86 protein-coding genes (1 of these 86 running past the window's edge) are annotated in these 115343 nt (G+C 56.9%); 63 read left to right on the forward strand and 23 right to left on the reverse strand.

Features of this window, described 5'->3' with window-relative positions:
- Nucleotides 1-160 precede the first annotated feature (160 nt).
- Complete coding sequence (gene glgP, locus K1558_RS15820; RefSeq protein WP_238652578.1) at nt 161-1801, reverse strand: alpha-glucan family phosphorylase; 1641 nt, start codon at nt 1799-1801, stop codon at nt 161-163.
- 315 nt (nt 1802-2116) lie between these two features.
- Here glgP and rbsK point away from each other — a divergent pair, with 315 nt between their 5' ends.
- From rbsK to K1558_RS15850, 6 genes are all read left to right on the forward strand, one after another.
- Nucleotides 2117-3049, forward strand: a complete 933-nt coding sequence (rbsK, locus tag K1558_RS15825; RefSeq protein WP_238652796.1) for a ribokinase — start codon at nt 2117-2119, stop codon at nt 3047-3049.
- Nucleotides 3050-3085: 36 nt separating this feature from the next.
- Nucleotides 3086-3850 carry a type I 3-dehydroquinate dehydratase gene (gene aroD, locus K1558_RS15830; RefSeq protein ID WP_238652579.1) on the forward strand — a complete coding sequence of 255 codons (765 nt, stop codon included), beginning with the start codon at nt 3086-3088 and terminating at the stop codon, nt 3848-3850.
- 194 nt (nt 3851-4044) lie between these two features.
- Nucleotides 4045-4737: a response regulator transcription factor gene (locus K1558_RS15835; RefSeq protein ID WP_238652580.1), complete on the forward strand. Its 693-nt coding sequence runs from the start codon at nt 4045-4047 to the stop codon at nt 4735-4737.
- On the forward strand, nt 4734-6098 hold the full coding sequence (locus K1558_RS15840) for a sensor histidine kinase (RefSeq protein WP_238652581.1): 1365 nt from the start codon (nt 4734-4736) through the stop codon (nt 6096-6098). Before K1558_RS15835 ends, K1558_RS15840 begins: the two co-directional genes overlap by 4 nt.
- Nucleotides 6095-6715 carry a PepSY domain-containing protein gene (locus K1558_RS15845; RefSeq protein WP_238652582.1) on the forward strand — a complete coding sequence of 207 codons (621 nt, stop codon included), beginning with the start codon at nt 6095-6097 and terminating at the stop codon, nt 6713-6715. The genes K1558_RS15840 and K1558_RS15845 overlap by 4 nt, the downstream gene beginning before the upstream one ends.
- Nucleotides 6716-6823: 108 nt before the next feature.
- The gene (locus K1558_RS15850) at nt 6824-7390 is read left to right on the forward strand and encodes a PepSY domain-containing protein (RefSeq protein ID WP_238652583.1); all 567 of its coding nucleotides are present in this window, start codon (nt 6824-6826) and stop codon (nt 7388-7390) included.
- Between the two features lie 60 nt (nt 7391-7450).
- On the opposite strand, the gene K1558_RS15855 is transcribed toward K1558_RS15850, so the two are convergent.
- Both K1558_RS15855 and K1558_RS15860 read right to left on the reverse strand, forming a co-directional pair.
- Nucleotides 7451-8215, reverse strand: a complete 765-nt coding sequence (locus tag K1558_RS15855) for a MerR family transcriptional regulator (RefSeq protein ID WP_238652584.1) — start codon at nt 8213-8215, stop codon at nt 7451-7453.
- Nucleotides 8216-8478: 263 nt separating this feature from the next.
- Nucleotides 8479-9231, reverse strand: coding sequence for a 3'-5' exonuclease (locus K1558_RS15860; protein ID WP_238652585.1), 753 nt, complete (start codon nt 9229-9231; stop codon nt 8479-8481).
- A gap of 213 nt (nt 9232-9444) precedes the next feature.
- Between K1558_RS15860 and K1558_RS15865 the strand changes: the two genes are divergently transcribed.
- The 6 genes from K1558_RS15865 to K1558_RS15890 all read left to right on the forward strand — a co-directional run bounded on the left by K1558_RS15865 (nt 9445) and on the right by K1558_RS15890 (nt 21327).
- Complete coding sequence (locus K1558_RS15865; protein WP_238652586.1) at nt 9445-9864, forward strand: hypothetical protein; 420 nt, start codon at nt 9445-9447, stop codon at nt 9862-9864.
- Between the two features lie 13 nt (nt 9865-9877).
- A complete protein-coding gene (locus K1558_RS15870; protein ID WP_238652587.1) occupies nt 9878-14863 on the forward strand; it encodes a DUF4132 domain-containing protein in 4986 nt (1661 codons plus the stop codon).
- A 444-nt stretch (nt 14864-15307) separates the two neighbouring features.
- Entirely contained in the window at nt 15308-17428 is a 2121-nt protein-coding gene (locus K1558_RS15875; protein WP_238652588.1) for a LuxR C-terminal-related transcriptional regulator, read from the forward strand.
- 179 nt (nt 17429-17607) lie between these two features.
- Nucleotides 17608-19179 carry a methyl-accepting chemotaxis protein gene (locus tag K1558_RS15880; protein WP_238652589.1) on the forward strand — a complete coding sequence of 524 codons (1572 nt, stop codon included), beginning with the start codon at nt 17608-17610 and terminating at the stop codon, nt 19177-19179.
- Nucleotides 19180-19191: 12 nt separating this feature from the next.
- Entirely contained in the window at nt 19192-19617 is a 426-nt protein-coding gene (locus tag K1558_RS15885; RefSeq protein ID WP_238652590.1) for a chemotaxis protein CheW, read from the forward strand.
- 45 nt (nt 19618-19662) lie between these two features.
- Nucleotides 19663-21327 (forward strand): chemotaxis protein CheA, encoded by a 1665-nt coding sequence (locus tag K1558_RS15890; RefSeq protein ID WP_238652591.1) that lies wholly within the window; start codon nt 19663-19665, stop codon nt 21325-21327.
- Between the two features lie 49 nt (nt 21328-21376).
- Here the strand turns inward: K1558_RS15890 and K1558_RS15895 are convergent, their stop codons facing one another.
- Nucleotides 21377-22108, reverse strand: a complete 732-nt coding sequence (locus tag K1558_RS15895; RefSeq protein WP_238652592.1) for a spermidine synthase — start codon at nt 22106-22108, stop codon at nt 21377-21379.
- A 104-nt stretch (nt 22109-22212) separates the two neighbouring features.
- Complete coding sequence (locus K1558_RS15900; protein ID WP_238652593.1) at nt 22213-23565, reverse strand: MATE family efflux transporter; 1353 nt, start codon at nt 23563-23565, stop codon at nt 22213-22215.
- A gap of 134 nt (nt 23566-23699) precedes the next feature.
- On the opposite strand from K1558_RS15900, the gene K1558_RS15905 reads away from it, so the two are divergent.
- A complete protein-coding gene (locus K1558_RS15905) occupies nt 23700-24377 on the forward strand; it encodes a TetR/AcrR family transcriptional regulator (protein ID WP_238652594.1) in 678 nt (225 codons plus the stop codon).
- A gap of 147 nt (nt 24378-24524) precedes the next feature.
- Complete coding sequence (locus tag K1558_RS15910; RefSeq protein ID WP_238652595.1) at nt 24525-27119, forward strand: beta-mannosidase; 2595 nt, start codon at nt 24525-24527, stop codon at nt 27117-27119.
- Nucleotides 27120-27518: 399 nt separating this feature from the next.
- Here the strand turns inward: K1558_RS15910 and K1558_RS15915 are convergent, their stop codons facing one another.
- Nucleotides 27519-28436 (reverse strand): DsbA family protein, encoded by a 918-nt coding sequence (locus K1558_RS15915; RefSeq protein ID WP_238652596.1) that lies wholly within the window; start codon nt 28434-28436, stop codon nt 27519-27521.
- A gap of 169 nt (nt 28437-28605) precedes the next feature.
- Between K1558_RS15915 and K1558_RS15920 the strand changes: the two genes are divergently transcribed.
- From K1558_RS15920 to K1558_RS15980, 13 genes are all read left to right on the forward strand, one after another.
- Nucleotides 28606-28938 carry a winged helix-turn-helix transcriptional regulator gene (locus K1558_RS15920; protein WP_238652597.1) on the forward strand — a complete coding sequence of 111 codons (333 nt, stop codon included), beginning with the start codon at nt 28606-28608 and terminating at the stop codon, nt 28936-28938.
- Between the two features lie 113 nt (nt 28939-29051).
- A complete protein-coding gene (locus tag K1558_RS15925) occupies nt 29052-29546 on the forward strand; it encodes a CYTH domain-containing protein (RefSeq protein WP_238652598.1) in 495 nt (164 codons plus the stop codon).
- A 113-nt stretch (nt 29547-29659) separates the two neighbouring features.
- Nucleotides 29660-31048: a threonine synthase gene (thrC, locus tag K1558_RS15930; protein ID WP_238652599.1), complete on the forward strand. Its 1389-nt coding sequence runs from the start codon at nt 29660-29662 to the stop codon at nt 31046-31048.
- A 1108-nt stretch (nt 31049-32156) separates the two neighbouring features.
- Nucleotides 32157-33143 (forward strand): Gfo/Idh/MocA family protein, encoded by a 987-nt coding sequence (locus K1558_RS15935; RefSeq protein ID WP_238652600.1) that lies wholly within the window; start codon nt 32157-32159, stop codon nt 33141-33143.
- Between the two features lie 33 nt (nt 33144-33176).
- On the forward strand, nt 33177-34052 hold the full coding sequence (locus K1558_RS15940; RefSeq protein WP_238652601.1) for a radical SAM/SPASM domain-containing protein: 876 nt from the start codon (nt 33177-33179) through the stop codon (nt 34050-34052).
- Nucleotides 34053-34159: 107 nt separating this feature from the next.
- Nucleotides 34160-34834, forward strand: coding sequence for a response regulator transcription factor (locus K1558_RS15945; RefSeq protein ID WP_238652602.1), 675 nt, complete (start codon nt 34160-34162; stop codon nt 34832-34834).
- The gene (locus tag K1558_RS15950) at nt 34831-36198 is read left to right on the forward strand and encodes a sensor histidine kinase (protein WP_238652603.1); all 1368 of its coding nucleotides are present in this window, start codon (nt 34831-34833) and stop codon (nt 36196-36198) included. Before K1558_RS15945 ends, K1558_RS15950 begins: the two co-directional genes overlap by 4 nt.
- A 124-nt stretch (nt 36199-36322) precedes the next feature.
- Nucleotides 36323-37261, forward strand: coding sequence for an alpha/beta hydrolase (locus K1558_RS15955; protein WP_238652604.1), 939 nt, complete (start codon nt 36323-36325; stop codon nt 37259-37261).
- Nucleotides 37262-37402: 141 nt separating this feature from the next.
- Complete coding sequence (locus tag K1558_RS15960) at nt 37403-39496, forward strand: class I SAM-dependent methyltransferase (RefSeq protein WP_238652605.1); 2094 nt, start codon at nt 37403-37405, stop codon at nt 39494-39496.
- Between the two features lies 1 nt (nt 39497).
- On the forward strand, nt 39498-40190 hold the full coding sequence (locus K1558_RS33060; RefSeq protein WP_238652608.1) for a response regulator transcription factor: 693 nt from the start codon (nt 39498-39500) through the stop codon (nt 40188-40190).
- A 97-nt stretch (nt 40191-40287) separates the two neighbouring features.
- Nucleotides 40288-41211 (forward strand): ABC transporter ATP-binding protein, encoded by a 924-nt coding sequence (locus K1558_RS15970; RefSeq protein WP_238652609.1) that lies wholly within the window; start codon nt 40288-40290, stop codon nt 41209-41211.
- Nucleotides 41204-41941 (forward strand): ABC transporter permease, encoded by a 738-nt coding sequence (locus K1558_RS15975; RefSeq protein WP_238652610.1) that lies wholly within the window; start codon nt 41204-41206, stop codon nt 41939-41941. The genes K1558_RS15970 and K1558_RS15975 overlap by 8 nt, the downstream gene beginning before the upstream one ends.
- 26 nt (nt 41942-41967) lie before the next feature.
- The gene (locus tag K1558_RS15980) at nt 41968-42870 is read left to right on the forward strand and encodes a sensor histidine kinase (protein WP_238652611.1); all 903 of its coding nucleotides are present in this window, start codon (nt 41968-41970) and stop codon (nt 42868-42870) included.
- A gap of 54 nt (nt 42871-42924) precedes the next feature.
- Here K1558_RS15980 and K1558_RS15985 read toward each other — a convergent pair whose 3' ends face one another.
- Both K1558_RS15985 and K1558_RS15990 read right to left on the reverse strand, forming a co-directional pair.
- Nucleotides 42925-43284, reverse strand: a complete 360-nt coding sequence (locus K1558_RS15985; protein WP_238652612.1) for a nuclear transport factor 2 family protein — start codon at nt 43282-43284, stop codon at nt 42925-42927.
- Nucleotides 43285-43395: 111 nt separating this feature from the next.
- The gene (locus K1558_RS15990; RefSeq protein WP_238652613.1) at nt 43396-44313 is read right to left on the reverse strand and encodes an AraC family transcriptional regulator; all 918 of its coding nucleotides are present in this window, start codon (nt 44311-44313) and stop codon (nt 43396-43398) included.
- Nucleotides 44314-44444: 131 nt separating this feature from the next.
- On the opposite strand from K1558_RS15990, the gene yicI reads away from it, so the two are divergent.
- Complete coding sequence (yicI, locus tag K1558_RS15995; protein ID WP_238652614.1) at nt 44445-46766, forward strand: alpha-xylosidase; 2322 nt, start codon at nt 44445-44447, stop codon at nt 46764-46766.
- Nucleotides 46767-47132: 366 nt separating this feature from the next.
- Nucleotides 47133-48323, forward strand: a complete 1191-nt coding sequence (locus K1558_RS16000) for an SGNH/GDSL hydrolase family protein (protein WP_238652615.1) — start codon at nt 47133-47135, stop codon at nt 48321-48323.
- A gap of 897 nt (nt 48324-49220) precedes the next feature.
- On the opposite strand, the gene K1558_RS16005 is transcribed toward K1558_RS16000, so the two are convergent.
- Both K1558_RS16005 and K1558_RS16010 read right to left on the reverse strand, forming a co-directional pair.
- Nucleotides 49221-51050: a helix-turn-helix domain-containing protein gene (locus K1558_RS16005; RefSeq protein WP_238652616.1), complete on the reverse strand. Its 1830-nt coding sequence runs from the start codon at nt 51048-51050 to the stop codon at nt 49221-49223.
- On the reverse strand, nt 51047-52885 hold the full coding sequence (locus K1558_RS16010; RefSeq protein ID WP_238652617.1) for a cache domain-containing sensor histidine kinase: 1839 nt from the start codon (nt 52883-52885) through the stop codon (nt 51047-51049). The genes K1558_RS16005 and K1558_RS16010 overlap by 4 nt, the downstream gene beginning before the upstream one ends.
- A gap of 132 nt (nt 52886-53017) precedes the next feature.
- Here K1558_RS16010 and K1558_RS16015 point away from each other — a divergent pair, with 132 nt between their 5' ends.
- From K1558_RS16015 to K1558_RS16025, 3 genes are all read left to right on the forward strand, one after another.
- Complete coding sequence (locus K1558_RS16015) at nt 53018-53899, forward strand: carbohydrate ABC transporter permease (RefSeq protein WP_238652618.1); 882 nt, start codon at nt 53018-53020, stop codon at nt 53897-53899.
- Complete coding sequence (locus K1558_RS16020) at nt 53899-54732, forward strand: carbohydrate ABC transporter permease (RefSeq protein WP_238652619.1); 834 nt, start codon at nt 53899-53901, stop codon at nt 54730-54732. The genes K1558_RS16015 and K1558_RS16020 overlap by 1 nt, the downstream gene beginning before the upstream one ends.
- 61 nt (nt 54733-54793) lie before the next feature.
- Nucleotides 54794-56098, forward strand: a complete 1305-nt coding sequence (locus tag K1558_RS16025) for an ABC transporter substrate-binding protein (RefSeq protein WP_238652620.1) — start codon at nt 54794-54796, stop codon at nt 56096-56098.
- A gap of 98 nt (nt 56099-56196) precedes the next feature.
- Here the strand turns inward: K1558_RS16025 and K1558_RS16030 are convergent, their stop codons facing one another.
- Nucleotides 56197-56388, reverse strand: a complete 192-nt coding sequence (locus tag K1558_RS16030) for a hypothetical protein (protein WP_238652621.1) — start codon at nt 56386-56388, stop codon at nt 56197-56199.
- Between the two features lie 120 nt (nt 56389-56508).
- On the opposite strand from K1558_RS16030, the gene K1558_RS16035 reads away from it, so the two are divergent.
- Nucleotides 56509-57378: a LysR family transcriptional regulator gene (locus tag K1558_RS16035; protein ID WP_238652622.1), complete on the forward strand. Its 870-nt coding sequence runs from the start codon at nt 56509-56511 to the stop codon at nt 57376-57378.
- On the opposite strand, the gene K1558_RS16040 is transcribed toward K1558_RS16035, so the two are convergent.
- Entirely contained in the window at nt 57375-58211 is an 837-nt protein-coding gene (locus tag K1558_RS16040) for an AraC family transcriptional regulator (protein ID WP_238652623.1), read from the reverse strand. The genes K1558_RS16035 and K1558_RS16040 overlap by 4 nt on opposite strands.
- A 121-nt stretch (nt 58212-58332) precedes the next feature.
- Between K1558_RS16040 and K1558_RS16045 the strand changes: the two genes are divergently transcribed.
- A complete protein-coding gene (locus K1558_RS16045; protein ID WP_238652624.1) occupies nt 58333-60363 on the forward strand; it encodes a beta-galactosidase in 2031 nt (676 codons plus the stop codon).
- A gap of 59 nt (nt 60364-60422) precedes the next feature.
- On the opposite strand, the gene K1558_RS16050 is transcribed toward K1558_RS16045, so the two are convergent.
- The 3 genes from K1558_RS16050 to K1558_RS16060 are packed head-to-tail and all read right to left on the reverse strand — an operon-like array spanning nt 60423 to nt 64396.
- Nucleotides 60423-61616 carry a Ger(x)C family spore germination protein gene (locus tag K1558_RS16050; RefSeq protein WP_238652625.1) on the reverse strand — a complete coding sequence of 398 codons (1194 nt, stop codon included), beginning with the start codon at nt 61614-61616 and terminating at the stop codon, nt 60423-60425.
- Nucleotides 61609-62712 (reverse strand): GerAB/ArcD/ProY family transporter, encoded by a 1104-nt coding sequence (locus K1558_RS16055; RefSeq protein ID WP_238652626.1) that lies wholly within the window; start codon nt 62710-62712, stop codon nt 61609-61611. Before K1558_RS16055 ends, K1558_RS16050 begins: the two co-directional genes overlap by 8 nt.
- Nucleotides 62713-62749: 37 nt before the next feature.
- Nucleotides 62750-64396, reverse strand: a complete 1647-nt coding sequence (locus K1558_RS16060) for a spore germination protein (RefSeq protein ID WP_238652797.1) — start codon at nt 64394-64396, stop codon at nt 62750-62752.
- Between the two features lie 236 nt (nt 64397-64632).
- Here K1558_RS16060 and K1558_RS16065 point away from each other — a divergent pair, with 236 nt between their 5' ends.
- The gene (locus K1558_RS16065) at nt 64633-65190 is read left to right on the forward strand and encodes an SLOG family protein (RefSeq protein WP_238652627.1); all 558 of its coding nucleotides are present in this window, start codon (nt 64633-64635) and stop codon (nt 65188-65190) included.
- A gap of 143 nt (nt 65191-65333) precedes the next feature.
- Nucleotides 65334-66260: a DUF6612 family protein gene (locus K1558_RS16070; protein WP_238652628.1), complete on the forward strand. Its 927-nt coding sequence runs from the start codon at nt 65334-65336 to the stop codon at nt 66258-66260.
- Between the two features lie 105 nt (nt 66261-66365).
- Here K1558_RS16070 and K1558_RS16075 read toward each other — a convergent pair whose 3' ends face one another.
- The 4 genes from K1558_RS16075 to K1558_RS16090 all read right to left on the reverse strand — a co-directional run bounded on the left by K1558_RS16075 (nt 66366) and on the right by K1558_RS16090 (nt 69892).
- Nucleotides 66366-67103, reverse strand: coding sequence for a hypothetical protein (locus K1558_RS16075; protein WP_238652629.1), 738 nt, complete (start codon nt 67101-67103; stop codon nt 66366-66368).
- A gap of 123 nt (nt 67104-67226) precedes the next feature.
- Nucleotides 67227-67721, reverse strand: a complete 495-nt coding sequence (locus K1558_RS16080) for a hypothetical protein (protein ID WP_238652630.1) — start codon at nt 67719-67721, stop codon at nt 67227-67229.
- Between the two features lie 87 nt (nt 67722-67808).
- A complete protein-coding gene (locus tag K1558_RS16085) occupies nt 67809-69224 on the reverse strand; it encodes a HAMP domain-containing sensor histidine kinase (RefSeq protein WP_238652631.1) in 1416 nt (471 codons plus the stop codon).
- Nucleotides 69212-69892, reverse strand: coding sequence for a response regulator transcription factor (locus K1558_RS16090; RefSeq protein ID WP_238652632.1), 681 nt, complete (start codon nt 69890-69892; stop codon nt 69212-69214). The genes K1558_RS16085 and K1558_RS16090 overlap by 13 nt, the downstream gene beginning before the upstream one ends.
- Nucleotides 69893-70039: 147 nt before the next feature.
- Between K1558_RS16090 and K1558_RS16095 the strand changes: the two genes are divergently transcribed.
- The 17 genes from K1558_RS16095 (at nt 70040) to K1558_RS32825 (ending at nt 97125) form a co-directional block, all read left to right on the forward strand.
- A complete protein-coding gene (locus tag K1558_RS16095) occupies nt 70040-70753 on the forward strand; it encodes a YceI family protein (protein ID WP_238652633.1) in 714 nt (237 codons plus the stop codon).
- 158 nt (nt 70754-70911) lie between these two features.
- Nucleotides 70912-71304 (forward strand): hypothetical protein, encoded by a 393-nt coding sequence (locus K1558_RS16100; RefSeq protein WP_238652634.1) that lies wholly within the window; start codon nt 70912-70914, stop codon nt 71302-71304.
- Nucleotides 71305-71685: 381 nt separating this feature from the next.
- On the forward strand, nt 71686-72684 hold the full coding sequence (locus K1558_RS16105; protein WP_238652635.1) for a Gfo/Idh/MocA family protein: 999 nt from the start codon (nt 71686-71688) through the stop codon (nt 72682-72684).
- A 40-nt stretch (nt 72685-72724) separates the two neighbouring features.
- A complete protein-coding gene (locus K1558_RS16110; RefSeq protein WP_238652636.1) occupies nt 72725-73648 on the forward strand; it encodes an ADP-ribosylglycohydrolase family protein in 924 nt (307 codons plus the stop codon).
- A 517-nt stretch (nt 73649-74165) separates the two neighbouring features.
- Nucleotides 74166-76070: a DUF2961 domain-containing protein gene (locus K1558_RS16115; protein ID WP_238652637.1), complete on the forward strand. Its 1905-nt coding sequence runs from the start codon at nt 74166-74168 to the stop codon at nt 76068-76070.
- A gap of 25 nt (nt 76071-76095) precedes the next feature.
- A complete protein-coding gene (locus K1558_RS16120) occupies nt 76096-77499 on the forward strand; it encodes a glycoside hydrolase family 140 protein (protein ID WP_238652638.1) in 1404 nt (467 codons plus the stop codon).
- A gap of 3 nt (nt 77500-77502) precedes the next feature.
- Nucleotides 77503-79125 carry a response regulator gene (locus tag K1558_RS16125; protein WP_238652639.1) on the forward strand — a complete coding sequence of 541 codons (1623 nt, stop codon included), beginning with the start codon at nt 77503-77505 and terminating at the stop codon, nt 79123-79125.
- Nucleotides 79122-80951 (forward strand): cache domain-containing sensor histidine kinase, encoded by a 1830-nt coding sequence (locus K1558_RS16130; protein WP_238652640.1) that lies wholly within the window; start codon nt 79122-79124, stop codon nt 80949-80951. The genes K1558_RS16125 and K1558_RS16130 overlap by 4 nt, the downstream gene beginning before the upstream one ends.
- 289 nt (nt 80952-81240) lie before the next feature.
- A complete protein-coding gene (locus tag K1558_RS16135) occupies nt 81241-82188 on the forward strand; it encodes an ABC transporter permease (protein ID WP_238652641.1) in 948 nt (315 codons plus the stop codon).
- 21 nt (nt 82189-82209) lie between these two features.
- The gene (locus tag K1558_RS16140) at nt 82210-83130 is read left to right on the forward strand and encodes a carbohydrate ABC transporter permease (RefSeq protein WP_238652642.1); all 921 of its coding nucleotides are present in this window, start codon (nt 82210-82212) and stop codon (nt 83128-83130) included.
- A 79-nt stretch (nt 83131-83209) separates the two neighbouring features.
- Entirely contained in the window at nt 83210-84985 is a 1776-nt protein-coding gene (locus K1558_RS16145; RefSeq protein ID WP_238652643.1) for an extracellular solute-binding protein, read from the forward strand.
- Between the two features lie 133 nt (nt 84986-85118).
- Nucleotides 85119-88169 carry a family 78 glycoside hydrolase catalytic domain gene (locus tag K1558_RS16150; RefSeq protein WP_238652644.1) on the forward strand — a complete coding sequence of 1017 codons (3051 nt, stop codon included), beginning with the start codon at nt 85119-85121 and terminating at the stop codon, nt 88167-88169.
- Between the two features lie 85 nt (nt 88170-88254).
- A complete protein-coding gene (locus tag K1558_RS16155; protein WP_238652645.1) occupies nt 88255-91179 on the forward strand; it encodes a glycoside hydrolase family 2 protein in 2925 nt (974 codons plus the stop codon).
- Between the two features lie 13 nt (nt 91180-91192).
- Nucleotides 91193-93910 carry an alpha-L-rhamnosidase gene (locus tag K1558_RS16160; protein ID WP_238652646.1) on the forward strand — a complete coding sequence of 906 codons (2718 nt, stop codon included), beginning with the start codon at nt 91193-91195 and terminating at the stop codon, nt 93908-93910.
- A 13-nt stretch (nt 93911-93923) separates the two neighbouring features.
- Nucleotides 93924-95720 (forward strand): L-fucose isomerase, encoded by a 1797-nt coding sequence (locus K1558_RS16165; RefSeq protein ID WP_238652647.1) that lies wholly within the window; start codon nt 93924-93926, stop codon nt 95718-95720.
- A 260-nt stretch (nt 95721-95980) separates the two neighbouring features.
- Nucleotides 95981-96679: a 3-dehydroquinate synthase family protein gene (locus tag K1558_RS32820; RefSeq protein WP_274528609.1), complete on the forward strand. Its 699-nt coding sequence runs from the start codon at nt 95981-95983 to the stop codon at nt 96677-96679.
- Nucleotides 96658-97125 (forward strand): 3-dehydroquinate synthase family protein, encoded by a 468-nt coding sequence (locus K1558_RS32825; RefSeq protein ID WP_338019705.1) that lies wholly within the window; start codon nt 96658-96660, stop codon nt 97123-97125. Before K1558_RS32820 ends, K1558_RS32825 begins: the two co-directional genes overlap by 22 nt.
- Before the next feature lie 18 nt (nt 97126-97143).
- Here the strand turns inward: K1558_RS32825 and K1558_RS16175 are convergent, their stop codons facing one another.
- Nucleotides 97144-97947: a hypothetical protein gene (locus K1558_RS16175; RefSeq protein ID WP_238652648.1), complete on the reverse strand. Its 804-nt coding sequence runs from the start codon at nt 97945-97947 to the stop codon at nt 97144-97146.
- 314 nt (nt 97948-98261) lie between these two features.
- On the opposite strand from K1558_RS16175, the gene K1558_RS16180 reads away from it, so the two are divergent.
- From K1558_RS16180 to K1558_RS16210, 7 genes are all read left to right on the forward strand, one after another.
- Nucleotides 98262-98636 (forward strand): Na-translocating system protein MpsC family protein, encoded by a 375-nt coding sequence (locus K1558_RS16180; RefSeq protein ID WP_238652649.1) that lies wholly within the window; start codon nt 98262-98264, stop codon nt 98634-98636.
- A 117-nt stretch (nt 98637-98753) separates the two neighbouring features.
- On the forward strand, nt 98754-99542 hold the full coding sequence (locus K1558_RS16185) for an ABC transporter ATP-binding protein (RefSeq protein WP_238652650.1): 789 nt from the start codon (nt 98754-98756) through the stop codon (nt 99540-99542).
- 31 nt (nt 99543-99573) lie between these two features.
- Nucleotides 99574-100461 (forward strand): ABC transporter permease, encoded by an 888-nt coding sequence (locus K1558_RS16190; protein WP_238652651.1) that lies wholly within the window; start codon nt 99574-99576, stop codon nt 100459-100461.
- 44 nt (nt 100462-100505) lie between these two features.
- On the forward strand, nt 100506-101552 hold the full coding sequence (locus tag K1558_RS16195; protein WP_238652798.1) for an ABC transporter substrate-binding protein: 1047 nt from the start codon (nt 100506-100508) through the stop codon (nt 101550-101552).
- A 42-nt stretch (nt 101553-101594) separates the two neighbouring features.
- Nucleotides 101595-102233, forward strand: coding sequence for a cysteine hydrolase family protein (locus K1558_RS16200; RefSeq protein WP_238652652.1), 639 nt, complete (start codon nt 101595-101597; stop codon nt 102231-102233).
- Nucleotides 102234-102241: 8 nt separating this feature from the next.
- Nucleotides 102242-103642: an MFS transporter gene (locus tag K1558_RS16205; RefSeq protein ID WP_238652653.1), complete on the forward strand. Its 1401-nt coding sequence runs from the start codon at nt 102242-102244 to the stop codon at nt 103640-103642.
- Nucleotides 103643-103726: 84 nt separating this feature from the next.
- Nucleotides 103727-104062 (forward strand): DUF6468 domain-containing protein, encoded by a 336-nt coding sequence (locus K1558_RS16210; RefSeq protein WP_238652654.1) that lies wholly within the window; start codon nt 103727-103729, stop codon nt 104060-104062.
- 504 nt (nt 104063-104566) lie between these two features.
- On the opposite strand, the gene K1558_RS16215 is transcribed toward K1558_RS16210, so the two are convergent.
- The 3 genes from K1558_RS16215 to K1558_RS16225 are packed head-to-tail and all read right to left on the reverse strand — an operon-like array spanning nt 104567 to nt 107496.
- Nucleotides 104567-106372, reverse strand: coding sequence for a hypothetical protein (locus K1558_RS16215; protein ID WP_238652655.1), 1806 nt, complete (start codon nt 106370-106372; stop codon nt 104567-104569).
- Nucleotides 106373-106427: 55 nt separating this feature from the next.
- Nucleotides 106428-107351 (reverse strand): hypothetical protein, encoded by a 924-nt coding sequence (locus tag K1558_RS16220; protein ID WP_238652656.1) that lies wholly within the window; start codon nt 107349-107351, stop codon nt 106428-106430.
- Entirely contained in the window at nt 107344-107496 is a 153-nt protein-coding gene (locus K1558_RS16225; protein ID WP_238652657.1) for a hypothetical protein, read from the reverse strand. Before K1558_RS16225 ends, K1558_RS16220 begins: the two co-directional genes overlap by 8 nt.
- A 243-nt stretch (nt 107497-107739) precedes the next feature.
- Here K1558_RS16225 and K1558_RS16230 point away from each other — a divergent pair, with 243 nt between their 5' ends.
- The 3 genes from K1558_RS16230 to K1558_RS16240 all read left to right on the forward strand — a co-directional run.
- Nucleotides 107740-109551 carry a vWA domain-containing protein gene (locus K1558_RS16230; protein WP_238652658.1) on the forward strand — a complete coding sequence of 604 codons (1812 nt, stop codon included), beginning with the start codon at nt 107740-107742 and terminating at the stop codon, nt 109549-109551.
- 85 nt (nt 109552-109636) lie between these two features.
- Nucleotides 109637-113026, forward strand: a complete 3390-nt coding sequence (locus K1558_RS16235) for a tubulin-like doman-containing protein (RefSeq protein WP_238652659.1) — start codon at nt 109637-109639, stop codon at nt 113024-113026.
- Between the two features lie 4 nt (nt 113027-113030).
- Nucleotides 113031-115343 carry the 5' portion of a tubulin-like doman-containing protein gene (locus K1558_RS16240; protein WP_238652660.1) on the forward strand. 111 nt of this gene lie beyond the right edge of the window, so the window shows 2313 of its 2424 coding nt (coding positions 1-2313); it begins with the start codon at nt 113031-113033; its stop codon lies off the right edge, out of view.

The following is a 115343-nucleotide window of genomic DNA, read 5'->3' on the forward strand; positions in this document are numbered from 1 at the left end:
GCGCACGTACGGATCTGTGAGGGGTAGGGGCACAATCCACGATGGAGAGGCCCCGCCTACTCGACCAGTTACTATCTTTCCGGCGCCTGCCGCATCCGAATGATTGCTGCGGGAACAGCCCTAATCCCCGGGTCAAGTGACTGGGATTAGGGCTGCTGCTCTAGCTCCGGATATACATCCGGTTATAATATTCGTCGAGCATACGTCTGGTGGCGAATTCGGTGCGGGTGGTCTCGATGCTGCGGTGCATCATCTGTATCCACTTGGCCCGGTCGTCATAGAAGACGGGGAGGACACGATTCAGAAGCGTATCGTATAGCGCGTCACTATCGTGCTGGTCAAGCACCGCAAAGTCGGTCGTCTCAAAGCCGCCGCCAATCTGCCAGCCGTTCTCACCGTCAATGCACGCCTCCGGCCACCAGCCGTCCAGGATGGAGCAGTTCAGCACGCCGTTCATGGCGGCCTTCATCCCGGAGGTTCCGCTTGCCTCCAGCGGCCGGCGCGGGTTATTCAGCCAGATATCGGAGCCGCGGGTCAGCTGTGCGCCGATGGTCATATCGTAGTTCTCCAGGAAGACTACGCTCTTCGGGTATTTTCTCATCATGGCGACAAGGTTGCTGACAATCCGCTTGCCGTTGTCGTCCAGAGGATGGGCTTTACCGGAGAAAACAATCTGTATCTTGCCGCTCTCCAAGTAAGGCTCAATAATATCCGGCCGGGAGAAGATCAGGTCGCTGCGCTTGTAGGGAGCTGCCCGGCGCGAGAAGCCGATCAGCAGATGGTCTGCATTCAGGGCGATGCCGGAGCGCTCTTCGATGAAGCTGATCAGCTCCTGCTTGATCTCCTTGTGCACGGCCCACAGATCGCCGCCTTCCTCGAAGGCTCGGGTCATCCGCTCATCTACCCAGGTAGGGGTATGAATCGCATTGGTGATGCCGATGATAGCTGATCTGCCGGCGACTTCCTTCCACATTTTGTTTGCGGTATCGGCATGAAGCTGGGCGACCGCGTTCGAGATCCGCGACAGCCGCAGGCCCGCGACAGTCATATTGAACGGCTCTCCGCCGATCCGCTCCATCTGCGCCCGCGTTAAGCCATTGAAAGCGCCCATGTATTCCAGCCGGTCCAGCGGATGAGTCTCATTACCTTCCTTGATCGGGGTATGGGTAGTGAACACAACCTCTTCCCGTGTAGCTCTCCAGGCTTCTTCAAAGGTACTGCCGCCGGACATTTTCTCGCGGATCAGCTGGGTAGCGGCCAGGGCCGCATGTCCTTCGTTGAAATGATAGACATCGATGGGAATACCCAGGGCGCGCATGGCTTTGACGCCGCCGATTCCCAGCACGATCTCCTGGGCGATGCGCTCCTCCCCGAACCAGCCATAGAGCTGCCCTGTGATCCAGGCATCGCTGTTCTCCGGGATATCGGTGTCCAGCAGATACAGGGGGTTATTGCCGAAATGGTCTGTTTTCCACACTTTGCAGAGGACATCAACTTTTCTGATTTTGACTGTAACGGTGACGCCTGTATCCTCCAGAAAATCATACACATAGTTGTGGTAGGAGTCGTAGGGGTTGCCGTCCGCATCAATCTTCTGGTCCGTGTAGCCCTGCTTCCACTTGAGCCCGATGGGGATAATCGGGGCCCCGATGTCCCGCGCACCCTTGATATAATCTCCGGCCAGGATGCCCAGGCCCCCGGCGTACATTTTGAAGTCGGAATGCAGTCCGTACTCCATGCTGAAATAAGCTACTGACGGTAAGGGGGTCCTGAAGGGATTCTTGAAGGGTTTCTCGCTCACTTGATAAGCCTCCTAAATACGAATGGGATAGTAAACAGGAAATGCTGCAGGCTGTATCTAAGATGCAAACGTTTGCTCAAATGGGAAGAACAAGCTCTGGAAGCGATTGCACCATCATTCTAGCACACTTATGTTCAAGAAGCATAGCGAAGTTTCAGTGACGGCTCGCAGTCCGCAGATTGAAATAATAAAAATTTGATTAACCCGGCAGAAGCACATAAGATAAGGGGAGAATAAATGTGTAGCTGAAGCTGCGTTACCGTGCAGATTAGGGAATCAGCAGCGGTGGATCAACCCAAAAATAAACAACTGGTGGTGCATAGCTTGAGTATCGTTGTCATTGGCAGTCTTAATATGGATATGGTCGTGCGGGCGGACCGGGCGCCTGAAGCAGGAGAGACGCTGCTGGGCCAGGGCTTTGCTCTGTCTCCGGGGGGCAAAGGAGCGAATCAGGCTGTCGCCGCGGCCCGGCTCGGGGCAGAGGTTACGATGATCGGCAGAGTGGGGAAGGATGCGTTCGGCAGCGGAATGCTGGAGATTATGGAGCAGGAGCAGGTACACACCGCGTACATCTCACAGAGTGATTCTGAGGCCACCGGGGTAGCTTCGATTGTGGTGGACGGAAACGGAGAGAACCGGATTATCGTGGTGCCGGGAGCCAATGTGGAGATGACGCCGGAGGATATTGAAGCGCTGGAGACGGTAATCAGTGAGGCGCGGATCGTGGTGATGCAGCTGGAGACAGATCTGGCAATGTGCGAGGCGGCCGCAGGGATTGCAGCCCGGCACGGAATTCCGGTCATTCTCAATCCGGCACCGGCCCAGCCGCTCAGGGATGAGCTGCTGAAGCATGTCAGCTATCTGACGCCTAATGAGACAGAGGCGGGCATACTGGCCGGAATCTCTGTGGAGAGTCTGGAGGATGCAGAGCGGGCGGCAGGAATCATGCTGCAAAAAGGGGTTCAGCACGTGATCGTAACCTTGGGCTCGCAAGGGGCGCTGATTGTGGACACAGCGGGCAGCCGCCATGTTCCGGGGTTCCCGGTACAGGCGGTTGATACGGTAGCCGCCGGAGATTCCTTCAACGGGGCGCTGGCCTGGCAGCTGACCTGCGGCAAGACTCTGGAGGAAGCGGTCCGCTTCGCGAATGCCGTCGGCGCACTGGCGGTGGGCAAGACGGGGGCCATCTCCTCGCTGCCCAAGCTGGAAGAGGTAGAGCAGTTCCTGCAGAACGCCATAGATGCGTAGAGGACAAGCAGGACAGATACATAAGGAGCTGAAGCTATGAGCGGTACAGTAACGGTCAAGAATATCACCCTCGGGGAGGGAATGCCCAAAATCTGCGTTCCGCTGGTCGGGACAACGCTGGCCGAGCTGCGCGGGGAAGCCGAAGCGTTGAAGGCGCTGGAACCGGATGTGGTGGAGTGGCGCTGCGATTACTTCGCGGAGGTGGATAACCTTACAGCTGTTCAAGAGGCGCTTGAAGTGATTCACGGCGCGCTGCCGGAGCCTCCGCTGATCTTCACCTTCCGCAGCGCCAAGGAAGGCGGGGAGAGAGAAATCTCCACGGAAGATTACATCCGGCTCAACGAGGCGGCTGCTGCGAGCGGGCTGGTGGATATCATCGATGTGGAGCTGTTCAATGAGGAGGCGGATGTCCGCAGGCTGGTAGCAGCAGCGCATGGACAGGCGGTGTTCGTCATTCTCTCGAATCACGATTTCCATGGAACGCCGTCCGCCGAGGAGATCGTCTCCCGGCTGCGCCGGGCCCAGGAGCTGGGCGGCGATCTGCCGAAGATTGCCGTCATGCCGCAGCATGCGGGAGATGTGCTGACGCTGCTGGCGGCCACGCACCAGATGAGGGAGCAGTATGCCGACCGGCCGATCATTACGATGTCGATGAACGGAGAGGGTGTAATCAGCCGTCTGGCCGGAGAAATCTTCGGCTCGGCGCTGACTTTCGGTGCGGCGCACAAGCCTTCGGCTCCCGGGCAGGTGGCGGTGGCGGAGCTGCGCCGGGTGCTTACGCTGCTGCACCGCAGCCTGTAGCTGCCGGATAGCATAGCGGCAGAAGAATAAAGAGTATAGCAGGGTGCTTCTGCCGTTAAGGGTGGAAGCACTCTTTTTTTATGCAGAAGAGAGCGGGCGGTTTGAAACGATACCCCCACATGTCCTACAATGGAGGCAATTACGGGAAGAGAAAGAGTGGACTTATAGATGCAAGCTGAAAGGGCGGAGCGCCAGTGACAGAATCGATTCTGGTGATAGAGGATGAGGTACGGATTGCCCGGCTGCTGCAGATTGAGCTGGAATGTGAAGGTTACCGGGTGTCTATTGCCGGCAGCGGGCAGCAGGGGCTGGAGAGGTATCAGGAGGAGCAGCCGGATCTGCTGCTGCTGGATGTGATGCTGCCCGGCTTCAGCGGGATAGAGCTGCTGCGGCGGATCCGGGCGGTGGATGCAGAGACACCCGTGCTGCTGCTTACCGCCAAAAGCTCGGTGGAAGACAAGGTCTCCGGCCTTGATCTGGGGGCCAACGATTATATCACCAAGCCGTTCCAGATCGAAGAGCTGCTGGCCCGTGTCCGCGCCGCGCTGCGGCTGGCCTCGGGCCGGAAGACCCCGGAGGCCGGCTCCTGGCTGCGGGCAGACGATCTGGAGCTGAATGAAGCGACCCGTGAGGTGAAGCGGGCCGGGAGAAGCATCGAGCTGACGCCGCGTGAGTTCGATCTGCTGGTGTTCCTGCTGAAGAACAAGCGCCAGGTGCTGAACAGGGAACAGATCATGGCTGCGGTGTGGGGCTATGACTATTACGGGGACACGAATATTGTGGATGTCTATATCCGTTATGTGCGCAAGAAAATTACGCAAGGCAACCAGGAAGAATTGATTCATACCGTACGCGGCATTGGGTATGTGCTGAAGGATTCGCCATGAAGCTGCGCAGTAAAATCCACCTCTATTCCAGCGTGCTGTCGGCCGCACTGCTTATCGTCATGAATCTGTTCATCTACACCGTGTTCAGCCGGATGTCCTTGAACAGCCAGCTGGAGCAGGCGGCTGCCGGGGCAGCCAGAATCGCTGCCGATATGAGAAAGGCAGGAAGCGGGGCTACGGTAACCCAGCTGCTCCGCGCCTATGTGCCGGTGGAGGGGATGCTCCGGCTGCTTGCCCCGGACGGAAGCGGCCCGCCGCCGGTGACCTCAGCCTCCGGGCAGGAGATCAGCAGGCTGAAGCCGGTCTATCATTCAGCGAAGCAGGCGCAAATTATTAAGGCGGACGGACACTCTTACGCATTCGTCAGTATTCCCGTGATCTGGCTGGACGGAAATGTGCTGAATGTCCAGTCGACTACAAGCCTGGAGAGTACGATGAATACCCTTCGCGTCCTCCGGCTGGTGCTTGCCGGGGCTACGCTTGCGGCGTTGCTGCCGCTGCTGCTGTCCGCCCGGCTGCTGTCGGGGCTGATCATGCGGCCCATCGTCCAAATGACGTCCACCATGCGGGAGATCCGGCGCAGCGGCCAATTCCGCAGGCTAACGCTGAAGGAGAGCTCCAAGGATGAACTGGTGGAGATGGGGCGTACCTTCAACGGGATGATCGAGCTCCTGGAGAGCAATTATCAGAAGCAGGAGAAGTTCGTATCGGATGCTTCGCATGAGCTGCGCACTCCGCTGACGGTTATCGAGAGCTATGCCAGCCTGCTGAAGCGCAGAGGGCAGGACCACCCGGAGCTGTTCCAGGAATCGGTGGAGGCGATTCATGCCGAAGCCATCCGCATGAAGGAGATGACAGAACAACTGCTGCTGCTGGCTAAGCATCCTGAGCAGTGGGAGCTGGAGATGAAGCAGGTGGATCTGGTGGAGCTGGCCCATTCATCGGCTAAGGCTTTTGAGAAGGCATATGGGAGAGAGATCGTAGTTCAGGCTAAAGGTCTAATTAAAGGCTATAGCGATGAAGCCAAGCTCCGGCAGCTGCTGTTCATCTTCCTCGATAACGCCCGCAAATACAGCGACGGCGATATTATGGTCAGTCTGGAGACTGCCGGAGCAGAGCAGAGGATTGTGATTACCGACCACGGAATTGGTATCCCCCCGGAGGAGCTGCCGAAGGTATTCGACCGCTTCTACAGAGTGGATGAGGCCAGAACCCGGGAGAGCGGCGGGGCAGGTCTGGGCCTGTCGCTTGCGGCAGAGATCGCTGAAGCGATCGGAGCCAAGCTGTCTATGGACAGTGAGGTAGGCCGGGGCACCTCAGTGACGCTCCGGGTTGCGGCAGAGAGCAGGGGGCAGCTATGACCAAGGAACGGATAAGCAAAAAGTGGATGAACAGGAGCAGTCTGTACAAGGCGGGTTTGATTACAGCGGCTTGCCTGCTGCTGGTCTTGGCCGTCCTATGGTGGCTGGAGAGGAAAGAGCCGGGGCCGCTGTTAACGAGAGAGCAGGCTACACTGGCAGTAATGGACGAATACCCGGGAAAGCTTGAGAACCTCAGGCTGCAATCCGGGAATTACACCGGTGAACTACTGACGGCCCAGGGGCGGTATGAGCTGAAGCTGGACGGAGTCAGCGGCGAGATTATCTCCATCGTGCTGCTGAAGCGTACGGACGAACCGGTGGTCCAGCCGACAGCTGCCGCTTCTCCCGTGCCATCGGGCGGAGCTGCCGCAACCCCTTCACCAGCGCCCTCACCAACCGCTGTGGGGGTCGTCTCCGAGAAGGAGGCGGTCCGGCTCGCGCTCAAGGAAGTCCCGGGGGAAGTGGACGATGTGGATACAGAGATCGATGACTCGGGCGCTTTTTATCTGGTGGAGATTCATACTCCGGACGGGCGGGAAGCCGTAGTCCAGGTGAATGCGGTCTCGGGCAGCATTATGTCGGTAACCTGGGAAGAGCCGGAGGAGGACGATTCTTAGAGAAAATTTATTTTCTCAGCAAATTCTAATGTTCCTCCCGCTGTTCTCTCATGTTGGCACGTTATATTAATGGCATGAGCAGCACAGATTGCACAAGGAGGCGGCATGATGAAGAAGAAAATATGGAGCAGTATAGCAGCGGCAGCCTTGATTCTCGGAGGCGCTTATGGCATTGGTGAGGTGCAGGGCGGGAGTACGGCAGAGGCGGCCCCAACCGTGAAGAGTCAGGGCAAAGCGCTAATCGGTGTAGCTAAGGCCGAAGCCGTTGCCTTGAAGGCAGCGCCTGGGCAAGTGGAGAGCATTGAACTGGAGAAGAAGGCCGGCAGCACGTATTACGACATTGAAATTCAGCAGACCCGGCAGGAGATGGATGTGCGGGTAGATGCTTATACGGGTAAGGTTATCAGTGTGCGTGAAGATAAAGATGATGATGACGACCGCTATGCGGAGGCTGCGGCCCCGGGCGGGAAGCTGATTACCGCAGGCAGAGCTGCTGAGGCGGCACAGGCTGCCGTGAAGGGAACCGTCACTGATGTGGATCTGGACCGGGACCGGGGGACAGCCGTATATGAGGTTGAGATCCGAAACGGGAAGAACAAGACTGAAGTAGGCGTCGACGCGTATACTGCCAAGATTATATACACCGATGTGGATTCCGACGACGATGACGATTGACAGGTAAAAAAGAGGCAGCCGGATTGTATACGGCTGCCTCTTTTTTGGAACATGTTAAGTCTACTTCTTCGCTCCCGTATACACATGTACAGCATCCCGCAGGAACGCAGCCATGCCGGGGCGGCGCTGGTCGTAATAAGCGGTGAAGCGCTCATCATCCACATACATCTGGGCGGCGCCGGCATGGGCTTCCTTGGTGTACGTATCCCAATAGAAGCTGAGCCACTGGCGGTGCAGATCGGCGGCCTTCTGTGCCAGCTTGCTTGCTGAGTCACCGTCCTCCATCGCTTGCTCCAGTGACGCGAACATGTCAGCCTCTAACTGCTGAAGGGCAGTGTATTGCTCCTCCGTCATATGCTTCAGCTTGCGGTTCGACTTCTCTATGGCTTCCGCACCGTATTTCTCCCGGATCTCCTGCCCGTATTGCTCTTCGTTATCCTCGATCAGCTTCTGCTTGAAGCCTGCGAATTTCTCCTGATCACTCATTGGACTTCTCCCTTCTGTATGTGCAATAGTCTGCTCAACATTCGCGATGAGCTGGTCCAGCTGCGCTCTGCGCTGAAGCAGCTTGTCATGATGCTCGCGCAGGGCGCGGGCCCCGTCGAAGGAGGGCGAATGGACAATGTCTCTGATCGCCTCCAGGCTGAGGCCCAGCTCGCGGTAGAACAGAATCTGCTGCAGCAGGTCCACCTCGGCCTGGCCGTAGATCCGGTATCCCGAGGAATTGGTTCTGGCCGGCTTCAGAAGGCCGAATTCATCGTAATACCGCAGGGTCCGTGCACTGATCCCCGCGAGCCTTCCCAGCTTCTGCACCGTATAATCCATGGTCCTGTCTGCCTCCTTGTCTGCTCTGGAAACTCCGGCAGAGGCTGGTCTTCACAGCCTTCCCGCCGGGTAAGCGGCCGCTTACACAACTAACTGTACACTTTGACGTAACGGAAAGGTCAACACTTATTTGGTAGAATATCCAGACAGCGGGCCGGCTAAGCGGGAGGAGCTGAAAAAGCCGGAATAGCCGGAATAGCAAACAGCGGCAACCGCTCCAGGCTGTGCCCGGGGAGATTGCCGCTGTTGTTCGCGCGTATGGGTTATTTCTTGCCAACCTGGGCGGCGAAATACGCCTTAAGCTCCGCCAGCTTCCGGGGGTCCGCCAGGGCATCCTCCTTAGGGAAGTAATGCTCGGCGACCAGCTCCCAGGTGGGAACGATCTTCTGGGCGTTCATCGCTTTGATGGCGATTTTGACCGTCTTGCGCTCCCGCGCATTGGAGAAGGTGTCGACATAATGCTGGGAGCGTTCAAAGTCCAGCTCGCTGAAGACCGCGCGGAAGATTTCCGCCGTCATCTTCGCATCATCCAGCGCGCGGTGCGCGGAGCCGGAAGGCTCAAGGTTCAGCAGGGCCATGGCCCCTTCCACGCTGATGTCATTGGTGAGGCCGCGGGCACGCAGCAAGCCTTTGAGCAGGTCGAAGTAGGTCGCTTCCATCCAGTAGGCATCATCCATCTTATGCATCCGCACATCCTGGATGATCCGCTTCATATCCTCGCCGCCCCAGGTGAGGAACAGCACGCCGTCTGTACTCTGATCCAGCCACGCCCGGAAGGCGGTAATCACCTTCGGGAAGCGGCTGGCGACGTCGATATCCTCCTGGGGAATGCCGGTTTTTTTCTTAATAAATGAATTCAGGGTGGAGAAGTATATGGGCTTGATCAAGGCTGAGAATTCATCCTTCATCTGCAAGGCAGCGTCTAGCCGGACTGCTCCGATCTCAATGACCTCCATGGGATGCTCGCTGGCAAATTTGCGGCCGTTGAATTCGATGTCCAGAATAATATAATCCACAGGTAATGCCTCCGTTTCAGTGACTGGCGCCAAAACTACACGGAAATGCGCCGACCCTTCTATTTTAGCAAAAAAAGAGCTGTACAGATACCGGATGCCAGGCATCCGCACAAATTTGAATTTTCCGCCGGGGACCCGGGTTGAATATGACAGAATCGGGTAATGAACTAGATAGTCTGTCAACAGGGCTGTTCTTGAGAAGGAGGGAAGGCCATGAAGCTGTATGTAACCGTCAAAAGCTTAGGCAAACGCAAGGCGGTGCTGGAGCGGAAGGAGCTGCTGCTGGCGGCGCGACCGCAGACGCTTCGCGCGCTGATCTCGGAGATGGTGGCCGGGCAGGTGCAGGCGATGCGGGAGCGCCAGGAGCAGGGGGAGCTGATCCCCTACCTGACCGCAACTGAGATTGCGGAGCAGGGCGATAACGGCAAGGTCGGGTTCGGCGCGGTCTATGGCGAAGCGAAGCCGAAGGTGGAGCAGGCTACGGCTGCGGCACTGCTTGCTTACGAAGACGGGCTGTATAAGGTGTTCGTGCAGGAGCAGGAATGCACCGCGCTGGATGAACCGCTGGAGATCGAAGAGGGCAACGAGCTGACACTGATCCGGTTCACGATGCTGGCCGGAAGATTATGGTGAGGGAGATGACAGGATGAAGTTCGGAAATGAACAATGGGAGACGGAGTGGTACGAAGAGATCCAGAAGAAGGCCGGGGAGCTGAAGGGTGAAGGCGCAGAGCTTGCAGTTCTGCTGGCCGAGTTCAGCAAGAACCGTTACCTCCATGAAGGGGAAGACTCGCTGGACCGCTTCATTGCTATACTGGAAGCGCGTGCAGAGGCTGCCCGGAGTGATTTTTCCGGTTACTGGGAGCCCGTGTTCCAAGTCATGCAGCAGCTCTACAGCGCTCATACCGTTGAGCTTGCCCGTTACATAGTTAACCATGCCGTGGAGTATCCCTATTCTATAGGGTATATGCGCCGGCCGTTCCGTACCCGGGAGGTTCAGCCGCACCGGCTGCAGATTCTCCGCAAAATCAATGCCCTGATCTATATGGAGATGGTTGAATTCTCGCTGCCGGATTATTTCAAGGGCAATCTGGATAAGGATTACAGTACCTCCTACCGTGTGGATGTTGCCGTCCCGGATGTAGTCGCCTATGAGCTGGACCGTGGCGGCAGCGGGATGGAGGAGCTGCTGAAGGAAGCGGTGTACGGAGACAACCAGGCGGCGCAGCTTAGTCACAGTATGCTGAAGGGTGTATTCCTCAGCCACAATCAGGCGGCTGTCCAGATGGCAGGCGAGCTGCTGGTGGCTGCACGTCTGCAGGAGGGGCTGCGGCAGTCGATTGTCGAGCGGATGGATGAGGGGACGATAGCGAACAACCTCTATATGCTGAAGGTGATTCTCGACAACGATCTCGTGCGCTACAGCTCGGTGGTGCGTGCCCTGGGCGTATGGACAGGCATGGGCCTGGAAGCGCAGAACCAGCGGGTGGCGAAGCAGCTGGTGGAGGGAGCCTATCAGGTGCTGACGGATGAAGCGCTGCGTGAGGAATGGCTGACCAGTGAGAATGCCAACCATGTCTATCTGGGTTTGTGGGGGGCGGCTGTGTATGAAGAGAACGAGCTGATCGGCAAGGTTGACGTTCTCATGGAGCAGGGACAGCTGTATCAGAAGATTGTGGCCCAGTATGTGCTCTCGAACAGCCAGAACCAGGAGGTTCGCCTGCGCAGCGCCCGGCAGCATCTGAACGGGCAGGAGCCGGAGCTGCTGTACTGGATTCTGATGAACTACAACTACGATTATGACCGGATATGGAGAGGGCCGAAGGATAACGGTCCAAGGATCGAGGTCAGAACCACCCCCCAGCTTGCGGATAAAAGCGAGCGGCGGCGCGACTTCAGCCTGCTGATGGACATCTTCCTGAATCCGGTCTGCCGGGAGCAGACCGGCCCGTCCAAGGTACTGGATTTCGTGCAGGTTAACTATACCCGTGATCTGCCGGTACAGAAGATGCTCTATCTGATCTCCTATGACATGGACCCGGCCTGGGTGAACGAGCTGCTTGCCCATAAGGACAAGCTCAGCCCGGATATGCGCGGGGAGCTGCTGAACTACTTCGTGCAGGATGCAGGGGATGCCGTGCAGCGTGAATTCATCTTCGCCAGTCTCTCCGACAAAAGCATGAAGAACCGCGAGCTGGCGCTGAAGCTGGCACAGGAGCTGACGCTGGCAGAGGATGAGCTGCTGATGGCGGAAGGGCTGCTGAAGCTTAAGACCGGCACGCTGCGCCAGAGCGTCACCCTGATGCTGCTGAATCAGCCGGAGGTAGCGCTGGAGGCCTCCATCCGCAGGCTGGTACAAGGCAAGAATGCCCTGCAGCGGCAGGCAGGGCTTGAGATGATGACCGTGCTGTTCGAGGATGAAGAACGGCAGGGCTTGTTCGAAGCGGTACGTCCGCTGGCGGAGGAGCTGGTGAAGCCTTCAGACCAGGAGCGTGAGCTGATTGCCAGGCTGAGCCAGAAGAATGAGTATACCAGGGCGAACGGCTTGGGCTTGTTCAATCCGAAGCAGACGGAGGAGTGGCTGGCTCAGCCGCCGGCAGCGGACGGATTCGCGTGGGATCAGGTGTTCAAGCTCTCTTTGGAGCAGATCAAGAAGTTCCTTAAGGATCTGGACAACACGATTCATAAGCACCGCGATGTGGAATATGAGGTTGAATACTACAGCGGGTACAAGGATACGCTGCTGATTGGGACGACTCTCAGACCGTTGCAGGGGTATTTTGTGAACGATGAGGAAGGCAGCCTTTCGGTTCTGGAGCAGTACCCGTTGCCGCAGGTGTGGGCAGAGTTCTGGGACAAAAGCGGCTGGAGCGCCCGGGACCTGATGGAGCTGAACTTCTATATCAGCCTGGATGAGCTGGATGAGACGCTGGATAACTACGACGGCTACGATACGATGGGCATTGATGATGATAAACTCAGCAAGGAGAAGCTGCTGTCCGGCTGGCGGAAGGAGTTCGCAGCTAAGGTGTACCCGCTGGAGCAGACTCTGGCTGTGATGAAGCTGGTGGACAAGCTGAAGTACAGATGGCAGGTCGAGTCGCTGCTGGATGCGTTCCGCGCGGACCATAAGAGCCCGGAGAGCTTCCGGCTGGTCAATGGTGCGGTGAACACCCTGGTGGCTGCTTTCCCGGAGGAGAAGCTGGCGGCGGACTGGCCCTTCCTCTCGGTTCTGGCTGATCCGTGGATCGACATGGTCCAGAAGCTGTGGAAGGGACCGGAGGAGTTCAAGGAGATGTTCCATACCTGCTACCGGTTCGAGGGGATCAGCGGCGGCGAAGAGCGGGACAGCATCATCGGGCTGAAGCACTATGTTGAGGCCTTCACCAGTGGGATCATCCGCGAAGAGACGCTGCTTAGGGAGCTGCTGCTGAGCAGCGATGCCCGCAATCATATGCGGTGGATCAGCTCACGCATGTATGATTGGATTGAAGGCAGTCCGCAGATGGTTGAGCTTCGCACCCGGATCATCGACCGTCTGCTGGCGGTTGAGCTGGGGCGCGGCGACCTGCCGACCGAGGTGACCGGTATGACGATGGGGCTGCAGCGGATCGAGGGGCTGGAGTACTGTATCCGCATCCTGTCCGGGCTGAACAAGGACACCTTCGTGCGCGGGTACGTGTATGGCTATGGCGACAATATTACGAAGAAGGAATCCTTCAGCCATCTGCTTAAGGTATGTTATCCGCGCGAGGGCGACAATGCGGAACGGCTGAAGACCCTGCTGCAGGAGTACAAGCTGTCTGATCAAAAACTGCTGGAAGCCGCCATGTATGCCCCGCAGTGGATCGAGATTATTGCCGAGCACCTGGGCTGGGAAGGGCTGCGCAGCGGGGCCTGGTACTTCCATGCCCACATCAACGAGAGCTTCTCGGCCGAGAAGGAGACGGTGGTGGCGCATTATTCGCCGATCACCCCGCAGGAGTTCAACGACGGCGCCTTCGATGTGAACTGGTTCCAGTCGGCGTATGAGGCGCTTGGCCAGGAACGCTTCGAGCTGCTCTATGACTGTGCCAAGTATATCTCCGCCGGTGCGAACCACCGCCGCTCCCAGCTGTTCGCCGATGCTACGCTCGGCAAGCTGAACCTGGAGGAGATGAAGGAGTCTGTTGAGCAAAAGCGCAATAAAGAGCATCTGCTCAGCTACAGCCTGATTCCGCTGAAGACAGACCGCGAGAAGGATATCCGCGAGCGGTATGAGTTCATCCAGCGCTTCCTGGCGGAGAGCAAGCAGTTCGGCGCACAGCGCCGTGCCAGCGAAGGCGCTGTGGCGCAGATCGCGCTCGGCAACCTGGCGCGCAATGCGGGTTATGCCGATGTCACCCGCCTAATCTGGGATATGGAGGCGCGTAAGCTGGATGACTATGCCGCGTACTTCGAGCCGTATGCGCTGGATGACGAGACTTATGTCTCGCTCAGCATCGATGAGGAAGGGCAAAGCGATGTTGTAGTGACCAGCAAGGGCAAGGTGCTGAAGTCAGTACCGGCGCGCTTCAAGAAGCATGAGCGGATCGAAGCGCTGAAGGAGGCCAAGAGCGACCTGACCGGCCAGTTCCGCCGCGCCCGCGCCGAGCTGGAGCGGTCGATGGCATCCGGCGGCACCTTCACGCCGGGTGAGATTGCCGGGCTGAGCCGGAATCCGGTGCTGGCTCCGCTGATCAGCAAGCTGGTGCTGAAGAGCGGCGAGGCGCTGGGGTATTACGATGCCGATCAGGCTGCGCTGGTAAGCCCGTCGGGTGAACGGCACACTGTAGATGCTGAGGCGGTGCTGCAGATTGCCCATCCGCTGGACTTCTACCGCAGCGGACAATGGAGCCTGTACCAGAAGGATCTGTTCGACCGTCAGATCCGCCAGCCGTTCAAGCAGGTCTTCCGTGAGCTGTACCTGCCGAATGAGGATGAGCTGGCACAGGGCGTGCTGTCGCGCAGATATGCAGGCCATCAGGTGCAGCCGAGCAAGACGGTCGCCCTCCTGAAAGGGCGGCAGTGGACAGTCAGCTACGAGGAAGGGCTGCAGAAGGTGTTCTATGCCGAGAACCTGATCGTCCGGCTCTATGCCATGGCGGACTGGTTCTCACCGGCGGACACGGAAGCGCCGACACTGGAGACGGTGCAGTTCTTCGACCGGAAGACGTACAAGGGTGTGCCGCTGGATCAGGTGCCGCCGGTGCTGTTCTCGGAGGTCATGCGGGATGTGGATCTGGTGGTCAGCGTGGCCCATGTCGGCGGCGTCGATCCGGAGGCCAGCCTGACCACCGTCGAGATGCGCCGGGTCATCGTCAGCGAGTCGCTGCGGCTGCTGAAGATTGAGAACGTGCGGCTGGACGGCAATTATGCGCGGATTGACGGCACGCTCGGCGAGTATGCCGTGCATCTGGGCAGCGGCCAGGTGTACAAGCAGGCGACAGGCGCCTTGTACATTATTCCGGTGCATTCGCAGCACCGGGGCCGGCTGTTCCTGCCGTTCCTGGACGAGGACCCGCGCACAGCCGAGGTTCTCTCCAAGGTCGTGCTGCTGGCCGATGACACGAAGATCAAAGACCCGCAGATCCTCGCGCAGCTGAGCAGCTGAGCGGGCGGGAGAACAACGGATGGGGCACTCGCCCCGGTTGTTTATATGGGATGCCACAGGCACCGGTGCTGAATTTCAGCGCCGGTGCTTTTTGCCGCGGGGGGAGGGAAGGTGAAGCTGGAAGCTGACCCTCATAATTAGACGGGGGCGCGTGGACGAAATGTAATCGAAAAACCGATCACATTTTGCCGGCGAGGGGCGCGTGGACCGAATGTAATCGAAAAACCGATCACATTTTGCCGGCGAGGGGTGTGTGGACGAAATGTAATCGAAAAACCGATCACATTGGGCGGGCGGGTTGAGCAGATTATTTCATTTCGCATTCACGCATATTTCCGCTGCTATTCCCGGCCAATTATACTACGTTTGTAGAATGAAACACGGGAAAAGCAGGGAATGCGTCCTGCAATGGCGAATTTTGCAGAGGAAAGAGAGGTATGGGCAATGAAGAACAAGCTCCGCCAGAATCTGCAGTCCCTGCAGGATGCATACGCTTCATTATGCGGAATGACGATCATGATTACCGATCAAGCGGATAAGCGGATCACAGAGCCTTCCGGGTTAACCGAGATTGCTGCCCTCTTGTTCGGTATACAAAAAAGCTCCTCTGAAGATAAATTGGTGAGTTTACTAGAGAAGGTCAAGGATATATCGAAACCTATTGTACACGAAACCCGCTCCGGGCTAAAAGTGCTGATTACCTCCATCCGGCTCAGCAAGCGAAGGCCCTATTATATTCTTGCCGGCGTCTGGGTAGACGGCTGCACGAAAGAGCTGATTACCGGAAGGATTCATGAAACCACCGCGCCTGGAGAGTGGGCAGACTGGACGGAGGCTCTGGATCAGGTTCCGGTACTCGATCAGGATGACGTCGCCCGGATCATTCAGCAGCTGGATACACTGGCGGATACGGTGCAGGCACTGCTCGAACGGGAGCAGGCGGGCGATCATTCCGCTTATGACCTGCAGCTGATGAATCTGATCTATCTGCTGGACCCGGCAAGCCCCGATTGGCTGCAGGGAATCCTGGGAATCTTCACCCGTATTCTCGGCGCCGAATTTGCGGGCTATGCCAGCATTGCTGAGGGCGGAGACCAGTTTACGATTGCTGAGACAGCGGGGATACCGAAGGATCACTCCCTGAAAGGCTCTTCTTTTTTTTATGGTGAGGGGTTTCTGGGACAGGTGGGGCTCTCCAAGCAGATGGGGTATTGGAGGAATGCGGACCGCGATCTCAGAATTTCTTTTTTTGCAGCCCATGGCTTGAGGCCGAAGGTGATCATCTGTTATCCGATTAAGTACAGGAATAAGCTGTATGGGGTGTTATTTGCCGGAGACGCTCTCCGGCCGGAGCTGACGGAGGGGCAGGCGGATATGGGGATGCTGGTGGCCCATCAGCTGGCAGCTTCCCTGTATCATCTGGAGAGCGATGCGCTGTATGAACGCCAGAAGAAGAGGCATGAGGCCTACCAGGAGATTGTCCGCGCTCTGGTGGCAACCCCGGATAAGGAGGATTATCTGCAGCTGTTCATCGAGTGCTTTCAGCAGCAGATTGACAGCCCTTTCATGTGCCTGCTGCTGCATCTGCCGGACGAAGAAGGACCGGAGGTCTATTCCTCCACTACCTCTCCTGATGAGCTGTACACGCTCTACACCGAAGAGGCCAAGCGGGTCTATTTTGCAGACGGAATTCCGGGCTTCAATCTGCTGAACAAGCCGGTCCGGCGGGAATGGAGGGGGCGGCAGCTGGTGGAGCATCCCATGGTTTTTGAACAAAGGCTTCTGGGGGTGTTCACGATTCAGTTCAAGGATGAGCGGCAGCGGCAGGAGTATGAATTGTTCCTTCAGATGACCAACGTCCTGCTGGTGACCAAGCTGCTGGTGAAGCTGCCCCAGGAAGCACCCTCCAGTGCCGAGCTCATACAATTGCTGTACGATGTGTCGCTCACACGGGACCCGGGAGAATATAACCGGGCCGTAACGATTAAGAATCTGGCGCAGGGTCTGCTGGAGCGGATGAACCATTCCGCTGAAGAGATGGAATGGATCGGCCAAGCTGCGCTCCTGGCTTCCTATGAGGTGGAGCTGCTGGCAGGATATTTGGGCGAGATTCCGCCGGTGATGATTCTACGCCATATGGAGGAGTATCTGTCCGGTTCTCCCGGGAAAAAGGGTACAGGAGAAAGTTCCTGTCTCTATCTGGCGAAGGTGCTGCTCATGCTGACATGGTATACGGATAAGGGCAGGCGGGAATGGAAGGAAACACTTCCTATCCCCATCGCCGGGCCGCTTCTGCGGTCCTTCGAGCAGCTCATACAGCCCCCGCCCGCTGCCGCTCTGCAGGAGGGAATCGTCCGGTTCACTACCCGTGAGGAGGATATCCTGGAGGGTCTGCTGCTGGGCCTCAATAACAAGGAGATCGCAGAGAAGCTGTATATCAGTACACATACGGTCAAGAACCACATTACCAAAATCTACGAAAAACTTGGTGTACATAGCAGATCTCAGGCCATTTCTCAGGTGTATCAGACCACGAACAGAACAGATTCCCATCCAAAGCAATGATTACGCCGAATACAGGCGGTCATTGCTTTTTTTGTGCAAGCAGGAAAGAGGGCCTGTAGAAAACAGGAATATTTTGTCGAAAAATAGGAAGGGGTGGCGATAGGCGCACAGGTTACGGGCTACCCATAATAAAGAAAGATTTGAACGCCTGACAAATACATATGAGGGAGTGCTTCAGCTTGAAACTAAACATCCGTACCAAATTGTTGGGAGGCTTTCTGGTTATTGTAGCGTTGCTTATTTTTATCAGCGGGCTGTCCATTATGAAAATGGGAGCGATGAACAGTAATTCCTTACAGATGCGGGACTACAACTTCCCTGGCCTCGTCAATATTGCCGAGATCCGGACGGAGCTGTATAAGCTGCGCGGCGACTTGTTCAAGCTTATCCTGGAAACCGATGATTCGGTGAAAGAGGAGATTCAGGCGGTGATCAAAGCGGATCAGGACAAGATCGCTGACCGGATGAGGGTCTACGGAGAGCTCCCGCTGAATGCGGATCAACGGGCTGCACTTGAGATCATCAAGCAGAGCGTGGATAACTATAACCAATCCGTCCCTAAAGTGAATGAGCTGCTGGTTAAAGATCAGAATACGCAGGCCTACAGCGTCTTAATCGACGCTCTGCCTGATCTGCAGCGGGCCCAGGATACCGCCGACCAGGCCGTCACGAATGTTATTGCAGGAGCTGACGAGCGAATTGACTCCACAGTGGCAAGCTATACCACCGGAAGAGTTACGATTCTTATTGTCTCAATCCTGGCAGCTCTTGCAGCCGTGGGGCTGGCTATTATCATCTCGCAGGGAATCGTAGGTCCGGTATCGAAGCTGCTTGCCGCCATGGTCCGCATGGCCGGAGGTGACCTTAGAGAGGAGGTTGCCATCAAGAACCGGGATGAGTTCGGCAAGCTGGCAGCGGCAGCCAATGATATGATTGCCAGCCTGCGGAAGCTGATTGGCGGAACCGTTGAAGCTGCACAGAGCGTGGCGGCTTCTTCTGAGGAAATATCGGCAACCACGGAAGAGATCGCCAGCGGCAGCCAGTCCCAGGCTCAGGCTGCCCAGAATATCAATCAGCTGGTGCAGGATCTGACCCGCGGGATTGACGAGGTGGCGAGAAATGCCGAGCAGGCATCGGAGCTGTCCGTACGGACACGCCAGGGTGCTGAGGAGGGGAGCGCAGCGGTGAAGGAATCCGGTCTCGGGATGGGCGACCTGTCGGAGAAGATGGAGCTGCTGGAGCAGGATTCTCAGAAGATCGGCGAGATTATCGAGGTGATTGATGAGATTGCCGAGCAGACCAATCTGCTGGCCCTTAATGCAGCGATCGAGGCCGCGCGCGCCGGGGAGCAGGGGCGGGGCTTCGCCGTTGTGGCCGACGAGGTCCGTAAGCTTGCAGAGCGGAGCGGTGAAGCGACCAAGCAGATTGCCCAGATTATCCGGATCATGCAGAAGAATACGCTGCTGAGTGTTCAGGCTGTAGGCAATGTATCGGCCTTGTCTGAGCGGACAGAGCAGCTGATCGGCGGAATCGTTGCCCGTGTGAATGAAACGGCCCAGCAGATTACAGGCATCGCAGCGGCATGCGAGGAGCAGGCCGCCCAGACGAACGAGGTGCTGCTCTCGATCGAATCTATAGCCGCAGGCAGCCAGGAATCCGCAGCGGCTGCTGAGGAGACGGCTTCTTCTTCGCAGATGCTTGCTTCCCTGGCGGACGAGCTGAACAACTCAGTCGCGGTATTCCGGTTATAGAGGGGGCGGGTTATGCTGGATGCACGAACTGAACAGTATATCGTATTCCGTCTGGCTGAAGAGAAGCTGGCCATCGATATTCGTGAGATCAATGAGATTATTAAGCCGGAGCCGATTACACCGGTGCCTAACAGCAAGCCTTATATCCAGGGAGTCATGAATCTGCGCGGCAAAATTATACCGGTCATCAGTCTCAGCAGGAGGCTGGGAATGCCTGAATCGTTGCTTGAAGCCCGGTCACGAATCGTAGTGGTACACTATAACGATGAGGCTATAGGCCTGATTGTGGATGCCGTTGAACGGGTGGCCTCTTTGTCAGTGAAGCCTCCGCCCGAGTCCCGTAATCTCCGGGGAGCACAGGTTGTGAGCGGTATGGGCATGAGCCCGGAGGGATTGATCAGTATTCTGAATATCGGATGTCTGCTGGGTGAGGGCTGAGGGATGAGGGAGGGGGAATCAAGCGGCATGAAGGAGTTCCATAACTTGACATACTTGGGGGCGTTCCTGGATGAAATGGAGGAGCAGCTTCAATATTTGGATGAGGCCCTGCTGGTGCTGGAGAGCCAAGGCTATCAGAATCACACGATTCAGCGGATCTTCCGGGCGGCGCATACCTTAAAAGGCTCGTCGGCGGTCATGGGCTTCAAACAGCTGAACCGGCTGACTCATCAGATGGAGAGCGTGCTCGAGCTGCTCAGGGACAGACAGCTGGAGGTATCCGCCGGATTATTAACGATTCTCTTCGACTGTGTAGATTTCATTAAGCAGCTTCGTCAATCCATTCTGAACGGTGTGCTTGAGGAAGGGGACACTTCAGAGCTGCTGCGCCGGCTACAAGAGGTGCACCGGTCAGCAGCGTCTATACCCGCTCTTCCTGTCTCCGCAGAACAGGACATGCAGGAGCTGGGAACGGCGGCCGGCGGGAGCAGTGTCCAGGTTGCCCAGACAGTCCGGGTGGATGTAGAGCGCCTGGAGGGGCTCTTGAATCTGGTGGGTGAACTGATGATTGATAATACCCGGCTGCATAGTGTACGCACCCGGCTGAATGAGCAGTTCAAGGGCAACAGTGACATTCATCTGCTCAATGATATCACCGGGCATTTGAATATGGTCATCAGTGATCTGCAGGAGGGGATGATGAAGACCCGGATGCTGCCGATAGAGCATCTCTTCGGGCGTTTCCCCCGGATGATCCGCGATTTGGGGCAGCGGTCAGGCAAAGAAATTGATTTCATCATTGAAGGCAATGAGACTGAGCTGGACCGCAGTCTGATTGAAGAGATCAGCGACCCGCTGATCCATATTTTGCGCAACTCGGTGGACCATGGGCTGGAACTGCCGGAAGAGCGTGCAGCGCTGGGCAAGCCGCGTCAAGGGAAGGTTGTTCTCCGCGCCAGCCACCAGGGGAATATGATTGTAATCACCGTGTCCGATGACGGCAGAGGGATTGATACCGGCAAGGTTAAGGAAACAGCTGTGCGAAAAGGATTCGTGACCGCCGAAGAGGCCGGGCGCATGACGGACAAAGAGCGGGTCATGCTGATTTTCGGCTCAGGCATCTCAACCGCCGGTACAGTCACCGATCTATCCGGCCGGGGGGTGGGCATGGATATTGTCAAAGCCCATATCGAGAAATTAAATGGAGTCATTGATATTGAAACGGCTCCTTCCCGGGGAAGTGTGTTCACGATCAAGCTTCCGCTGACTCTTGCGATCATCCGGTCTCTGCTCGTGAAGCTGGGGTCCCGAACTTTTGCGGTTCCGCTTATCAATGTCATTGAGATTATCAGGATGGCGGCAGCGGATATAGTTACTATTCAGGGGCAGGAGGTCTATAACTACCGCGATCAGGTGCTACCGCTGCTCCGTCTGCATCCGCTGCTGGAGATTGAGGAGGGGGAGAGCGGCGGCCCCCTGTTCGCAGTTATTGTGGGTTATGCAGACAAGCGGGTGTGTCTGGTGGTTAATCAGACGATCGGCAATCAGGAGATTGTGATTAAATCGCTGGGCGGCTACATTGGCAACGTGCGCTATATTGCCGGTTCCACCATTCTGGGGGATGGCCAGGTGGCCCATATTCTGGATATAGGCTCGATTGTCCGGGAATCCGGCTCTGCCGGTGAGGCAATACCGGCCCCGGTTGGATGAGCTGCCGGTCGTCCCCTGCGGAATGGTGAACTGCCGGATGCCTGCCGCACTACCGGTCCCGGATGACATGACCGAGCCCCGGTATAATCTCGCTGAACCCGGCCATGTGGCGGGACTGGCAGGGAATCGGCCGGGCGCTGGCGGCCATGACAATATTGCGCAGATCGGCGGTGCCTTCACCCGGTAAGGCGAAGGTGCGGGTGTACGGATAGATCTCGCCGAGCGTGGTGTGGATCGCGCTGATCAGCCGGTCTTGGCCGCTGCGGCCCATCAGGTTCATTATCAGCGTCCCGTGCGGATGCAGCTTGGCCCGGGTCAGCCCGAAGAATTCAAGGGTAGTGAACTGCGGCGGCGTTCCGGCAGCGGTGAAGGCGTCAAGCAGTACGTAATCATAGCTGCGGTCCGGCTCCGCTTCGAGCAGGCTCCGGCCGTCCCCGGTCAGGAGATTGTCTCCGGTGTAGCCGAATCGGGTTCTGCTGAGTTCAATCACCCTCGGGTTGATCTCGGCCACTCTGAAGCGCTTGTCGGAATAATACCCGGCAAGCGTACCAATACCGTGCCCGATCAGGAACACATCCTCGAAGTACGGATTGCCCGCCTCCATCAGATGAATCATCGCCCGCAGATACTCGAAGACCACCCGGCGCGGCTGGTTCAGGTCGAGTACGCCTTGCACGGCCTCTCCCGAGAATTGCAGCAGCCGGAACCGTCCGCTCTCGCCGTATAGCTCAGTTGTCTCGTAGACTTCGATGTCCTGCGGGGAATGGGATGATGAATGCAAGCGGATCAGACTCCTTCAGCAGATGTGGGATTCGTTATAACCACCATATTAACATAATGAAGCCGCAGGAAGGGATCCTGCGGCTTGCTGTATTCTTTAGACAATCAATGCACCAGGCTCTCCAGTTCCGGCTGCAGCTTGTTCCGCAGGGCGTAGAGCATGGCGGCGCCGACCAGGAAGGCGGCGGCATCGGCAATGACCAGCGACCAGACCACACCGTGGAAGCCGTGCGTCTTGTTGGCGATAAACAGCACGGGGATCAGCGTGACCCCTTGGATAATGGACATCACCAGAGCGGGCGTTCCTTGACCGGTGGCCTGGAAGATCCCCGTGAACAAGGTGGTCAGCCCGGTAATGAACAGGGACAGGAAGGTGACATGCAGAATGTAGCTGCCCATCTCAATCAATTGCGGATCATTGGTGAAGAGGCCGATCAGGTGGTCGGAGATCAGGTAGACAGCGATGCCGAAGATGGCGGCCAGGACGGCGATGGATTTTACCGTGAAAGAGACGGTCTGCTTCATGCGCAGACGGTTCGCCGTATAGGAGAAGGCAATCAGCGGTACGACACCCTCACACAGGCCCATCAGAATGAACTCAGGGAACTGCAGCAGGCGGGAGGATATGCCGTAGGCCGCTACAGCCGGATCGCCGTATTCGACCAGGAAATGGTTCAGGACCAGAGACATGGCCCCCAGGAAGACGCTCATGATAAAGACGGGAACCCCGATTTTGAAGACATTGGAAGAAATAGTCTTAGTCATCTTGAACCAGCGGGGAGAGAAGGTCAGGAATTTGCTTTTGTACTTGATATGGAAGGCAAAGTAGCCGCTCGCGACGATGTTGGAGACCACCGTAGCCGTGGCCACGCCGATGACACCCCAGTGGAACACGAAGATAACCAGCGCATCCAGCAGAATGTTAACTACAACGCTTAGGATCATACCGACCATGGAGGTCATCGCGGACCCTTCAGAGCGGACGATATTCTCCAGAGTGAAGAACAGGACGACCAACGGTGAGCCGATCAGCATAACCATGACATAATCCTTCGTGAAGCCATAGGAATCCGGTGTGGCACCCAGCCCGTGAACGATTTGGGAGAGCAGCGGCAGGCCCGCAGCAATAACGAGAAGCCCAAGCATCACACTGCTGTAAAAAGCGAATGCGGAGACATGCTTAACCTCCTCATACTTGGTCTCCCCGAGCAGCCGGGAGATGAACGTGCCGCTGCCGATCCCGATCAGATTGCCCAGTGCCATAATGACCGCGAATAACGGCAAGGTTAAGGCTAGTGCAGTCAGCATCGCTGTATTGTGAAGCGTGCCCAGGAAATAGGCATTTAGAATCGAATAGATCACGCTCATGGAAGTGCCCAGCATCATAGGTACGGCGAAGTGGGCAACAGCTTTGCCAATGGGGGCTTTCTCAAAATAGTGGAGGTTCTCTGCGTCCATTGTGTATCACTTCTTTCTTTGATTTTGGTTAATCTAACACCGTTAGATTGAACCTTACAGTGTTAGATGATATCATCAAGTTAAACGTCTGTAAAGCAAAATCTTACACTGTTAGATAAAGGGGGGATACGGGTATGAAAAAGCAGCCTCAAATCTCGGAGGAACGGATTCTCGAAGCCTCCTGGGCGCTTCTTGGCGAGGAGGGCCTGGAGAAGTTCAGCTTGCGCCGCCTGGCGGACCGGTTACAGATTCAGGCGCCTTCTCTGTACTGGTATTTCAAAAGCAAACAGGATCTCTACCAGCGGCTGGCCAATCACGTCTCCAGAGTCATTCTGGAGGAATTCCATCACGAAGGGGATTGGAAGGAACAGCTCGCGGAGCTTGCAGTAACTGTAAGAAGCGTGCTCAGCCGCTATCCGTGCTCGACGCAGCTTATGATGATGACGCTGCCCCACGAGCCGGACATTATCAAGTTCACCAACCGTATGCTGCTCTGCGTAGAGTCCACACCGCTGGATCAGGCGGAGAAGATGCAGGTGGTGACCACACTTGTGAATTATGTCTACTTCTTCGTGCTGGATGATTACCAGCATGAGCGTAATATAGCTATAATGCTGCAGGAGCGGAAGCTGCCGCCGGGCGAGGATATGGTGCGGGTCATGAATTCGATGAACGAGGAGGATGTAAGTCTGTTCCGGAGAATGTACACAACCGGTCTGTTCAGTCTGATGGGGACGGACGTAGCCTTTGAGTTTGGCCTGAAGGTGATCCTGCTCGGCATTGAGCAGGTGATTAAGGAGCATGAGCGGTAGACGCTGGGAGAGGAACACCTATCCGGTTGACGGGCAGGTGTTTTTTTATATTTTTTTGCGCTAACAATAATTTATTGATAACAATTAGATAACAAAATATAATGAGAGAAGCATTTGAAAGCGTATAACAACACTTGGGAGGGTGCTATGAAGCAAATACAAATGAGCTTGACGGATTGGGTATTCAGAGCCTGCGGAGAAGAAGCGTGGCTGCCGGCTAACGTGCCGGGAACGGTGCATACGGATCTGCTGAGGAACGGACGGATAGACCGGCCTTTCTATGGCACGAATGAGCATGACCTGCAATGGATTGACAAAAAAAACTGGGAGTACAGAACGGTCATTCATCTGGAGGAGACGTGGCAGGCGCTGGCGGTTACGGAGCTGACCTTCGCCGGGCTGGATACCTATGCCGACGTCTATGTGAACCAGGTGCATGTCCTGGCCGCAGATAATATGTTCCGCGCCTGGACGGTGAACGTGAAGGGGCTGCTGCAGGCGGGCCAGAATGAGATCCGCATCGTATTCCGCTCGGTGGTCAGTGAAGATCTGCCGAAGCTGGAAGCGCTTGGTTATGCCTTGCCGGCACCCAATGACCAGTCCGAGCTTGGCGGGCTCCAGGAGCAGCGGATCAGTGTATTCGCACGCAAAGCACCCTACCACTACGGCTGGGATTGGGGCCCGAGATTCCTGACGAGCGGGATCTGGCGCGAAGCTATGCTGACAGGCCGGGACGCTGCGGAGATTAAGGAGCTGTACATCCGCCAGAATACGGTGAACGGGCAGGAAGCCCGGCTGACTGCCTTGGTGGAGGTAGAGGCTCCGCAGGCCTGGAGCGGCATGCTGCGGGTAAGTGCCAGAGGCCAGGAATGGATGAAGGCGGTGTCACTGGTTACGGGCAGCCAGACGCTTGAGCTGGAGCTGGTTATCGACCAGCCGCGCCTGTGGTGGTGTAACGGACTCGGGTCACCGGAGCTGTACACCTTCCGTGCAGAGCTGCTGCAGGGAGCGGAGATTGTAAGCGTATCGGAGGCCACGACGGGGCTTAGGGAGATTAAGCTGGTGCGGAAGCCGGATGCGCAGGGGACTTCGTTTTATTTTGAGCTGAACGGGGTGCCGGTCTTCGCCAAGGGGGCTAATCATATCCCGAATGACAGCTTCATCACAGAGGTGACGGAGGAGCGTTACCGCCATGAGATTGCCACGGCCGTGGCATCCAATATGAATATGCTGCGGGTGTGGGGCGGCGGTTTCTATGAAGAGGAGGAGTTCTACCGGCTGTGTGACGAGTATGGACTGCTGGTCTGGCAGGACTTCATGTTCGCCTGCAGCATGTATCCGGGGGATGAGGCGTTCCTGAGTAATGTCCGTGCGGAAGCGGAATATAATGTGCGGCGTTTGCGTAATCACCCCTGCATTGCGCTCTGGTGCGGGAACAATGAGATTGACTCAGCCTGGTCGGAGTATGAGGAATACATGGGCTGGGGCTGGAAGGAGAAAATGAATGCTGAGATCCGGGGGACTCTCTGGCGTGCTTACGAAGAGATCTTCCACCGGATTCTGCCGGAAGCCGTAGCTGCGAATCATCCCGGTATCAATTACTGGCCGTCCTCACCGCTGCGTGAGCTTACTGGCGGTCAAGACCAGCACGCTACGCGGATTATGGGCGACGGGGATATCCACTACTGGGGGGTCTGGCACGGCAAGGAGCCGTTCGAGAACTATAACCTCAAGGTCGGCCGCTTCATGAGCGAATACGGCTTCCAGTCCTTCCCGGAGCTGAAGTCGGTGCTCAGCTATGCGGAGGAAGCGGATCTGGCGCTGGAATCCAAGGTCATGCTGGCCCATCAGAAGAACGGACAGGGCAATCGGCTGATCAAGGAGTACATGGATATGTACCTGCCGCAGCCGAAGGACTTCCGCGGCTTCCTGTACATGAGCCATGTGCTTCAGGCCGAGGGCATCCGTATGGCCATTGAGAGCCACCGCCGGAGCAAGCCTTATTGCATGGGCACGCTGTACTGGCAGATGAATGACTGCTGGCCGGTTGCTTCCTGGGCCGGGATGGATTATTACGGGCGCTGGAAGGCGCTGCAGTATGCCGTGCGCCGCAGCTTCCAGGAGGTAATTCTGTCTGTAGACAGTACGGACGGAGAGTCGGTCAGGGTCTACGGGGTGTCTGACCGGCGGGAGGCATTGAGTGGCGAGCTGGTGCTGCGGCTGCATGACATCAGCGGCGCATTGGTGCGGGAATGGTCACAGCCGGTCATCCTGGCTGCCGACTCCTCCGCCGTGATCTTCACGCTGCCGGCGGCTGAGCTGCTGGAGGGCCGCGAGCCGGCCAGTGTGCTGCTGGTGGCTTCGCTGCTGGAGAGCGGGCAGGAGCAGGGGCCGGAGGCAGGGCAGGTGCTGGGGACGGGGACAAGACAGGTGCTGGAGCGCAAGGAGCATTACTTCGTGCCGGCGAAGGATATCCCGCTGAGCAAAGCGGTCATTACGGTGACCGAGGTGCCGGGCAGCGGAGGCGCAAGCTTCACGCTGAGCAGCGATGTGCTGGCGCGGGGCGTGCACCTGACCGTGGAAGAAGAGGGCATCTTCTCCGATAATTACTTCGATCTGCTGCCGGGCGAGCCGAAGACGGTTGAGTTCTCGCTTCGGGGCGGCGGCAGCGGCGGAGGGGCAGACTTTACCCCTGCAGCGCCGACAGGGCTTGTAATCCGCTCGATGGCGGATTATATCTAATCACGAACTCTCACGCAGATGCAGGCTCTTCCGCCACCGTGGACTTGCCCGTAACTGTGATTCCGCCGCAACTGTGATCCTGCCGTAGCGTGGATTCACCTCTGGAGCCGTGGCCCCCTTACCCACAGCCCGCTTGCGGACTGACATGACCTTATTTGCTCATAAACTAACCTGATTTCTATTCTTGCGGACTCAGAAGACCTTATTGTCCTGATCGAGGGCAATTTCGACCCGAAATCGGATGAATAAGGGCCAGTGTGTCCGCATGACATCGCAAAACCGGCTATCTAAGATGCATAGCGGATTCTCAGTCCGCATGGGCAGCAGGATTCGGCACATTCAAACAAACAGCGGTCCTCCGATGACGGGGGACCGCTGTTTTTGAATAACCGGCCGTCTTCAGGCCGGTTCGATGAACATCTCACCCAGAATATGCCGGGTGCGGTAGGAATACTCATTAAGCGCTGCGGCGGTGAAGGATTCCACGTCCTCTTGAGCGATATCATACATGGCCTCGATTTCTCTGGAGAAGAGAAGCTGTCCTTCGGACAATAGCTCCGGCATCGGCGGGATAGCCGCTGGAACCAGCGGCTCAGGGATGAGCTGCTGCAGGGCATCTGCGTAGTGTTGCAGGGAGCGGGCGCCGACGATTTTGACACCCTTATTCTCTTCGTTGACCATGATCAGGGTAGGGAAGCCTCGCACACCAAGCTGGGCTGCCTTCTGGAAATCCGCCTCCAGCAGGTCCTGTGCCGCTTCCAGGCCGGAGGCCTGAACAATCTCCTCCCCGGGCAGACCGAGACTGTTCACAATCTCTGTGAGGACCTCATCTGTCCCGATATTGCGGTTGAAGACGAAGACCGCCTCTCTTGCCCGCCGGAGGAAGGCATGCTCTTGTCCGGGATGTCTGCTCTGAATGACTTTGAATACCCGGGACGGCGGATAAGAGGACATAACCGGGTCGTTTAGCCATAGACTGCCGTCAATGGGCATCCGGGAATGCTCCCCGACCTCTCTCCAGTGTCCGGCCACATCGGCAGGCTGCGAGATGCCGTTCGCCTTGTCCGCGAATCCGCTCCAGCCCGCCAGCAATCCGCCCATCAGCAGCTCTATTTTGAAATATTGGCCGTATTGGTGAATGAACCGGTTCAGCACAGGCTCCAACGCCCAGCAGTGTGAACAGATCGGGTCTGTAGCATAATAGAGAGTAATTTGGGGCTGTGGCCGCGGGTTGAAGTCCACCATTTGGACAGTATCTTCCCCGCCCGGACCGCATACCCCCGTCTTCAGATCACAGAGCATAGGATTTGTATTCATAGGCTGTTTACCTCACTTTCTTTTCGCGCTGAAACGGTACCGTCCTCCTTTAAAAGGACGGCAGAGCCGCTTCCACTTGTAGTATGATTATAATATCTGGGATCGGATTAACAAGTACTATTGTTTTTAATACCTGGTATATAAAATATACTATCGGAGGAACAGCCATATGAAATATGAAGTAGACTTAACGCAGATGTGTCCCGCGACGTTTGCTTTTCATGTCATCAGCGGGAAGTGGAATTTGCCTATACTGGCTTTGCTGAGCGGGGGAGAACCGGTCCGGTACAACGAATTAAAAAGAAAATTAAGCGGCATCACCGGAACCACGCTGACGAATTGTCTCAAGGATCTTATCGATTACGGGATTATCCATCGCGAGCAGTATCATGAGGTGCCGCCGCGGGTTGAATACTCTCTGACCCCGGCCGGGAAGGAACTGGTCCCGTTAATCGAAGATATTGTGGCCTGGGGTGCCAGGAATATGCATGTGTCCGGCTGAAGCCCGGATATCCCGCACTTCCGGTTGACTTGCACAGGACCCGCCCCTATGATGATAAATAATATGTAACATCAACGCTCGCACAAAGCTCGCACACAGAGGAGAGAAACAGCATGGCGATGGAGATCGAACGCAAGTTCCTGCTGCCGGAATACCCGGAGCGGCTGATTGAAGAAGGACAGCTGAAGGTGCTGACCCGTCACAGTATTGACCAGACGTATCTTGCAATTGAAGACGGACAGGAGCTGCGGGTGCGGAAGATCACCGATCTGGACACCGGCGAGGTTACGTACACTCACACCTTCAAGGATGGCAAGGGCATTAGCCGCCAGGAGATTGAATATTCCATTTCCGCAGGCTTGTATAACCAGATGATTGAGGCTGTGAAGGCGATCCCGCTGGTCAAAACCCGCATTACAGGCGTATGGAACGGTACAACGGTAGAGATTGATCTCTACACCCAACTGGAGCTGACGGTGCTGGAGGTTGAATTCGATTCGCTGGAGGAAGCGGAGCGCTTCACGGCCCCGGAATGGTTCGGCCTGGATGTCAGCACAGAGAAGAAGTACAGCAACAAAACAGTCTGGAAAGAGCTCCAGAACAAATAGCACGTAACATGTAGCACACAGCTCCCCTAAGTTCACAGAATCAGCGGACTTTAACGCGTAAACGTGGTACTATGTAGAGTAAATAAAGAGGGGTTCAGGAGGATGAGACGGGTATGGAGTATATAAGCACAAGAGGCAAGGTAGCGGCCAGAGGGTTTATTGACACGGTACTGATGGGGCTGGCCGATGACGGCGGACTGATGGTGCCGGCTGAGATTCCGGTGATTTCCCCGGAGAAGCTGGAGGAATGGAGAAGCCTGAGCTATCAGGAGCTGTTCCTGGAGATTTTCTCCTATTATATCAATGATGAGATTCCCTATGAGGATCTGCGCAAAATGGTCTACACCAGCTATGGCAACTTCCGTGCTCCGGAGGTGACGCCGCTGCGCAAGGTGAAGGATTCTCTGTATGTGCTGGAGCTGTTCCATGGACCGACCTTTGCCTTCAAGGATGTGGCACTGCAATTCATGGGTGAGCTGTACTCCTATATTGCCAAGGTGCGGGGCGAGATTATCCATATTCTCGGCGCTACCTCCGGCGATACCGGAGCGGCTGCGATTCAGGGCGTACGCGGCAAGGAAGGCATCAAAATCTGTATCCTTCATCCGCACGGCAAGGTCAGCAAGGTGCAGGAGCTGCAGATGACCACCGTAGAGGACAGCAATGTGCTGAACCTGTCGGTAGAGGGCAACTTCGACGATTGCCAGAAGATTATCAAGGAGTTATTCGCCGATCTCGACTTCAAGGGACAGTACCATCTGCGGGCGGTGAACTCGATTAACTTCGTGCGCATTCTGGCTCAGACGGTCTATTACTTCTATGCTTATCTGCAGCTTCCGGGCAGCGATCAGAAGAAGGTGAATATCAGTGTGCCTTCGGGCAACTTCGGTAATATTTTCTCAGGCTACCTGGCGCAGCAGATGGGGCTGCCGATTCACAAGCTCATTATTGCCACCAATGAGAACAATATTCTGGAGCGCTTTGTCTTAACGGGCGAATACAAGCCGGGCAGCTTCATCGGCACCTACAGCCCTTCGATGGATATTCAGGTGGCGAGCAACTTCGAGCGGTATCTGTATTATCTGGTGGGCGAGGATGCGGAGAAGGTGTCCGCCTATATGGCGGCCTTGCAGAGTGAGGGCTCCTTCACAGTGGACGGGGAGCTGCTTGCCCAAGTACAGAAGGATTTCTCCGCATTGGGTGTGAAGAACGCACAGTGCCTGGAGATCATCAGCCAGTATAAGCAGGAATCCGGTTATCTGCTCGACCCGCATTCCGCCTGCGGTGTTGCGGCCTGCGAGAAGTTCAGCGCGCCTGACGAGGTTAGCATTGCTTACGCTACTGCGCATCCGGCCAAGTTCGATGAGGCGATTGAATTGACCGGCATCAAGCAGGAGTTCCCCGCTCAGATCTCGGCGCTGTTCGAGCAGCCGCAGCATCAGGTCGTAGTCGATCATGATAAGGCGGAGATCGTGCGCCAGCTTGTGGCATTTTACGGGTAAAATAGGTTGCGGGTGCAGTTGGGCCCGCTCATTGAGACAGCCCCCGCCGGGATGAGCGGGGGCTGTTCGGCGTGGCACTGGATCGTACGCGCACTGTCCGTTAGTAGCAATCATATGTGAATTTGTGAGATGGACGTAACCAATGGCTTACTGTGGGGGTTGCTGTGTCCTATTAAAGGTGCGAGGTGGATACTTAAATGCAATCTGTACATCTGAATTGTCGGATACACCGCCGAATATCCGTTTACATGTAATTGATGCAACTAAAATCCCAGATGTACCCGGGATCTCACCCTCCGGGCAGATTTAGTTGTACAAACTACAGTTGGAAGTGGAAATTCATCCTGTTTGCTGTTTTAAGTTGCACAGATTGCAGGTATCCCCGAAAGCGTTCGCTCTGACCACTGCCCGTTGCCCACTGCCCACTGCCCACTGCCCACTGTCCACTCCATTGCGCCTGCTGATTGCTCTCCGCCCACTAGCTATTGCTCCCTTCCACTTAACCTAATCTGCTTCCACCTGGTGGGCAATTGCACTTTGTACAGTAGAAAGTCCCCAAAACACCTCTAAAATTGATTCTGTTGTATTTCATGCAGCAGAATGGTTGTGGGATGGCTTGATACATGCCTAAACTCCAAATTCTAGTGTACAAAATACAACAGAATGGCTTAAAAGGAGCTTTCTACCGGATTCTATTGTACGAAGTACAATTGCAGGCGCCGCTGGGGGAGGGGGAATGGCCGGTTGGAGTGGGGAGACTCGCTGGTGGCCATCATGTCCCGGTTGGAGCGGGGCGACCCGGTGGGAGTGTGCATGGTCCGATTGGAGTCAGATGACGCCCTGTGGGGAGGCATGACCGGGTTAGAGTTGGACGACTCGCTGGGACGGACTAATGCCCTCATAGACCGCCGACGGCGGGCGAAGAGGGTTTGCACTCAGGTGCTTTTTTTCACAAGCGAAATCTAGCGGAATTTGTCGGAAAATACGGCGGAAAAGTGGACATACCTACCACGGAGTGAGAAAATAACAGATATGCTGAACTGCATCAAGTCAAAGTTATCATGTGAAACCTATAAATTCGTATATTGTAAAAAGGACGGGATCATTCATGACAATTCGTTTCGGGGTCGTCGGAACTAACTGGATTACGGACCGCTTCATTCAGGCGGGACTGGAGAACGAGGAATTTCTGCTGACCGCGGTGTATTCCCGCACAGAGGAGAAGGGGCAGGCTTTTGCCGCCAAATATGCCGGAGCTTCCATCTACACGGACCTGGAGCAGATGGTATCCAGTACGGAGGTGGATGCGGTATATATCGCCAGCCCGAACTCCATGCACGCGGAGCAGGCCATCATCTGTATGAATCACGGCAAGCATGTCATCTGCGAGAAGCCGGCGGCCTCCAACAGCCGGGAGCTGAAGGCGATGATTGAAGCAGCGCGCAGCAATGATGTGCTGTTCATGGAAGCGATGAAGTCTACCTTCATGCCGAATTTCGGCGTGATCCGGGATAATCTGTATAAGCTGGGCCAGGTACGGCGTTATTTCGCGGGTTACTGTCAATATTCATCCAGATACGATGCCTATCGTCAAGGGACGGTGCTGAACGCCTTCAATCCGGAGTACTCCAACGGTTCGCTGATGGATCTGGGCATCTACTGTCTGTACCCGATGGTTACCTTGTTCGGTAAGCCGGAGATGGTGAAGGCTGTAGGCCTGATGCTGGCTTCAGGCGTGGACGGCGAAGGCAGCATCGTGATGCGCTACCCGGATATGGAGGCTGTGATCATGCATTCCAAGATTGCCGAGTCCTACCTGCCGGCCGAGATTCAGGGAGAGAACGGGACGATGGTCATCGACAAGATTAATCAGCCCTACCAGGTCAAAATCCACTACCGCGACGGAACCGTCGAGGAGCTTACGCTCCCGCAGGTGTACGAGTCCATGTATTACGAGGTACAGGAGTTCATTGAGCTGCTGAAGAGCGGGCGCAGGGAGAGTGAGATCAACAGCCATGCCAATTCATTGGCGGTTGCTGAGGTGATGGAAGAGGCGAGAGCCCAGATCGGCCTGCGCTATGCCTCGGATCTCTAGCCGTCATTATAATATTGAAATGGGGAGCAGCACTTGAAGACGTTCAAAAAGGTATACATCGAGATCACAAGCGTCTGCAACCTGGCCTGCAGCTTCTGTCCGCCCACGGAGCGGCAGAAGAATTTCATGAAGCTGGAGACGTTCAACACGATCCTCGATGAGATCAAACCGCATAGCAATCATATCTATCTGCATGTCAAAGGCGAGCCGCTTTTGCATCCGAAGCTGGGCGAGCTGCTGGATGCCGCCCATGCCAAGGGCTTCAAGGTCAACATCACGACCAACGGGACGCTGATTCATAAGGCGGGGCCGAAGCTGCTCGGCAAGCCGGCGCTGCGGCAGATGAACTTCTCGCTGCACAGCTTCGACGGCCATGCCGGCTCGGAGAACCGCGAGGGCTATCTTGCCGAGATCATAAGGTTCGTCCGGGAGATCTCCGCCCAGGGCGTGATTGTCTCGTTCCGGCTGTGGAATCTGACCGAGGATAACCGGACGAATCTGGAGAAGCAGCGCAACCGCGAGACGCTGGCTCTGCTGGAGGAGGCCTTCGGACTCGACTACAGAATTGAGGAGAAGGTCGTTCCCGGCAGCGGTGTGAAGATCGCTCCGCGCGTGTATCTGAACCAGGACCATGAGTTCAGATGGCCGGCGCTGCATGAGCCGGAGGATGACGGCAAGGGCTTCTGCCATGCGCTGCGCAGCCAGGCTGCGGTCCTGGTAGACGGCACCGTTGTGCCGTGCTGTCTGGATGGCGAAGGGGTGATCAACCTCGGCAATATTCATGAGCAGCCGTTCTCCGAGATTGTCGAGGGGGAACGGGCGAACAATCTGTTCTATGGCTTCTCCCGCCGGGAGGCCGTCGAGGAGCTGTGCCGCAAATGCGGTTACCGGCAGCGGTTCGGCACTTAGGCCTGAGCTGAACCGAAGCCGATGCCGGTGCATACCGGCCAGGCAACAGGGTGAGACTGTGGATAGAACCTGTTCACCAGGCCGGATCATACGAAAAGAGGGAATCAATGCCTACTATACTTGTTGCAGACGACGATGCGAATATCCGCGAGCTTGTCTGCTTATTTTTGCGCAATGACGGATTCGACACCGCTGAAGCGGCAGACGGCCAGGAGGCGCTGGCGGTCTATGCCAGAACGCAGGTGGATCTGGTCATCCTGGATATTATGATGCCGGTGATGGACGGCTGGGCGCTATGCAAGGAGCTGCGCAGGGCGGACCCGGAGCTGCCGCTGCTGATGCTGACGGCCAAGGGGGAGACCTGGGAGAAGGTGAAGGGCTTCGAGCTGGGAACCGATGACTACCTGACCAAGCCCTTCGATCCGCTGGAGCTGACGGTCCGCGTCAGAGCCTTGCTGAAGCGTTCCGGGATCGGCAAGTCGCATATGATCCGTATCGGAGAGGTGACGCTGGACCGGCAGACCTACAAGGTAATGAACGGGACAGAAGCGCTGTCCCTGCCGCTGAAGGAGTTCGAGCTGCTGTACAAGCTGGCCGGAACACCGGGACAGGTCTATACCCGCGAGCAGCTGATCGATCAGATCTGGGGGATCGATTACGCCGGGGATGACCGGACGGTAGATGTGCATATCAAACGCCTGCGGGAACGGTTCGCGGGGGCGGCGGATTTCCGGATTGAGACCGTGCGCGGGCTGGGCTACCGGCTTGAGGTTACTGAATGATCAAATCCCTCTATACCCGGGTGGTCCTGACCTTCCTGGTCTCCGTGATCGGGGGGACAGTCATCTCCTTCAATCTGGCGGTCTGGATATATAAAGACGAATTGAACGAGAATCTGCAGGTTCAATTGCACCGCTTCGCACAAGATATCGTACTGATCTATGATACCTTCCCGCTGGCTGAAGCTGACAAGTTCGTAAGCAGCATGAAGCAGCTGGAGACCTACCATGTGCGGATATACGATGCGAACGGCGGGGTTCAGTCTTATGGCGGGCCAGAAGGGCTGAAGCTGGAGACCGTGACTGAACCGCAGGTGCAGCAGGTGCTGGCAGGCGGGATCGTTCAGGTCAATCCGACAGGTATCTCCATCAGCCTCCTGGGAGTGCAATTAACTACGGATACGGGAAAAAAGGCATTGTTCGTAGAGCCTGTCGGTCCACCGTCTGCCGACTTTGTGCTGAAATGGCTGCTGAATTTCGCGGTGTATTCGCTGGTATCCGGCAGTCTGTTCATTCTGGTGGCGGCTATGTTCCTGGTCCGGCCGATCAAGAAGCTGACCAACGCGACGCGCAGAATCGCAGCCGGGGACTTCAACGTGAAGCTGAATATCAAGCAGCAGGGAGAGCTGGGTACGCTGGCCCGCAGCTTCGAGGAGATGACGCATGACCTGCAGCAGCTGGAGCAGATGCGCCGGGACTTCGTGTCGAATGTATCGCATGAGGTGCAGTCGCCGCTGACCTCCATCTCCGGCTATGCCCTGGCGCTGAAGCAGATGAATATCCCGGAGAGTGAGCGTAACCGCTATCTTGATATCATCATCGGGGAGGCTGAGCGGATGTCCAAGATGAGCGACAGCCTGCTGAAGCTGAGTCTGCTGGAATCGCAGTCCCAGCAGCTCCGGTTCACCACCTTCAGCCTGGATGAACAGCTCCGGCGCGTGATCGTTGCCCTGCAGCCGCAATGGTCCGCGCGGGGCATCACCTTTGACCTGGAACTGATGCCTGCCACGCTTACGGCGGATTACGATCTATTAAACCAGGTATGGACGAACCTGCTGGGCAACAGCATCAAGTTCTCCGGGGATGGGGGAGTAATCAGTGTCCATACGAAGCAAGATAATAAAAGTGTAATCGTTCGTGTATCCGATACCGGCATCGGAATTGCTCCCGAGGACCAGAAGCGGATCTTCGAGCGCTTCTTCAAGGCGGACCGCTCCCACAGCAACAAGTATACCGGCAGCGGGATGGGGCTGGCCATCGTGAAGCAGATCGTCCTGCTGCATCAAGGGGATATCCGGGTGGAGAGCGAGCTTGGCGCAGGCACAAGCTTCATTGTAACGCTGCCGCTGAATACACCGGCAGATTAGATTATTGCAGCGATTCATCCTCCGTTCATATTACCGTCACGGAGAGTACATTTTCATTATATATACTATCCTTAACACCTCATCAAGGCAGTACATCCCATTCATAAGGACAGGTGATTGTATAATGAAAAAAGGACTTAGAATCCTGCTTAAGTCTATAGCGGCATTGTTGATTGTGATCGTGTTGTTCTTTGCCGTAGTATTTGTGGTCAATATCATCAGCAGCAAAGCGGAGCTGAAGAAGATTGATCTCTACGGGCAGCTTGTGCCAGTCGATGGCAAGAAGATGAATGTACTCATCCAGGGATCGGGTGAGGAGACTGTAGTGTTGCTGACGGGGTATGGCACCGGGGCGCCCGCACTTGATTTCAAACCGCTGGTAGACGAGCTGTCTCCTGACTACAAGGTAGTCGTGGTGGAGCCGTTCGGCTACGGCTTAAGTGACCGGACAGATAAGGAACGGACCTCGGACAATATCGTAAGTGAGATTCATGAAGCGCTGCAGCAGCTTGGGATCAAGCGGTACACGCTTATGGGGCATTCCATCGCCGGAATCTACGGTCTGGATTATGTGAACAAGTATAAGGATGAAGTGACGGCTTTTGTAGGCATCGACAGCAGTGTGCCGAACCAAGGAGGCTTGGACGATAAAATACCGGTGGGAACACTGAAGTTCCTCGACAAATCAGGTATCATGCGATTGCTCCAAAAGATAGGCGGCGACCCGTATGCCGGGCTTCCGTTCGACGAGCACACCAAGCAGCAGATGAAAATGATCGCCACCAAGAACTTAAACAATGATACTGTCATGAATGAGATTGATCATTTCAAGGAGAATTTCACAGCGGCCCAGTCGTTGACCTTCCCCAAAGAGCTTCCGCTGCTGCTCTTCGTACAGTCGAATAATACCGACGTTGAGGGCTGGATGAAGCTGCATGAGGAGCAGGTGAAGGACTCGGTGTACGGCAAGCTGGTGCCGCTCGAAGGCGGTCACTATCTGCACCATACGCTGTCCAAAGAGATTGCCAAGGATTACAGAGAATTCATGGCAGGCGTGAAATGATATAATAGAAAAAGAGCTTACGCTGCCGCAGGCTTCTACCCAGAAGCTTGCGGTTTGTTCAATTCGGCTTGAGCTTCTGATTCAAACCCTAAGCATACAGGCTATTGTATATAGATTGTTAATACATAGGGAGGCATACATATGCTGAAATCATTGCAGGCTATTGAAGCATTCCGTGGCGGGGAACAATTGAACGGAACAGAGGTTCCGTGGCTGGAGTACATTGTGCAGGCAGAGCAGACGGTTGTGAATCTGGAGCGGGTAGAGTCGCTGCAGTCGCTTGCGCAGCAGAATCCTGTGCTGGATTATGTTGAGCGGAGTCTGCGGGTGCTGGACAGCCTGCCGCTGTCATACTGGATTAAGGAGCTGGCAGAGGAGACGCTGGTCTGGTCAGAGACGGCCAAGGGCGGTACGGTCCGGCAGCGCCGCGGCTGGCAGGCGGAGGGTATTAATATCTTCGTTCATAATATCGGCTCCGCAGAGTTGTACCGCCGGTATGCGGACGGGATGAAGCAGGAGGCCGCAGGCTCTGCGGAGAAAAGGCAGGTTGTACATACACTGATTGAAACGCACGGGCTGATCGGGCAGCAGATCCGCGGCGAGGTGCCGCCCGCCGTCAATCTTCCCTTATCCGGGCTGGTGGAGCACGGCCTGCTGACTACCGATGAGCTGGAGCGGCTGCTGTTCGCACTCAATCACTGCATCATCTCGGCGGTATCGCCGGAGCTGTGGCAGGAGGTCCGTCCCCGGGTGATGGAGCTGATTGCCCTTATCGCCTCCGGGAAGCTGGAGCTTGAGGTGCCGATGAAGGAGCGTCTGCGCAGAATGCGCGCCGGGTCTATAGAACGGGGCGAGGATTACGGAGCGGAATGGGAACGTCTGGTACAGGAGGGCTTCCTCCCGGGTGCCCTGGAGCTGCTCCAGCCCGTTACCTTCTGGTACGTGGAATCGGCACTGCAGACCTTCTCGCTGGAGCAGTTCCTGAAGGTGATGAGCCTGGTGGCCGCAAGCCGCCCGCAGGAGGTAAGCCATCTCAGCTTCGAAGCGGTCATGAACAGCATTTATTATGATTATAAGGGCAGCAAGAAGATTAACGTGTACAAGAAGCGGATTATTGAGAAGTACCTATCGGAGCTCACTTGGGAGGAGATCCATAGCGGAGCGAAGCCTTCCGGCGGCAATCCGCATCTGGCGCACCGGCTGCTAAGGAAGGAGCATCTGCCGGATACGCTGTTCTTCCAGTTCGAATTCTCCCCGGCGGCGGAGAAGCTGATCGAATTCTGTATAGAGGCGGAGAAGTCAGCGCTGTATGAACGGGCGGTCCTGCTGCTGTTCGACCTGTTCGGTCTGCGGCGGGATGCCTTCGACCGCTTCCATAATGAGGACACCTACTTAAGCCAGATGAATGATACGGCAGATTATAAGGCGGTCATTCTGGACTACGTCACCGGGCGGAAGGTGCTGGACATCGGCCCCGGGGGCGGAGTTCTGCTCGACCTGATCGAGGAGCGGATGCCGGAGGCCGTGCCGGTCGGTATCGATATCTCCAGTAATGTAATTGAAGCGCTGCGCCAGCGCAAGCAGCGGGAGGGACGCCGCTGGGAGGTGCTCCAGGGCGATGCGCTGAACCTGAAGGATTACGTGGAGCCGGGGACGGTGGATACGGTGATTTTCTCATCGATTCTGCATGAGCTGTATTCCTATGTGCCGCTGGACGGCCGGAAGTTCAATCATGATACGGTGGCAGCAGCGCTGACCAGCGCCTTCGGGGTGCTGGCGGACGGCGGGACGATTATTATCCGCGACGGGATTATGAGCGAGCCGGAGAATCAGCTGCGCCGGGTGCGGTTCCTGGAGGCGGACGGGATGGCGTGGCTGGAGCGGTACGCGGGGGATTTTGCCGGACGGAGTATTCAGTATGAACCGCTCGGCGCGGATGAGGTGCGTATGCCGGTCAATGATGCCATGGAGTTCCTCTATACTTACACCTGGGGCGAGGAAGCCTACATTCATGAAGTGCAGGAGCAGTTCGGTTACTTCACTCCGTCGCAGTACAGAGCGTTCATTGAGCAGACGCTGGGGGACCGCGCGAAGATTGAGGTGTTCCGCCACTACCTGCAGGAGGGGTATACGGAGGCGCTGGAGAACAGGGTGGTTATGATGGACGATAACGGGCAGTCTGTGCCTTTGCCGGACAGCACCTGCTTCATCGTAATCCGTAAGGAGGCAAGCTGAAGTGAACAATGCGAAGCTCAGCGTACTTGTAGTAGAAGATGATGCTGATATTAACCGCCTGCTGTGCCGGATGCTGACAGGCGAAGGACTGAACGCTGTGGCTGCATTCTCAGGGAGCGAGGCCTCCCTCCGAATGTCGCTTGAAGACTTCCAGCTGATCCTGCTGGACCTGATGCTGCCGGGCATGAGCGGCGAATCGCTGATTGCGCAGATCCGTGAACAGTCTACCGTACCCATCATTGTAATCTCGGCCAAAAGCACGCTGGAGGACAAGGTAAGTCTGCTGCGTCTGGGAGCGGATGACTACATTACCAAGCCCTTTGACCAGGAGGAGGTGCTGGCCAGAGTGTACGCGCAGCTTCGCCGGCTGCAATATGCGCCTGCAGCAGGTCCTGACGGAGAGATACTTAAGGTTCGCGGGCTGGTCATGGACAAGCAGCGGCGGGAGGTTATGCTGGACGGGCAGGTCCTGGCTTTAACCAAATACGAATTTGAGCTTCTGGCGGTATTGATGTCGAGGCCGGATCATATTTTCTCCAAAAGCGAGCTGTACCGGCAAATCTGGGGCGGCACCTACCTGGGGGACGATAACACCATTAATGTACATATCAGCAATCTGCGTGCCAAAATGGCCGCAATCACGGAAGAGGAGTATATCCGCACGATTTGGGGCATCGGGTTCAAGCTGGTGTAACGGGGAGTTTCTTTAAACTTTCTTAAGACTTTGCTTAAAGCTTATTAAAAGTGTTCTTTATACAATGGAATTATCAAACGGCAAGGGAGTCTTAACGATGATGCATTGTATATTGGAGATTAAGGCGCTGGGTAAGACCTATCAGGAAGCTTACGCGCTCCGGGATATTAACCTGCAGATTGAGTTAGGGGATATCGTAGCACTGATCGGTAAAAATGGCGCAGGCAAAACCACGCTGTTCAAATGTATCACAGAGCAGGTGTTTCCGTCGGCAGGCACAATTACGCTCTACGGACACCGCGATGACGCCGGTCTGCGGAAGGGACGCCGGAGCATCGGGGCGATGATTGAGGAGCCGGCGTTCTTCCCGGACTTCACGGCCAGGCAGAACCTGGAGTATTTCCGCCTGCAGAGGGGGCTGGCCGGTAAGGATTCCATTGAGCAGGCGCTTAAGGATGTCAATCTGCTTCATGCCGCGAACAAGAAATTCAAAGCCTTCTCCCTCGGGATGAAGCAGCGGCTGGGACTCGCACTTGCGCTGATGACCCGTCCCGAGCTGCTGATCCTGGATGAACCGACCAATGGCCTTGACCCGGAGGGGAAGGCGGAGATCCGCCAGCTCCTGCAGACCCTGAATGAAGAGAAGAAGGTCACGATCCTCATCTCCAGCCACGTATTGTCTGAGCTGCAGAGTGTGGCTACCCGTTATATTTTCATGGACCAGGGACGGATTGTGGAGCAATTGACGGCAGAAGAACTGCTGCAGAAGACCAGAAGAAATGTAGAGATTGTTGTGGATGACAGCGGCAAAGCGTCTACTGTTCTGGAGAAGCATTTCCCGGGTATCCCTTACCGGATTCTGCCGGGACACCGGATTCTGCTCTCCGGCGGGATGGATAAGACTGATCAGCTCAACCGGGTGCTTCATGCCCAGGGCGTCAGCGTGTATTCTATTGCGGCGACCGGCGGGGACCTGGAAGAATACTACCTGGGTCTGCTGGGAGGTGAGCGTCATGCTTAATCTGATGAAAAGTGAGCAGTACCGTTTTGTCCGCACCAAGAACTATTATTATTACGGGTTGCTCTGTGCGGTGTTAATGGTCGCTGCCGCTATAACACTCATGGTCTTTCATGAGTCTGTGCCGGATTTCCCCTATGGGAATGAGCGCTTCTTCTACCGGAATGTGCTGTCAATGATGCCTGTGGTATTCGCATTGCTGTCTATTTTTACCGGAGTTCTGATGGGGGATAACAAGCATGTGCTCAAAAATACCGTAGCCTACGGCTTCAGCAGACGCTCGATCTACACCGCCAAGCTGCTGGTTACACTGGCCGGCTTCCTGCTGTTCGCGTTCACTCTGGTCGGGATCTCGGTTCTGCTCGGCTCAAAGCTGCTATTCCGCAGCTATGAATATGCCCTTACGGAATACTGCCAGATGCTGCTTGGTATGCTGCCTATTATGATTGCCGGCGTTACCACCTACTTCTGTATCAACGCTGTGATGAACAAGAATGCACAGATATCTACCGTGTTCCTGCTAATCTATTTCCTGCCCTACATGGTTCTAAGCGCTCTGAAGGGCAGATTTACCTGGGCGGCCTGGCTTTACAGTCATAGCCCTGCTTATTACTTGTTCAATGCCTACGATGTGGCAACCTATCCTGCCTGGGAGCCGTGGGTTACAGGAATGGCGTGTACGCTGTTCTTTTATGTACTAGGATTGTATCTGTTCAGGAAGGAAGAGTTCTAACAGGTGCAGCTAAGGAGGGAAGACAAATGTATCTTGCTATGTTCATTATTGCCGCTCTAGCCGCTGTATGTATATTCCTTGTGTATCTGCTGCAGCGGCAGAGCATGATTCAAGTGCGGCGGCAATTGACGGAGTGGGAGTCGTCTTCCCTGCAGCACCTGCATGTCAAGCTGCCTCTGCCCGGGAAGGAGATGGAGAAGCTTATCGTGGCTGTGAACCGGCTGCTGGATCAGCGCCAGAGAGAGCGGGTAATCCACCAGTCAAGAGAGCACGCCGTGAAGGAAGAGATCGCCAATCTGTCCCATGATCTGCGGACTCCGCTTACGTCCATGCAGGGGTACGCCTATCTGCTGAAAGATCCCCTGGCTTCCGAGGCCGAGCGGCAGCAGTATTTGGAGATCATTATGCATAAGATGGCGGTCATGAATAATATTGTCGAAGCGTTCTATGAATTGTCCAGTATCGACTCGGGGGACACGCCTTTGGACAGCCAGCCGGTCTATCTCTACAGCCTGCTGAGCGAAGTGATTCTGGCGTTTCACCCGGACCTTACGCAGAAGGGCATCGAGGTGCAGCTTCACCTGGATGAGAACGTCAAGGCCATCCCGCTGGATGAGAAAGCGATGATCCGCATTTTCTCCAATGTGCTCCAGAATGTGCTCCGTTACGGCAAAAACCGCTTGACTGTCTCCCTGTATACGGAACAGCAGCAGGTAAAGCTGAAGTTCGCCAATGAAACGGAGCATATCCGCGGGGCAGATCTGCCCAGGCTGTTCCAGCGGACGTACACCAGCGATCCTTCGCGGTCAAGCGGCCAGCTCGGCCTTGGCCTTGCCATTGTGAAGCAATTGGTGGAGAAGCAGGGGGGCACGATTGCCGCTGCCCTGGAGGGCGGAGAGTTTCAATTGTCCATAGCATTCGGGGAATAAAGTGAAGGGAGCCGCAGCGTTGCGGCTCCCTTTGTGCATGCACAGCAGCTGCTGCTATTTATCCTGCTCAAGCGTGATGTGTAAGGAACTGATTTTGCCGCCCTGTACCTTGAATTCATGCCGGAACTGCTGCGGGGCAGGGACGCGGTTCTTGTTGAACTCGCCCTCCATCTCGGCGGTCACTGCAATGCGGCCTCCTGCTTCCTCAATGTCCATAATGGTGTAGCGGACCTTGGCCGAGAATAGCTCGGATTCTCCCCAGGCCGCTATAGCCTCAGTGCCCTCTGCCGTCTTCCCGTTATCCTTCACGACAGCGCCGGGTGCGAACAAATCGATGAACGCCTCCGGCTGGTATTGGTTCACGGCATTGTAGAAGTCCTGTACCTCAATCGGCAAGGTAACATGCTGGTTCATGAGTATCTGCCTCCTGTAAGTAGATTGGCGGGCTTGTGCTGCGCCCTTATCATACCTTAAACGGATCGGACGATCCGTAAGCAGAGGCTTATCCCGGAACCTGGCCGGGAGCTAAGGGTACAGCATGTTCTGTCCGGCGGCCAGGCCGGTATCCCTGCGGAATTCAGAGGGGGAGCAGTTCATCGCTTTGCGGAACACTTTGATGAAGTAGCTGACGTTGTCGAAGCCGACATCCATGGCGATATCGGAGATTTTGCGGTCACTCTGCTGCAGGAGTGCTGCGGCCTGGCGGACCCGGTAGGAGTTGATATAATCGACGGGCGTTTTGCGGGTCATGCTTTTGAAAAAACGGCAGAACTGTCCTTCGCTCATCGGAATCAGCCCGGCCAGGTCACGTGTGCGGATCGGCTCCTGGTAGTGGTCCTGGATATAGAGAATGGCCTTCTTCAGCCGGTCCGCCTTCGTATTGTCCGCCCCCTCCGAGGGGCTGTGGTTCACCGAACGTCCCGGCAGCGCGATCTGCGAGAGCATAATCAGCAGGGTGCCTTTGATGAAAGACTCAAACCCGGGCAACTGTTGCTCATAGGCCTTCAACATATGGTTCAGGTGCAGCAGCAGCTCTCCCTGCCAAGGCACGGAAGCGGTAAGATGGCGCGGGAAGCTCTGGCGTTTCTCCTGAAGGGGCAGAATGACGGTCTGCTGGATGGTATCATATTGGGCGCTGGCCAGAAGATCAGGATGGAAGACCAGGGCGCAGAACCGGCAAGGGGTATCCGCCAGCGCATAGGCGGCATGGATATCGCCGGATTCGATGAAGACAGCTTCGCCGGGACGGAGCGTGAAATAGTCGGTATCCACCTGGAACAGAATCTCCCCCTCCAGCAGCAGGAAGAACTCGGCCTCCTCATGCCAGTGGGTATCCAATACATGCGCTCCGGCGGGCAGCTCGATCCAATAGGCGGCGAGGGGGAACATGGCGTCTCCGTGTTCACGGTCTTCCTTGAGCAGGCGCTGCGAGGTGCGGTCCATGGATTAGCACCCTCCTTTCGCAATAAACGTCAGAATAGTGTTATAAATAAGCTATATTATATTAGTTATGCGCTTTTATTATCGGTATAATGCAACTATAAACAGCAAATCGAAAGGTGGCAAGCACACTTATGAAATTTACAGACGGTCTCTGGCTCGTCCGGGACGGGATTACAATTAATGGTGCGGTGCAGAATTATGTAGTGGAGCGGACGGAAGAAGGACTGACCGCTATTTCGCAGACGACTCCGATTACAGGACGTTCGGCTACGCTCAACTCCACGCTGCTGACGGTGAAATTCCATTCCCCGCTACCGGGTGTGGTGGGAGTCAAGATTATTCATAACGATGGTGTGATTAACCGCGGACCTTCGTTTGAGCTGACCCAAGGAACGGGCGATCATGTTCAGGTGGAGGAGAGCGAAGCGCAGACCGTGCTGATCAGCGGCGGACTCCGTGTGGTCATCAACAAAGGCACCCATTGGTCGGTGGACTTCTACCGCGGCGATGAACGGATTACCGGCAGCGGCTTCAAGTCAATGGCCTATATTACGGATCAGAACGGCAACACCTTCATGCGGGAGGAGCTGGACTTAGGCGTCGGCGAATTCGTGTATGGTCTGGGCGAGCGGTTTACGGCTTTTGTCAAAAACGGCCAGGTTGTTGATCTGTGGAACAAAGACGGCGGTACAAGCTCCGAGCAGGCGTACAAGAACGTTCCGTTCTATGTGACGAGCAAGGGGTACGGTGTCTTCGTGAACCAGCCGGAGCTGGTCTCGTATGAAATCGCTTCAGAGAAGGTGAAGAAGGCCCAGTTCAGCGTAGCGGGCGAGAGCCTGGAATACTTCGTCATTGACGGGCCGACCATTAAAGAGGTCATTACCAAATACACCTCCCTGACCGGCAAGCCTGCGCTGCCTCCGGCCTGGAGCTTCGGGCTGTGGCTGACCACTTCCTTCACTACGGATTATGATGAAGCTACGGTGAATTCCTTCGTGGAGGGGATGGCGGAGCGCGATCTGCCGCTGCATGTGTTCCACTTCGACTGCTTCTGGATGCGCGAATATCAGTGGACCGATTTCCAGTGGGATTCCCGCGTGTTCCCGGACCCGGTGGGGATGCTGAAGCGCCTGCATGACAAGGGGCTGAAGATCTGCGTCTGGATCAACTCTTATATCGGACAGCGTTCCCCGCTGTTTGAAGAAGGCAAGAAGAACGGCTATCTGCTGAAACGGCCGAACGGCGACGTCTATCAGACGGACCTGTGGCAGGCGGGCATGGGACTGGTAGACTTCACGAACCCTGCGGCCTGCGAATGGTATGCCGGTTACCTGCGCGATCTGGTCGATATGGGCGTAGACAGCTTCAAGACCGACTTCGGCGAGCGGATTCCGACGGATGTGGTCTATTTCGACGGCTCCGATCCGTACAAGATGCATAACTACTATACCCAGCTGTATAACAAGGTTGTATTCGAGGTGCTGGAAGAGAAGCTCGGCACTAATGAAGCCGCCGTCTTCGCACGCTCCGCCACCGCCGGCGGCCAGCAATTCCCGGTTCACTGGGGCGGCGACTGCTACGCCGACTATGAATCGATGGCCGAGAGCCTGCGCGGCGGCCTGTCGCTCGGCTTGTCCGGCTTCGGCTTCTGGAGCCATGACATCGGCGGCTTCGAGAATACTGCGCCGGCGCATGTGTTCAAGCGCTGGCTGGCCTTCGGCCTGCTCTCCAGCCACAGCCGCCTGCACGGCAGCACCTCGTACCGTGTGCCTTGGGCGTATGACGATGAAGCCGTGGACGTTACCCGCTTCTTCACCAAGCTCAAATGCAGCCTGATGCCATACCTGTATGATGTTGCCGGACAGGCGCATGAGCAGGGCTGGGCTTCGATGCGGGCGATGGTCATGGAATTCCCGGAAGATCCGACCTGCGAAATTCTGGACCGCCAGTACATGCTGGGAGATTCCCTGCTGGTCGCGCCGATCTTCCAGGAGAACGGCGAAGTGAAGTACTACCTGCCGGCAGGCCGCTGGACTCACCTGCTGAGCGGAGAGACCGTACAGGGCGGAGCATGGCGCAAGGAGAAGCATGACTTCTTCAGTCTGCCGCTGTTCGTGCGGCAGAATGCACTGCTTGCTGTAGGCAGCGTGGATCACCGGCCGGATTATGATTTTGCCGACGGCGTGAAGCTCAGCCTGTATTCCCTGAAGGACGGGAAGACGGCGGCAGCGACTGTCCGCGACGTGAACGGCGCTCCAGAGCTGAAGGTTGAAGCGGTACGCAGCGGCAGCACTGTAACCGTAACGGCAGAAGGCAGCGGCAAAGCCTTCACCTTCGCGGTGAAGGACCTCGGGGCCATCGCTTCGGTGGAAGGTGCGGAGCAGGCCGATGAGACGACGGTGAGCGTGGGCGCGGGAGCGAAGTCAGTGTCGTTTGCGATTACGCTGAAGTAAGCCGCATACAGATTTAGCACACCCGCACACTGATTCAGCCTATGGCTGTGCCCTTAAGTAACCTAGCTCTCTGATGACAGGGGACATTCGTCTCCTGGATCGGGGAGCTTTTTGGGGATTGGCGGCGGTGGGGAAGATTGTTGCGCGCAATGGCGGACAATGGACTAGATGTTGCAAGAATTGCAACAGTCCCTGCTGCAGAAGCAGGGCTATGGCGAATTGTTGTCAAAAATGCAGCATTTCAGCTTCCCTGAGCGAATCAGCGGCGAAATTTCTGCATTTTGTGCAACATTGCACCGGAATAGCGGATTTCGCAGGCATCAAGGTTGCAGATCATGCAACATCAGAATAAAGGAGTCGATCGCTATGAACAATATTGAGAACAGTGCAGCCGGAATACTGAGCCAGCCGGAGTTCAGCTCGGCCACCGCGCTGTCTACAGCCGCCAACTATATTATGAATGCGCCGGAGGCGTTCACCCATACGTACCGGACCTATATCCGGCTGCGGGAGAACGGCAGACTGACGCTGAAATTCTGGCACAGCAATGCGGTAGACTCGACCTGGGATCAGGGCGCAGAGGCCAGAGGCAGTGAACCGGGCGGCGAGTGGAGCATCGAAGCGGCTTATGTCGCCGATGGCGGGACCATGCCGGACGGCAGTGTTGTGCCGGGCTCGCAGGTGCCAGTTACCTTCGGCGGCGAATTGTCGCGGCGCGTGGAGCCGGGCGGGCAGTTCTGGAGCGACGAGGCTGTTGTGGAGCTGCCGGAGGGGCACCTGCTGGCCTTCACCTGGACCTTGAAGACGGCCGGTCCAGGCAAATCATTCCCTTTCAATGTGGAGGGAATGCTCGTCTCCGGCTACGATGCGCCAGGCACACTAGCTGCTCAGGAGACGGCAGCCGGGTTCAGCGCATCGGATAAGCTCCAGGTGCTGCCAAGCTTCCTGGGCTACAAGAAACTAGTGGCGAAGAGACTGGTACTCTTGGGTGATTCCATCACGCAGGGGGTGCGGACCGCCAAGGACCAATATGCGCACTGGGCGGCAAGAATCGCAGAGGGGCTGGGAACGGAGTATGGGGTGTGGAATATCGGCTCCGGCTGGGGCCGGGCTTACGATGTAGCCAAGGACGGCCCTTGGCTGCATAAGGCGCAGCAGGGCGATGAAGTGCTGATTGTGCTGGGCGTGAACGATCTGGATATCGGCCAGCGCACGGCAGATGAATTGCTGGGGGACCTCGCGTACATCATCTCCCGGATTAAGGAAGCACAGCCGGAGACAACAGTGACTCTCAGTACCGTGCCGCCTTTCAACTTTGCAGACGAGTGGGAGACCCATTGGCGTAAAGTGAATGATTGCATCCGTACAAGCCCGCCGGCCGGGGTGGACCGCGTATTCGACATGGCCGCCGTCCTCTCTGTTCCGACACCCGCAGATCACCGGATTAAGCCGGAGTATATGAGCGACGAGTTCGACCCGCACCCGAACGGCACGGCCGGTAAGGCGGTGGCGGACGCTTTTCTGGCGTGGTATGGCGGAGGGCCATCGGTATCCTGACCGATCTGCCTTTTTCGCTATTGCCCGATTGCTCTAATTGAATGGTTGAACGATTGCATGATTGCGAGATATGCGACTGATGGATAACTGTATTTCCTACACTTATTATTCTGCACTTCCCCATATTCTGTAACTTAAATGTATTCTGTACAACTAAAAAGTGGCTCAGAGGCCCAACCAAAGCAATTCTCAAAATGTAATTGTATGGAATGCAGTTATAGTGTGTTTAAGGCGTTTAGAGGCGGATTTAGCTGTACCAAATACAGTTATGTCTTACTTGCGGAGTTAGGAGTTAAAGGTTTGTTTGTGAAGAACCGGTATTTGCTGGATAGGATACGTGTGTGTACTGGAGTGTGAGGGGGCGAAGTACCGGGAGTAGAAGGCTGGAGTGTGTGGTGGCAAGAAGGCCGAGTGACGGGGCTGGAGTGTGAAGAGGCAGGAATACTGGAGAGTGTGAGAGTTGAGGAGGGAGTTGGGAAGTAAGAGGACTGGAGTGTGGGAAGGCAGGAGTGCCGGGGAGCGTGAGAGCTGGTGCAAAGTAACTGGGATACTGTGGAGAGAATAGTTGGATTATGTCCACTTGCTGATGAGTGATTACACCCTTCCGGGAGATTAGTTGGAGAAACAGCACTTATATTTGCCTGATTTCACCTAGTTCGGGGGATCTGGCGGTAATAGATGCTGTTAATCCAATTGCTTCAGTCTATTCGGCGGGAATTGCGGAAATAAGCTGCGTTTTTCCAATTGTTGTCCAAGGTCAGGCGGTTGAACAAACGAGGGGAACGAACGCTCAATAGTCAGTTGGCCGTTGGGCGGGAGTAGCGGGTGGGGGGCAGCCATATCCGGATGATAGCGGTCATAGTACCCTGGCAGCAATGTCCCTGCCCCCAGGCGGAGCTAATGCTCCGCCTGCTCCCGGTAGTCCTTCGGCGAATAGCCGGTCAGCTTCTTGAAGACCTTGCTGAAGTATTTGACATCGTGGAAGCCGACCATGTCTGCGATCTGGGCCAGCTTGAGGTTCGGATTCTGCATCAGCAGCTTGGCCTTCTCAATGCGGACGGTGACGATGTAGTCAGAGAAGTTAATGCCATGCTCCTGCTTGAAGCGGCGGGAGATATACTCGCGGCTGACCTGGAATTTGCCCGCGATCTCCTGGAGGGAGAGGTCGGACGGGTAGTTCTGCCCGATATACCGGATGATCTCCGCCATCGGATTCCGCTCTTTGACCGTTCTTGCGGAGAGCAGCTGAGACAGCTGCTGCATGAAGGTATATGACCAGTCGCGCCAGGCGAACAGGGAGAACGAATAGCCGCCGGGCAGCGGCGACGGGTTCTCCCGGTCGAGCTGCTCCAGCTCGGCCAGGGCGCTGTCCGCCCCGCTGCCCAGCGCCGCCCGGACCAGCCGCACGCGCAGCAGCAGCGCATCGGCCTTCCAGGCGTTCAGCATCTGCGGGGTGACTACGCCCCGGCGGCTGAGCTCCTGGGTCCAGTGCTGCGCCGCCGCGCTCAGGGCTTCGGGCGTACCGCTCATCACTGCCAGCCGCCAGTCCTCCTGGACATCGGCGAAGCTCAGCGGTGCTGCGGCCTCCCGCTTGCCGGGCTGCTCCCCGCCGGACATCCCGCTCAGCCGTTTGCCCCGCATTCCGCCAGCCATCTCCTCCGGCCCCTCGCCTGGCAGTTCTCTGGTCAACGCACCTGGTTTTCCATCACGCGCTCCGCCCGGAGTTCCATCCGGCACTACGCCCGTCATTGTGCCCGCCAACCCGTCCGGCGCGCCGCCTGCTCCCGCGCCAGCCGCTGGCTCAGCCTCCGCATAATGGCAGTAATCCTCATGCCGCAGCAGATTCCGCCGGAGCAGCGCTTCGGCGGCTTCCGCGCGCGCTGCGGGCAGCTCTCCCGGAACCGCGCACACTCTGCTGATCCCAAAGTGCATGCGGAACTGCAGGGTCAGGTAGAGCCCCTGGTTGATCCGGCCGATCAGCCCGGTTACAGATTCTCCAGCCCCCCAGAGCAGGATGGCGATCTCCGGCGGTCCGCCCCAGTAGCGGAAGGCAATGCCCCGGCCCTCCGGCTGCAGGAACTCGTTGCAGATGTTCACGATGGCATAGTAGAGCAGCTCGCTGTCCCCGCCGAACCGCCGGAGCAGCGGGTTGTTGCCGCTGTCCGTCTGCACGAGGATCAGGCGCGCCGCCCTAATCTGCGGCGGCAGGACGCCGTCAGCGGTCAGGCGGCGCAGCGAGGCCTCGGCATTGACCCTGTCATCGATCAGGGCTGACAGCAGCTTCTCCCCCAGAATCGGCTTGATCTCGTTCAGCTTCAGGCTCTGGTGCTGCCGCTGGCGGCGCTCCTCTTCCTCGGTGCACCAGGCCAGCACCGCCTTGGACACCGCGTTGTTAATCGTATCCGCCTCAATCGGCTTCAGAATATAGTCAATGCCGCCGTGGCGGACGGTCTGGCGGACGAAGTCGAAGTCGTCATGTCCGCTGACCACAATGAATTTGGCGGTGCCTGCGAATTCATCGACCCAGGTCATCAGCTCCACGCCGTTCCCGGATTCCATCATCATATCCATAATGACAAGAGCAGGCTTCTCCGTGCGGATCAGCCCGATAGCTTCATTGCCGCTTCCGGCCTCCAGGATCTCCTTGATGCCGTGCTGCTCCCAATCCACCAGCAGCCGCACCGCCTTCCGGACTCTTGGTTCATCATCTACTATTAGCGCCTTCATCTGGATTCACTCTCCACTACAATATCGATTTGCAGCCGGATGATCACTCCGCCCGTCTGCAGATTGTCTACAGTCATTACCGCATTATCCCCGCATACCAGCCGCAGCCGGGCCAGCACATTGCCAAGTCCCAGGCCTGCGCCCGGAGCATCGCGTTTGCTGAGATGCTCTTCGCCCGCCGGACTCAGCAGATTCTTGTCCTCTACAGCCTGCGGCTGAAGCAGCTCCCGGCGCAGCGCCTCCAGCCGGCCTGCCGGGATAGGCAGGCCGTTGTTGCAGATGCACAGCTCCATCCGGCCTTGGGCCAGCCGGGCCGCTGTAATCTCCAGCAGCCCGTCCCCGCGGTCCAGACTGAACCCGTGCTTGAAGTAATTCTCCACAATCGGCTGGAGAATCATCTTGGGCATCAGCGCCTGAAGCAGCGGCTCCTCTATATCGTAGCGGAAGCTGAACCTGTTCTCAAACCGCTCCTTCTGCAGCTCAATATAGGCTTTGACATGGTCCAGCTCATTCTGGACCGTCACGATCTTCTCATCATTGTACATGCTGTAGCGCATCATTTTGGCCAGGGCCGAGAGCAGGGCGTAGATCTGCGGCACCTTCAGCTCCAGGGCCAGCGTGCCGATAATCTGTAGCGTATTGTTCAGGAAATGCGGGTTGATCTGGGACTGGAGCGCCCGCAGCTCATTAGTCCGGCTCGCCAGCTCCAGCCGGTATTCCCGCAGGATCAGGTTGTTGATCGTGTCCATCATGCTGCGGAAATGTCCGGTAACCACCCCGATCTCATCCTTCCCCGCCGGTTGGATGTCCACATCGAGATTACCCGCCTTGACCTGATTCATGTAACGGGTCAGCTGCTTGATGGGGGCAGTAATGCGGAAGGAGACCAGAACGATCAGAGCAGTGATAATCAGCAGCAGCAGCGCCAGCAGCAGCAGGTTGATTGCCGCCGCCTCCTTGGCTTCGCGGAACAGAGAGGAGACGGGAATCTGCTTGACCAGCGTCCAATCCTGGCCGAGACTGTCAATATGCTGATAGATAAACACCGAGCTGTCCTGCTCGAAATACCCCTGAGGCTGTGTGCTGCCCGCGATCTGGCTGCTGTACCAGGCGGTATTCAGCGGCTTGCCGAGCAGCGCGGAGTCAGGGCTGTAGACCAATTTGCCGCCGTTGTCCACCAGATACAGCTTCTCCTGCTGCTGGTCGTACAGCTGTCCTACGATATCCTTAAGCGCGGCCAGCTTCACATCAATCGACAGGTAGCCGAGGGCCTGTGTGGTCGGAATGCGCTCAATCCGGCGGTGGATCGTGAATACCGGCTCCGGCACGAATTGCGTCAACGGCAGGCGGAGCCCGTAAGCATTGCTCAGATGTGTAGTCTGCACGCTAACCGCAGCGCTCCCGGCCAGGTTGGAGGTGTGATAAGGCGCATCGGCCAGCCAGCGCTTGGGGGTGGTATTATCGGTAATCAGCGTTGCCTTGGCATCCTTCACGCCATACAGGTATACCTGGGATATGTTCGGCAGCGAGGTGGAGATGTAATTGAGCGAGTTATAGATGGCAATGTCCGAGGACAGATCATCATACCCGGCCTCCAGCAGGCGGTAAAAGTCACCGTCCGAATAGACGCTCAGCGACAGGCGGTTAATCTCCTGCAGCAGGCTGTCAATGTTCTTGTAGCCCTGATACAGCAGGTTCTTGTTCTCATCGACCGCCCGGGTTCTCAGCGAGCTGGTCGTATGGGAATAACTTACATACATCGTAGCCATAATGCAGATAATGGTCGGCACGAGCAGAAAGACGATCAGCTTCGTGCGGATACTGTTCCATTTCATAGGGGAGTCACATCCAGATCAATATTTTACACCCTAAAGATCACTTGCGTAGGTGTAAGCGCCGCCGCAAATCTAAGATAATATCTTTAGATCATAAACAAGTAAGTGTGTAAAAGAAAGGGGGGCCCTAACATGAACAGCAACAAGCTGTCGCAATTCGGCCAGCAGCTATTCTTCGTCGGCCCGGCGGTATTGTTCTTTACTCTAATCATGATTGTTCCGTTTCTGATGGGGATGTATTATTCCTTCACGGACTGGAACGGCGTATCGGGTCAGGTGAGCTGGGTCGGTATTGATAACTTCAGCAAAATTTTTACGAATGATCCTGACTTCTGGTCCTCGTTCTGGTTCACGGTGAGATTCACCGTCCTGGGCGTGGTGTTGACGAATATAGTCGGCTTCTTCCTGGCGTACCTGCTGACCAAGCCGCTGAAATCACGCAACATGCTGCGGACCATCTTCTTCATGCCGAACGTCATCGGCGGTCTGCTGCTGGGATTCATCTGGCAGTTCATCTTCATCAAAGGCTTCGCCACCATGGGCGATCTGACCGGATGGTCCTTCTTCAACCTTCCGTGGCTGGGGGATGCCACTACCGGCTTCTGGGCCATCGTCATGGTGTTCATCTGGCAGTCTTCGGGTTATCTCATGGTCATCTACATCGCTTCGCTCAGCAATGTCTCCCGCGAGGTGCTGGAAGCGGCCGAGATTGACGGCGCCTCAAGAATGCAGGTGCTGCGCAGCATCATCGTTCCGCTGATTATGCCTGCGGTGACGATCGGATTATTCCTCGCCATCTCCTGGTCGTTCAAAATGTTCGACCTGAACCTGTCGCTGACCAAGGGCGGGCCGTTCAAGTCAACAGAGTCGGTAGCGATGAACATTTATAATGAAGCGTTCCTGAATAACCGCTATGGTCTGGGGACAGCCAAGGCATTGCTGTTCTTCCTCATTGTAGCGATCATCACCATCATCCAGGTCCGTATAACGAAGAGCAAGGAGGTAGAAGCTTAATGAATGCCAAGACAACCAGCAGATGGAATATCGGCATTGAAGTGATCATGATCTTACTTGCGCTTCTGTTCCTCTCTCCGTTCTACTTCCTGATCGCGAACTCGCTGAAATCCTTCGGTGAGATTCTAAGTGACGCAGCCAGCTGGCCGCAGAGCTTCATGTGGTCCAACTATGTGAATGCCTGGAAGCTGGCCCGGTTCTCTGAGGCCTTCCGCAATTCGCTGCTGGTCACGATTGTCAGTGTCGTGCTGATCTCGCTGTTCAGCGCCATGGCGGCCTACCGGATGGTGCGTGCCAATACCCGGTTCAACAAGCTGCTGCTGCTGCTGTTCGTAGCGGCGATGGTGGTGCCGTTCCAGACGATCATGATTCCGATCCTGAAGGTCGTGAACATTCTGGGTGTTAACAATTCCTTCACCGGTCTCATTATTTCCCATCTCGGGCTCAGCATTCCGATGGCGGTCTTCCTGTTCCACGGCTTCATCAAATCCGTACCGCTGGAGATTGAAGAGGCGGCCACGGTGGATGGCTGCAACCCGATCTCAGCCTTCTTCCGCATCGTGCTGCCGCTGCTGAAGCCGATGCTGATGACCATTATCGTGCTGAATGCCCTGGGCATCTGGAACGACTATCTGCTTCCATCGCTGATTCTCCAGGCACCCGGACTGCGGACGATTCCGCTGGCCACCTTCTCGTTCTTCGGCCAATATACGAAGCAATGGGATATGGCGCTTCCGGCACTGACCATCGGGATTGCGCCGATTGTTATCTTTTATCTGTTCATGCAGCGTTACATTGTTGAGGGAATAGCGGCCGGCTCGGTGAAGGGTTAATTCACCGGGCTCCCGTTCCACATATATACAGCTTGTCAATTTATTCAAGGGGGAATTACTAATGATGAAGAAACGCGCGGCTCTGACAATGTCATCCGTTCTGTTAATGTCTGCAGTGCTGGCAGCTTGCGGCGGTAATTCGGGGAATACCGCATCTGATAATGGATCAAATGGAAGCGCTGGCAACAGCGGCGCTGTGAAGACAGTGAAGATTTTCCAGTTCAAGACAGAGATCGTGGAAGGTCTGAACGAGCTGAAGGTAGAGTTCGAGAAGGAGCATCCTAACATCAAGCTGGATATCCAGACGGTCGGCGGCGGTGCAGACTATGGGGCAGCCCTGAAGACCAAGTTCGCGTCCGGCGATGCGCCTGATATTTTCTCCAATGGCGGTTATGCGGAAATGGCATTGTGGCAGGATAAACTCGAAGACCTGTCCGACCAGCCCTGGGTGAAGGATCTGATTCCGCTCGCAGCAGAGCCGATGACCAAGGACGGCAAAACCTACGGGATGCCGATGAACCTGGAAGGCATCGGATTTGTCTATAACAAGGATCTGTTCGCCAAGGCCGGAATTACCGAGACGCCGAAGACGATTACCGAGCTGGAGGAAGCCGCGAAGAAGCTGCAGGCCATTAATGTGACTCCGTTCGGCAACGCCTATCAGGAGTGGTGGCTGCTCGGGATTCAGGGGATTAGCGTAGCTTTTGCCCAGCAACCTAATGTAGACGAATTCATTCAAGGGCTGAACGCCGGAACGGCCTCAATCGTGGGGAATGAGAAGTTCAAGGATTGGAGCAACCTGCTGAACCTGACGGTGAAGTACGGTCAGAAGAATCCGCTGACTACTGACGCCAACACTCATCTGGCACTGTTCGCAAACGGCGAAACCGCGATGATGCAGGAAGGTAACTGGGCCCAGACGCTGGTGGACAATATCACGCCTGACATGAACATTGGGATGTTCCCGATGCCGATCAACGATGATCCGGAGGCGAACGATAAGCTGTCTGTCGGCATTCCGGCGAACCTGGTCGTGAACAAGGAATCGGCGTCCAAGGAGGAAGCCAAGACCTTCCTGAACTGGCTCGTCACCTCTGACATGGGCAAAGAATATATCGTCAAAAAGTGGAAGTTCATCCCTGCCCTCTCCACCATTCCGGCAACGCCTGAAGATATTGGCCTGCTGGGTGCGGATGTGTGGAAGTATGTGAAGGAAGGCAAGGTCTACGGACTTCAGGCCTCCAAATTCCCTGACGGCGTTACCCAGGAATTCGCCAGCGTGATTCAGGAGCTGATTGCGAACAAGGTGGATGAAGCGGGCTGGGAGCAAGGCATGCAGGCTGCGTGGGATAAGCTGAAGAAGTAATAGGCACAAGCGGTTTATGTAAAAAGGATCCTGGACGCTCCCGCTCTCTTCCATAATAGGAGGGAGCGGGAGCGTCCTTTTGGTTATATGCCAGTCTCTCAAGCGGAAGGATGGCGCCGGTGTCTCTCCCTGCGGGTGCTTAGGGGGATAACCTGCGGATTCTGCTGCTGCGCTTCAGCCCGGAGTCTGTTCAGCAGGTCATAGACTGTCGTGATCCGGCTCGTATCTATCACTAATTCTGTACCCGCCGGGTTGCCGGGGGCTGTGAAGGTCCATTGCTTGTGTCCCATCGCGATCACTCCTTCTTATAAGTACTTTCATCATAATCTGCGGAGCGGATCATGTATAATGAAGGGAAATGATAGAGGCCATCACTGCGGCTGATGGGTGACCGGGGGGAATAATGCATAATGGATATCGGTCTTCTTATTGTATTTAAGGCTGTTGTTGAGGCAGGCAGCATCTCCAAAGCAGCGCAAAGTCTCAACTATGTGCAGTCCAACGTGACTGCGAGAATTCAGCAACTGGAGCAGGAGCTGGGAACTCCGCTATTCTACCGGCATAGCCGGGGGAGCACCCTGACTGCAGCAGGGCAGACGTTCATGGAATACACTGTTAAAATTCTTGCTCTGCTGGACGAGGCTAAGCTGGCGGTGCTGGATTCTCCGGTTCCCAAGGGATCCATTACAGTCGGCTCGGATACGACAGCAGCGGTCCGGCTGCCTGCCGTCCTGTCCGCATACCGCAGCTGTTATCCCGATGTCGAAGTGCATCTGCAGATCGGACGGGCGGGGGAGCTGATCCAGGCGGTTCTCCAGCATACCGTTCATGGAGCCTTCATGGACGGACCGGTGGAGCATCCCGAGCTTGTCCAGGAGCTGGTCATTCACGAGCGGATCGGACTTGTCATTCCGGATGCGATGGAGTATCAGGAGGTCACCTCCCTGCATGATAAGACCCTGCTGATGCTTAATTCAGAGTGCCTGTACCGGGACCGGCTGGAGAGCTGGCTTGCCGAAGAAGGCGGCCGGCTGGGCAAGGTGATGGAGTTCGGGACGATGGAGGGTCTGCTGGGTTGTGTGAAGGCGGGAATGGGCTATGCCGTGCTGCCCTTATCCTATTTCACCCGGATGAATGTGACGGAGGGGATCCGCATCTATCCGTTCCCCGAGAAATATGCAGTGGTCCCGACCGTGTTCGTCCGGCGGCGTGATCTCTATATGACGAGCGCGTTCCGGGAGTTCATCGAAGAGCTGAAGGCGGCGTTGCCCGCAGATTAATGCAGCTTCCTGAATTGTTCCGGCGTCAGCGCCGACTGCTTACGGAAGGTGGCTACGAAGTGGCTGACATCACGGAAGCCGGCCAGCTGCGAGACGGCTTTGACCGTAAGCCGGGGATTGGCTACCAGCAGCTCCTTGCTCTTGCGGATGCGCAGCCGCACGAAATAGGCATAAGGGGAGAGGCCGAAGGTCTGCAGGAACAGGCTGTTCAGATGCCGGCCTGAGACCCCGAGCCGGGCGGCAAGATCCTGGAGCCCGATGCCGGGGTCGCTGTAGTGGCTGTCCATCCATCTCAGCAGCGGCTGCAGCTTATCCACATTGCGGGAGATCGCCGCGTTGTTGTGGAGCTGGCCGTACTTGTGCAGGGTCAGCAGGAAGCGGTAGGCATCGCTGGATTCACCGAGGCTGAACATGTCGCTGGAAGCATCATGGCGGTCCAGCATCCCGTCCAGCATATGGCTGAGCGGCGCTTCGCTCTCCCAGCGGTAGAACAGGCTGGCGTTCATGCCAAGCGATTCCAGAATATGTGCGGCTGAGGTCCCGCCGAAGGTGAGATAATAGGTACGCCAGGCTTCGGAAGAGGTTGCCGCATAGCTGTGCGGTGTACCGGGAGTCAGCAGAATACCGGTGTCTTCAGTAAGTCTAAGCTCCTTGCCGTCGAGACGGAGGATGCCTTCGCCGTGGGCGGTCTGCAGCCAGTGATAGGTGTGGAAGCCCTGCGGCCGGGAGACCCTCTCCTGGTCGGGGTTATAGCCCATACTGTCCAGTGTGATAGGCAGGAGCTGGCTGCTCTCCTGGGCGAATACGATGCGGCGGACGGTGTCAGCGGCCATTTCATTCATCTCCTGGTGTTCCATATTATTATATGCGAGGTCATTAATTTTATATTTATAGCGATTCGGATAGAGGATACAATAAGAATATACTTATACTACTATAAAGGAAGTGTGAGATGTGATCAACGAGAGGCTGCCGAAGATCTGGTATGGCGGAGATTATAATCCCGAGCAATGGGAGGCCCCGGACTGGGCAGAAGATGAACGGATGTTCAAGCTGGCCGGTATTGATGTAGCGACCATTAATGTGTTCTCCTGGGCGCTGATTCAGCCGTCTGAGGATACGTATGATTTCACCGGTCTGGATGACATGATCGAACGGCTCTATAAGAACGGAACCTATGTATGCCTGGCTACCGGAACCGGCGCCCATCCGGCCTGGATGGCCCGCCGTTATCCTGAGGTGACCCGGGTGGATGTTCAGGGCCGCAAACGCAAATTCGGCGGACGCCATAACTCCAATCCGAACAGTGCAGTGTACCGCAAATATGCGGCGCTGCTGGCCGGCAAGCTGGCAGAGCGCTATAAGGACCACCCGGGACTGGTGGCCTGGCATATCTCCAATGAATACGGCGGCTATGACTATTCCGAGCAGTCCGAGGCGGCCTTCCGCGTATGGCTGAAGGAGCGCTACGGTTCTTTGGAAGCGCTCAACAAGGCCTGGAACACCCGCTTCTGGGGCCATACCTTCTATGATTGGGAGGAGATCGTTGTTCCGAATGAGCTGAGTGAGGAGTGGGGCGGCAACCGCACCAACTTCCAGGGAATCTCGCTGGATTACCGCCGGTTCATGTCGGACAGCCTGCTGGAATGCTACAAGCTGGAATATGAGGCCATCCGGGAGCACAGCACGGATATTCCGATTACTACGAATCTGATGGGCTTCTATCCGGAGCTGGATTATTTCAAATGGGCCAAGTACATGGATGTCATCTCCTGGGACAACTATCCTGCACTGGACACGCCGGTCAGCTATACGGCCATGACGCATGACCTGATGCGCGGCCTGAAGAGCGGCCAGCCGTTCATGCTGATGGAGCAGACGCCCAGCCAGCAGAACTGGCAGCCGTATAACTCCCTGAAGCGTCCCGGCGTGATGCGCCTGTGGAGCTATCAAGCGGTGGCGCGCGGTGCAGATACCGTGATGTTCTTCCAGCTCCGCCGCTCGATCGGGGCGTGCGAGAAGTACCATGGCGCGGTGATTGAGCATGTAGGGCATGAGCATACCCGGGTATTCCGGGAATGCGCCGAGCTGGGCCGTGAGCTGGAGCAGCTTGGCAGCGAGCTGCTGGATGCCCGCAGCGCAGCGCAGATCGGCATCATCTATGACTGGGAGAACCGCTGGGCGCTGGATCTCTCCAGCGGCCCGTCGGTGGCGCTGAATTATGTGAACGAGGTTCACAAATATTATGATGCGCTCTACCAGCAGCATATTGAAGCGGATATGATCGGCGTGGAAGAGGATCTGTCGAAGTACAAGATTATCATTGCCCCTGTAATGTATATGGTGAAGCCGGGCTTCGCGGCGAAGGTCGAAGCGTTCGTTCAGGCGGGCGGAACCTTCATCACCACATATTTCAGCGGCATTGTCAATGAGAATGACCTGGTTACGGTCGGAGGTTATCCGGGCGAGCTGCGCAAGGTGCTGGGCATCTGGGCCGAGGAGATCGATGCGCTGCTGCCGGGCATGAGCAATGAGATGGTAATGAAGCAGGACTGGGGAGCCCTGAACCGCTCCTATGCCTGCGGCCTGCTGTGCGATCTGATTCATGCCGAAGGCGCGGAGGTGCTGGCGGAATACGGCGCTGACTTCTACAAAGGAATGCCGGCCCTTACCGTGAACCGCTTCGGTGCAGGCCGGGCGTATTATGTGGCGACCAGCCCGGATGCCGCATTCCTGCGCGGGTTCCTGGCGAATCTGTGCGAAGAGAACGGCATCACTCCGCTGGTGAGCGCGCCGGAGGGCATCGAGTCGGTGCAGCGGGTGAAGGAGGGCGTCTCCTACCTGTTCCTGCTGAACCACAGCGCCGAGGAGCTTATCGCCCATATCGGCACCGGTGAACGGACCGATCTGCTGACCGGCCAGAAATTCAGCGGCCCTACGGCTGTTCCCGGCCGCGGCGTGCTGATTCTGTCCGACCGGTCTTAAATAACGGAAAGAAGCTGTCCCGGGCCATGAGGATATGGCCTGGGACAGCTTCTTTTATTTTATTGAGTGAAGGAGCCGAAGTCTGTAATCTCCAGCTTCACATCGATATGGACGGGCGTCCGGCTGAAGACCTCATCCCAGTGATCCTTGTATTTTCTCCATAACGCCGGCTTCTGGATGCGGAGCTTCTCCGAGAACCCGGCGGTATCGGCTTTATACTCCTTCTGCAGCTTGTGCATCAGCTTCTGCATCATTTGCTCCAGCCGTTTGGTGAACAGTTTCTCAGATTTTTTCTCATGATGGGTAGCTGACGGGTATTCACCTGTCCTCCAGCTCTCGCTCAGCCTTCCTTCTGTTTCCACCTTAACATCGAAGGCCAGATTACCGTCAACCAGCTTGGTTGTGATCGTGCTTTTGATCATTTTCAATTCATAGGTGATCGGCTCATTGTTCTCATTATACGTTTTGATGACACCCGCTTGGGCGGAGTTGTTCAGCCAGGTCAGACATTCGGTGTCCTCCTGATCCAGTGTCCCTACCCAGTGGCCGGTTTCCCCCTTGATCACTCCGGCGCCGGAGAATTCCGTCTCCCCGTTGGCCGTCACCAGATTCTGCAGCACAAAACTGCGTTTGGAGAACATGAGCGCATCCATTTTAGACAGAATCACCGGGTCCAGGACCTTACTGGTCCGCTTCTGATTGCGCAGCATGTCCCGGATATGGAAGGCAGGGATTACATTCTGCTGCTTGGAGTTGAGCGTCTCCTCGGCCCGGCCTTGGCTTAAGAACACCATGGTGCTGGGGCGGATGTCATTATCGCGGAGCACGAAGTCCAGTAACTGGTTCATCTTTTGCCGCTTGAGCAGCTCGGTAGAGATGACAATCACTTTGAGATGGTGGCCGATGATCGGCCGTTCCCGCAGGATGGAATACTGCCGGAAGATCTCCAGCACAGAATCACCGGTTCCTCCAACGTTCAGATAGGGCGCTCCGCTGCTGCTCTGGTTCCCGGGATTATCTATGCCGCCAACGGAATTGGCCGGGACTACCTGCACAGTGGCTGTAATCTGATTCCGCTTCGTATAGGTTGCGCCCTGATCCTCCATCTGCTGTTCAGTATGTGTAAGCTTTGGAGTATCCAGAGCCAGTCCGGCATACAGAGCCAGGTCCTCGATCTCCTTGCTGCTCCAGCAGGAGGTCTGTGTGGCCAGGATAAGCAGGCTGCAGAGCAGCAGCAGAATTCGTCTACACATGCTGCTTCAGCCCCTTCACCCGGACCAGCCAGACTACAGAGAGCAGCACTGGAACCAGGAAGAACAGCACTACGCCGATCTTACCGATGGTATCCCCGAGAGCGAACAGGTCGCTTAAGGTCCGTGGAGTCATTGCCGAAAGGAACAGCAGCGGAACCATAGTGTAAATCACCGGATGGATCTTAAGCTTGAAGGTCTGGGACACAGCGAGTGACGCCTGGAAAAAAAAGCTGCTGAAGTTACAGAACATCTGCATCAGCCAGATGACCATGAACGGGAACTCCATCCGCTCGAAGAAGAAGCCCGGCACCTCGAAGCTGCGCATCAGGTCGATGGTCGGCCAGGTGCTGGTAATAGGCGAATTAATGGATAAGCCGCCGATGACCATAACGACCGTCAGCAGATAGAGCATCAGCGGAACGGATAAGCCTCCCAGGATAGCCTTGACTGCCTGCTTGGGGTTCTGCATGAAGGCGACCAGCGTCATGGTAACTTCACAACCGGTGAAGACAAGCACGGTGGACTTGAGTCCTGAGAATACGGGGGCGAGGCCATTGCCCAGTACAGGACGCAGATGATCGATATCGAACAGCCGCAGGCTGAGCACGAACGAGATCAGCAGAATCATAATACTGATCGGAAAGACAATGGTGAAGACACGGGCAATAGAATTGATGCCTCCGTATACCAGATAGGTACTGAGCCAGAGAAAAGGAAGAATCACCGCCCAGATCGGAGTCCCCTCCAGCAGGAAGAACAGGGTGACCTCGGCCAGACTGCGGATCTCAAAGCCGGCGATAATAATGAAATAACCGATTAGCAGCAGGGACAGCGCCCCGCCGATGTACTTGCCGGTGAGCTTGCCTGCGTACTGGAAGACCGTTTTACCCGGGAACTGCTGGCTGATCTTCACCATGATGAATACAGCGAGCATAACAATAACTCCGCCGAGCAGGACAGAAATCCAGCCGTCCGGGGTCTTGACCTCCTTGCTGACGCTGCGCGGCAGCGTCAATATTCCTGCGCCCAGCAGCGTATTGTTCAGGAAAATGGCCGCTTGTGTAGCCGTGATTTTATCATCAGTACGTACGAACATGATACGGCGTTCCTCCTACCCGCACAGGCGCGGTTTATCATTTGCGTTGCTTCAGCCTGGTCTTCATCATCAGCGGTCTGCGTTTCATCAGCGCCATCGGGGCGCGGAGCAGCAGATCCTTCCAGTCGCTTAAGCGGAACGGCGAGATCGGCGTCAGATAGGGCACGCCGAAGCTTTTGAGCTTGGTCAGATGGCAGCAGATCAGCAGGAAGAACAGAATTGTCCCGTACATCCCCAGCACGGAAGCGAACAGCATCCCGGCGAAGCGTAGCATCCGCAGGGTAATTCCGGCACTGTACATCGGAATAGAGAAGGAAGAGATTGCGGTAACGGCTACCGTGATGACCAGGAAGGGGCTGACGATACCGGCCTGTACGGCAGCATCGCCGATGATCAGACCGCCGACGATCCCCATCGCCGGACCGATCGGCTTCGGCAGCCGGATGCCGGCCTCCCGCAGAATCTCAATCGAGACCTCCAGGATCAGCACTTCTATTAATGAAGGGAAAGGTACCCCCTGCCGCGTCTTGATGATCGTAATCGCCAGCTCCGTGGGAATCAGCCCCGGATGGAAGGAGATGAACGAGATGTACAGCGCCGGAGCCATTAAGGCCAGGAAGGAGGCGGCAAAACGCAGCAACCGCAGCAGCGTGCCCGGCAGCCAGCGCTCGTAATAATCCTCGGGTGACTGCAGCAGCATACTGAACGTCACCGGAGCAATCAGTGCGAAGGGCGTGCCGTCCAGCAGAATAGCGACTCTTCCTTCCAGCAGGGCCGCGAGCACCCGGTCCGGCCGTTCGGTGTTCTGCAGCTGCTGGAAGGGGCTGAGATAGTTATCCTCAATCAACTGCTCGATATAGCCGGATTCGGCCAGGAAATCCATATCGAGCTTGCCGATCCGGTTTTTGACCTCGTCCAGCAGGTCAGTGTTAACGATATCCTTCATGTAGGCGACAACGATCTCCCGTTCGATGGCGGTTCCTGCCCGGAAGGATACCATCTCCAGCTGATCGCTAAGGCCCTGGCGGCGCAATATAGAGGTGTTCTCGCTAAGCACTTCCGTGAAGCCCAGTCTCGGGCCGCGGAGCAGCGCTTCGGAGACCGGCTCGTCTGCCTGCCGGCTGGGAGCACCGGGCATCTCGATCAGGAGACCGCAGGGCAGCCCTTCGATCAGGAGGGCAGCATGGCCGAAGAGGACAGACTTATTGAAGTCCCTGATATGCTCTTCCTGTCTAAGTTCGCTGAAGGGAAGACGGTGTCCGGCCACTTCAACAGAAGACTGTGGAGCGGCAGGCATCTCATACATCAGGTAATGCATGACTTCCATACTGAGCAGCCGGTCGCTCTGCATCCCGTCGACATGGATGACGATTCCCTGCACACCTGTTTTCGCATTTGTGAATGCTCTGAAATGGACATCGCTGTTGTTGCCGATGCCGGATTTAACCGCCTGCAGGTCTGCCTGAAGATTACCGGTGAACCGGGCGGCGCTCTCCTCTGGAGCCTGCGCGGGCTGCTGCTGCGAAAGGGTTCTTGCGCCGTATCCGATCTGGCCGCGTCCGCTGCCGACCAGCTTGTAGAGTGATTTATAGACATAGGCCAGGAGCAGCGGAACAAGCATAGCCACACCCGCCTGGGCGAAGATTGCCCAGCCGGGTATATAGGATAGAATCATACCGAACAGTGTAATCATCCCCAGCTTTCGAATTTGGGTATAACGGAGCACGAGTTTTCATCTTCATGCAGTTTTCCAAACTTTATATAAAATTACTCATTATTACCGAAAATAATTTAGCCCTGAGGGGCCGGCTTATATGCTCCCCGGGTCCGGAAGTCTTGCCAAGCGAAATAAGATATAATGCATAGAGTACAGGTTGTTCTATACATTCCGGAATGAAGCAGTCAGGAGAGAGACGGCATATGAAGACTTTACTGGTTACGGGCTATCGCGCGCATGAGCTCGGCATATATGACAGCAAGCATCAGGGCATCCCTTATATCAAAAAAGCGCTGGCCAGCCGGATCCTTCCGTTCCTGGAGGAAGGGCTGGAGTGGGTCATCACCCCCGGCCAGTACGGCGTTGATCTGTGGGCCTGCGAGGTGGTGCTGGAGCTGAAGCGCACATACCCGGGGCTGAAGCTGGGGATTATTACCGCCCATGCGTCCCCGGAGGAGAAGTGGAAGGAAGAGAAGCAGAATGAGTACCGCCGCATCGTGGCCGGTGCGGATTACTACGGTGCTGTAAGCAATGCTCCTTATGAGGGGAGCTGGCAGTTCAGGGCAAGGGATGATCTGCTGTTCCGCAAAAGCGACGGCCTTCTGCTGTTCTACGACGAGGATGCTGCGGAGGGCAGCGCGAAATTCACCAAGGAGCGGGCGCTGAAGCTGCAGACGGAAGGGGATTACCAGCTCTATGTGATCCATGCGGAAGAGATTCAGAACATTGCCGATGAAGAGAGCCGGGCCGGTTATGAATGAGAAAAGGGCTGAGAATTTAAGGCTTGTCCCATACAGGGGCAAAAGTCATAGTTTTTAAACAAGTGATTTAAAGCCACCCTCCTTTGGTTATATACATGACATGGCTTACACTACTTGCCAAAAATACTTAGGAGGAATCGATCTTGAAGAAATGGACTACGTTACTTATGGGGGTTATGCTGTCGGTTGCTCTGGCTGCTTGCGGCAATAACGAGAATGCCAAACCATCGGAAGGTGCTGCAACGGCTGCACCTGGAGGAAACGCGGCTCCGGAAGCATCGGCATCTGCTGCGCCTGCTGAACAGACATCAGACGGCGTTCCAACGGTAGATGAATTGATTCAGAAGTCGGTTGCTGCATCGGCTGATCTGAAGAGCTATGTAATGGAATCGCAGGTGAAGCAGAAGATCAACATTAAGACGGCCCAAGGGGATAACGCGCAAGACACCGATATGACCACGAAATCCGAGTTCGTTAAGGAGCCGCTGACGATGCATCAGGAGGTGCAGATGAAGACGGCCCAGGGCGACCAGAAGATTGAGCAGTATGTGACGAAGGACGGCTTCTATTCGCAGATGAACGGACAATGGATGAAGATGCCTGCTAACATGGGTGAGCAGGTCCTTACCGCTATGCAGCAGTCCGCGAACCCTGAGAAGCAAATGGAGCAATTCAAGGCACTTACCGATAAGACGAAGATCACCGAGGAAGGCGATAGCTACCTGCTGTCTGCCGAGGTATCCGGTGATGACGTCAAGGAGCTGGCGAAGACTTACATGAACCAGACCGGAAGCTCCGACCAGCAGATGGCTGCCATGATGGAGCAGATGAATATCAAGAGCATGAATATCGCTTACGCGGTGGATAAGAAGACTTACTTCCCGACCCGTACCGATGTAACCATGGTCATGGATATGACCAGCGGCGACCAGACGATCTCGATTGATATGGATATGAAGGCAACCATCAGCGATCACAACAAGGTAGATGAAATCAAAGTGCCGCAGGAAGCGCTGGACGCGAAGGAATTGGAGATGCCGACAACTCCGTCCGCTCCGACTACTCCGTAATACGGCTTAGCAAGCTGCACAATCGTGCAACCAACAGAAACGGCACTGCCATCCTTAGAAGGACGGCAGCGCCGTTTTTTGGCGTATGATGTTGGCTAGATCATTCTAAAATTTGAACGAATTGCTGATAAGACCATAGGCTGCTCCGGCAATGACAGATGTGATCAGCTGGTAGAAAATATATCCGGTCACAATGTTGGCGATAGCAATCAGGTACAGCGTGTCTATTCCCCGGCCTCCCGCTGTGTTCAGCGGATACTGGAACAGGACGGTGTTCATGCTGATGAACACGAACAGGAACGACAGCGCAAGCAGCGTATTGGAGAACGAGTACACGCTGAAAATCAGGAACAGGATGGCCAGAACCTGCAGGGCAACCGCAGGTACGAGCAGTGTGCCCAGCCTTGTAATCAGCAGCTTGGGATCGAAGCTGACCTTCTCCACCCGGAGAATGGCGTAAACGGCTCCGCAGGCAATGGCAAGACCCGCTGCCGCGAATAGAAGCGGCTTCAGGAAGCCGGGGCCGAAGATGGCCGAGACATCCCATTTGATGAACAGGATGAGGAAATACAAAGCCGTCAGGATGGCCGTCAGTCCCATCGTGATCAGGCTGTTCATGAAATGCGCTGCCGGAATCTCTTTCATGATGGTGTACGGACGGGTCAGGACTCTCAGGTAAAAGCTCCAATATTGCTTGCCTACCGCTTGTGCCTGCTGCACACGTTCGTCTTTGAGCAGGTTATTGAACTGCTCGCTTACCTTGCGTTGGGGCTGCGGTTGCCCGGGTTGGTTGTTTGGCCCCTCGGGATTCGTGAAGGGCGTTCCGCCTTCGTGATTGTTCATGGCTGTTCCTCCTCGTGTAATATATGGGAATCACCTTGGCTTATAGTATAAGGGGGCCCGCCCGAAATATCTAGATTTTGCCGGGTATTTCTCCAATTTACATCGAAGTTGCGATCTGTTCCGTCAGTCTTCAGCCCGCACAAAGCCCTCTTCCGCCAGGTATTCGACTGCTTCTCCTTCTGTCTCGAACGCCATCTCCAGATGCAGCCCGGCATAGAGATACCACAGATCCTCCTCGAATTTCAGGCTCAGCGTATGACCGTCCGCATTCTTCCATAAGGAGGCGGTACCTGCGGCGTTCTTCTTCTTTTTGCGGGAGGGAGCCGGCGCTTCGGGAATGTAGGTCAACAGCGAATGGATGGAGGCATCCAGCAGCTCGCGCAGCTCTGCCTCTGAATAATCGCGGATATTCACCAGTCCCTTATCGTCCGTCTCGTAGCCCCGCAGCAGACCGGCGTAGACGAAGCCGTTGCCGTTCGGATGAATGTGGGAAGCCACAGTCTTCTTGTCATGCCGGCTCTGCTCCAGGTGATAATTCACCCGTCCCAGCGATACCTTCCGTGCTTCGAGCTGGGGGTAGGAATCAAGAATCGCTAATTTCTGTTCAAAAGTAAGCATATACAGCCTCCGGTTTCCGTGTAGAATCAGTTGATTATACCATGACCCGGCTCAGGGAACTACCGCCGCCCTGCGGTTCTGATCCATTCACCGGGCAAGCGGCAGCCGCAGTACGAAGCAGCTTCCCTGGGGCGGGTCGCTGCCCAGCTCCAGACTGCCGCCCATGGCCTCGGCCAGCAGTCTGCTGAAGGTCAGGCCGAGGCCGAGACCGCGCAGCACACTCTGTTTGCCGGAGCTGCGGTAGAAGGCCTCGAAGACCCGCTCCCGGCTCTCCGGGGGAATGCCCGTACCATTATCGGCCAGGGTGATCTCCGCCATGCCGTCCGGGGCTTCGTTGAGGGTGAGCCGGAGCTGGAGCTTGCGGCCCTGCGCTTTCGCCTGCACGCTGTTGTTCAGCAGGTTCACGACGATCTGCTGAAGACGTATCGGGTCTCCGCGGAGCAGCAGCGGAGTCTTAGGCAGCTCCACGATGGGCGTGCAGACCTCCCCGCTCTGGGTCAGCTTCCACTGGTAGAGAATCTCCTCCAGCAGCGGAGCGGCCTCCAGCTCATCGTGCCGTACAGCGACCATGCCGGCGGTCAGTGCATTGTAATCCAGCAGATCAGCCACCATGTGCTGCAGCCGCCCGGCTTCCTGCAGGGCGATATCCAGGAACTCCCCGGCTTCCTCCCCTTCGACGACTCCGTCGCGGACCGCATGGAGCAGTCCTTTGATGGAGGTGACCGGGGTCTTAAGCTCATGCGACACACCTGCGAGCATGATGGCCCGTGACTGCTCGAACTGCTGGAGCTTGCCTGCCATCTCCTGGAAGGATACAAGCAGCTCATGGATCTCCCGTTCCTTGGCCCGCGTATCCAGCACGATATTGTACTGTCCGCCGCTGATCTGCGCTGCTGCGGACGCCACCCGCTTCACCGGCTTGGCCAGCTTGACGGACAGAAGATAGATGGTCAGCCAGCTTAAGCCGATCAGGAAGATAATGATAATGGAGAAGAAGGTGATCTCCTCCTGCGGAATATGACGGAGGGAGCGCTTGGACTGTAAGACGAAGACTTGTCCGAGTACCCCCTGCCCGCTGTCAATCTGTGCCGAGGCCGCCTTGTATTCCGAATTGCGCGAATTGCTCAGCGAATCCTCCAGCTTATAGCGCATCTGCTCCCCGGTCATGGGCGGCTGGGAGAACAGCAGCTGCCCTTCCGTGCCGGTGATAATCACGCACATCTCTTCGTTCACTTTGAAGAAGCGCTTGCGGTCCTCGACCAGCTTGTTCAGGCTGGGCACAATCTCCAGCTTCCCGTCTGTGCCCACGCTGCGGTCGGCAATCTCCTGGGCCAGGAGACCGGTTGTCTGCATCCGGTTATCCATCGCCTCCTGCTGAATCCACCAGAAGGTGAACAGCGCAGCCAGCAGCAGCCCGATGCTGATAATCAGCAGGTAGCGCAGGGTCCAGTAGAAGAGGATGGAGGTCGGTTTTCTCTTCCGTCCTCGTCTCATGTTGTCCATAATTGATAACCCGTTCCTCTCAGTGTGCGGATCTCGCCTTCGCTACCCGGCCAGTGCGAGAGCGCCTGGCGCAGTCTTTTGATCGAGAGATCGACCGCCCGGTCGCTTCCGTCATAATCCATCTCCCACACATGCTCCAGCAGCTGGTCACGGGTGCAGATCTGGTTCGGACGCTCGGCCAGGAACAGCAGCACGGACATATCGCGCGGGCTGAGGCTGACCTCGGCTCCGTTCAGGAAGACACTCCGGGCCGAGAAATCGATGAACAGGCTGCCGTAATGGCGCTTGCGGCTGCCGTCCGACCACTGCGAAGGGCGGCGAAGCACCGCCCGGACCCGGGCGATGACCTCCTCGGGGATGAAGGGCTTGGACATATAATCGTCCGCTCCTCCATCCAGGCCCGCCAGCCGGTCCTTGATCCCGTCCCGGGCGGTGAGCATAATGACGGGGCAGCTGCTCCGCTCGCGGATCAGCCCGAGCAGCTCGAAGCCGTCCATCTCCGGCAGCATAATATCGAGCAGGACCAGCGAAGGCGGAGCTTCCTCGAAGGCTTCCAGGGCGCTCTGCCCGTCTGCGGCCCGGGTGACGTGGAAGCCCGCCTTGCGCAGATAGGCAGCCAGCACCCTAGCGATGGCCTCCTCATCCTCAACGATCAGAATGGATTGCATAAGCTTCAGTCCCTTTTATGATTAAAATTAGGACCATTCTATCATATTCCCGGCCTGTCCGCTTTGACTTATTCCCGACATATTGCTCTGGTAGAATGGGATTCAGCTGGAACAAGCAGAGACCCAAAATGGGATGGAGGAGATCTTATGAAGAAGAAAACCATTGCTATAACCGCAGCTATCGTCGTCATTGCAGGAGCCATTACAGCCTTCATATTGGTGAACAACAGCCTTGGCAACAAGGTGGAGATTGAATCTGTAATTCCTGAGCAAGCCCAGGGCAGCGGAGCCCAGAAGGAAGGGACCGCCAATGCGGCTGCTGCTGCGGCTGCTGTAACGCCGGAGCAGCTGAACGGAACCTGGAACATTACAGAGCCTTCCAAGGTCTACTGGTCCGTGACCACATCGAAAGAAACCGTGAATTTCGTAGACCCCTCGGTGAAGGGAACCTGGAACGTGAATCTGGACGATGCCTCTGCAATGACCGGTGAAGGGTCGGTCGACATGAACGCGCTGGATTCAGGAACCGCCCCGCGGGACGAGCATGTCAAGGGAGCGGACTTCCTGTCCGTGGCAGAATTCCCGGAGGCCACCTTCACCGTGAAGTCCTTCTCGGAGCTGCCGAAGAAATGGACCGAGGGAACGGCGGTGCCGTTACAACTGCAGGGTACGCTGACCGTGAAGGGCATCGAGAAGGACGTGACGTTCGACTCGCAGGCCGCATACAGCGGCGGAGAGCTTAAGCTGTCGGGTACGACCACCGTAACCTTTGAAGACTTCGGCCTCAGCAACCCGCATTCCATCGTACTGAGTACCGAGAACAATCTTGAGGTGCGCCTGGAGCTTGTGCTTAAGAAATAATATAGAAGCTGGAAAAGACGAAGTTGGAGTGGACCCTCCCCGTTGCCGCGGATTTGCGGCTGGCGGGGAGGGTTTTTGATGTAGCTTGGGGTTGTGCGGCGGCGGGTGGGGCGGATGTAAGTGAAAAAGCGAATACATTGGGCAGGCGCGGATCGAATGTGCGGAATGTAATCGAAAAACCGATTACATTGGGCCAGCACGTGGCGTGTGACCGGAATATAATCGAAAAACCGATTACATTGGGCTGGCGCGGGGCGTGTGACCAGAATGTAATCGAAAAACCGATTACATTGGGCTGGTGCGGGGTGTGTGAGTGGAATGTAATCGAAAAACCGATTACATTGGGCCAGCGCGGGGCGTGTGACCAGAATGTAATCGAAAAACCGATTACATTGGGCCAGCGCGGGGCGTGTGACCGGAATGTAATCGAAAAACCGATTACATTGGGCTGGTGCGGGGCGAATGGCCGGAATGTATGCGAAAATCCGAATACAATCGCTGCTGCTGCGTTGAGGGATGGGTGCAATGCTCTACCGTCCGTAACTTTTTAGGGAAATCCTGCAAGAAGTGCAACAATGCTGCGTAATAGAAGAGACCTATGCTGAAATCTTGCATGAAATGCAACAAAGCCAGCGCTAGCATGCTCTAATCCCCGGAATTCCTGCAAATGATGCAACAATGTACCCTAGCCAGTAACAATTTTTAGAGAAATCTTGCAAGAAGTGCAACAATCTACCCACCATATAAGCGGTCGGTGATAGAAGACTCTCATAAACTGGCGAGCGGTAGGATGAGCAACGCTATGAAAGCATCCTTCACATTTGCCATCTGTATGGAGCTGGAGGGTCCCGGCGGGATGTAGACATGTACACACCAGGGAGATTTTGATAGAATCAGAGGGACCTGAGCTTCATGAAGAGGAGGATTTGACTATGGCAGAAGATAACGCTTACAAGGTAAAATGGGGCATTCTCAGCACAGGCTGGATCGCCCATCAATTCGCTACAGATCTGGCCCATGCCAGCAACGGGGTGGCTTATGCAGTCGGCTCGCGCTCGCAGGAGAGCGCCGATAGGTTCGCAGCGGATCACGGGATTCCTGTGGCATATGCCACCTACGAGGAGCTGGTCAACGATCCTGAAGTGGACGCCATCTATATCGGAACGCCGCATCCGTTCCACCGGGAGAACGCGCTGCTCGCGCTGCGTGCAGGCAAGGCTGTGCTGTGCGAGAAGCCTTTTACCGTGAACAGCGGGGAGCTGGAGGAGGTAGTCGCCTATGCCCGGGAGCATAAGCTGTTCCTGATGGAAGCGATGTGGAGCCGGTATATTCCGGCCCATGTGAAGGTGAGGGAATGGCTGGCCGCCGGGCGGATCGGCGAGGTGAAGCTGGTGAAGGCAGACCTTGGGTTCCGCTCCGAATGGAAACCGGAAGGACGTCTATTGAATCCGGCCCTCGGCGGGGGAGCGCTGCTGGATGTCGGCATCTATCCGGTCTCCTTCACTTCGATGGTCCTCGGCCCCCAGCCTGAGTCTATCTCCAGCACGGTTCATATCGGAGAGACCGGTGTGGATGAGCACTTCTCGCTGCTGTTGTCCTACGGGAATGGCGTAGCTGCTTCACTTAACGCAGGTATCCGCCTGAATCTGGACGATGAAGCTTATATCTATGGAACGGAAGGCCGTATCGTGGTCAATGGTACCCTGGTTAATCCGAAATCGGCCGAGCTCTACGTGAACGGCGAATTGGCGGAGAAGTTCGAGGATGACCGCGATTCGGTCGGATATTGCTTCGAGGCGGAAGAGGTAGGCCGTTGTATTCAGGCCGGACTTACCGAGAGCCCGGTGATGCCGCTGGATGAATCCGTCGCCCTGATGAAGCTGCTGGATGAAGTCCGGGCGCAGTGGGGACTGAAGTACCCCGGCGAATAAGGGCAGGAGGGAAGGAAGCTTCCGGAAAGGGGGAGTCCAAGTGACATTGACGATGGACCGTTATCAGGGCTGCCTGCAGGGGCTGGCCGCCGGGGATGCGCTGGGAACAACCGTGGAATTCCAGGCGCCAGGAACCTTCAAGCCAATGACCGATATGGTCGGCGGCGGGGTATTTGGTCTGCAGCCGGGGCAGTGGACGGACGACACGTCCATGGCGCTCTGCCTGGCGGAGAGCCTGCTTGCAATGCAGGCCTTCGATCCGGCGGATCAGATGCAGCGGTATGTGAAGTGGTACCGCGAGGGAGCGCTGAGCAGTACAGGCCGGTGCTTCGATATCGGCAACGCGACGCGTGAAGCGCTGCACCGGTATGAAGCCGGCGGTGAGGCTTACAGCGGTTCAGAGGACCCGTTCTCTGCCGGGAACGGGTCGATTATGCGGCTGGCACCGGTGGTGATGTACTATGCGGAGCAGCCTGCCGAGGCGATCCGCTATGCGGCGATGAGCTCAAGAACGACGCACGGGGCTGCCGAGTGTCTGGCTGCCTGCCGACTGCTCGCCGCGTATATCCTTGCGGGGCTGCACGGCTGGAGCAAGCAGGAGCTGACGGCGCCGGAAGCTTTTCGCGAATGGCTGGATGAGGATGTCCTTACACCGCATATGCTTAACATCCAGCAAGGCTCCTACAAGCTGAAGGAGCCGCCGCAGATTCAAGGCTCGGGCTATGTTGTGGAATCCCTGGAAGCGGCGCTGTGGGCATTCCATAAGTCCGCGAGCTTCGAGGAGGGCGCGCTGCTCGCCGTCAATCTAGGCAATGACGCCGACACCACCGGAGCCATCTACGGCCAGATCGCCGGAGCCTACTATGGCCTCAGCGGCATCCCGGCCGAATGGAGCCGCAAGCTGGCAATGCGTGAGCTGATCAGCGACTACGCGGGGCGGCTGTTTACAGAGCGGGTGCAGTAAGCGGAAATTAGTTGTGTGAGATAGGCTGGGTGCGTTTGTTGAGCGCTCCAGCCTATTTTTCGTGCAGAGCATCTGTACAACTAAATTTGCCGGGAACGGTTACTAATTGAGGGATTGAGCTACTTTAGATGTACGAAATGCAATTAAACGGATATTCGGCGGTACATCAGAGGATATAGCTGTACAGACTGCATTTAAGCTAATCGCTTGGAACTAGAATGTACCTTAATGGGGCAGGAGTGATGATATCAGGCAGATTTTGCAGCATCCATCGCCGACTTCTACGCTTGAATTGAACGCCGCTGATTGTATTTCCTGCAACAGAAAACTCATATTTGACCGTAACCATAAAACATACTATCCCTCCAGGTTGAACAGAACCGCCTAAAACTTGAAGTTTTTTAGGAAATCTCCGGTGGCGGACGGCAAAGTGCGCGCGCTAAGATGAAAGCACAGCAGCCCGGTAATTACGCCGGGTTAAGCCACTAAGAGCATTATTTTAAACGGAGGTTATCGCATGAGCATGGAACAAGCCGGTTCACTTAGAGGCATCGCCAATATGGAACGTTTTGATCTGCTGCCGCTGCTGCGGGACGGCGTGCAGGTGCATTATGAGGGGAGCATCGACAAGCAGGGCTACAATGCCGACTGGGATTGGTGGCTGTACCGGGAAGGGGAGGAGTGGGTTATTTTTGACTGTGACGGCCCGGGGTGCATTTATAATTTTGTTCAGCACAGATATCCCGACAGCCCAGAGCCGACGTTCCGCTTCTACTTCGATCATGAGCGGGAGCCGCGGTTCGTGATTAAGCCGTCAGAGTTCGGCAGCAAAGCGCCGTTCCTGAAGCCGCTGGCGGACGCCTACCTGGGACCGGAGGACGGGGGGCGGGGCCCGATCCGGGTCGTGCGCAGCTTTGTGCCGATGCCGTTCGTCGGGTCGTGCAGAATTACCTCGGATATCCGGCTGAAGGGTGCGGGGAAGGGTGACGGGGGCTGGGGTCATGTCGTGTATCATACCTACAGCTCAGCGGAAGACATCGTAACGTTCACGGGAAAAGAAGACTACAGCCGCCTGACGGCCATGTGGAGCGCGGCCGGAACAGATCCGAAGCCGGACGCCGTTAGTGAATCCCGGCTGCACCAGGAACTCGTGCTTGAACCCGGCGCAGCGGCCATCGTACTGAACGAAACGGCACAGGGCAGCGTTGCTTCCATTCAGGCCATACCGGAGGCGTTTACCCCGGAATTGCTCGCCGATGTCTGGATAAGGGCAACCTGGGATGGGCATGAGCGCCCGGATATCGATTGTCCAATTGGTATTTTGTTCGGCAACGAGCTGGGGCAGAACCCGGTTGGCGTGCTGTCCCACGGGATTACGGGGGACGGGCGGGGATATAACTATTTTGCCATGCCATATTGGGAGAGCGCCGTGATTGAGCTGGTCAACAAAGGTCAGCAGACAGTCACGTTCAAGGAGTGGGAAATCCGGGTCACACAGGAGCGGAATCCGCTCTATCAGCGCGGCCAGACCGGTTACTTCCGCTCTTCGGAGTACTACAGCCGTAAGGCGTCTCCGGGCAAAGACAGCATCATCGGCCGGCTTAAGGGTCGCGGGCATCTGGTGGCAGGCCATGTGACCGGATATACGCGGAGGCCCGGGATGATCAGCTGCGAGGGCGATGTGCGGGTGCATATTGACGGCAGCTCTACCCCGCAGGTGGAGAGTGACGGCTCCGAGAGCTGGGTCTGCTACGGCTGGGGCTTCCCGACGCCGCCTGAGAGCAATCCTGCAAGCGCCTATGACGGCTTGCCCGACAATCCCTGGTCCATGGTCCGGCTGTGCAGCGGGGACTGGTATCCGTTCCAGACGGAGCTTGTCTTCGGGATTGAAGCCGGGGAGTTTAACAACCAGTATCTGGAGCATTCGGGAGCGCTGCTGTATTACGGCGTAGATGAACCGGGCATGGTGCTGACGGATGAGCTCGACATCGGCAGCAAGGCGTCGGAGGGCGTGCATGAGTATAAGAGCGAAGGCAGCCGGGGCTACTACACGCTGGAAAGCTATTACGAAGGCGACGAGGATGATGTCGTTATCGCCGACACCGGGCATGAAACGGAAGGCGCTAGTGAGTTCACCGTGACGGTGCACGAAGACAACCGCGGCGTCAGGCTGCGGCGCAGAAGCGATCAGATGACCGGGCGGCAGAAGGCGGACGTCTTGGTGGACGGCGTCAAGGTCGAAGAACGAAGCTGGTATTATCCGGACCGCAACCCGTACAAACGCTGGCTGGAGGATGAATTCGATATCCCGGAGAAGTATACGGCCGGCAAAAGGCATCTGCGCATCCGGCTGGAATTCGTCCAGGAAGGCGAAGCCAGGGTCTGGAACGAATTCAGGTACCGGGTGTACTCGATGCTGTAGACCATACAAGGGGCGTGACGAGGAGATGGAACACACGAACTTAAGCAACGAGTCTGAGTCTGATTTAAAAAATGCTTCGCTAACGCGCACGGAGCCCGGCAGCGGCATACACGGACTGAACCCGCTGCGGGTCTCCGCGAACCGCCGCTACCTGGAAACGGCGGACGGCGCTCCGTTCTTCTGGCTCGGGGACACCGCCTGGGAGCTGTTCCACCGGCTGAGCCGCGAGGATGCGGAGCTGTATTTGCAGACCCGCGCCGGGCAGGGGTTCACGGTCATACAGGCGGTGCTGCTCGCCGAGTTCGCGGGAGTCACAACCGGCAATGCCTATGGGCGGCTGCCACTCGGTATGGATGACGAAGGCCTGCCCGATCCGCTTCGCCCTGATCTGGACGGCCCTTATTCCTACTGGGACCACGTGGATTACATCCTCGACACCGCAGAACAGCTAGGACTGTACATCGCCCTTCTGCCCACCTGGGGCGACAAGTTCAACCGGATCGGCGGCAAGGGGCCGGAAATTTTCACGGCGGATAACGCGGCCGCTTACGGCAGATGGCTTGGGGACAGGTACAAGACCCGGGCCAACGTGATCTGGGTGCTGGGGGGCGACCGGACGCTGTCCACAAGCCGCCATTTCAATGTGGTGAACGGGATGGCCCGGGGGCTGAAGGAAGGCGGAGCGGAGCAGCTCATGACCTTCCACCCCAAAGGGGCGGAATCCTCGTCGCACCATCTGCATGACGAGCATTGGCTGGACTTCAATATGATCCAGTCGGGGCACGGAGAACGGGAGATCACCAATTACGCCAGAGTGCAGAGTGACTACGCCAGGGAGCCCGTCAAGCCGACAGTCGATGCCGAGCCCTGCTATGAGGATATTCCGGTCGGTTTTAATGAAGAGAACGGCTATTTCGACGCAGCCGACGTCCGCCGGGCCGCTTATTACGCGATGTTATCCGGCGCGTTCGGCCACACCTACGGCCATCATTCGGTATGGTCAATGTGCGAAGGCCGGCATGACCCCGCCGGGTTCACGGAGCCCGGTGCCTTCTTCATCATGTCCTGGCGCGAGGCGCTCCGCCGTCCGGGCGCGGAGCAGATGCGGCATCTCCGCAGGCTGCTGGAGCCTCATCTCGGAAGCGGGCTCGTCCCGAATCAGGCGCTAATTGCTGCTAACTTTGGCGGCGCCAACTATATGACTGCTGCACAAACTTCTACAACCGCTTTCATTTATTGTCCGAACGGCTTGTATGTCGATGCCGCCATGGGTTATATTGAGGGCAAGGAAGCCGTGGCCTCCTGGTACTCTCCCAGGGAAGGGTTGATAATCCCGGGGGAACGGGTGCCGAACGAAGGTATACAACGCTTTGCTGCCCCGAACAGCGGAAGAGGAAATGACTGGGTACTCATACTAGAGGGGGTCTGAGGCATGTATAAGGTGATGATCGTCGAGGATGAAATGCTCGTTCGGATCGGGCTTAAGAATTCGGTCGAATGGAGCAAATTCGATTTGGAAGTTACTGCCGATTTTCCGGATGGCCAGGCTGCTTGGGATTACTACGAGCGCGAGAAGCCCGATGTGGTCATTACCGATATTTGTATGCCCAAGATGGACGGCATGGAGCTGATTGCCAATATACGCAAGACCGACAAGGACACGCGGGTCGTCGTACTGTCCTGTCTGGAGGAATTCGAGCTGGCGCGCAAGGCGCTGGCTCTTGACGTCTCCAGCTATATATTGAAGCTGACGATGACCGAGCAGGAGATCGAGGATGTGCTGCGGCGGGTCAGGGAGGAGCTGGACCGCCAGGAGGACCGGAGCGGCGGACGGGAGGAGCCCGGCGTATCCTTATCCAGCCTGGAGCTGGTGAAGGAGAAAATGTTCAAGGATTTCCTGTTCTACCGGATCTTCTCGGCGCAGGAATTCGGCCGCTTCGCCGAGCAGAGCGGGCTGAGATTGTCCCCGGTGCGGCTCGCGGTCTGCGTGATGGAAGTGGACCGCTATGCGCTGCTTAAGGAGCGCTTCCGCGACGAGCACGGCCATCTGGTGAAGATGTCCCTGCTCAATATGCTAGGCGAGATTCTGTCTGCCCACCGCAGAGGGGAAGCGTTCCAGATCAACGACCGGCATTATGCGCTCGTGTTGCCTTTTGCCGACATGCTGTCCGAGCAGGCGATCGTCAAGGAGATCGGGAGCATTCTCGGTCATATCCAGGAGATGCTCTCCCTGTATTTCAACAGCTCGGTATCGTTCGGCATCAGCGGCATCCGCGGCGGCTACGAGGCGCTGCCGAAGCTGTACGCCGAAGCGCAGCACGCGCTGGAGCACAAATTCATCTCCGGACCTGGACTGCATCACCGCGGCAGCCGGCGTCCCGACCCGGCAGGCGTGCGGACCCGGCTTGCTCAGCTGCGGAATAACGCCTCCATCCGCGAGCTGCTCTCGCCGCTGAAGCAGAAGGAATACGACGCCTATCTGGATGTGTTCGGGCGGGAGATCGAAGGGGACCGGAAGACGCTGGAGATGATGTTATTCCAGTTCGTCCAGTGGATCAGCACCAATCTGTACGATGACAGCCATAACGAACAGACGCTGCTGATCAGCATCACCGAGAACCTGGAGGACTGCGATACGCTGCCCGATATGCTGGACGAGGTAAATGTATATATCGAGACGCTGGCCGAACATATTAGTAACCGCTTACAGATGAGCGATGAGATTACACGGGCCATCCAATACATCAAACGCCACTACACGGAAAATATCAGCCTGCAAAACGTTGCCGACCATGTCGGCCTGAGCTTCAGCTATTTAAGCAATCTGTTCCGTAAAGAACTGCAGATTTCCTATATCGATTATTTGAACCGTTACCGGATCGAGCGGGCGAAGGAGCTGCTGGCCGGGAGCCAGCTGAAGTCGTCCGATGTCGCCGTCCAGGTCGGTTTTTCCCCGGAATATACGTATTTCAGCAAAGTGTTCAAGAAAATAACGGGCCTTGGCCCGAATGAATACCGCAGACAGCTGCTGTCCGGGCCGAAGAGGAGAGCATGAAGTCCCTCGCCAGGTCGATGTTCTCCTCCCGGTCGCTCCGGACGCAGCTCATCGTGTATATTATGGTGATCAGCCTCGCCGTGCTGGCCGGGGCTTCTTATTTTATTTTTTCGTACATGCAGCGCATGGTCAAGGATCAGAACGAACGTCTCCTCTATCAGCAGTTCCAGCAGCTCGACCACAACATCACGGGGCTGGTGAGCGAGGTGGACCGGCTGTCGCTGCTGTTCTTAAGGGACGATAGCATCCAGCGGTTCCTGTACAAAATATCCGAAAAAACTGAAATTGAATTCCTGGAATCCAAAAACGACGTCCAGCGCGTCATCGCGGATTTCATCGATAATTACAGCTACATTGATTCGGTGTATATTACGGCGGATAATCTGGGCGTCGTCGGCGGGAGCGCAACCCGGACGCTTGTCTATTCCAAGGAGGAGTGGCAGCAGAGCTTTTTCTCGTCAGAGCCCTTCCGCCGGACACTGGAAATGTACCCGAAGCTGATTATCGAAGCCGGCATTCAAAAATCGTTCTATAACCCCTATCTGACCGGACCGGACAACGGGCATCTGATCAGCCTGATGCGCGGCACGCGCGCCATCTACGATCCGACCACCAGCGCCACCCTGATCTTCAACATCGACGAGCGGTACCTGGTCTCCATCTATGCGACTGCGCTCAACAAGGCTGAAGGGGATATGTACATCGTGAACGGCAGCGGACGGATCGTCTCCTCCAGCGTGCCTGAACGGATCGGGACGAGCAGCCCCTTTGTACCGGACGAGCAGGAAGGTGTGCAATACGGCAGCTTCGACGGTCATTCGGCCGGGCGCAGCGTCCAGGTGGTGTATTACAAGCTCACGGACGGCGGCTGGTATCTGCTGAAGGAGATTCCCTTAAGCCAATACTCCGAGCAGATTTACGGCGTGCAGCGGATGCTGGTCATTGTTTTTATACTCAGCGTGCTGGTCATCTTCATCGTCTCCTACTTCTGGCTGCGCCGGATTATCAAGCCGCTGCATCTGCTCTCGCTTAAGATGAAGGATATGAGCCGCGGCGAGCTTGGCGTGACGCTGGACCATATTCCGAACAACGAGCTGGGCACGGTCATCCGCCGGTTCAACGAGATGTCGCTGAGCATGGTGGAGCTGGTGGACAAGAACAACGAAATTCAGGAGAAGAAAAGAGAGCTGGAGATCGAAGCGCTGCAGTATCAGATCAATCCGCATTTTCTGTACAACACGCTGAACATGATCCGCTGGATGGCCGTTATCGTCAAGGCGGACAATATCGTCCAGACGATTGTGGCGCTGGGCAATATGCTGCGTCCCGTCTTCTCCAGCAAGGATTCTATGTGCACGCTGCGTGACGAGCTGTCTTATCTGGATAACTACATGAAAATTATCAACATGCGCTTCAACAACAGCATCGCCTTTGAGGTGGAGGTGGATGAGGCGCTGATGGATTGTCAGGTGCCCCGCTTTATTCTGCAGCCGCTCCTGGAGAACTCGATCGCTTCCGGCCGCCAGAATGAAGAGCTCGCCATCCGGATCGGGATCGGGGCCGAATTGTCCGGGGAGACGCTGCAGCTGATCGTAACGGACTCTGGAACCGGACTGGACGTAGACAAGGTACGGGAGCTGAACGATAAGCTCGCGACAGGCGAGTCGCCCAAGCCGGGCGGCGGGGGCAGCGGCATCGGCCTGAACAATGTGAACAAGCGGATTCATCTGTATTACGGCCCGGACTACGGCGTCCATTTCGTGGCGAGAGAGCACGGGGCGGAGGTGCGGGTCAGCCTGCAGGTGAGGAGTGGCCGGGAGGACTAACAAGGCTGAATTTAGAGAACCAAAAATTTAAGTTAAAGGAAAAGTGGCGGAGGGGAATTTTGGAACTGGAGGAGCGGTTCAGTTAATATACAAGCTTTCAAGCAAGCCGCTGATCCGGCGTGACGCTTGAAAGCTTTTTTGTTCAAGGTATTCGCGAAATCGTTCAAGCCGGGGCGGGAGCGGGCCGCTTTTTTTCAAGAGGAACGGAAGATCTTTCATTCAAGCCTCTGTTAGAAAGCGCTATCATGGAAATAAGCAAAGAGACAGAACAAGGAAAAGGAGAAGCGCCATGGAGTACACCTACACCGCCAAGTCCAAGCCCGTCAAGGCCAAAAAGCGCGCCAGGCTACTGCGCAAAGACGGGATTACACTGCTGCTGCTGGCCCTGCCGTTCGTGCTGTTCACCTTCGCGTTCAGTTACGTGCCGCTGTTCGGCTGGATTTACGCCTTCTTTGATTACAAGCCGGGCATTCCGCTGAGCCATTCTGCATTCCTGGGACTGGAGAACTTCCGCTCGATGCTGACCGATCCGCGGATGGGACCGGTGCTGGTGAACACGCTGGCCTTAAGCCTGCTGTCCATCGCGACCGCGCCGATTCCGATGCTGCTGGCCATCCTGATCTCGGAGGTGCGCTCCGGCTGGTTCAAGCGGCTCGTCCAGACCGTGTCGACGCTTCCCCACTATATCAGCTGGATTATCGTATTCTCGCTCGCGTTCAGTATGTTCAGCACGGAAGGGGCCGTCAACTCAATCATGACGAAGACGGGCATTGGCAGTCCGCCGGTGGACGTACTGGGCAACTACGAACGGGTGTGGACGGTGCAGACGATGCTGCTGCTCTGGAAAGGGGTCGGCTGGAGCGCAATCATCTACCTGGCCGCCATCGTCGGCATCGACAGCGAGCAGTACGATGCAGCCAAGGTGGACGGAGCCGGACGCTTCCGCTCGATCTGGCATATCACGCTGCCGAGCATTATGCCGACCTTCATCGTGCTGCTGCTGCTGTCCGTCAGCAATCTGCTGTCCGCCGGCTTTGAGCAATACCTGATCTTCAGCAACGTCATGATTGCCGACCGCATCGAGGTGCTGGACCTGTATGTGTACCGGCTCGGGCTCGTGACGGGGGACTACTCCTACTCAACAGCCGTAGGGATCTTCAAGACCGCCATCAGCGTGATTCTGCTCTTCACCGTCAACTTGCTGTCGAAGAAGTTCCGCGGTCAAGGCATCGTATAACGAGGAAAGGAGCCACACTCCATGAGCACCTATGAAGAAACGCAGGCCTACCGGCGGCGCAGACGGATGGACTGGAAGGATGCCGCCTTCACTGTATGCAACTATCTTTTTCTGACCCTGCTGGTCATCGTGACGATCTACCCGTTCTACTTCATCTTCATCTACTCGGTCAGCGATCCGATCGAAGCCCAGAAGGGCGTGCTCATCTGGCCTGCCGGCTTCTCGCTTGAAGCCTACAAAGCAACGGTCAGGCTCCCGGGCATCTCCGATGCGGCAATCGTGACCGTGGCCCGGACGGTGCTTGGCACACTCATTACCGTCTTCAGCTGCTCATTCTTCGCCTATCTCATTACCAAGGATGAAATGCCGCTGCGCAAGATCATTTACCGGTTCGTGCTGATCACGATGTATTTCAACGCCGGCTTCATTCCCTGGTATCTGACGATGAAGACATACGGGCTGCAAAACAACTTTCTGCTGTACATCATTCCGAGCGCCATTTCGGGCTTTAACATTATCCTGATCAAAACGTTCATCGAACAATTGCCGGCTTCATTGGAGGAATCAGCCAAAATCGACGGCGCTGGTTACTTCAAGGTCTACACGAGCATCATCTTTCCGCTGTCGATGCCGATTATTGCTACCATTGCCGTATTTGCGGCGGTGGCCCAGTGGAATACTTGGTTCGATAACTTTTTTCTGGTCGAGAATCCGAAGCTGCAGACGCTGCAGCTGGTGCTGTACAACTTCCTCAACCAGTCGAGCAACCTGTCCAACATGACGACCGATCAGCTCACCCGGGGCGATCTCGTGCGGACACTGACGCCGCAGTCGATCCGGATGACGATTACGATGATCGTAACGCTTCCGATCGTGCTGGTGTATCCGATGCTGCAGCGGTATTTTGTCAAAGGAATCATGATGGGTGCGGTTAAAGGCTGAGGCGGGCTGGAAGAATACAACAAGGGATTATCCGGCGACCGCCGATAATTATAGACCATTACACAGGAGGGTTATCCGAATGAGACAAAAAAGAACGCTCCAACTGCTCCTTGCTTCGCTCATGACTGCTTCCCTGGCGCTGTCCGCCTGCTCGAACGGTAACAACAGCGGCGGGAATGCCGCAAGCCCCTCACCCGCAGGGGGAACGAACTCGGCCGGTGCAGAGGCTACTGATTCAGGGAGCGCCAAAGAGCAGGTTACCCTGCGTGTGCTGATTATGGAAACTGGCTCCAAATGGAATACCCATCAGGACAGCGTGGTCGCCAAAGCGATTGCCGACAAGCTCGGCGTCAAAATCGAATACGTGGAGGCTGACGAGAACAAGTTCAACGTTCTGCTGGCTGGCGGCGATCTGCCTGACATCGTCCGGACCGATGTGAACAAGTTCCAGAAGCAGCTGATCGAAGGCGAGCTGATCGTGCCGCTGGACGATATGCTGGCTGAGCACGGCAAGGACATCAGCGCGAATGTCGGAACTGTAGTGGAATACAGCAAAAAGAACTGGAGCAACGGCACAGGCAAGCTGTACTTCCTGCCGCCTCAGGTTCAATCCAAGCCCGGCACCTCCATTGCCCCGATCACGATCGGCCCTACAATCCGCTGGGACTGGTATAAGGAAATCGGCGCTCCCGCCATCAACACGATGGACGATCTGCTGGATGTGGTAGAGCAAATTGTACAGAAGCACCCGCAAACCGAGGACGGTAAAAAGGTATACGGCGTCTCCATGTGGCAGGATTGGGGGCTGTGGCCTTACCTGATTCCGCCGATTATCTTCAACAAACTGAGCGGGTCCACCAGCGACCTGACGGCAGCGCCGGTTGGCGGCAGCGAATTCATGAGCACGCTGACGGATGAATCGTCCAACTTCTGGACGGCGATGGACTTCTACAACAAGGCGAACCGCCGGGGACTGCTTGATCCCGATTCGCTGACGATGAAGAATAACGATTACATGGCTAAAGCGACAGCCGGCCAGATCGTGGTCGGACCCGCGACCTGGGCGATGGGAGACTTCAATGCCCAGCACGCTGCGGACGGCAAAGGCTATATCGTAGTGCCCGCCGGGAAGCTGGCCTGGACCGGGGCCGTGAATCCGCTGGGCTGGCAGGATAAGGCTTACTCCATCTCCAGAAGCTCCAAGAATCCCGAAAAAGCGATGGAATTCCTGAACTATATCTTCTCTTACGAAGGTGCAAGAACGATGTATAATGGCGTTGAAGGCACGCACTGGAGCATGGTGGACGGCAAGCCGGCGCTGAGCGATGAGACGCTTGCGCTCAAGGCTGCCGGCGGGGCTCCGTATGAAGCGACAGGCCTGTCGCTCGACCGCAACATTATCGGGCTCGGCGGCGATATGATCAACCCGAACGATCAGATGCCGGTGGATCTGTTCACCTCGGAGGAAGCGCTGGCGAAGGCGGCTACTCCGCTGGAGAAGGATTTCGCCCAGCACTTCGGTGCTTCCTATTCGGGCGAGGTGTTCAAGAAGCTGATCGACGAAGGCAAGCTGGATACGTTCACCACCTGGATGAACGGAATGTCCGATGAGGAGATCATCAAGCGCAACACGGTTCCGGGCGTAACACTGACCGATGCGCTGAAGAAGCAGGAGGCCGAGCTGAAGGAGCTCGCCGCCCGCGAAGCCGCCAAGATCATTCTGAGCAAGGATGACAAGACGTTCGAAGCCAATAAGCAGGCGGCACTGAAGGCGTTCCAGAAAGGCGGAGCCGACGAGTTCACCGCATGGTATAACGGGGAGGTCAAGAAGCTCAGAACGGAACACGGCCTGTAAACCGGGCAGTACAACAAAGCTGTACAGCAGCGGAAGTCTGCACTGTCTACAGGACGATAGCGGTACAAGCGGAGCTAAAGCCGGCAGGCTTTAGCTCTCCTGTTACCGCTTAACCTGAGAGGAGTTGGTTAACATGATGCCGCATCAAGAACATCCGGCTACGGAGTGGAATGCGTCCTGGATTTGGGGCGGGCCGGAGGATTGGCCGCGCAACGAGTGGCGTTGCTTCCGGCGGGAGTTCGATCTGACCGCCTGGCGAGGCGGGAGTGCAGAGCTGTCCATTACGGCGGATGCCCGGTATGTGCTGTATGTTAACGGCGTGATATGCGGCCGGGGACCGGCGCGCTCCTGGCCGGAGCAGCTCAGCTATCACGTGCATGAGGTCGGCCATCTGCTGCATAGCGGCAGGAATACCATTGCCGTGCTCGTGATCAGCTTCGGAATTGCTACCTTTGCCTATGTTCCGGGCCGGGGCGGCTTGCTGGCGCAGCTGGATAGGATTGAGACTGCTCCGGACACGGCCGCAGCGTCCGGTGGCGGGGGCGAAGTGCGGCGCTTCGTGCTCGGGACGGACGCCTCCTGGCTGACGGCGGATCACGGCGGTTATGAACGCCGGGCGCCGCGGATGTCCTGCCAGCTCGGATTCGCCGAGCGGGTGGACGGACGGCGCTGGCGGCCGGACTGGGCCAGCACTCTTATGGAGACGGAGCTTGACGCTGCCGGAGGTCCATGGGAACCGGCGCGCGTGATCGCCGGTCCGGGGGAAGGGCCGTGGACGGCGCTCGTGCCGTCCGGGATTCCTGAGCTGACGGAGCAGGAGGTCTGGCCGGTGCGGGTGGAATCGCTGAAGGCCGTCAGGCCTGCCGCCTGGACGGCCTTCCTCGATGTCCGGCAGGCGATGGAGCCCGGTGCGGCACTGCATGCCAATCCGGTATCGTTCGCCGGCTATGCCGCCTTTACGATTCGCGCCGCGAGCGAATGCGAAGCCGTGATCGGCTTCGCTAACGGCTTCGGGCCGCTGCGGGGCTTGAACGTAAACGGCCGTTATTACCCCGTCCTAGAGATGGAGGGGGAGCAGCCCGGGCGGTATCAGCGGGTGCTTCTCCATCAGGGGGATAACTTCGCGGCGATTGAGATGACCGGCGCGGATCATGGCGGGGGATTACATTTCGGAATTGATTGCCGGCAGCCCTTCGAGGTGGTCTCACCGCTGAGCGGTCATGCGGAGCCGTCGCCCTTCCTGCTGGCCGGCCCGTTCGGCCTGCGCGTCCATATCGATCACCTGGCCGACCCCCATCCGCTGCAGGAATACCGCGGGTTTGGAGGGGACAGGGATTGGGACACCGCAGCTTGTCCGGAGCTTGGTATCCACGAAGACTTCCGGCTCTTGCAGGATGCATCCGGACTGGAGGCTTACACGGATTATATCCGGCCGTTTGAGCCGTCTCTTACCTCGGACTGCTCCGTGTTTACTGCCTGCGTCTGGACAAGTGAAGAGGTTCCCCGGCCTGTACCCGCGCAAATGCACAATGTGTGTAACGCCAATCCGGTGCCTGCGGTAATAGGGCAGGCGCGGGCCGTAAATCCAGAGCAGGAGGCTGTCCTCCCGCCTGATACCGAGCTGATCCTCGACTTCGGCCGGGAATGGTCCGGTTACCTGACCTTTGAAGTAGAGGCACCGGCAGGTACCATCATCGATTGTTACGGCTTCGAGTATTACAGCAAAGGATGGCGTCAGGACACTTACGGACTGGATAATACGCTCCGCTATATTTGCCGTGAGGGGCGGCAGAGCTATACATCGCCCGTGCGGCGCGGGCTCCGTTATGTGATGTTAACGGTGCGCGGGGCGGACCGGCCGGTGAAGCTCTACAGCTGCCGGATTCTCCAGAGCAACTACCCGGCGGCGGACATCGGCCGCTTCCACTGCTCCGACGCCCTGCTGAATGATATATGGGAAATCAGCCGCCATACCACCCGGGTATGCATGGAGGATACGTTCGTGGATTGTCCTGCCTATGAGCAGGTATTCTGGGTCGGAGACAGCCGGAATGAGGCGCTGGTGAGCTATTATCTCTTCGATGCGGCCGATCTGGTCAAAAGATGTCTGGATCTCGTTCCCGGCTCTGCGCAGCAGACCGGCGGGCTGTATGCCGATCAGGTTCCGAGCGGCTGGAGCAGCGTAATCCCGAACTGGACCTTCTTCTGGGTCACGGCCTGTCTCGAATATGCCCGGCATACCGGGGACACCCGGTTCGCCACAGATATGTGGCCCAAGGTCAGGCTGACGCTGGACCGCTACCTGGAACATATCGACAGCAGAGGGCTACTCCGTATTAAAGCCTGGAATCTGCTGGACTGGGCACCGATCGAGCAGCCGAACGACGGCGTCGTCACCCATCAGAATGCAGTGCTTGTCCGCACGCTGCGCGATGCGGCGGAGCTTGCGGCGATGGGCGGCGCAGCCGGGGAGAGCGGACATTACCGGCAAGCCTCGGCAGAGTTGAAGGAGGCGGTCAACCGGCATCTGTGGTCGGAGGAACGGCAGGCATATGTGGACTGCATTTATCCGGACGGAACGCCGTCCGTGTCGTTCAGTATGCAGACTCAGGTCATGGCGCTGCTCTGCGGGGTGGCCGAAGGTGAGCGGAAGGAACAGCTGGTCCGGTATTTGTCCGGTCCGCCGGCTGATTTTGTGGGGATCGGAAGTCCGTTTATGGCCTTTTTCTACTATGAGACGCTGGCTCAGGCCGGCAATGTGCAGCTGATGCTGGACGATATGCGCGAGGTCTACGGGCAGATGATCGAGCATGAGGCGACGGCCTGCTGGGAGATGTACCCGAATTTCAAGGAGAACCGGGCGAATTCGCAGCTGCTCACCCGCAGCCATTGCCATGCCTGGTCGGCGGCTCCGGGTTATTTCCTGGGAGCCTGGATACTGGGCATCCGCCCGGCAGCACCTGGCTGGAGCCGGGTGCTGATCTCACCTCAGCCGGGAGATCTCCGTTGGGCGAAGGGTGCGGTTCCGCTGCCCGGCGGCGGCCGGATTGATGTAGAGTGGAGCATCGCGGAGGAGGACGGAGCCTCCGTCTTCCGGCTGGAGGTGACCGCTCCGCATGACACCGGGCTCGACATTCAGCCCCCGGACGGCTTCAAGCCGCAGGTCTCGGTAACCGTGCTATAGACCGGATTGTATCACGAAGCCGCCGCCAGTGCGTTTCAACCGGTACATTTCAATCAAGACATAACGTTACGAAAAGAGGACGATTATGCCAGACATTTCCTGCTACCGCCCATTAGCTGGCGTTCGCTATCTTGATGAAATCCAAGACGAAGCCTATGCCCGGTCTTCCCTTCACGGCGATTCGCTGATTGAAGCGGAGAGCCGGGTCCCTGTAAGAACAGCTGCCGCCCGGCAGGCGGATGGATCTCCGGCTGGAGAAGCAGCTTCAGCCGGGACGCTCTCGCTTTCGGGGATATGGCGGATGAGAGACGGCACTCCCGCCGATGCGGGCGATCCGCCGCCCAATACCGGCTGGTTCGGCCGCAGGGCCACAGCCGCCGAAGGGATGGAGGAAGGCTGGTATAAGCCCGGCTGCGACCGCAGCGGCTGGCATGAGGTCCAGGTGCCGGGAACGGTGCAGAAAGCGCTGCTTGAGCTGGATCTGATGAAGGACCCCTTCTGGAATACTAATATACTCGACGAACTGGAGGAGCACGGGCAGCCGCCGGAAACGCCGGTCTGGTTCCGCCGCACGCGCGCCGAGACAAGGGACTGGTGGTTCGCCAGATCGTTTGAGCTGCCCGTGGAGTGGCAGGGCCGCCGTCTGACGCTTTCGTTCGAGGGTATCGACTATTCCGCCACCGTGTTCGTCAACGGAGTATCCCTTGGCCATCACAAAGGGATGTTCGGCGGGCCTGAGCTGGATATTACCGGGCTGGCCCTGTTCGGCGCTCCGAACGAGGTTGTGGTCCGTGTCGATCAGGCCCCGCAGTCCTGGAACGGCCTGCTGAAGGGCAGCCCCGGCTTCGGCTGGCATTATGGACATCTGATCTCGATGGGCATCTGGAGAGAGGTGCTTGTGCGGGCCGAAGCGGAGCTGAAGGTAACCGATCCGTACGTGGCTACACTCTCCATCAGCCCGGATGAGGCAGTGCTGGCCGTGGAGTATTCGGTGATCAGCAGTCAAGCGGAGCCGCTTCCGGTTACCGTGGAAGGCATCATTCGCAGACAAGACGGCCCGTCCGTAAACGGCAGCGTACCGGAGCCGGATGGCAAAAGCGGTGAGCACCGCTTCAAGAATGAGGTTACGGTCTCGTATGGCGTTAACCGCTTCCAGGCGGAGGTCCGCATCCCCCGTCCGTCTCTTTGGTGGCCGTCGGGTTACGGGGAACAGGCGTTGTACCGGTTGGAGCTGAGCCCGGTTGCGGTAGACGCAGGCACCATATCGGATGCTTCAACCGTCTTTGGCATCCGGACAATCGAGATGCTTCCGGCCGCCGCAAGCGAGCCCGAAGCGCACTACCGCTGGCAATTCGTCATTAACGGGGTGCCGATGTTCATCAAGGGGGCGAACTGGTGCTGGCCGGACCCGCTGCTGGAACAGAGCGGGGAGCTGTATGAACGGCTGCTGGAGCTGGCGCGCAGAGGACATGTGGGCATGCTGCGGGCCTGGGGCGGAGGGCTTGTCGAAGGCGACATGTTCTACCGGCTGTGCGATGAGAAGGGCATAATGGTCTATCAGGAATTCCCGCTCTGCTGGGGTCCCCCGGACTCGCCGCATACGGACCTCGGCGTCATCGACCGCCAGGTGACCGGAGCGGTGAAGCGGCTGCGCAATCATCCCTCGCTCGTCATGTGGGGCGGCGGCAACGAGAACGGCCCCCACGGCGGCGCGGATGAAGGATTGTTCCTGACGGGCAGACGCTGCCGCGGCTTCGATCCGTCCCGGCCGTTCCACCGGACTGATCCGTGGGGCGGGAGTGTGCATAACTGGAATGTGTATCACGGCGGGGAACTGCTGGATGAGGCAACGCTGGCGATGCCGTCTGTATTCTACGGAGAGTTCGGCATTCCCAGTATGCCTGACAGGTCCAGTTGCCTCCGTTTCCTCCCTGAGGAGGAGCTGGCTTCGTATCCGCCTACGGAGGACAGCCGGGGCTGGAAGGCTCATTTTCACCAGTTCGGGCTAAAAGATATCATCAAAGTCATGCGCTATGGCGCTTACGGGCCGATCAGGAGCTGGAACGATTATATCCGGTACTCCCAGACGGCGCAGGGAGATTCCATCCGCTTCACAGCGGATATGCAGCGGGCGCAGACCGGCGGTGCGAGTACCGGCTTCTGGTATTACAAATTCACTGACCTGTTCCCGGGCCATTCCTGGGGGATCGTCGATTTCTACGGGTCCCCCAAGCTGTCCTATTACCGGGCCAAACAGTCCTGCCGGCCGGAGAACGCCTTGTTGACCTTCGCCAAAACGGACGGCTGGCAGGCAGGCGAGCGGTTTGAAGCTGATCTGTACGCGGTCAGCGATACGCCCGCCGGGTTAACCGGGGCATCCGTCACGGTCACCTTGTATAACAGCCGGTTAACCGAGCTGGAAGCATACCGCTATGGGGGACTTAGGCTGAAGCCGGGAAGGGCCTTGCACCTTGGCTGCCTCTCTATGCAGCTTCCGTCCGAAGATCATATCCGTCCCTTTATTGCGGATGTTACGCTCCGTGCAGAGAACGGCAGCCTGCTGTCGGATCAATGGTATTTCTTTAATGCCCAGTCCAAGCCGGAGGAGCTGCTTGCCTTTGAACGCAGCCATCTTCACGGCGGCAACGAATACCCCGGGGAAGAGGCGCAGCGCGCGTTTGAGCTGTATGCCAATCTAAAGTCCGCGCCGCTGCTGGCTTTACCGCCCGCTGTACTGGAATGGGAAGCCGGGCGGACCGCAGACGGAGGTGCTTTTAGGATACGCAACACCGGCACTGTTCCGGCTGTCAGGGTGACAATCGGCGGTTTCCCGGAAGAATGGAGCTGCTTCCTCGAAGATAATGATTTTGGTCTGCAGCCTGGAGAGGAACGGCGGGTTCCGTATACAGCCGGACCGGATATCTCTCTGGAGGGCGTAACGCTGAGTGCATGGAACGCTGCGGCGGTCCCGCCAGTTTCAGCAGAAGGCGCAGCGCGGAATGAACAATAGAGGAGGAGTGAAGATGGGGGACCGCAACGACAGCACCATAACAAACGCCTGGCAAGCTAGCTGGATTACAAGGCCGGTGGAGGATCATTATGCATGGGCAGGGTACAGCGTCAGCGTACTTATTCAACTGGAGCGGGGCCGCGCCGCCCTGCTGTTCGGCTATCAATCGGAGGAGCGCCATTATGGATGTGCGCTTGATACGGTAGCGGGGGCCATCAGCCTGTTCTCCGTAGAAGACGGGCGGGCGCAAGTACTGGGAACGGCGGAAGCGCCCGGACTGATCATGTCGGAATATGCAGCATCAGGCAGCGGCTCGGAGGTTCTGCTTGAACTGCTGCAACGGGAAGAAACGATAATTGTCCGTTTTGACGGGCAGCAGATGATGGCAGTCCCGGCCGCTCCGTTTGCAGGAACGGTGGGCTTCCGCACGGAAGCGGGGAACGGTGCCGTGTTCCGTGAGTTGCGCGTATCCGATGCCATGGGCCGTGCTCTGTATGTGAACCGCTTCTATGACCCGGAGACGATCCATTTCACGGCAGGCGCAATCGACCGCTCGGGCAGCGGATTAAGGCTGGCGGAGAATGTAACGTCACTCTGTACCTCTCCGGTTCCCGTAGACAGTCCGCTGTTCCGCCGGGAGTTCAGGCTGTCCGCCGGAATCAGGAAGGCAGTCATCCGGGTGTACGCGCTCGGCTGGGTTGAGCTGACCGTTAACGGACACAAACCTGACCGGCGTGTACTTGCTCCAGCTAACACGCCTTACGGCCGGCGGCTGCTGTATGATACCTATGATGTCACCGGACTTCTCCAATCCGGCGGGAATGTCATCGGCCTATGGCTCGGCAACGGCTACAATCATAATTACTCCCGCTGGGGCTGGAAATGGAAGCGGGATAAGGCGGTCATTCTGGAGCTGGCTGCGGAGCTTGAGGACGACACCAGCGTTATTATAGGAACCGATGAGTCGTGGACCTGTACGGACAGCCCCATTCTGATGAATGACATCTACGATGGGGAGACCTTTGACGGCCGTTTGATCCCCGTGGGCTGGAATCTGGCCGGATATACCGGGGATGCTTCATGGCGTCCGGCCAGGCTTGCTGAGCCGCCGGAGGGGGAACTGCTGTCCAATCCGCAGCCGCCGGTGCTTCCTTTTGAACCGCTCGTCCCGGTACGCGTCCTGCGCCCAAGGGAAGGCACACTGGTGTACGATTTCGGCCAAAATATAGCGGGATGGGTAAGGATAGCCGTCCAGGGTCAGTCAGGACGTCGTATAACAATGAAATATAGTGAGATTATTGACGATCAGGGCAATATCGATTCCTGGACCAACCGGAATGCCAGAGCGATGGATGTGTATATTTTGCGGGGGACACAGGTGCCGGCTGAATCCGCAGAGCACCAGGCGGAGATGTATGAGCCGCGGTTCACCTATCATGGCTTCCGTTATGTGGAGATTACCAGTGATATAGAACCGGAGTCCATTACCGCTATTCCGATCCATGCCGATGTCGCTGAAGCTGGAACATTCACCTGCTCCGATCCGCTGCTGAACCGGATTCAGAGCAACATCCGCTGGTCGTATCTGAACAATCTGGTCAGCATCCCGACGGACTGCTGCCAGCGTGACGAGCGGACACCCTGCCTGATGGATTCCGCCGTCGTGGAGGAAGCCGGTATCCACAATTTCGATATGCAGGCGTATTACCGGAAATGGCTGGGCGATATCGCGGACAGCGAATCGAACCCGGACTGGAGCGGGGACAAGGTATCTCTGCCCTGGCATCTGTATTGGTACTACGGAGACATTGGCGTACTCGAAGACAGCTATCCGGCGATGCGGTCGTATGTGGAGCATCTGGCCGCCAAGTGGCCGGAGGGAATGGTGAAGGAGGGCTTTGGAGACTGGTGCCCGCCTAACGAGGATGGCTGGGACGCTTATTTCCATGAAGTTGAACTGGTGAATACCGCTTTGTATTACAGGCTGGCTGTTATCGTGTCCGAAACCGCCGAAGTGCTGGGACTGGAGGAAGACCGCTCCCGTTACGCAGCGCTGGGACAATCGTTGGCCGAAGCGTTCCATGCCCGGTTTCACCAAGGGGAGGGAGTGTACGGCAGCGGGTCGCAGACCGCGCAATTGCTGACGCTGGCCTATGGTCTGGTTCCTGCTGACCACGTACACGCTGCGGCGCGCAGACTGGCTGAGGCCATTGCGGAGCAAGGTAATCGGCTGGCAACGGGTATCTACGGAACGCGTTACCTGATGGATGTTCTGGCCGATCACGGGTATATCGATCTGGCGCTCACCATCCTGCGCAGTACGGAATATCCCGGGTTCGGCTACCAGATCGGTCAGGGCGCAACAACCCTATGGGAGCAGTGGAGTCCCAAGGGTGCCATGCATTCGCATGACCATGCTATGTTCGGCGGGATTGGCGCGTCCTTCTATACCCGGCTGGCCGGCATCCGTCCGCTGGCTCCAGGCTACGAACGGATTCTGATTCATCCGCATATTCCGCAGGACCTGGATTCGGCGGCGGCTGAAATCCGTTCAGTCCGGGGGCTGATCCGCTCGGAATGGTCGCAGACGGCCGGAGCGCTTGTGCTGACAGTCGTTGTGCCGCCTGACACGAGGGCCGTCATTATGCTCCCGTCGTCTGTTGGGCAAGAAACAGGGGCGCGGGTGCGCCATGAAGCCGGCCCGGGCCGGCACCAGTTTACGGTGTATTAAAAAGGAGGAGCTTATGGCGGATTTGGATTTTACACATCGTTATGCAGGCGGTTTTCCTAAGATTGGCATCCGTCCGGTCATTGACCGCCGCAAGCAGGTGAAGGCGGCATTGAAGGAGATGACGATGGCGCTTGCGCACGAAGCCGCAGCGGTCATCTCGTCATCCGTCCGCAACCCTGACGGTTCGCCCGCAGAGGTCATCGTGTTCGATACCTGTATTTCCGGGCTGCCTGAGGCGGCCCGCTGCTCGGAGCAGTTCCGCAGGGAAGGGGTCGGCGTAATGGTAACCGTAGCCAGCGGCTGGTGTTATCCGCTGGAGACGATGGAGACGGACCCGGCCTTGCCTCACGCTGTCTGGGGCTTTAACGGTACGGAGCGGCCGGGAGCCGTATATCTGGCTGCCCTTCATGCCGCCCATAACCAGAAAGGGCTGCCCGTATTTAAAATCTACGGCCGTCACATTCAGGACAGCAGAGAGCGGTCGCTGCCGGAGGATGTGCAGGATAAGCTGGCCCGGTTTGCCCGTGCAGGCCTTGCGGCTGCGCTGCTGCGGGGCAAATCGTATCTGTCGATTGGTTCGGTCTCCATGGGGATCGCGGGCTGTGTCGTGAATGAAGACTTCTACCGGCGTTATCTCGGCATGACCAACGCTTATGTCGATATGACGGAGGTGACGCGCAGGCTGGACGGGGGGATTTACGATCCGGAGGAGTTCAAGACGGCCATGGACTGGGTGTCCCGCTTCTGCCGGGAAGGGCCTGACCCGAACACGGAGGAGGAGCGTATTCCTGCAGACCGCAAGCGGGCGAATTGGGCAACCTCTGTTCAAATGGCGATGATTGTCCGCGACCTCATGATCGGTAACCCGCGGCTGGCCCGGCTTGGCTTCGAGGAAGAGGCTTACGGCTACAACGCGATCGCCTCCGGCTTCCAGGGGCAGCGGGAATGGACCGACCATAACCCGAGCGCCGACGTACTGGAGGCGGTGCTGTGCAGCTCATTCGACTGGAACGGCATCCGCGAGCCTTACACAGTCGCGACGGAGAATGACAATCTGAATGCAGTTACGATGCTGTTCAATCATTATTTGTCTCATACGGCGCAAATCTTCGCTGATGTGCGGGCGTACTGGAGCCCGGAGGCCGTCCGGCGCGTCACGGGCTGGACACCGGAAGGACCTGCCGCCGGCGGCTTTATCCATTTGATTAATTCCGGACCTGCCGCGCTGGACGGCACCGGGGAACAGCGCAGAGAGGGGCGGCCGGTCATGAAGCCGCACTGGGAGATTAGCGGCGAAGAGGCCGAAGCCTGTCTCGCTGCAACAAGCTGGCGGCCAACCTATATGGATCAGTTCGCGGGCGGCGGCTACTCGACGGACTATACGACCAGAGGAGGTATGCCGGTGACGATGTCGCGCATCAATCTGGTGGATGGGCTGGGGCCTGTGCTGCAACTTGCGGAGGGATATACGCTCGAACTGCCGGAGGCTGTACACGACACACTCGACTTGCGGACCACGCCAACCTGGCCGACTACCTGGTTTGTGCCGAACACGGTGCCGGGCGATCCGGTATTTGAGGATGTGTATGCCGTAATGGAGGCGTGGGGCTCCAATCACTGCGCGGTCAGCTACGGCCACATCGGTGCCGATCTCATCACACTGGCGAGTATTCTGCGGATTCCGGTCAACATGCACAATGTGGGAAGGAGCCGCCTGTTCCGTCCCAGCGCCTGGAGCGCATTCGGCACCAAGGACCCGGAAGGCGCCGATTTCCGCGCCTGCGCTGCCTACGGGCCGTTATATTCATAGTCTTTTGCTTTACGCATAAGCCTGGCTCCGGATATGTCCGGGGCCGGGCTTTTTTCATAGAAATACTGCAAAGTGTGCAACAATGCTGCTCCTTGCAAGCGGCCGGTGAGAGAGGCACCAGCATCCTTCACTCGTTAGGGTGATTTTGTACTGCATAAGACTATCCATCCAGTAACCCTCCTAAATTATGTTATAATATTCCGGAAATATGTTCTGTGCGGTTGGTTGGCATAATTACATAACAGAAAGGGGCAATCCCCATGTCCAAGACCTTCGAAGTAACACTCCAAAAAGTAGTCGATCACTCATACTCTATCGAAATCGGGGAGCATCTGTTTGCCTCATTGGTCCGTGATTTGCAGCAGGGGCTGATAGAGGGAGCCAGCAAATATGCGATCATTACAGACTCTACGGTGGAGCCGTTGTATGGCCGTCCTCTACTGGAGCTGCTGCGGCGTGAGGGGTTCCAGGCGGACTTATTCTCTTTTCCGGCGGGGGAGAGCTCGAAGACCCGGGAGACCAAGGCGCTGCTGGAGGATCAATTGCTAAGCCATGCTTACGGCAGGGATTGCTGCATCATTGCAGTGGGCGGCGGAGCGGTGACGGACCTGGCGGGTTTTGTGGCTGGGACCTTTGGCCGGGGCGTGCCTTCACTGAATTATGCTACTACCCTGCTGGCAGCAGCGGACGCCTCCGTAGGCGGCAAAACCGGCGTGAACACTCCTGTCGCTACCAACCTGATCGGCGTCTTCCACCAGCCCCGTAAAGTATACATAGACCTGGCTGCCTGGCGCACACTTCCGGCCCGTGAATTCAGAAGCGGTCTGGCTGAGACCATCAAACACGCCTGTATGAGTGATGAGCAGTTCTTCAGCTATCTGGAAGCGAACATGGACAGAATCATTACGGCAGAAGGGGAGCTAATCCTGGATGCGGGGTGTGCGAGCATATCGCGCTGACGAATTGCCGGATCAAGTATGAAGTGGTTGAGCAGGATGAGCATGAGCGCAATCTGCGGCAGATTCTGAACCTGGGGCATACCGCCGGCCGGGCGCTTGAAGCGCTCAGCGGTTACCGGCTGCTGCACGGCGAAGCCATTGCTGTGGGCCTTGTCATCCAGGCGAGGCTGGGTGTGAAGTTTGGTTATATGACGGAAGAGCAAGCTGACCGCGTAGTGACTTTACTGAAGAAGGCAGGTCTGCCAACAGAGACTCCTGAGAACATTACCAACCGGGCGCTAATAGACAAGATGTACACGGACAAAAAAGTGCGCAGCGGCCGCATCCGCTTCGTCTTCCAGGACGGTATCGGGGCGATGAAGCGTTTTGCTGACGGCTCGTATTCCGTTGCGGTAGAGGAGTCAGAGGTGATGGAGCTGCTGGAAGAGTTACGCGCAATCCATTAATTATTGGCGATTTCGTTACTATAAATAAGCACCAAAATAATACTCTACCTTCTCTTTCGCATAACGGTCTATGCCAAGCCATGAAGCTACGGATACGAAGTCTGTCCCTCTGCCGCGTTCAGGTCCAAGCCGTTCCTGAGAAGCTAATATACCTGCAAAACCCCATATCTCCATCATAGCATCCCGTTCATACTGGTTGGAGGATAATACATTCTTCCAGCGCTTCTCTAATTTACGTGCAGAATCCGTCTCAGCGCAGGCATCCACCTCTGCGAGTAAATGTTTGAGAAGCTGAATATCCTCAGCGGTCACCTCTGCCGGCTCCTCTTTCGCTAGCAGTTCGAGATCCATCCAGCAATAGAGGAGCCAATTTAAGCGGACACCGCCCCATTTTACCCGTTCAAAATTCAAAATATTAATATCCTCATGATTCCATTCTTCATGAGTCATTAATTGATGCCCGTTACAATAGAAGCAATGGCTGTAGCTGGCACGCTCCAGAAGCTTGTCACTATATTTATGCAGGGGAAGATTGCTGGTTAATGCATAGCTGGATAACCCGCTTCTCAGATGTACTTCTCTTGTGGATAAGCTATGTAAAAAGGCAGCAGCTACCTTGTCCTTCGTAACCTCGTGCTCCAGCAAATAACGGATTCTCGATACACACTCATCATGCGTCATCGTCACGGGATCGAACATGACCCCTTTGCTTTTGGCATATTCAAACTCTTCTCCGGCAAAAGGCAGTCTTGCCCCGGCAGGCTTCCAGCCCTGCGCTGACCAAAACGTTTTGTTTAATATTTTTTTCGCTTTAGCGTCCATCATGTCCCTCCCATTCATTTCATTACGTTATATAGTATCATCGTGAGCATTAAGCTTTCAATCTCTGAAACATGCTTCAAAGGAGCTGCATGGAGTTGCTGGAAGAGCTTCGCGACAAATGACGCTTTGATTGTCAGATAATCTATCATATGTATTAGTTATCTTCTATTAATGTCATATTATCTTCCGTATTTTTATTGACAAGTCTCTATTTTTATCTATAATGATGTATAAGCGGTGGGCGAAAAGGCGGTATAGTCGCTTAAAAGTCACATTTTATAACATAATCTATTGCAGCAAGGGTGTGATCGCGAATGATCGCTTCCGCCGGACAATGGAAACAGGATATTCTAAGGATTTACAACGAAATCAACAAGAAGCTGTTCAACGCCGGCGTTAAGCAGCAGAAGGTCGATTTTGTGGGCAACAAGATTATTATTTTATCCATTAATAGCCGGGTGCCCGTACTTAAGGTGCTGGATACCCATGATCCCGCGGCAGGCCGCCAGATCAATCTGGTGCTGCATGAAGTATTCAAGGTCGAGATCAAGCAGGCATTTCTGGATGAATTTCAAGTCAATATTAAGGCTGTTCTTAAAGATTATGATGTGGAGACCGAGTATTCCGGTACGATCATAATTTTGGAGAAGGACCTTGAGCATTATCTGAACGCTACGTTGGAACTCTGATCTTCGGAGAGCCGGCCTGCCGTCAGTTTTCGGACATTTCCCTGCAGGGGTGTGTCCTGAACTGGCGGCTTTTTGTTTATCGTCGTGAGGCTATTACTACCTTAAGGAGCTGATTCTATGAAAACCAAAATTGAGATTGCCGGTGTCAGCAAGTGGTTCCGCCGTGACGGCCAGGAGATTATGGCCATGCAGGAGACGAATCTCTCCATAGAACAAGGCAGATTTGTCAGTATTATCGGCCCCAGCGGCTGCGGCAAGTCCACGTTGTTCAATATTATTGCGGGCCTGATTCCGCCCTCCACCGGCCGTGTGCTTGCAGACGGAGAGGATATTGTAGGGAAGACCGGATATGTCGGGTATATGCTGCAAAAGGATATGCTGCTGCCCTGGAGGACGATACTGGACAACATTATTCTGGGCATGGAGATCCGCGGGGTGCCGCGCAAGGAAGCGGTATTCCGGGCCAAGCCCCTGATGGACCGCTATGGACTGAAGGGCTTCGACGGACATTACCCGGCAGAGCTGTCCGGCGGGATGCGCCAGCGGGCAGCGCTGCTCCGTACGCTGCTGTATGAGCGCGATATTATTTTGCTGGACGAGCCCTTTGGCGCACTGGATGCCCAGACCCGGCTGACGATGCAGAACTGGCTGCTGGAGCTCTGGGAGGACTTCCGCAAGACGGTGTTATTCGTCACTCATGATATTGATGAAGCCATTTATCTGTCTGACGACATCTATGTCTTCTCCGGGCGGCCGGGACGGATTATCTCCAAGATCTCTGTAGATATGCCGCGTCCGAGACATCAGGAGGATACGGTATCTGCTTCATTCATGGAGCTGAAAGCCCACCTGCTGAATCTGCTGTCAAGCGGAGACCAAGAGCCTGCTGCCACCCGCATCTCTTAGAACCCATAAACTGTTGAAGGAGAGGACAACCATGGAGAGTGTGCAAAAGAAAGGCTACGTCATTCACAAGCTGGAGGCGGCCCCGGTCTCGGCGGTTAAGCCGGAGAAGCTGCAGAAGAAGCCGGTCATTATTGATGAAGAAGCCGCCAGACGCCGGACGCAGCGGATCATCGGGATCGGACGGCTGTCGGTGGCGCTGCTGATCGTGCTCTGCTGGGAGCTGTTCACCCGGTTCGGCTGGATGGACCCGTACTACTGGAGCAGCCCGCTGCGGATTATGAGCACAACCTGGACTCAAGTGACAGAGGGGACGCTGCTGGAGGATATTGCGTATACCTCAAGCTCGACGATTCTCGGCTTCATCGGCGGAACGCTGATTGGCTCGCTGCTCGGCCTGTCCTTCTGGTGGTCCCGCAAATTTGCCGGCATCAGCGAACCGTTCCTGATCCTGCTTAACGCGATGCCGAAGCTGGCGCTTGCCCCGGTGCTGGTCATTCTGCTGGGCATCGGATTTTTCTCGAAGGTCGCGTTAGCTTTTGCCATGACAGTGGTTGTGGCGGCCCTGTCGGCGCATAGCGGCGTGCAGAGTGTGGACAAGGATATGGAGAAGCTGATGTATTCGCTCGGGGCGAAGCGGCATCAGGTGTTCACCAAGGTGGTCATTCCCTGGGCGATGCCCTGGATGATCAGCAGTCTGCGGATTAATATCGCGCTCTCGCTGGCCGGTGCGATTGTCGGGGAGTTCATCGCTTCAAGCCATGGCATAGGCCGTATGGTCATCTACGCCGGTACCATTCTCGATATCAATCTGGTCTGGGTAGGGGTTGTGGTTCTGTCTGCATTGTCGATGGTCATGTATGCGGGAGTGGTGCTGCTGGAGAAGTGGTTGTCTAAGGGATACGGGATGAAGAAGGCTTAAGAAGCGGGCAATCATGTCAACAAGATAGAGGAGAGAAGCCAATGATGAATGTTACGAAAATAAAGCTGTCGGCCGTCCTGCTGGCCTCTGTAATTCTGCTGTCCGGCTGCGGCGGCAAAGGCAATGCCGAAGTGGAAGCAGCCGCTGCCGGGAACGGCGCGGAGAAGCTGAAGAAGCTGGTTATCGCCGAGCCGCTGCATTATACAGGTTATCTGCCGCTGTACGTGGCGCAGCGTGAGGGGTATTTTGCCGAGGAGGGGCTTGAGGTGGAGATGCTTCAGGCAGCGGGCGGCACGCATGTCACCTCGGTGGTCAGCGGGGATGCCTGGGCCGTCATTGGCGGGCCGGAGTCCAATGCCCTGGCGAATATCGGCAATTCCGACCCGATCGTCTCGGTCAGCAATGTAGTTAACCGGGCGAACGTCTATCTGATGGCCAAAAAAGGGACTGCTCCGGCAGGCAGCTCAGATGAAGAATTGGCCGCCTTCCTGAAGGGCAAGAAATTGAATGCCGGACGGCATGGCGGAACGCCAAACCTGCTGACCCAGTATCTGCTGCTGGAGCTGGGGCTTGATCCGCAAAAGGATGTGCGGCTGCTGGAGCCGGCTGACGGCTCTACGGTGGTGGCGATGGTCCAGCAGGGGGCGGCCGATATTGCGAACGGCGCGGAGCCGCAGATCAGTGACGGGATGAGCAAGGGGGTGTGGGACGAACCTTTTTACAAGTTCCATGATCTGGGTGACTATGCCTACTCGGTGCTGAGCGTGAAGAAGTCCACCCTGGAGAAGGACCCTGAAACGGTACAGAAGGCGGTGAATGCGGTCGTCAAGGCGCTGAAGGTGATCCAGGAGGATAAAGCGCTGGCGATGCGTGTCCTGAAGGCGGAATTCCCTACACTCTCCGATGATGCTGCCCAGGCGGCGCTTGACCGGGCGTATGAGGACCAGCTCTGGAGCCCGGATGGTGTGATCTCGCAGGAGGCGCTGGATAAGGATATGGATGTGATGATCAAGACCGGAATTTACAAAGGCGAGTATACCTATGATGAGCTGGTCGATATGCAGTTTGTCAATAAAGCAGCAGCAAAGTAAGCAGAGCACCACAGGTCTTCAAAAACTAAAGAGGTGACGAACATGGAGTTAACTGCCGATCTGATTATGCCCGATAAAACGGCTCTTATTATAGTAGATGTTCAGAATGATTATTGCCATGAGGAAGGCGCGCTGGCTTCAGGAGGGCAGGATGTGTCTGCTGTGCGGGAGATGATGGCCCATCTGCACGGATTGATTACGGCGGCCCGGACGCAGGGAGTTCCGATCATTTACATCCAAACCTTTCATGAAAAAGCGACGGATTCCCAAGTCTGGACCTCCCGCTCCGGACGCGGCTCGCTGGGCGTCTGCCGCCGGGGAAGCTGGGGAGCTGAATTCTACGAGGTGTCCCCGCTTCCTGAGGAGATTATTGTGAATAAGCACCGGTACAGTGCTTTTATTAATACCCGGCTGGATTCTGTGCTGCGCTCGCTGCGGATCGAAACCCTGATTATGACTGGGGTAAGCACCAATGTGTGCGTGGAGTCGACCGCAAGGGACGGCTTCATGCTGGATTATCAGGTGGTGATGGTTCAGGACGCCTGTGCCTCCTATTCGCGGGCGGCGCATGAGATGACGCTGGAGAATATGAGAGGGTACTTCGGCGTGGTTGCTTCGGCTGCAGAGATTGAGGAAGGCTGGAAGACCTGGAACCGGCCCGTGCTCCAGCAGTTGTTATGAGCCTCACGGTGCCGTCAGCGCAACGGGCTGTGACTCTCACGGCGGTCAAAGTGGTCATTTGTCTCGGGGCCTTCCTGTCCAATCTGTCCGCCGGGATGTTCAATATCTCGCTGGTGGATATTTCGGCGGATCTGCAGATTCCTGTAGCCTCTGCACAGTGGGTGGTCAGTATCTATCTGCTGGTTATTTCGGTGCTGCTGCCTGTAATGGGCAGGCTGGGGGACAGGTTCGGCCGCCGCAAGGTGCATAATCTGGGGCTGTTTGCCTTCGCGGCAGGGGCTCTGGGATGTGCGCTGGCTCCGAATGAAGCGATGCTGCTGGGCTTCAGAGTCTTGCAGGGGGCGGGAGCCGCCATGTATCAGGCGACTAATATGGCCCTGATCGTCTCGCTTTTTCCGGCGGAGCAGCGGGGCCGGGCGCTGGGGCTGATGAGCACCTTCGTGGCTGCGGGGTCGATGGCAGGCCCGGCCTTAGGCGGCTTTCTGATCCAGTGGTTTGCCTGGGAGAGCAACTTCTGGCTGCTGGCCGTTGTTGCGGTGGCAGTAGCTGTGCTCGCACACCGGCTGATTCCGCGGGATACAGAGACTGCCGGAGGCCGGATGAATCTGGCCGGCGCAGCCTGGATGGCGGCCTGTCTCACTTCGCTGATGATTGCCGTCGATCTCGGCAGCCGCTCCTCGTTCCTGTCTGTGCCCGTACTGCTGCTGCTCGCGGTCTCGGTCGGGCTGGCGGCGGGGTATACAGGATATGCCCGATTCAGCCAGAGGAAGAGCCCAGGCGCGGATAACGGCTTCAGCTTGTTCACGGACCGGAGCTTTGCCGCAGGTATTGTGATTACAGTTATAACGTATATGGCCGCTTTTGCCGCCCAACTGGCCTTGCCCTCACTGCTGCGCTTATCCGGTGCCGAGCCTGCGTGGGTGGGCATGATTATGATCGGCTATCCGCTGGCGCTGGTGGTAACCGCCCCTGTCGGCGGGAGCATCGCGGACCGCAAAGGCCCGGTTGGTATTCTGACCGCCGGCCTGCTGCTGATGAGTGTCACGCTGCTGGCGCTGGGCCTTGGCTCTCCTATGCTGAGGACAGGTGTGATGGTGCTGCCGGTGGTGTTGCTTGGCTGCGCCATGGGGATGATTACTTCACCTAACACAAGCATTGTGATGGGGCTGGCGCCGAAGCAGCAGCTTGGCCGGGTCAGCAGTGTGCTGGCGCTGTCCCGCAACATCGGGATGATGTTCGGAACGGCAGCGGGCGGCCTGATGATTGGCGGCGGGAACAAGCCGAACGGAAGCTATGTGGCAGTGTTCGTAGCCTGTGCAGCGGCAGTCGGCCTGTCTTCTGTCTGGCCGCTGTATTCCTTCCGGCACAGCAGCAAGCGCAAAGGCACGGAGCGTCTGCATCTGCCGTAATTGAGTAGAGTTTCCGGTGAGCTGAATCCCGCCCCCTCCATTCTGGGTAATATAGAGAAAGAGAGCTTAGGAGGGAACGACGATATGGGTAATCCGCTGAAGGAATTCAAGAGCAGCATCGATGGGCTGAAGCAGTCGCTGGACGGGGTGAAGCAATCCGTCGATGGACTGAAGGCTCCGGTCGATGAGCTTAAAGCGAATATGCAGGAGACGGTGGAGTCGGCGAAGCAGCGGAGTGACGGGGTGAAGTCGGAGCTTGGGCGGATGAAGCAGTCGGTAAAGGAGACTCAGGCGGTGCTCGGCGAGGTGAAGGAGACGCTGAGCGCATCGGCCGAGGTGCTGTCTGCCCGGAAGCGGTATCTCCGGCTGTTCAGCCGCAAGAAGGGGCGTAAGGTGGCCGCCAAGAGCGACCGTTCGTGAGTTACACCCCCATTTGTGCGGGGACACATTCCACGCGCCAAATGAAAACGCAAGAGTCAAGCGGTATCCGTACCGTGTGGCTCTTGCGTTTTGGTGTTGTGTTTTGGTGTTGTGTTTTGGTGTTGTGTTTTGGTGTTGTGTTTTGGTGTTGTGTTTTGGTGTTGTGTTTTGGTGTTGTGTTTTGGTGTTGTGTTTTGGTGTTGCGTTTTTGTGTTGCGTTTAAGGTGTTGCGTTTTTGGTCCGCTGGTCCACGCGGACTGGAGGGCCGTTATTTCACCCGATTGCGCCATTCCGGCAACCAATCCGGACTCAGAGGCTCTTAACTAACCTGTATCGTCACATTTTCAGCGTCACTGCACCTTTTAACGGCCTCACAGTCCGCGGCGGGCAGAAAAGTTGGTCTTATTGAGCAAATAGGGTCCTCTCAGTCCGCGGAGCATCGACTTGTTCGCCATCACTCCGCAGATCACTCCACCCACGCCACACATCTCCACACTCCGCCCATCAAGGCGGCGTAAGACTCAAGCTCTGGGCCGAATCGACTACAAACACAGGTGCAGTCTGCACTCCAAGCTCCGTCTCCACCTCACCGTATCCATTCTCGAACTGGCCGCTGACTGCGGCAGGTCCGGTAATTAGAGGCACCTCGCCCTGGAGCAGCAGATCACGGCCATTCGCGCGCGCGATAGTCCTTCCAGCGGAGTCGATGATAATCTCGCAGGAGAACATCACCTTCTCGTTGATATGAAGCTCAAGCTGCACCGGATCAATCGGGGTGTAGGTGATGGCCTCCTGGTAGAGCTCCGCGAATTCATAGCTTCCATTCACCAGGCGGAAAATCGCCGTCCGGCCCTCTGCCCCATCGGCCAGATCAGTATCCGCAACGCGGATGGAGCCGTCCTCTGCCATAAGCTCATAGCCACTGCCGCTGAAGCTTAGCAGCAATGCAATACCTTCCGGCCGGATGGCGTAGCCGGTGAAGGCCATGCGCCCATCCGGCCGGCTGCCTGAGGCCACAACTACGGGAACCCCGGAGTAGGCGGACAGCGGCTCGTCAAAGGCCAGACTACTCAGCCCTGCCGCCTCCGGCACTACTTCGCCGGTCTGCGTGGAGACTGTGCCGTCCTCGCTCAGCGCGGCGTAGACCAGCCTGCCGCCGGTGTCAATTCCAGCTATGGCGACCTTGGCCCCGTAGCGCCCGGTGACGGCGGCCGTCAGCGTGTAGCTGCCCTGCACTTCGCCGCCCGGCAGCAGCCGTACCGGCTCGGCCGTATTCCAGGCCAGCGTTGCAGCTGCGGTCTCCGCCGAGGTATCCTGCACCGGAGCCAGCTCTGCATAGAGCTTCAGCGCTTCGGCATACCGGCCGCCGCGCACATGGCGCTGGCCCTCGCGGAGCAGCCGGGCGATGCTGGTGTCGATCAGCTTCAGCGCCTTGGAGGAGCGGATGCCTGCAGACGCGGCATAGCTGCGGTAAGCGGCGGCATGTCCGGCGAAGGCGGCGGTATATTCGCCGTCCAGATCTTTGTTCAGCATGAGCAGGGCGCTCGCCTGAACCTGCTTCTTGATCCACGGTGCCGTATAACTGTGGCTCCGGTAAGCTTCTTCCATAGATAAGGCGCTGTCCAGCATAGGCCCGAAGCTTCCGGCCGCGGCCAGAGCCTTCAGTCTGGCGGTGTCATGGGCCTCAAACCGTGCAGCCAGCAATTCCTCCTTGGCTGCCGCCCCGCCATAATAGTCTGCCGGAATCTGCAGCAGGCTCCATTTTAGACTGTCCGCACTGTCGCCGGCGGCCCCTGAATCCGCCCCCTTGGAAGTCCCGGCGGCGAGTCCGGCCAGAAACTCATCCTTGAACTGTCTGAATCCCGCAGTCATCTTATCGGACAGGCCTGAATCCGCCGAGAGCTGGCGATAATAGACCTCATAGGGCCCGCCCGGTGTCATATATTTGCTCTTCAAGCTGAGCAGGGAGGCGTAGCTCTCCATATATCCCGGGAAATCCTTGATGGTAAGCTGGTCATCCAGCCTTAAGGAGATCCGCTGCAGACTGCTGCGGATCTCGGTGATCGGGGCCAGCTCGGTAAGTCTTGAGGCAATCTCTTCTTCCTTGTACTGAATGGCGGTATTGTCCGCCGCCAGCCGGTAGCGGCTCTCGGCGGCGATCAGCTCACCTGCAGCGTACAGCCGGCCCGCTTCTCTGACATCCTGAATCTTGCTGCGTATCCCCAGCGCCTTATCCCCAATCAGGATCAGCATGAAGATACACAGAATGATCATAATATTCCGCAGGGTAAATGCCCGGATGATCGTCATATATTATAGCCCCTTTATTTATATATAAGGATAGGACTGGCAGCCGCTCCCATCCTTACACTTCAGGGTCCCAGCGGTACTTCAGCTCACGGACCTCCGCAACCCTGGCATCCAGGCCGTTCCATGGCTCATAAGGGCTGGCAGCGATCAGTCTGGATAAGCGCTGGAAGCGGTCCTTGGGCAGCTCGGTCACATATCTGCCGATGAGGCCGGAGTAGAGCAGCGCGTAACGCTTCATGCGCACGGCAGCCCCCGCAACGGCAGTGAGTATGGTCAGCCCATTATCCATCTCCAGAATCTGCACCTCATGATTCTTGATATAGCGGAGCGTGCGGTCTTTGATCAGATCGGGCCGGACTCTGGCGATCTCGCCGATGTATTCGGCGAGCAGCGGCTCGAAGTCCTTCAGCAGGAGCTGCTCCATCTCCAGGTCCATATCCTTGCGCAGCTGGAAGCCGTGCAGCAGGGCAACCCGCTGGCGGGCGATCCGGTCGCCGCGCAGCAGCACGGAGATCTCGCGCAGCTTCTCGTAAGCAAGCACATCATTCTCGCGGAGGACCGATACCGCCTCCTGGCGGTTCAGCTCCAGATCTGCCTTGATATTATGGATATTCCGGCCAAGCAGTTCATTCAGCGCATACAGATTCTCGTTCTGCCGGACCTTCCGCTGCGTATAGTAGACTAGTCCGGCTAACAGGAGGCCGCCTGCGCCGCAGAACACCATCTGCTGCAGATTCTGCCCCAGATAGATGCCGGCCAGGGTCAGCAGGAGAATCAGCAGCAGCCGGGTCTGCATCTTGCGCCCGGCTACAGCCGCCGCATACTTCTCCACCGGCTGCAGAGTCCCCTTCCCGCAGCGGGAACAGCGTTCCTCGCCAAGTGCCGTATAATGGCGGCAGCGGCGGCAGATGCGGAGCTTCCCGAAGGCGTAGCGCGGAGCCTTGAACGGCCGGAAGACAACAGGCTTCTTCTTATTCACGCGGAGTGTCCCCTCCGTTCAGTGCAGCGAGCAGCCGCTCATCGATATCCTCTCGGGTCAGCGGCTTCCGCTGGCGTGAAGCGTACAAGAGGATCTGAATCACGCAATAGAGAAACGTTATCCCCAGTATGGCGTATGTAATCATGGAACTCTTCCTTTCCGGGCAGGTTACGGTCTTTTAATCAAATATTCAGCAACACAGCGTATACTTAACAATAGTACGTTCGCCTCATGAAGGTGATGCCTACAGACGAAGTGCCGGTCCGGCGGGCACAATGTTGAAGTTTACAAGGTTTAATTATATCATAATGGCATGTTAATGGCAGAATTTAGCTATGCTTCCGGTTCAGCCATATCCGCCGAATTCTACACAAGAGGAGCCCTATTTATGCTTCGGACAGAACGTAATTTCAGAACAGCCAAGAATAGAATGCTGCGCTTATTGCCGATGCTGCTGCTGGCCCTGTGCCTCACGGTATCCCCGTTCGGTGCGGGAAGAGCCGGCGCTGCTTCCGCTGCGCCCTCACACATCGATGCTGTGCTGCTGATTGATGTCAGCAACTCCATGAACAAGAGCGACAAGAACAAGATTGCCAACGAAGCGATGAAGATGTTCATCGATATGCTGTCCACCCAAGGCGACAAGGTAGGCATAGTGGCCTATACGGACAAGGTAGAGCGCGAGAAGGCGCTGCTGAGCATCCAGTCCGCAGGCGACAAGAAGGACCTGAAGGACTTCATCGACGGGCTGAGCCGCGGCCCCTATACCGATCTCGCAATCGGCATGAAGGAAGCGGTGAAGGTGCTGGAGAACGGCAGTGATCCTTCCCATGAGCCGATGATCGTGATGCTGGCAGACGGCAATAATGACCTCAACGAAGCCAGCGGCCGCAAGCAGTCCGATTCCGATCAGGAATTGAAGGCGGCGGTGGAAGCGGCGAAGCAGAAAGGTTATCCCGTCTACACCATCGGGCTGAATGCCGACGGCAAGCTGAACAAGAACATTCTGGCCGGGCTGTCCAGCGAGACAGGCGGCAAAGCGTTCACGACCAATTCCGCCGATGATCTGCCGCAGATTCTGAGCGAGATTTTTGCCAGCCACTTGAAGCTGAAGGTGGTGCCGGTGCCGTCGATTACGGCGAACGGTGACTTTCAGGACGTAACGGTGAATGTGCCGAACAGCAGCGTGCTGGAAGCGAACATCTCCATCATGTCCTCGAAGCCGGTGACGGCGAAGCTGAGCGATCCTTCCGGCAAGGAAGTCGCCATTCCCTCGGATAAGGTGCTGCTGTCGAAGTCGTCCACCTACACTCTAATTAAGCTGCTCGCGCCGGAGCAGGGGGACTGGAAGCTCCAGGTCAAGGGCGTGCCGAAGGATAAAATCGACATTAATCTGGTGTTCAACTACGATCTGGAGCTGAAGCTGGATGCCCTGCCAGCCAAGTCTTACGGCAAAGGTGACAAGGTTGAGATCTCCTCCCATCTGTACAGCAACGGAGCGGAGGTAACGGAGGGCAGCCTGTATCAGGAGATGAAGGCGGTGCTGCTGGCGACCGATGCCGATACCGGCCAGGTGCAGGAGATTCCGCTGGACAATTCGGGTGCTGCGTTTAAGGGCACTTTTGAGATCCAAGACAGTCATGAATATAAGCTGAAGGTCCGGGCTGAGGAGAGCAGCTTCTACCGCGAGAGCGATGAGCTGACCATCAACGCCAAGACGGGAACGGTAGCGACCGCCCCGCCGTCGGCAGGTGAAGAACCGGCAGCGGATGAGAAGTCATCAGCCACTCTCTACTATATAATCGGCGGCGCTGTGCTGCTGCTGGCTGCAATTGCTGCATTCCTGCTGCTCCGGCGGAAGGCGAACCGCGGATTCGTCGGACAGATGGTGGTAGAGGTGCTGGACAACAACACCGGGGAGAAAACCTATCCGCAGTACAAGAAGCTCTCCGGCTTCCGCGGCAAATTCACACTTCACCAGCTGCTTCAGCTGGCTCCGGAGCTGAAGGAGAGCGAGAAGCTGGTCTTCACGCCGGGAACCAATGACCGCCTGCTGCTGCGCAGCGGCGAAGGCATCACTGTAGAGCGCTCAGGCCGGGCCGCCGATACGTCGCGGGGCCTGGAGATGAAGAGCGGTGACCGCGTATCGGTCTCCCTGCAGACGGTAGACAAGACAGTTCTATTGGAATATTTGATCTGACAACGGACTAGGTGTATGCTTCCGGGCGAGCCCAGTGCAGGGATTCGGAACGTGTATGCTATCACGAATATTTGGGGGAGAACCTATGAAACCGGTAGTAAGAGAACATATTCAGCAACTGGATGTATCGCTGGGCGGAGGGATCGTCAGCGACAAGATCAGAGTGGATACCATCGACAACCCGATACTGATTATCGGGCTGGGCGGCACGGGGATCGATGCCCTGCTGCGGCTCAAATACCAGATTAACCGCCGCTTCAAGCTGCCGGAGGACCCGTTGTCCAAGAAGAAGCGCGATAAGCCCGACAACGTGGAATTCCTGGCCTTCGAGACCAACGAACAGGACCGCGGCAAAAAATACAAAGGCATCGGCCTCGACCCGCAGAATGAATTCGTGCTGCTGGCCAATGCTGAGATCGGCGGACTGCTGCAGAACCGCAGCATCCTTGAACCGTACATTACCAGCTGGCTGTCGCCTGAGCTGAGCATCACCGACGGCATGAACGGAGCCGCCGGGGTGCGCCAGGCCGGACGTCTGCTGCTGTTCACGAAGATCAACCAGGTCGTAGCGGCGATTGATAAGAAGATCAAGACGCTGTCTGTCGGCACCAGCAAGAAGCTGATGGTCTTCCTGCTCACCGGACTGTCCGGCGGAACGGGCAGCGGAACCTTCCTCGATATCTCCTACATCGTGCGCGGTATTATTGAACGCGACTATGGCGCAGCGGGCATTGACCGCGTGAATACACTCGGCTATCTGTTCACCCCGGATGTGAATCTGGCGAACAAGAGCCTCAGCGAGCATACCCGTGAGTATATCCGCAAGAACGGCTATGCCGCGCTCAAAGAGCTGGATTATTGGATGAATGTCGACAGCCGGGGCGAGCGGTTCCGCCAGCAGTACGGTAATATTCTGAACGTCAACTCGCCGCTGCCGCCGTTCAATCTCTGCCATCTCATCTCCGCGACCAACACCGAAGGCAAGCTGCTGGAGAATGCCTATGATTACTGCATGAACGTGACGGCGGAGAATATTACGAACTTCATGGCCAGCGAGGAGAAGGCCTCCGGCGAGGAATTCGCCATCCATGACTATATCAGCAACATCCGCACCAACATCGCGCAGATGAACAAGACCTACCCTGCGAATTATGAATACAACATCATCGGGGCGTCCTCGGCCGTGCTGCCGATTGAAGAAATGACGACTTATCTGGCTTACCGGCTCTTCGACAAAATGGACAAGATGTTCCACCACGCCCCCGGGCAGGAGGATGTGGAGAAGATGGCGCGCAAGCTCGGCATCGATCTTGATACGATGATCAAGACGTTTGAGTCCCGTGTGCCGGAGCCGCTGCCGGGCTACCAGAACAGCGAGCGCCTCAGCCATGCTAACGTGGTCAAGAACCAGGTGGTCAGCATGGATACGGAGCTGGAGCAGAACTTCCTGGCCCGGGCCCGCGAGGAATATATCAAGGCGAAGAAGCAGCTTCCCGGCGAGATTACCAGACAATTCGGCGAGGAGCTGGAGCGTATCTTCCTGCATCCTGAGCAGGGGCCGTTCTATGTGTCGCGGCTGCTGTATACCGAGAAGGGCTTCTGCATCCTGAAGCTCATCCAGTCTTATATTGAAGCGCTGCGCGAGAGCCTTCTGCGCCTGCCGCGTGATATTGAGACCGCACAGGAGAGTGCAGAGGATAAGCTGGGCGATGCGCGGAGTGCTTTTGTCTCCAAGGAGAAGAAGAAGAATGCCTACATTGAGGCCAAAATCAACGAATACTGGCTGCACGCCGATGTCGAGCGCACCGAGCAGATGATCCAGTTCTACGAGGATCTGTACGAGCTGCTGAATGAAGAGAACAGCCGGATCTACGGTGTATTCACTGAGATTCTGACCGCGCTCAGCTCGATCTTCGAGAAGAACGGCGACATTCTGATCAATGGCGAGGAGCAGGCTGACCATAAAGGCAACAAAACCTACTACTGGAATATCGTCAACGTGCCGGATATCTCGGCGACCATCTCCAAAATCATGGACCAGAAGGACGGCGATGATCTCATCCGTGACTTCACGCGCGAGATGCTGAAGCATTCCGGACGCTGGGTCAAGGAGCAGGAGATTGATATCGTCCGCTCCATTTCCGAATTCCTCAGCGACAAGTTCGGGGATCTTATTACCCGTTCGATGGAGGACTTCCTGGTGATGAAATACGGGCGCGAGGAGCCGCTGGATAAGTTCGTGGAGCGGATTATTGCCGGACGTCTGGATGAGGATGCGGTGCCGATTTTCCATCTCAGCAACAGCTCGGGCAGTCTGCACTTCCCGTCATGGGGCTTTGTCTCTGTACCGGTGAAGGCGCCGGGCATTCTGAAGGGTATCCGCAATTATCAGAATAATGCGCTGGGCAAATCGCAGTTCACGATCAAGGAGAGCGAGGTTAAGAACCGGATTTTCTGGCTGAATACACGTAACGGGGTGCCGCTGTTTGTCTACACGCCGCTGAGGGTGTATGAGGAGAACTATGAGCGGACCATTCTCGATAAGGAAGGCATCGGCCGCCATCTGGTGATGACCGACAAGGACAACTGGACGTATCTGCCGTCGCCGATCCCGGAGAAGTCGTGGGGCGATACCTACATGAATTCGCGGGTCCGTGAGTACAATGCCAGAGTGCGGGCAGACTTCGCCCGGGCGCTTGCAGCGGGTGTCATTCTGGAAAAAGGTGCTGATGAGAATACGAGCAGCCGCTTCTCGGTGGTGTTCACGAAGCCGTTTGACCTTGATAAATTGCTGGGCGGTTATGATCTGCAGCTGGACGCGCCGCGCCCTAATCTGGGTGAAGTGCGCAAGGCGGCGGAGGAGCTCAAGGTGCTGATTAACAACGGTCTTGAACGCGAGGGCGTGAAGGACATCTTCGGCAGCATCAATCTGGAGCTGGCCCAGGAGAATCTGATCCGTTCCCCGCAGCTGATTGCCCGTGTCCGCGAGGAGCTGGCGAAATACGATGCGCTGGCAGCCAAGTCCAAGGAGCTGGAGGCGCTGGTGCACCAGCATCTGGATGAAGACAAGTGGCTGGACCAGTTCATTGAGGCGCTGTACACCGATACGATTACCAAAAAAGGCGCGCTCTACGTCTACGACCGCGACGAGGATGAGGATGCCTGGGAGCCGTTCGCGAATCTGATGAAGGAACGCAGCTATGTGGAGTATGCCGTCTACCGCCACTTCCGTGCGCTCGATGAGAAGAGCCGCAGTGTGCTGCTGCGCAAGGCCGCGCGCCGGGCCGGAGAGATGACGGCGGCTGAGGATGTAACTCCGCTGCTGTATAAGCTGGAAGGGATGTATGTCTCGTTCCTGGAGGCGCGAGACAGCCTGGAATATGAGCGGGTCGAGCATGCCAACGGGGATGAAATGTACGGCTTCTACAAGAGCCTGACCGGCAAGCTCGGCAGCATCCGCAGAAAGCTGAAGTAAGCCTATGATCAGAGACCAGGCAATTCACTATGCGGAGCAGTACGCCGCTGAGGAGGAAGCGCAGCATCACAAGGGGGATGGACGCAGCAGCATCCATTACCCCGCGCTGTTCCTGTTCCTGGGCGACAAGGTGACTCCGGCCATCGGCCCAGTGCTTGCGCGCTGTGAGCGGAAGTGGGACAATGCCGGCGGCGTCATGGCGCTGCATGCCGGCGCTCCCAGCGGCAGCGGCAGCATGCAGGAGAAGGAGGGGGTCACGGGGCGGATCGGCAGCGGAAACAGCAGCATCCATGAACGCGTGATGCACATGGCCCTGCCGGATACGGCGGGGCGTGATCCCCGTACCGTCCGGCAGGAGCTGTACCGCGAATTTCATGAGGACAGCTCCTACCTGGCCGGAATGAACCGGACCCTGCGCCACTTAAGCAACAGCATCGCGGATTACGGGCGGCTGTACTCGTCTTTTGATGTGATTCATCTGAGTATTGTTACGCGGGTTGATGATCCGCTGAATGTGCTGCTGCCGGAGGTCGTGCTGCTGGCCCGCGCCATTCTCAGCCAGTCGTTCAAGTCGGTGCAGACCGATCTGTATGCGCTGATCAACGAACGTGAGCAGGGGGATAACTTCGGGTATTCCAGCTCGGTCGGGCTGGCTTTTCTGCGTGAGCTGGACGGGATGCAGGGGGCAGATTATGCTTTGAACGCTCCGCTGCTGGTGACGGAGGAGGGGTTGTCCATCCCCGTGGCCCACGGGCCTGCTCCGCTGTTCGATCTGGTCTACCTGCTCTCAGACAAAAATGAGCGCGGGCTGATGTCTGTCCACGGTATGGACGACAATTATGAGATTATTGCCCACATCAGCCTGCTGAAGAACCGGGTCCGGCCTGACGCCGATCAGGCCTCCGGCCACGGCGGCTACAATAATATGACGTTCAAAAGCGGCATCCGGGGCAGCACGGGCAGACAAGGCTACGCCTCCGCCGGGTTCTCGGCGGTGCGCAGGCCGAACCGGCAGATCGCGCTGGCGGTGCTCTATCATGCCCTGCATTACCTGGCAGGCAGACTGCAGGCCGGGCAGCCGCGCAGCCTGAAGGAGCGGCAGGCGCTGTTCGGCCTGGGAGCCGATTCCCTGCGCGCCCGCGCGGAAGAGCTGCTCCCGGAGGCGTCCGGTCTCGCGGAGATGACCGGGCTGATGAGCCACGGACGCCCGTCCTACTCGCAGCTCCGGATGCTGTCGCTGCGCGAAGCCGAGGAGCTGCTGTTCGGGGACGGGGCGGACGCTTACTTCCGCAGTAACTTTGCGGAAGTGGCGGCCCGGCGGGCCGCAGGTTTTGACCCTGCCCGGGAGTGGGCAGGGATGCTTGCCGCCGGGGAGCAGGCGGCGGCTCCGGTGACCTTTTACCAGCTGGCCGAATGGACCAGCGGGAAGGCCGGGGATGGCGGCAGCGTCCTGGAGGCGCTGCGCCAGCATATGGGCGTGCTGCGCTCCGCGCTGCTCTCCGCCCGGGAGGAGCTGGAGCGGCTCTACGCGGAGAGCGTGGAGCGCCAGCCGTTCCAGCGGGTGCCGCTGCTGGATAAGCGGACGGTGCGCAACTTCATTCATTACATGTTCGAGGCCGTCTACGGCCGGAAATATGAGCTTCTGCTGCTGGAGAGCGAGCTTAAGCTCTGCCTCCGCTATGAAGCCGCGCTGGAGCAGCTCCATGCGGACAGCAAGGCCAAGGTGGCGAAGATGGAAGCGCTGGAGGAGGAGCTCCAGAGCGTGGCTCTGGTCAGCATCGGCCGCAGCAAGGAGACGGTGGACCAGAACATCATGGAGTATTACCGCACGGTGACGGATGAGGTCATGAAAGACATTGAGAACCGGCGCGGGGCGGGAATCTTCTTCAGCGAACGCTTCCTGGGCAGCCTCTCCGAGCTGCTGCTCCAAGGCAGCGAGGCGGTAGCCGAGCGGCTGATTGAGCTCTGCCGCCGGGAGGTGCTGACGGCCGCGCCATTCACGCTGCCGTTCGAGGAGGAGCTGCTGCGGCGGGCCAATGTCGCCGCCGCTTACGAGAACCGGGACATCGTCTCCAAGGAGGAGCTGTTCAAGCAGCTCTACCGGAGGCTGGAGGAAGAGGCGGCGATGAATGTCCGCCTGTTCGAATACACGCAGGAGCACCGCCACGAAGAGAAGTATTTCTTCGGCGACAGCTCCTCCGAATTCCTGCGCTACGCCTTCAGCGCTGATGAGACCACGCGCATCTACCGGCTGGGCTTCGTGCACGAGCAGCGCCGCAGCGGCGTAGAGAAGCTGAACCTGATGGGCGGCTTCCAC

The organism is Paenibacillus piscarius (genome assembly GCF_022234545.1).
Taxonomy (GTDB): domain Bacteria; phylum Bacillota; class Bacilli; order Paenibacillales; family Paenibacillaceae; genus Paenibacillus_AQ; species Paenibacillus_AQ piscarius.

Coding starts and splice junctions, on each gene's coding strand:
- aroD (WP_238652579.1), top strand. CDS start 3,086: ATGAGCGGTACAGTAACGGTCAAGAATATCACCCTCGGGGAGGGAATG.
- K1558_RS15840 (WP_238652581.1), top strand. CDS start 4,734: ATGAAGCTGCGCAGTAAAATCCACCTCTATTCCAGCGTGCTGTCGGCC.
- K1558_RS15845 (WP_238652582.1), top strand. CDS start 6,095: ATGACCAAGGAACGGATAAGCAAAAAGTGGATGAACAGGAGCAGTCTG.
- K1558_RS15850 (WP_238652583.1), top strand. CDS start 6,824: ATGAAGAAGAAAATATGGAGCAGTATAGCAGCGGCAGCCTTGATTCTC.
- K1558_RS15855 (WP_238652584.1), bottom strand. CDS start 8,215: ATGGATTATACGGTGCAGAAGCTGGGAAGGCTCGCGGGGATCAGTGCA.
- K1558_RS15865 (WP_238652586.1), top strand. CDS start 9,445: ATGAAGCTGTATGTAACCGTCAAAAGCTTAGGCAAACGCAAGGCGGTG.
- K1558_RS15870 (WP_238652587.1), top strand. CDS start 9,878: ATGAAGTTCGGAAATGAACAATGGGAGACGGAGTGGTACGAAGAGATC.
- K1558_RS15875 (WP_238652588.1), top strand. CDS start 15,308: ATGAAGAACAAGCTCCGCCAGAATCTGCAGTCCCTGCAGGATGCATAC.
- K1558_RS15885 (WP_238652590.1), top strand. CDS start 19,192: ATGCTGGATGCACGAACTGAACAGTATATCGTATTCCGTCTGGCTGAA.
- K1558_RS15900 (WP_238652593.1), bottom strand. CDS start 23,565: ATGGACGCAGAGAACCTCCACTATTTTGAGAAAGCCCCCATTGGCAAA.
- K1558_RS15905 (WP_238652594.1), top strand. CDS start 23,700: ATGAAAAAGCAGCCTCAAATCTCGGAGGAACGGATTCTCGAAGCCTCC.
- K1558_RS15910 (WP_238652595.1), top strand. CDS start 24,525: ATGAAGCAAATACAAATGAGCTTGACGGATTGGGTATTCAGAGCCTGC.
- K1558_RS15915 (WP_238652596.1), bottom strand. CDS start 28,436: ATGAATACAAATCCTATGCTCTGTGATCTGAAGACGGGGGTATGCGGT.
- K1558_RS15920 (WP_238652597.1), top strand. CDS start 28,606: ATGAAATATGAAGTAGACTTAACGCAGATGTGTCCCGCGACGTTTGCT.
- K1558_RS15925 (WP_238652598.1), top strand. CDS start 29,052: ATGGCGATGGAGATCGAACGCAAGTTCCTGCTGCCGGAATACCCGGAG.
- thrC (WP_238652599.1), top strand. CDS start 29,660: ATGGAGTATATAAGCACAAGAGGCAAGGTAGCGGCCAGAGGGTTTATT.
- K1558_RS15935 (WP_238652600.1), top strand. CDS start 32,157: ATGACAATTCGTTTCGGGGTCGTCGGAACTAACTGGATTACGGACCGC.
- K1558_RS15945 (WP_238652602.1), top strand. CDS start 34,160: ATGCCTACTATACTTGTTGCAGACGACGATGCGAATATCCGCGAGCTT.
- K1558_RS15950 (WP_238652603.1), top strand. CDS start 34,831: ATGATCAAATCCCTCTATACCCGGGTGGTCCTGACCTTCCTGGTCTCC.
- K1558_RS15955 (WP_238652604.1), top strand. CDS start 36,323: ATGAAAAAAGGACTTAGAATCCTGCTTAAGTCTATAGCGGCATTGTTG.
- K1558_RS15960 (WP_238652605.1), top strand. CDS start 37,403: ATGCTGAAATCATTGCAGGCTATTGAAGCATTCCGTGGCGGGGAACAA.
- K1558_RS15970 (WP_238652609.1), top strand. CDS start 40,288: ATGATGCATTGTATATTGGAGATTAAGGCGCTGGGTAAGACCTATCAG.
- K1558_RS15975 (WP_238652610.1), top strand. CDS start 41,204: ATGCTTAATCTGATGAAAAGTGAGCAGTACCGTTTTGTCCGCACCAAG.
- K1558_RS15980 (WP_238652611.1), top strand. CDS start 41,968: ATGTATCTTGCTATGTTCATTATTGCCGCTCTAGCCGCTGTATGTATA.
- K1558_RS15985 (WP_238652612.1), bottom strand. CDS start 43,284: ATGAACCAGCATGTTACCTTGCCGATTGAGGTACAGGACTTCTACAAT.
- K1558_RS15990 (WP_238652613.1), bottom strand. CDS start 44,313: ATGGACCGCACCTCGCAGCGCCTGCTCAAGGAAGACCGTGAACACGGA.
- yicI (WP_238652614.1), top strand. CDS start 44,445: ATGAAATTTACAGACGGTCTCTGGCTCGTCCGGGACGGGATTACAATT.
- K1558_RS16000 (WP_238652615.1), top strand. CDS start 47,133: ATGAACAATATTGAGAACAGTGCAGCCGGAATACTGAGCCAGCCGGAG.
- K1558_RS16005 (WP_238652616.1), bottom strand. CDS start 51,050: ATGAAGGCGCTAATAGTAGATGATGAACCAAGAGTCCGGAAGGCGGTG.
- K1558_RS16010 (WP_238652617.1), bottom strand. CDS start 52,885: ATGAAATGGAACAGTATCCGCACGAAGCTGATCGTCTTTCTGCTCGTG.
- K1558_RS16015 (WP_238652618.1), top strand. CDS start 53,018: ATGAACAGCAACAAGCTGTCGCAATTCGGCCAGCAGCTATTCTTCGTC.
- K1558_RS16020 (WP_238652619.1), top strand. CDS start 53,899: ATGAATGCCAAGACAACCAGCAGATGGAATATCGGCATTGAAGTGATC.
- K1558_RS16025 (WP_238652620.1), top strand. CDS start 54,794: ATGATGAAGAAACGCGCGGCTCTGACAATGTCATCCGTTCTGTTAATG.
- K1558_RS16030 (WP_238652621.1), bottom strand. CDS start 56,388: ATGGGACACAAGCAATGGACCTTCACAGCCCCCGGCAACCCGGCGGGT.
- K1558_RS16035 (WP_238652622.1), top strand. CDS start 56,509: ATGGATATCGGTCTTCTTATTGTATTTAAGGCTGTTGTTGAGGCAGGC.
- K1558_RS16040 (WP_238652623.1), bottom strand. CDS start 58,211: ATGGCCGCTGACACCGTCCGCCGCATCGTATTCGCCCAGGAGAGCAGC.
- K1558_RS16050 (WP_238652625.1), bottom strand. CDS start 61,616: ATGTGTAGACGAATTCTGCTGCTGCTCTGCAGCCTGCTTATCCTGGCC.
- K1558_RS16055 (WP_238652626.1), bottom strand. CDS start 62,712: ATGTTCGTACGTACTGATGATAAAATCACGGCTACACAAGCGGCCATT.
- K1558_RS16065 (WP_238652627.1), top strand. CDS start 64,633: ATGAAGACTTTACTGGTTACGGGCTATCGCGCGCATGAGCTCGGCATA.
- K1558_RS16075 (WP_238652629.1), bottom strand. CDS start 67,103: ATGAACAATCACGAAGGCGGAACGCCCTTCACGAATCCCGAGGGGCCA.
- K1558_RS16080 (WP_238652630.1), bottom strand. CDS start 67,721: ATGCTTACTTTTGAACAGAAATTAGCGATTCTTGATTCCTACCCCCAG.
- K1558_RS16085 (WP_238652631.1), bottom strand. CDS start 69,224: ATGGACAACATGAGACGAGGACGGAAGAGAAAACCGACCTCCATCCTC.
- K1558_RS16090 (WP_238652632.1), bottom strand. CDS start 69,892: ATGCAATCCATTCTGATCGTTGAGGATGAGGAGGCCATCGCTAGGGTG.
- K1558_RS16095 (WP_238652633.1), top strand. CDS start 70,040: ATGAAGAAGAAAACCATTGCTATAACCGCAGCTATCGTCGTCATTGCA.
- K1558_RS16105 (WP_238652635.1), top strand. CDS start 71,686: ATGGCAGAAGATAACGCTTACAAGGTAAAATGGGGCATTCTCAGCACA.
- K1558_RS16115 (WP_238652637.1), top strand. CDS start 74,166: ATGAGCATGGAACAAGCCGGTTCACTTAGAGGCATCGCCAATATGGAA.
- K1558_RS16120 (WP_238652638.1), top strand. CDS start 76,096: ATGGAACACACGAACTTAAGCAACGAGTCTGAGTCTGATTTAAAAAAT.
- K1558_RS16125 (WP_238652639.1), top strand. CDS start 77,503: ATGTATAAGGTGATGATCGTCGAGGATGAAATGCTCGTTCGGATCGGG.
- K1558_RS16130 (WP_238652640.1), top strand. CDS start 79,122: ATGAAGTCCCTCGCCAGGTCGATGTTCTCCTCCCGGTCGCTCCGGACG.
- K1558_RS16135 (WP_238652641.1), top strand. CDS start 81,241: ATGGAGTACACCTACACCGCCAAGTCCAAGCCCGTCAAGGCCAAAAAG.
- K1558_RS16140 (WP_238652642.1), top strand. CDS start 82,210: ATGAGCACCTATGAAGAAACGCAGGCCTACCGGCGGCGCAGACGGATG.
- K1558_RS16145 (WP_238652643.1), top strand. CDS start 83,210: ATGAGACAAAAAAGAACGCTCCAACTGCTCCTTGCTTCGCTCATGACT.
- K1558_RS16150 (WP_238652644.1), top strand. CDS start 85,119: ATGATGCCGCATCAAGAACATCCGGCTACGGAGTGGAATGCGTCCTGG.
- K1558_RS16155 (WP_238652645.1), top strand. CDS start 88,255: ATGCCAGACATTTCCTGCTACCGCCCATTAGCTGGCGTTCGCTATCTT.
- K1558_RS16160 (WP_238652646.1), top strand. CDS start 91,193: ATGGGGGACCGCAACGACAGCACCATAACAAACGCCTGGCAAGCTAGC.
- K1558_RS16165 (WP_238652647.1), top strand. CDS start 93,924: ATGGCGGATTTGGATTTTACACATCGTTATGCAGGCGGTTTTCCTAAG.
- K1558_RS32820 (WP_274528609.1), top strand. CDS start 95,981: ATGTCCAAGACCTTCGAAGTAACACTCCAAAAAGTAGTCGATCACTCA.
- K1558_RS16175 (WP_238652648.1), bottom strand. CDS start 97,947: ATGGACGCTAAAGCGAAAAAAATATTAAACAAAACGTTTTGGTCAGCG.
- K1558_RS16180 (WP_238652649.1), top strand. CDS start 98,262: ATGATCGCTTCCGCCGGACAATGGAAACAGGATATTCTAAGGATTTAC.
- K1558_RS16185 (WP_238652650.1), top strand. CDS start 98,754: ATGAAAACCAAAATTGAGATTGCCGGTGTCAGCAAGTGGTTCCGCCGT.
- K1558_RS16190 (WP_238652651.1), top strand. CDS start 99,574: ATGGAGAGTGTGCAAAAGAAAGGCTACGTCATTCACAAGCTGGAGGCG.
- K1558_RS16195 (WP_238652798.1), top strand. CDS start 100,506: ATGAATGTTACGAAAATAAAGCTGTCGGCCGTCCTGCTGGCCTCTGTA.
- K1558_RS16200 (WP_238652652.1), top strand. CDS start 101,595: ATGGAGTTAACTGCCGATCTGATTATGCCCGATAAAACGGCTCTTATT.
- K1558_RS16210 (WP_238652654.1), top strand. CDS start 103,727: ATGGGTAATCCGCTGAAGGAATTCAAGAGCAGCATCGATGGGCTGAAG.
- K1558_RS16215 (WP_238652655.1), bottom strand. CDS start 106,372: ATGACGATCATCCGGGCATTTACCCTGCGGAATATTATGATCATTCTG.
- K1558_RS16225 (WP_238652657.1), bottom strand. CDS start 107,496: ATGATTACATACGCCATACTGGGGATAACGTTTCTCTATTGCGTGATT.
- K1558_RS16230 (WP_238652658.1), top strand. CDS start 107,740: ATGCTTCGGACAGAACGTAATTTCAGAACAGCCAAGAATAGAATGCTG.
- K1558_RS16235 (WP_238652659.1), top strand. CDS start 109,637: ATGAAACCGGTAGTAAGAGAACATATTCAGCAACTGGATGTATCGCTG.